Raw genomic sequence first — 115,343 nt, forward strand, 5'->3', positions numbered from 1 at the left:
GAGTAGTACAAATTTCAGAATTAAATATAAGCACAACAAAAGGTAAAATAATAAAAAGTAAACTTCCTTTAGGTGGTTTTGGTATTAGTCGATATACGCTAGATAATTACTTATGGAATTTAGCAAAAAGTTTAGGTGTACAAACACTAAATGATCAAGTTTTAGATGTAGGGTACGAAGAAAACAGATTTTCTGTAAAAACGGCTAATAATGCATTGATTACTAGTGATTATGTTATAGGAGCTTATGGCAAGCGATCTATATTAGATAAAAAGTTGGAACGTGATTTTAGTAAAAATAAATCCCCTTGGCTAGCGGTTAAAGCTCATTATAAGTCTAGTTTTAACCCTAATACTGTGGCGTTACATAATTTTGATGGAGGGTACTGTGGATTATCTATGGTAGAGAATAGTACTGTAAACGCTTGTTATCTTGTAAATTATGATAGTTTTAAAAGATGTAAGGATATAGCTCATTTTGAAGAGGATGTGCTTAAGAAAAACCCTTATTTAAGAGATTTCTTTGAAAACTCTCAGCGAATATTCGAAAAGCCGATAACTATAAGTCAAATTAATTTTGATAAAAAACAACCCGTAGAAAATCACGTTTTTATGTTAGGTGATGCGGCAGGATTAATCCACCCTCTATGCGGTAATGGTATGGCAATGGCTATACAGAGTGCTAAAATCTTATGTGAACTGCTAATTAATAATTATAAATCTAATATTTATTCATTAGAAAAGATAGAAGAACTTTATTCAAAAGAATGGAAAACAATATTTTCTAAAAGATTATATGCTGGTCGCGTACTTCAAAAGGTGCTGTTAAATGAGACTATCCAGCAAATAGGGCAAAAGGTAGCAACTTTAGTTCCGATTATTGTTCCACAAATTATAAAGCAAACACACGGAAAACCTTTAATATGTTAGAAAACTTTACGAATAGGAGTAATGAAGCAGAATTAATGGATGACCCCCAAGTTGATGAAAAAGATTTGGCAGTGGCTTTACAGGATATATCTAGAGTAAATAAATTATTAGGAGGCAATAGCATCACTATCAACTCGGTATTAAATAAAATAAGAAGTAATGGTAATAAATCTGAATGGATTATTGCGGATTTAGGATGTGGAGATGGTCAAATGCTGCGACAATTAGCAGGTGTATTTAGGAAAAGAGGAATTAAAGCAAAATTAATCGGAATTGATAATAATAGTAAATGTCTGTTACACGCAGAGAAATTAAGTGAATTCTATACAGAGATTAGTTATAAGAATGCCGATATCCTAACATTGACAAAAGAAAGCTTTTCTTGTGATATTATTATTTGCACATTAACACTGCATCATTTTACAGATGAAGAAATAAAGAAAGTACTTAAAAAAAGTTTAGAGTTAGTGTCAGAATCTTTGATTATTAATGATATCCATAGAAACACTTGGTCGTATTATTTATTTAAAATATTTAGTTATTTCTTTATCAAAGGATATATTGCTAAGAATGATGGACTCGTGTCTATTAAAAGAGGATTTAAACGAAAAGAATTAGTAAGTTTTGCAAAAGATTTAGGACTTACAAAGTATCAATTAGATTGGAAATGGGCTTTTAGGTATCGCTGGATAATCAATAATTAAAAGGGAGTAAAATTGAGTGTAAAAATAACAACAGTTGCTAAACAGTTGCCAAAATATGTGAGGGATACAAAAGAAATACTTCCTTTTGTGTCTCAATGGCTTACAGGACAAGAGGATCGTTTTAAGCGAAAGGTTCTTAAAATTTTCGAGAATGCTGCCGTAGATAAGCGTTATGGGATTATGAGTATTGAGGAAGTTTTTACTGCAACTTCTTTCGAAGAGAAAAACGATATATATATTAGAGAAGTAAAAAAACTTGGAGAATTTGCACTAAAAAAAGCATTACATAAAGCTGATTGGGATCCAAAATCACTCGACTACATAATTACAGTAAGTTGTACAGGAATAATGATTCCGTCGTTAGATGCATATTTAATAAATTCATTAGATCTTAGACAAGATATTGTAAGACTTCCAGTCACTGAAATGGGTTGTGCAGCTGGAGTCTCCGGGATTATATATGCCAGGAATTTCTTAGAAGCAAATCCAGGAAAAAGAGCTGCGGTAATAGCAGTAGAATCCCCAACAGCAACTTTTCAACATGATGATTATAGTATGGTGAATATAGTGAGTTCTGCTATTTTTGGTGATGGAGCAGCCTGTGCGTTACTCTCTTCAGAGAAACAATCTGAAGGACCAAATATTCTTGCTGATGAAATGTATCATTTTTATGACGCAACAACTATGATGGGCTTTAAATTGACTAATGGAGGTCTACAGATGGTGTTGGATAAGGAGGTGCCTGAAAAAATAGCTAAATATTTCCCAGATATAATACATCCTTTTCTTTCAAAAAATGGAAAATCTATAGAAGAAATAGATCATTTGATTTTTCATCCTGGAGGTAAGAAAATTGTGCAAACTGTAGAAAATCTTTTTGGTGATCTAGGAAAGAATATTGATGAGACTAAAACTGTTTTACGTGAGTATGGAAATATGAGCAGTGCTACGGTGTTATATGTTTTGGAACGTTTTATGGACAACAAACCCAAAAAAGGAGAAACTGGATTAATGTTAAGTTTTGGTCCGGGATTTTCTGCTCAAAGAATATTATTAGAATGGTGATCAAAATTAACTAGATATAATAATCTTACTATAAAATATCATGAAAAACCTATTAACTTATATACTCTTTATTATAGTTACAGTGTCTGCTTGTAAAGCCAATGATAATAGTGATAACTCTAATATTGATGTAGATATTAGTAATGCAGAAGTAACTAATGTATCTGTTACTGGTAATGAAAGTAACTATTCCTTTAGCGTAGAGATAAAAAGCCCTGATTTAGGATGTAATCAATATGCGGATTGGTGGGAAATCATATCCGAAGATGGCATACTGCTATATAGAAGGATTTTAGCGCATAGCCACGTAAATGAACAACCATTTGCAAGATCTGGAGGCCCCGTAGCGATTAGTGATGATCAAGTTATCTATATCCGTGCGCACATGAATACTACTGGATATGGAGAATTAGTGTATAAAGGAAGTGTTTCTGGTGGTTTTATCCAACAAACATTGGAAACTACCTTTGCAAATCAAGTAGAAACAGAAGAACCACTACCTAGCGGATGTGCTTTTTAAAAACCAAGTAATTTTGACAGGAGAACATATTATTGAAAAGTTACCATATCAGGATCCTTTTTTATTTGTTGATGAAATTTTAGAGGTAGATGAGCATCAAATAGTAGGTAGTTATACCTTAAAGCAAGATGAATATTTTTATAAAGGTCATTTTAAAGAAAATCCAATAACACCAGGAGTTATTCTTACAGAAATTATGGCTCAAATTGGTTTAGTATGTTTAGGAATGTTTATCCTTAGTGAACAAATAAATGACAATCCGGTTAAAGTAGCTATGAGTAGCACGAGTGTTGATTTTTACAAATCCGTTCTACCAGGAGAGAAGGTAGTTGTTATTTCAAAAAAGGAATATTTTAGATTTAATAAATTAAAATGTCAAGTCGAAATGTATAATGAAGAAGAGAAGCTAGTTGCTAAAGGACAAATTGCAGGTATGGTTGTTTAGTGTTCGTGAGTATTAATTCTTTAGAATTTTATGAAAAACAGAAGGGTAGTAGTTACTGGTTTAGGTGTTGTCTCATCAAATGGAATTAACGTTTCAATATTTAATGAGTCAATTAAAAGTGGTATCTCAGGAATTAATTATATTGAAGAATTGAAATCACTAAAATTTTCATGTCAAATAGCTGGAAAACCGAAATATAAAAAAGATTACTTAAACAAATACTTTAATAGCGTCCAGCTAAAAGGATTAAATGCCTCAGGATTAGAATATGGTGTGATTTCGGGTTTAGATGCTTGGAAAAATGCAGGTTTAGAAATCACGGATAAAAAAGAAAAGCCCTTATGGAATGCTGGAGTAATTTTTGGAACAGGTATACTTGGAGTTGATAAATTTAGAGAAGCTATATATAAAGTCGACGAAGGAAATGTAAGAAGATTAGGAAGTACTTCTGTTATACAAACAATGGCTAGTGGTATTAGTGCTTTTTTAGGAGGAATTATTGGTTGTGGTAATATTACAACAACGAATTCTTCAGCTTGTAGTACGGGAACAGAAGCTATTCTTATGGCTTATGATAGAATCACAGAAGGAAAGGCAGAAATTATTTTAGCAGGTAGTACCAGTGATAGTGGGCCTTATATTTGGGGTGGCTTTGATGCTATGAGAATTCTTCCTCATAAATTTAATGATAATCCTACAGAGGCTTCAAGACCGATGAGTGCTACGGCAAGTGGTTTTGTGCCAGGAAGTGGAGCGGGAGCTATGGTGTTAGAAAGCTTAGAAAGTGCCAAAAAGAGAGGGGCAACAATTTATGCAGAAATATTAGGTGGACACGTTAATAGTGGTGGTCAAAGAAATGGCGGAAGTATGACCGCTCCTAATAGCATTGCAGTTAAACAATGTATTCGTCAAGCGGTTATAAACTCGGGGATTCAAAATAACGATATAGATGCTATTAATGGACATTTAACAGCAACCACAAAGGATGTTGCAGAAATTGAGAATTGGTGTGAAGCATTGGATAGAAAAGGAAAAGATTTCCCATATATAAACTCATTAAAAGGTTTGGTCGGTCATTGTCTAGCTGCATCCGGGAGTATAGAAAGTGTAGCTACAGTGCTGCAGTTAAAAGAAGGTTTTGTTTTTGGGAACAAAAACTGTGAAGATTTACATCCAGAAATTGAAGCTTTGATTGATAGAGAAAAAGTTCCTACTAAAACAGTATTAAAACCTATTAATATTGCGGTAAAAGCTAGTTTCGGATTTGGAGATGTAAATGCTTGTATTATCTTTAAAAAATATTCGTAATCAAAAAAAGTTCATGACAAAAGAAGAATTATTATCTAAACTAAAAACTATTATAAAACCATATGTTCAAAATCAGGAAGGATTACAACAACTTTCTGAAGCTACTAATTTTATTGATGATCTCGAGATTAATTCTGCAAATTTAGTAGATATAATACTTGATGTAGAAGATGAGTTTGGTATCGAAATAGATAATGACGGTATGGATAAAATGTTAACTGTAAAGGCATCTATAGAAGTAATTGAGGATAAATTAGCTGCAAAATGATAGGTGACGATATTGTAGATCTTAAACTTGCACGAATCCAAAGTAATTGGAGAAGAAAAGGGTGGCTACAAAAGATCTTCACAGAATCAGAACAAGTCATGATTTGGAATTCTGAAGACCCTGATGGATTAGTCTGGAAATTATGGAGTATGAAAGAAGCTACTTATAAAGCGCATCAACGCCGTTTTTCTATACCTAGAAAATATAATCCTTGGGATTTTGTTTGTTCTGATGAGCAGGTTACAATCGATAATCATAGTTACAAAACAGTTTCTAAACAGAATAAAAAGTACGCTTATACTATTTCTTTCACAGATCAAAGTAACTTTATTTCTAAAGTATTTAATGATAACACACTGTTTTATAAAAAAGTATTACAGAATTATGTAGGGGATATAATGGGAGTAAAAAAGTCTTCTGTTTCTATTTTTAAGGATATTCATGGAATACCATGTATCAAAATAGATGATAGACTTACAGATATACCGCTTTCTTTCTCTAGTCACGGTTCTTTTTCTTCATTTACCATTGATTTACCTTAGAAGGTTAATAAGGGGCAAAATACCCTATTAAAAACAGTATTTATACCCTTATGCAGTAGTATTATCATTTGTATTTTCGCAACAGGGAAAAAAACTAAATCAGTCAAAAATGATAAATACGTTATTAAGTAAAAGGAACACAAAAAAAGATGAGAAAATAAAAATCACTCGTCTAAAAGAAATGAATATTGTCAATAATGAATTCTTGAAATCTTCAGAAAAACTTGCTAAAGCTTATAATATTCATATATAAATAAATACCAAATAGTTTATTTCAAAATAGGGAAATCAAATACAATATCTAATTTGTTTTTTTCTCTTTCATCATGAATGTTTACTCCATAATCACTGGTATAAATTGTAGTTTTACCAAGTAAGTTTTTGGTAATATCTAAGGTGAAATTGATGATAACTTCTTTTGTGATACCTTTAATAGTAAGGTTTCCTATCACTTTATAGTTATTGTCACCAAAATGAACTACTTCAGAGCTTTCAAAGTTTATTTTAGGGTATTTCTTTTTGTAGAAGAATTTTTCCCACATTAAATGGCCATCTCTTAGGAAGTTACCTGTTTCTAAGGTATTTACTAGAGCTGTCCCTTTAAAATAAGCATTATCAGGGTCTTCGGGATTAAACGAAATTTTAAAATCTAAACCTCCAATAGTTCCATTGGTATCCTCAGAAATAAAATCAAAAGATATTTTAGCATTCTTTTTATCAAAATCAAGTTTAATAAAATCATTGATTAATGCTTCTTCATGACCAATATAGCCATTGGAACCACTAATCATCTTATCAGCTGGTGGTGTAAATTGACCATATCCAAAAGGAATTAAAACAATCAAAAAAAGAATCGAGTTTAGGTAGGTTTTCATATCAGAAGTTAATTTTTAAATATATAAATAATCAATAATCATTCCAATAGCTTTAACATATCAAACAATGTAAAGTATATGATAATCAGTAAAATAATTATAATTTGATGTTAACATTTCTGCTAAATTCTGAAAATTAATATAACTTAGAAAGGATTTAGATCATCAGGTTACAAATTATAAAAGTTTTGAATATGGAAAATCATAATAAAAAGAAATCCTGGTCAAAGAGAAAGTTTGCTGATTTCCAAAATAAGTATCGTCGATCTTCTAATTTCGGGTATGGATCCAAAAGAGATAAATTCGCTATCACTGGTGATGGAGAACTAGCTGTACCTAGAAAAAAGAATATGGATGATATGAACGCTATTGATTAAAAAATTATTTGTTATTTTTATTGGTAGTTTTCAGATATGTTAAAATCCCTATAGAAATCGCAGCGCAAACCGAAAAACCTAAGAAAAGAGGCAGAGCAGTGTCCGCTACAAATTTTCCTATATAAGTACTAATAGGAACCGCCATTATTGTGCTTAAAAAACCGGTAATAGCAGCAGCTATTCCTGCAATATGACCAACTGGTTCCATTGCTAGTGCTCTTAAATTACCAAACAAAAACCCAATCGAAAAAAATTGCAAACCAAAGAAAATTAATAGCACTAGTACGCTGGGATTTGAATTCCCATAAAACAAACCAAGATATAGTAAAGAAATACCAAAGAAGGAGTAGAGGGAAACAGTAACTAACTTTTCCATTCCATACTTTAGTACTAAAGTTCCGTTTAAAAAAGTGGCCGTACCAATTGAGATTGCTAGTAATGCAAAAATATATGGAAATTCATCTTTGAGCTGATATTGTTGCTCAAAAATTTGTTGCGAGCTACTTAGATATACTAAAAAAGAGCCGACAATAAATCCTGAAATTAAAGTGTATCCAATCGTAGTTTTATATTTTATCAATTCTCTTAAACCATCTTTAAATATTGAAGGTGTAAATTTTATGCGATTCGAAACTTCCAAAGTTTCTTTTTGTCTTTTCCAAAACCAAATAGAGACAAAACCACTAAATATAAGTTGTATATAAAAAATAGCTTGCCAATTATAATGATCTAGTACAAATTTACCTAATGCAGGTGCGACTATTGGTACTAAGAGAAAAACTACCGTTATAAAAGACATAATGCGCGCCATATAATCTCCACTGTATGTGTCTCTAATCATAGCAATAGCGATTGTTCTTGGTGCAGAGAGTCCAATACCTTGTAAGATTCTACCTGCTATCATAATAGCAAGATTAGTTGCATTAATACACATAAAACTAGCTACCACAAATAGTAATAAGCCGATATAAACTATTGGTTTTCTTCCTAAGCTGTCTGATATCGGTCCAAAAATGAGAGGCCCGATACCAAGACCTAAAAATATCATAGTAATCAATAGTTGATTATCTGATAGTTCTGTAGTACCAATATTAATCCCAATAATATCTAATGCTGGTAATAGCGCATCTATTGCTAAAGCAACAATGGACATAAGCGATGCCATTAAGACTATAAATTCTAGTTGCGCATATTTTTTAAGAAGCATCAGGCAAAAGTAATTTATTTAGCGATGTGGTCTAACATTTAATACTGCTATTTAACCTTTATTTAGGAGCATTTTTTTGCGCTTTATGATAAGATAGAATTTGTTGTATATTGGTTTGTATGAAATTGTTTAACTCACAACGTAAAAATCTAATGACAGGAAAAGGCATACAGAAATATTTAGTATACGCTGTAGGGGAGATTATTTTGGTAGTAATTGGTATACTAATCGCAGTGAGCATCAATAATGCAAATGAAATTAGAAAAACCAAAAATAATCTAAATAATATTTTAATAACCTATCAAGAAGATTTAAAAATAGATACATTAGCAGTAGGTCGTGTTCTGGATTTATTAGAAGCTAGGAAGCAAACTTTTGATCAATTTCTAAGCGATACAGTAACTATCGAAATGTATAAAAAGAATCCGTCTGCTATGGGTTTAGTTTTGAATTATAGTCCATTCCAACTACAACAAAAAGGTATCAGATTACTAGAAAAGTTCGAAAGCACATCCGAAACTGATAGTCTCGTAACTATGATAGTTGCTAATCACAATGGTTTTGATACGTTATTAAGGGAAACACATACACGAATAGGTAGTGATGTAACTGATAATATGGATTATTTAAAATATAATCATCCTTGGATTGGTGATCTGTTACGAGGTAGATTAGAAAATCCCGAAATGTATAATTATTTTATAAGTGATACTTACAAAGCCAGATTGGCTATTCATAATGTACTAGTGTATGGAAATTTAAAACCTATTCTAGATCAGTACATGAAAAGTTCAAAAACAATTCTCAAAAAAATAAAAGAAAGAGTAGAAGATTAGTCAGTGTTCGATGATTGAGTTGTAGTTTAAAATTCGTAAATTACGGTATGGATTTTGCTGTTAATTAACTGTGAAACAAATAAATGTATTATGAGGGCTGTAGTTTTGTTATTAGTATTTGGAGGTTTTTTGATAGGATGTAGTGGTACAAAGAAAACAGTAGAAGCTACCGCTCAAAGCAAAGCTCTAGAAGTTTTGATTGCTAAGAAATCGTTTAATATTCAATCCGATTGGATGTATCCTTTAGCTACATCTAGTATGAATGTTATAGCTAATAGTGGATTGTTACCACCAGGAAGTACAGTTAATGGAATTAGTTTAATTGGCAATCCCAATTATATAAAATTTCATGGAGATAGTATTTCTATGGATTTACCTTTTTATGGAGAGCGTCAATTACCTGGTCAGTATACACGTAATGAAGGTGGTATTGTTTTTAATGGCGTCCCTGACAGATATGAGGTTACAAAAGATGAAAAACGGCAAAGACATATAATCAAATTTACTGTTAAGAATAATAGAGAATCATATAGAGTTATGGTAACATTATATCCAAACTGGACTTCCAATATAAATATTAATAGTAGTCACCGCACATCTATTCGTTATAGAGGAAACGTATCTGAGTTGGAGTTAGATGATGGATTGGTTACCAATTAAATTATACAGTTTTTATATAACACATTTTGTAATAGTAAGAACGTATTATACTGCTATTATTTATTAGACGTCATACTAGTAAGTAACTCCTCTATATCTTCTTTATACGTTTGATAAAACTCTTCTACATATGGCCTTCTGCTATTATAGCCCTGCGCTAAAAGTTCTTTTGATACATCCACCGTTTTTTTTATTTCTATTGGGTTTTTTCCTAGAGCTTTAAGGGTCTTTGCTTTCCAATACATTAGATCTGCATTTTTATTATATTTAATACCTAGCTCAAATTTCTCTAAAGCTTTTTCTAGCTCTCCTGTTTCAAAATATGTGATTCCATAATACATAAATGCCCTGCTCTCTATATAATTTATATCTCCAGATTTTGATTCATGATCAAAGAATTTTTTGAAATACTCTTGAGCTTTAGGATACTCTTTTTTCATCATATAAGCGACACCTCTCATAAAATCAATATTCTCAGACTGCGGATAATCTACAAAATTGGGAGTTAATGCGTCTAGCTCATCAAAATCCTTAATTGCATTATCATAATCTCTATAAAAGTATAAGTATAAATATCCTCTATATCCTTGCCAAGATTCAGGATCCAGCTCTACGGCTTTTTTATACTTCTTCATAGTCTCAGTATTAATACCACGTTTTACTCTAGGAGCACCCATTTCTCTATGAGGATCAGAGAAGGTAGTGTCTAAAATAATAGCTTCTTGGATATGAAAATGTTCCTCTGGTGTACCTTGATAATATGGACCTTTTAAGCCTTCTATAAATTGTTTTGCGTATTTCTGAGAAACCGTCTCAGAAAACTCTTTTTTATATAATTTAGGTGGTTGACTACAAGAACTAATAAATAGTGCTAGACAAAATCCACTAAGGTAAAATATCTTGAATCTTTCCATTGTTTAAAATAAAGGTTATATAAAAGTAAGAATCTCTTTTTTTGTTTCTAATAATACATGGTTTCCATTCTTTTACTTCAGAAAGGATATTATATAGGTGCATACTAGTTTCTTTGGGAAACTGTTTCTTATTGTATTCGAAATCAGCGGATTGATCGGTAGTGAATTTACCAGCTTCTCCTTTACAATTAATCACAAACCTAAAAGTCAAGTAACCAGATTGATTCCTTAACTTGGTAGTATCTAGTTTACTAAAGATCAATCTTTTTAAATTCCCTTTTCCACCAATAAACCCAGCTCTATCATTTCCTCCATTATAATAATCTACTATGAATTCTTGATCAGTACATAGTTCTAACGCTTTATCTTTATCTATGGTTTTGTTAAAATCAATATAACCAACACGCTTTATGTTATGTTTAGAAAGAACGTTAAATTCTGAAGGTAATAATTGCTTTACCAAAACTCTTTCCATCTTAAAAGCATCTGTTGTTAAGGTGGAGGAATATAGGCCTAAATCCTGAACGTAAATATTACGAGAGTGAAAATTTGTGACACTTTTTTGATTTTTTCCATATACCGTAGTATCTATAATATTCAATGCAATAATTTTAGCTGGTTTCGAAGCTATCATAGTATCTTTAACCATAGTAATGGTTTTGCTCATATCAACATATCGGGACTTTTCATTCACCAGTTTTGACCTATAGTAGACAGTGTCTTTATCAAAAGTGAGGTAGAAATTCTTGTTTTGTTCCGGATACACAGCTGTAAGTGTATCTTTACCATAAATACGTTTTGCACTAACTTCTATCATTTGATTTCCTTGGATATTAAATTGGTTAGAAGATTGCATTTTAAAAGAAGGACCGTATATTTCTCGGTTATAGGTACTATCGTTAATTTTTTTGGTCAAAGAGTAGTCAATATATGTTCTTACGTTTTGTTGATCTTTTAAATATAAATTTCTATAATATTTATTTACGACACCCGTATTTTCAACTCCTTTCGGAATAAAAAAACGTTCATTAGTAAGTGAAGTTTTATTACAAGAGTAACATATAACACATAATAACAGCAATAAAAGCTTTCGGTACATTGAATTGGTATTGGTTGATGATTAAAGGTAGGTCTAATTTTATGAATACAAAATTAAAAATACACCAATCATAATACCGAATAAAGGAACTAGTTTTTTTCTCTTATTTTTTTCTTTAAAGACAATACCACCTATAACAACAGCGATTAATATCTGGCTTCTTTTTATAGCGGATAATAGCATAATTAATGCCTCTGGATCTTGTAATGCTTTAAAATAAAAATAATCTGCAGCTTGTAGCAATATACCAACAGCTACAATAGTCCAGCGAAAAGTGAATTTCTTTCGTTTTTCTGCATTATTAAACCAAGTAAAGGATAAAATCACTAATAAAATTAAAACAGTATAAAAACAAAACCAAAACTGTAAAGTTTGAGGTGTTAGTGTCAAATTCTGAATTAAAAATTTATCATACAAACCACTAGAAGCTCCTAGAAATGTAGCACCGATAATGGCAAAAATCCATTTATTTCGTTTAAAATTAATCCCTTCCTTTTTACCTATTTTAGAGTATAATATCACAGAAAATATAATTAAAAAAAAACCAATCCATTGTAAGAAATTAGGTCGTTCTTGATAAATTAGAATCGCTCCTATAAAAGTAAAAAAAGGTCCGGCAGAACGTATCGGGGTAACAATAGTGATAGGTAAATGTTTTAAAGCTTGATATGCCAGAATCCAGGAAGAAGCCATAATCATGGATTTTATAAAAATAAAACCATGGGTTTGCCAAGGAATGCTGTTAATATAAAAGCCAATCTGTTTTGTGAAATCTGGGTAAAACTGCGAACCAATAAAAAAAGGTAATAATACTAAAAAACCAGATCCAATGGTGCCAAGAAGCACCGGGAAAACCTCATTTCCTTGTACCGCGTGCTTTTTACATAAATTATGTAAACCTAAAAATAGTGCAGCTAATAAACCTAAATACATCCACATGCCGCGAATATAAGTTATTAGTAAATTTTATGAATAATTAGGTTTATATATTTCAAATTCCTTTGATTAATATTTACGATTATTTCCTTTCATTTTTATACTTTTTTCTTATAAAATCGAAAAATACCGTTAAACGAAAATCGTTAAAATAACTGTAGGAATTATACTTCTGTTATTTTTTATATAACATAATTACGAATATTGTGTTTTTTTAAGAATTAAATTGATATTTACTTAATTAATTGAATATATTTGCGCCATCAAACCAATTTATTATTCATGCATAATACTTTTTAACTATTTAACACAAATCAATTAATTAAAACCTTACAATGAAAACTCAACTAAGCTTTACAAAAAGAACGTTATGGCTATTAGTCATAACAATTATGACCACTGTTGCTCTACAAGCACAGCAAGTCATTAATGCTACATTACAAAATGACGGTAGAACCAGACAATATCGTTTGTATATTCCTGCTAGCTATGATTCAAGTCAGCCCGCTCCTTTAATTTTAAATTTCCATGGTTTCACTAATAACATTGATACTCAGTACAATCAAAGTGATTTTAGGCAATTAGCCGAGGATAATCAATTTATTTTTGTTACTCCACAAGGGTTAGGAGGCTTTTTCTCTGGATGGGCCATTAACAATAACTTTGGTGGCAATGAAGATGATTTAGGATTTTCAGATGCCTTGATTGATGTAATTCAGCAAGATTATAATATCAATGAAAAGCGAATTTATGCTACAGGATTCTCTAATGGAGGATTTTTTAGTTATAGACTGGCTTGCGAATTAAGTCCTAGAATTGCTGCTGTAGCGTCGGTGGCAGGTAGTATGACTAGAAGCTGGATTACCAATAATCAATGTCAACCACAACATCCAACCGCAGTATTACAAATTACAGGAACCAATGATAATGTAATATCTATAAACGGTAATGGAACGAATGAACCAATACAGGATGTTATGGAATATTGGTCTGCAGTTAATAATGGAGATAGTACACCAGATGTGATTCAATTAGGAGGAGGGTCTACTCGTTCTATCTGGGATAACGGTGATAATGGAGTAACAGCAGAATTTATAAGAGTCCAAGGAAAAGGACATAGCTGGAATGGTGGAAACGTAAATACATCTCAAGAAATTTGGGATTTCTTTTCTAGATTCGATATTGATGGAGCAATAGATGGTACACCGCCACCTCCGCCTAATGATACCTGTTCTGGTGATGTAACTTCTTTTCCTTTCAATGAAAGTTTTGAAAATAGTTTTGGTGAATGGAGTAATGCTACATCTGGTGATGACATCAATTTCACAAGAAATTCAGGAGGAACTCCTTCGAATCAAACGGGACCAAGCAGTGCTACAGATGGAAGTACATATGTTTATGTAGAAGCTTCAGGTAATGGTACTGGTTTCCCTAACAAAAGAGCAATACTTAATTCTCCTTGCTTGGACTTTACGAATGTAGATTCTCCAAGGCTTAATTTTGAGTATCATATGTTTGGTAGCCAGATCAATAGTTTAACGGTTGAAGCAAGAACAAACAATTCCGGAAATTGGATACCAGTATTTAACAGATCTGGAGATCAAGGGAATATCTGGAATGTAGCGAGTATAGATTTAGCAAGTTATGCAGGTAATCCAAGTGTACAATTACGTTTTAATGTATTGACAGGAACTGGTACAAGTGGATGGCAAAGTGATATTGCTATTGATGCCGTAAGCATCCAAAATGGTACAGGAAATCCTAATCCAACTTGTGATAGTATCGACTTTAATGACTTTACAATCACCTCTTTTTCTAACCAAGATAGTGCAGGAAATTTCTCTATACAGAATGGAGGAAGAGCTTTATCGCTAACTAATAATACTTGGAAATATATTAGCCTTAATTATACAGTTACTGCAAATACGGTGATTGAATTTGATTTTAGCAGCACTTCTCAAGGAGAGATTCATGCCGTAGGTTTTGAAGACAACAATTCACTAACATCTTCGCGTTATTTTAAGGTACACGGTACTCAAAATTATGGAGTAACGAATTTTGATAATTATTCCTCTGGTACAACTACTTATGTTATTCCTGTTGGGAATTTTTATACAGGAGCTATGGATAGATTGGTTTTTATCAATGATAATGATGCTGGATCAGGAAATAATTCAATTTTCTCTAATGTAAAAATATATGAAGGATCATGTAACGGTTTATCAGCAACAGAAATAATTGCTAATCTAGATGATAAAAGACCAATTATGGGAACTGATAAAGAAGGTATCGAAGCGATAAAAATGTCTCCCAACCCAACATCTGATCAGTTTTCACTCCAGTTAAGTTCTCAAAGTACAGAAGATGCTATAGTACATATATATAACACATTAGGACAGAAAAAGTATGAAGCTATATTAAACCCTGGAATCAATAATTTTTCTGCACGTAATTTGTCGCTTAGTTCTGGAGTTTATATTGTAAAAATTAAATCAAAGGGTAGCGAAGAGATTACTCAAAAATTAATTGTTAGATAATTCATAACAATATATCAAACCAGTAATTTGCATAAGATGCTTCGGTAAGTAATACTGGAGCATCTTTTTTTTACACTTTGTGAAATTTGTGGATAATTAAGATTGTTAAGAATGCGAAATAACATTTCTTATATTTGTTACACTAACAATCATCATTTGGAATTCGGTAAAAATTTATTGTTTTTTTTTTAGTGCTTTAGGAGCTTTTAATGGGCTCTTTCTTAGCCTCTATTTTGGGTTTTTAATTAAGAATAAAAGCAGAGCCACTCTTTTTTTAGCAGCTCTTTTATTTGTAATAAGTGTTCGTGTTACTAAATCTGTTTTCTTAACATTTTATCCAGGTACATCTTCTATATTCGTTAGTGTAGGGTTGACAGCTTGTTTTTTAATTGGCCCATTTTTATATCTATATACCAAAATTGCTATAAACCCTCTCAAAGTCCATAAATGGAATTGGTTATTTCATATTGTTCCAGTGTTGATATTTATGACGATCATTAGTATTGAATATCCATATAGAGAATACAAACACTTATGGTGGCGTAGTCCACCAAGAATATTTGGATCACTTTTATTTATCCAATGGACAATATATACAATAGCAGCTATTTATCAATCAAGAAATAGGTTTAGGAAACTTTGGAGTAAAACTGAGAAGATTACTACGTTGGATTTTTGGATCATTAATATCGTTACGGGTGGTTTTATTATTTGGTTAGCATATAATACCACAACCTATACCTCTTATATAGTTGGAGCATTGTCATTTTCATTTACCTTTTACATCACTTTGGTCATTTGGATTATAAAGCGGAGAAATAGTACACTTACCTTTGTTACGCCTATAGTAAAATATGCCAATAAAAAGATAGATCAGGAAAAGGCATCTTCTATTGCTGATAGATTGAATGTTTTATTTAAAAAAGAAGAAATACATCGTGATCCTAATCTAAAGTTATTAGATGTTGCTAGTAAACTTGATGTAAAACCGCACGAACTTTCTCAGTACCTTAATGATAACCTAGGACTAAGTTTTTCTAGTTACATTAACACGTATCGCGTAAAAACTGCGACAGAATTAATTAAGACAAATACATTACTTACTTTAGAAGCCATTGGTAATGAATGTGGTTTTAAATCGAATTCTACTTTTTATACTGCTTTTAAAAAACAAGAGGGGATGACACCATCTCAGTTCAAAAAATCCTTTAAATAACACGTGTTTTTTCTACGGAATTATAAATCCGAAGAACGTGAACTTCTTTTGTATATTGATTTTTAAGGTTTTCAAATAGATTAGCATTCTAAATCAATCTTTTAAAAATCGAACAATGAAAAATTTATTGCTATTATCTATATGTTTAATTATTTTTCAAATAACTTCTGGGCAATCAGATAAAGATCAAATAACTGAAACTCTTCTACATTATATAGAAGGAACCGCAAATGGAGCGCCAGATAGAATAAAAAAAGCCTTTCATAAAGATTTAAATTTATATTCAATTTCTAACGATACTTTAAGTATTAGATCTGGTAAAAAGTATATTGGCTATTTTAAAGAAGGCCAAAAACGCGAAAGAGTAGGTAAGATCGTTTCTATTGATGTTGTTAATGATGCAGCAATAGCCAAAGTAGAGATCGATGTGCCAACTAGAAAAAGATTATATACTGATTACATGATGTTATTAAAGGTAAAGGGAGCCTGGAAAATCATACATAAATCATATACTCATATTAATTACTAAATCGACTAAATTTTATGACTGGTACTTCGATATTTAAATGTTTCATTTTATTTTATATCTGTGCTGGGATAGTTTGTTATTCGCAAGCTCAAGACTCTGATGCTACGGTAAAAAAATTAGAAACTAAGTTAGATTCTTTGATAAACCATGCTTTAGAAAATGAGCATATTCCTGGGGCAGCATTTATTATTGTAAAAGATGGAAAGACGCTATTAAAAAAAGGATACGGATATACCAGTTTAGGTGAAGGAATTAGAAGAGTAGATCCGGATTCAACCATTTTTAGGATAGGATCTGTAATCAAAACTTTTACTTCAACTGCTTTGCTTCAACTAATTGACAAAGAGTTAATTGAAATAAATACAGATGTAAATAATTATCTAACATCTGTAAAAGTACCTACTACTTTTATGGAACCTGTTACATCAGCACATTTACTAAATCATAGTGCTGGTTTTGATGAATTAACAGGTCGTGTTGTATATAATGAACAGGCATCTATTCCATTAAAGGAATTTCTAAAAGACCGATTAGTTCGTGTACGCAGACCAGGAATGATCTCTAGTTATTCGTCATACGGAATTGCGTTAGCAGGATTATTAGTAGAAGATATCAGCGGTTTAAAACTTGATCAATATATGAAAAAACACATTTGGGAACCACTAGGAATGAATATGACATCTATGTTTTTAAATGAACAAGTTGAAAATTATGCTTTCTTGGGGATATGAATATCGTAACGGAATTAATATGCCACAACCTTGGGAGTATTATCATACGTACCCAGCTTCTGATATCAATAGTACTGTTGCAGATATGGGAAAGTATCTTAATATGCATTTAAACAATGGAGTATTTAATAATGAAAAGATACTAAGCGCCGAATTAGCGAAACTGATGAAACAACCACAATTAAGAGTGCATAAAAAAGTAGAAGCTTTTGCATATGGGTTCTACGAAGAAGATGCGCATGGTTTTAGAACAATAAGCCATGGAGGCGATATGCAAGGATATTCATCGTATATGGCAATGGTGGCAGAAAAGAAACTGGGAGTTTTTATCGTGCATCATCATGAAGGAACTCGATTGAGATATGCCATTATGGATGAAATTTTAAAAACGTTCAAGGAAGATCGGCAAGAAACACCTTTGAAACCTTTAATAGAAAAAACTGAACTCGATAAACTAGCAGGACATTATATGTGGACTACACATTGTCATAGCTGTGTGGATGGTTGGAAACCAAATCGACAAGAATTAGTTGTAAACGATGATCAAACATTTACAATTATGAATCGAACTTATAAAGAAATAGAACCTTTGCTATTTAAAAGTACAGACGGTATGCGTATTATCAGTTTTGTAGAAAATGAAACCGGTGTGATAGAATATATGTCTTTGGGTGGAGTTAATATGTTTGAAAAAGTGGATTAATAATCATTTGTAAGAGGTATTTTGGTAATAGCTAATTGCATTTTTAATTAAAATTATAGTAGAATAACAGATAAGCACACAATAATCGAATATTTATTCGATTATTGTGTTTATATTTGCCCCGTGAGAGTAAAAGATGAACATAAACGACAGGCAATAGTAGCACATACTTTGGACATAGTTTCTAAAAAAGGATTCGCAGGCATAAAAATGTCTACATTGGCCCAAAGAATAGGTATTTCGGTTTCCACATTGTATGTCTATTATGAGAATAAAGATGATCTCATAGTATCCATTGCAAGTGAATTGATCACTCGCATTACTAAAAATAGTGTTCAAGATATTACTGAAGATTTACCTTTTAAATTAAGGATGAAAACTGTTTGGTTATACTGGATTAATTTTAGTATAAATCACAGTAAGGAGATGAGTTTTATAACACAGGTAAAAAAGTCCCCATACTATGAAAAGATTCCAACAACAATAATAGAAACCAAAAATAGAATCGGAACAGAGTTGTTTGAACTAGGTAAAAACGAAGGGCTTATTAGAGATATCGATAATGAAATTTTGGAAGCTACCATTGGGGCACTTTTGTATGAAACTGTTAACCTCATTATCAATAAGAAAATACAGTTAAACAAAAAAGATATGGATATGATGTTTTCCTTTGTTTGGAATGCTATTAAAAGTTAATTTTTTTATTCTAAAAAAGAATATTTATTCGATTATAAAAGATAAGAATCTTAAAACAACTAATGAAAAATAAATTTTTTAAATATTTAAAACGAATGATTGCAGGTATAGGAATTCTTGTTGGTATAGTGTTACTAATAGCTATTTTGTTTATTAATTTAAGTCCTGAGTTTGGAGGTAAGGCAACAGATGAACAACGAGATTCATATGCTTCTTCTAAAAATTATAAGGATGGTAAGTTTATAAACACTAATGAGGTAAAGCTAGATATGAGTCTAAGTGATATGGGTAAGAGTCTTATTGGATATTTAAAATCTCAACCGAACACAGTACCTAAGGATAATTTACCTATTAAAGAAGTGGATTCTTTGGATATTGTAGAGTTTAAAAAAGAGTCTAGTCTTATCTGGTTTGGCCATTCCTCATTTTTGTTACAGGTAAATCATAAAAATATATTGATAGATCCAATGTTAGGCAATGTACCAGCACCACATCCCTTGTTAGGAGGTAAGCGTTTTAGTAAAAGTCTTCCAATAGAAATAGAAAAAATGCCTAAAATAGATGCCGTTCTTATTTCTCATGATCATTATGATCACTTAGATTATGGTTCAATTCAGAAACTAAAAGGTAAAGTAACTATGTTTTATACGCCATTAGGAGTTGGAATTCATTTACAAAAATGGGGAATAGAAAAAGAACGAATTATTGAATTAGACTGGTGGGAAGAAATTATGTTTGAAGAAATAAAGTTTATTTGTACGCCTGCACAACATTTTTCTGGAAGAGGACTAGCTGATAGAGCAAAAACATTGTGGAGTTCTTGGATAATTCAATCGGATAAAGAAAACATCTTTTTTAGTGGAGATAGTGGATATGCGGATCATTTCAAACAGATAGGTGAGAAGTACGGTCCATTTGATTTTGCTATGATAGAATGTGGGCAGTACAATGAAATGTGGCCTGATATACATATGTTCCCAGAAGAGACTGCACAAGCGGGATTAGATGTTAGGGCAAAAGTAATAATGCCAATTCATTGGAGCGGTTTTAAGTTGGCAATGCATACTTGGAAAGATCCTATAGAACGAGTTAGCAAGAAAGCTAAAGAATTAAATATTAGTATGATTACTCCAATAATTGGTGAATCTATTTTCCTAAAAGAAAACAACAATCTGAAAAAATCTTGGTGGGAAAATATTGAGTAAATACTACAATTGAGTGTTATACAGATATTTTTTTAGAATACTCCATAAAACTATTTTCAAAACGCTTTAGTTTAGGATCAAGCTTTTCTGAATATAAGACGAATTGACATTTTTTAATACCACGAGTAATAGAAAGGAGTGCAGTATACGCTGCATTTTCAGTCAAAAAACCTGCATCATCAACACTAAATATTTTTAATTGTGAAACACTTAATCCATTAGCTAGTAGTAACTTATTTAATGTTACAGGTGTCGAAATAAGGATATCAAGTCCTTCGAATATTTCTGATTTTTGAAGATCAATATGTAATTCCTCGTGACTTAAATATACTCGTAAGGAGTTATGTTTAGTATATTTTAAGAACAAATCATACAATTCTGTGGCTTTTTCTTTGTTTTTTACAAGCACGATTGCTCTAGGCGCATTACCAACAGCAGTACATTTTAGTTTATGTAAAATAGTAAGAATAAGCGTAGTTGTTTTACCTATATCCGTTGGACCACTGCAAAATACATTAGCGCCACTTTTTATTACAGGAATAGCTTTAGTTTGAAAAGGTGTCGCCAAAGTTATATCTAAGTCCGAGAGTTTTTCCTGTATATCAGCGTGTAGTTTTTTAAAAGGCATAGAATTATAAGAGATATCTTTTTAATATAATTTCTCGACAAATATACTACCAACAAACCGAATAAATTAATATTATTAACTGAACTGTCGGGTTGATTATGAATAGCCATAATTAGGAATTCGCAATAAAGAGAATATAGATGTCCAAATCCTTGTTTTTTACTAAAATCACAAGTGTTTTTACTAATTGGAGTTTTTTCATCTAACTATATTTGTTTGATAAAAAGAAATGAATTGCTAATTGCGAAATATTTAATTTCTAAATTAGTTGTAATGCAAAAATCATAGTTAGTAACATAATGCCTAGAACTATATTCCAAAATATTGTAATTCAAAAATTTGAGGAGGCAACATCTTTAGCTTTTTGTAAGTACACTCCCATACGTTTTTTTGAAATTTTACATATAGAAAAGGGTACAGGAACAATTATTATCAATAACCACAAGGTTAGCTATAGTGATAATCAACTGTTTATTTTAATACCTAGTGACCAATATAATCTGGAAATTGAAACCCCAACTACAGTTTCTGCTATAAAATTTCTAAATAGTTTTTTTAGTAGTTCTAGCTTAGAAGAAAACGAATTACAGCGAAAAGAGTGGTTTAGAAGAATAGAAACGATTTTACATAGTGCGAATAGAACATCTAATTTAGGGTTACAGTTTAATACAGATCAGAGTAGTTTAAACTCTTTATTTACAGTGTTGTGCAATGAATATAATGATGAGAATCTAAAAAATGAAGTTGTACTAAAATCCACAATGCATACTATTTTGCACATTATCTCTAGGAATGTGAATTTTATTTCTTCAAAAATGTCTAGTTCTAAAATTCAGGAGATTATTAATTACATCCATAGCAACATTCATGATTCCGAAAAACTAACAAAAAAGGAATTAGCAGATCAATTTCATATTTCAGAAAACTACATTAGTCAGTATTTTAAAAATAAAATGAATATCGGCTTAAAGAAATACATTCTTAATTACAAATTAAAATTAGCAGAAACTCGCTTAAAATATACAGATTTAACAGTTACTGAAATTTCTCAAGAATTGGGTTTTATAGATAGTAGTCATTTAGATAAAACCTTTCTATCCTATAAAGGAATAACGGCAAAAAAGTATAAAGATAGTTTGAAAACTAGTTTATAATTATAGATTCCTCATTTTTTACTAAATCCTCTTTTTTTCTTACCAAATCTAGGCTCCAGACTCAGCGTAAATTTGAATTATAATTCATAAACAATAGTTATAATGAAAAATTCACAAGAAGTATTTGAGAGTCATATGAAGGCTGTAGACACACTAGAACCTTCTAAAGTAATGGATGATTATACGGATGATGCGATCTTCATAACACCAGAAAAAACGTATAAGGGGAAGCAAGTAATTTTCAATTTTTATAAAAAGTTCCTTCCAAATTTTGACGGTTTTCAATTCAAAACCATCAAACAAGAAGCTCATGATAATGTAGTGTATTTCGTTTGGAGTGGAAAAAACACACATCTAGATATACAACTTGCTACAGACACTTATATCATAGATAATGGAAAAATAAAGCAACACACATTTGCTGCAATTAATAATTAACACTTTTAAATATATACACAATGGACTACAAAAATTTTCAAACATTCACAGCAGAACAAAAAGGCGGAATTTTAACCGTAGATATCAACTTTGGACCTGTAAACGTACAAGGACAAGAAATGTTAGCGGACTTAAGCAGTTTATGTCTTCGTTTAGAACGAGATAGAAGTGTAAAAGTAGTTGTTTTTCAATCTTCTAATCCAGGATATTGGGTATGTCACTATGATACAAATCTCCTAAGGGATATGTCTGAAGAAGCTATACCAAGAAACAAAGTAAAACTACTTGATTTACAATCAGTATTAGAACGATTAAGTAATGTGCCGCAAGCTACTATCGCAAAAATAGAAGGTTTTGCACGTGGCGGGGGTCACGAGATGGCATTAGCTTTAGATATGCGTTTTGCAGCACGTGGTAAAGCAAAATTTATGCAAATGGAAGTAGGTATGGGGATTTTACCATGTGGTGGTGGAGCATCTCGTATGGCAAGACAAGCAGGATTGGGTAAAGCACTAGAAATTATTTTAGGAGCAAGAGATTGGGATGCAGACGAGGCAGAAAAATTTGGTACAATCAATAAGGCTTTAGATGCAGATGAAATAGGAGCTTATGTAGATGCATTAGCAGAACGTATTTCTAAATTTCCAGCAGAATCTATTGAAGCTTGTAAAAGAGCTGTTTATGCTTCTATCGATTTACCTATTGCTGAAGCATTACAAGAAGAAGCCTATCAATTGTTTCAAGCAACTAGCAAAACACCAGCAATAAAGCGATTTACAATTGCAGATGAAAATGGAGCACAATTTGACCACGATAATCAAAAGAACTGGGAAAATATGTTAATTGATTTACAGGAAATCCAAAGAGATTAAGAATTGATTTTATTCAATAATTACAATGGGTGCTCACAAATACGGGGCATCCATTATAAAAAAATAGTATTAAAATGAAAAAAAATAATGCACTAGCACAGGCTCGCGCGCTCATTCTACCATCTCGTGAAGCTTCGCTAAAACGTGAAGTATCTGTTTCCCAATTTTGGAACAGCAACCGAAAACTGCTCGAAAATGCATGGACAGAATGGGAAATCGAAAATAAAGATAGTTTATTGATTCCTGATGAAACACTACTTGATCCAAGTTTACGACAAGCTATTAATGACGCATGGGAAAACCCAGAAAAAGAAAATGCTGTTGCAGACTTATGGAAAGAAATTATTCCAGGTGTTTATTCTACACAATTTTTCAATCTTGAACGTTTAACAGATTTCAGAGATTATCTAGAAGAAGTGATAAAATCACAAATTCCTAAGCGTCCACCATATGGTATCCAATTAAATCGTTACGGAATTATGCTTGACCCACGCTCCGAAGGACATCTAGCAGCACCTAATTTTCAAACATTTTATAATGATATGATGAACCGTTATATGCGTCCAATTGCTCGTTTGTTATTAGGTACTTACGGTTATGATAATCAAACATTTGGTTTTTCGATTCAATATAATCCTGATAAAGATAAAGATTTGCATGCGCACACTGACGCTTCAGCTGCTACTTTGAATATCAATATTAACTTACCCGATGAAGAATTTACAGGTTCACAAGTTGATTTTCATGATAAAACTACGGGAAAAATTGTACAGACTATTTTTGAACCGGGTAAAGCAATAATCCATCGTGGTGATGTCCCACACGCTACACATCCTATCACTAGTGGACAACGCAGCAATTTGGTTGTTTGGTTATACGGAGATCACATGCAAATCCCTAGAGCTAATACAAGCAGTTATGGTAGTTCTGATAATTCGATATCTAAATTTGATGAACCAAAAAACATAACAGCTCAACAACGTTGGAATATACCAGACACACCCAAAGACACTTTTGCACCATTCTAAAAAGTCTAATTCTATAAGGTGATTATTCATCAATTACGCAAAGGATGTTTTAACATATTTTTAATAAATGATTTATTAAGTAGAAAGAATGATTTGCTAAATATAAGTTGTTGATATTTAAAGACTTAATTCTCTATAAAACATAGGGGTTATTTAATTTAACAAAACCATCAAAATATGTACACTAAAAAGAATTACTCAATAGGAAGAATGTTAAGCTGGACAAGAAGAGACATTTTTTTATTTTTCTTATTTTCAACAGTCCCAGTAATATTATACGAAATATTAGATTGGAAATGGTTACATCTGCCTTGGTTACCAATCGGTTTAGTAGGTACTGCTCTTGCCTTCATAATTGGTTTTAAGAATAACGCGTCTTATGGCAGGTTATGGGAAGCTAGAAAAATATACGGTGGTATCGTAAATGCATCTAGGCTTTTAGCAACAATGGTAAATGATTTTATAACAAATGAATATGCAATTCAAGATAAAACTGAAGAAGAGTTTTTTGAAATTAAAAAGACAATTATTTTTCGTCATGTTGCTTGGATGACGGCATTGAGACATGCACTACGTATAAAGAAACCTTGGGAAACTACAATAAGTAATAAATCCGATCAAGAGGTGATGAAAAAAATGCATATATAGGAGTATGTATTTACATTAAAAAAGGAACTTGAGGGCTATTTGTCGAAGGAAGAAAAAAGTTATGTTTTAGGTAAAGCCAATAAACAAACTGCTGCTCTTAATCTTCAATCAAAACATTTTAAAGATCTAAAAATGGATGGATTAATTGATGATTTCAGGCATATAGAGTTCAAAAATATTATTGGAGAACTGTTCACTCTACAAGGTAAAGCAGAAAGAATAAAGAATTTCCCTTATCCAAGACAATTTGCTACACTTAATTTGTTCTTCGCTTGGATTTTTGTCAGCTTATTACCGTTTGGTCTAATAAGTGAGTTTGATAAAATTGGGCGTGCATTAATCAACTCAGCAAATACAGATAGCTTGTATAATGCTATAGTTGAAAATTTTGTTTGGTTATCGATTCCATTTAGTATAGTAATATCCTGGATTTTCTTTACAATGGAACGTATTGGAGACGTTTCAGAAAACCCTTTTGAGGGGATAGCTAATGATGTTCCGATAACCACAATTTCTAGAGGAATAGAAATAGATATAAGAGAAATGATCGGAGATGACAAAAATATGATCCCAGATCCGCATCCAGAATATGAACATACACAGATGTAAATTATAATCCTTTTATACTATTTTGGGCCTAGTAATCTGGATCTGCTTAACAAAAGTATATGATTTAATCTACTTATAATTGATGATGTAATATAACTCCATCATACCCTGCTGCATATAATTTATCTTTTATTATAATTATGTCTTGTAGAAAATTATTAGCTACAAGTATTTCTTTGGTTTTTTTAGAACTCCTATCAATAGATATTACCTTATTGTCATCGCCACAAGTAATTATCTTTTTTTGATTATGATAAATAATTGAACGAATGATATCGCTATGTACTTTAGTTCTGGTTATCTTTTTTGTTATTGTAGAGAACTCTATCAAAGTTCCATCTTTGGATCCGGCCAAGATGAGATCATTTTTTTCAGTGTTTAAACAAAATAAAGGTTGATCGTATTTATAAACAATACGTGATGCCTTTGTTTTAGAAAACATATCCGTAATACATATGTTACCATCTTCACAACAGCTTATTATTTTATTCCCCATAATAGACAATCCCCAGATCCAGTGATGATGTACTTGTATAGTTTTAATTAAAGTAAGAGTAGTATCCAATAAATATATGTTTCCGCTAGTTCCAGCTGCAATTATTAAGTTGTTTTGGAAGCATACTAGATTTAAAATCATTTCTTTAAGTCGAATAGAGGATAATACTTCGCCTGATGTATTCCATTTTTTTATAGTAAAATCTCTAGAACAGGATATAAATTCATTGTTTTGGAAATGTATCATTTTAAATATAGATTTCGAATGAAATTCCATCGTGCTTAGTAGCGTAAGATTTGTATTCCAACGTTTTATTTTTTTGTCTCTCCCACAACTTAAAAATTCTTTTTTATTCAATTTAAGTAAATCCCAAATGTATCCTTGATGATGATCGCTTTTTTGATTACTACTTTTAATAAAAATATCTGATCTAAGAATGTATTTATTACCCTTAGTAACTTTTGCTCCAGTGTGCCATATTTTATGATCAAAGATTAATAATTTTCCTTTTCGAGGATGAATTGTTTTAACAGGTTGATTATCGGTTTTTGATTTATAAAACATTGTTTCTCCATTATCGAAACATGTATTGTCATTTAAATATAATAGAAATGTAAATTTGGATTCATATGTTGAGTTGGGATAATATACCCCATCTTGATGCTTAGAAAATAATTGATCTTCCTGATATCTACAAAATCTAATTTTATCATTGATACCAGTAATTTTTGTGACAATACAAGGGATTTTTAAATGTTTTAGTTTTCTGAATAAATAGGAAGATAATGCTATGTTATTTTCTACTATACGATCATTATTCCTATAATAATTGGGATAATGAGTTATAGCCTTTTCAAAACTTTGTTTTCTAGTATTCAATATCTTATCAATTTCTGTATCCGACAAGAAATCGTCGATTTCTATAAGAAGCAGATTGTTGACTTTGGTAATCGTATTCATCTAAAGTGTTTACAAGGTTCAAAAAACAAAGTTCTAAGAACTATAAAACCCTTGCATTGATGTATGGTAAGATTTATTCTCTAACAGCAGTTTTTCTAATACGACTTAACGATTCTGGTGTTATTCCTAAGTACGAAGCAATATAATGATGCGGTATACGGTTAAGGAGATCGGGATACAATTTTATAAAACTTTCATATCGATCTGATGCATTTTGGTATTGTAATGATTCTATTCGTTCAATGGCTAATAAATAATTAAATTCAGCCATTAATCTTCCAAAAGTATTTAGTGATTGACTGATTTCATAAAGAGACTTCCATTGTGTATAGTCTATAGATATTACTGTTCCTGGTAGTATACATTCTATAATTTCGTTACTTGGTTGTTCTTTTAATAAGCTAACAAATGAAGCAACAATTGGATTTCGTGATGTATAGTTAAAATAGCTAGTAATTTCTTTACCATCTTTTAGTTGATAAACTCTATAAATACCTGAGATAACAAATTTTACAGACTTACAAATCTGTTCTTGTTTTATTATAATATCTCCTTTATCATAATTTTCTAAAGAAAGTTTAGATTGGAGTGCTTTGATATCTGTTTCAGATAGATTGACCCACTTAGAAATAAAATTGATTAATTCTTGATATATTATAGATTCATTCATAATTCTAATAAAATTACAAAGTTTGGAGCAATTTTATATCCTGTAAAATATGAATTGTAATTTTATCTCGAAACCTACTTATATCAAGCGCTATATTGAATTATCAAGTTATTGTAGAATGATATAGAAGTGAAGTGGCAGTATATAAAGAAAGGTGATTTTTTCTTGTAGTTTGTATTTTTCTAGAACCATCTAGTTTTTCATTAGTTCACCTCCTTATTTTCTTTATTATTACTTTGAAAATTAATAACTAACTTGCTAGTAACTAATAGACTAATTAACTCATTAACTATTTAAACGATGAAAAGTTTTTTAATAGCCTCTCTCGGTCTTTTTTTGCTATATGGATGCGAGCAAAATCAAAAAGACCAAGACCGAACACCAACACCAACAACGGATACTTTCGTTAAAATGACTAAAGCTGATACTATTGTTGATAGAACATTCCCAGATCCTGATAGTCCCGATCCAAAAGTCATGAGGGTGTATGAAAAATTAAATTTTGGTAATGGATATAATAGCTCTACAGGACAAGAATATTTTGGTGTTTTTGATTTTGATGGTATTGTGAAAGGAGCTGAAATTTCGGCAGGAGCGCGAGGAAACTCAGGACAAATTACAGTGGATCGCGTTAGCACACAAGAAGACTTAAAAGAATCACTAGATATATCAGCAAAAGCCGAATTGGATTTTACTTTAGGTAATTGGAGCTCTCAGAACGAGCTCAAAGTTAATGTTCTTAATGAAACCGAGTTTAGTAGCTTTTCCGATCATTTATTAATTAAGGCAGAATATGTAAATGAGCCATTGGTCTTGATCAAACCGAAAATAAAACCAGCTCTTATGGAATTGGCAAAAAATGATCCTGAAACTTTTATACGTACTTGTGGAGATATGTTTGTTAGCAGAATTTATACAGGTGGTGAGTTATTTACCTTGTATACCATGCATACACGTAATACCCGTGAAAAAGAAAAAGTTAATGTGTTTTTTAAGACTACAAATCAATACCTAGGCGTAAAAGTCAATGGAGAAATTGATGTGGACAAGGTTAAAAAAAATCATGAAAGTACAGAAAGTATAAATACGACAATTATTTCTAGAGGTGGCGGCCCAACACCTCGTAATCTAAATATAGAATCATTTTTAGAATATGCAGCACAATTTAAAGAAGATGTAAGTGCAGACAAACGCGCAGTTATTTTATATGTAGAAATGAGTCCGTATGAAAGTATTGCAGGTTTTCCTGATATTGATTTTAGCAAAATTAGAGTTGTGCAACGAAAGGTTTTAGAAGATGCTGGACATCTACTTGCTATGGTTAAAGAAGCTAAGGGAAATATAGAATTTGTAAGAAATAACCAGGATTTATTTTCTGAAGAGGATATCATTCAGTGTGATATAGAAGAACAACTAGCCTTAAAATATGATTTATTATTACGAAAAATAATAAGTGATTGCCGAGAAGATCCAAATTCTTGTCATATAAAAGATCTAAACCTTTTTGAGGATTATGATGGTTTTGCCCCTGATATCGAACTTCCTGAATGGGAAGGAGAAGCGACACCTCTGCCGTTAGCAACTGACCAAGGTTGGACATCAGTTTTTACAAATACTCAGAAAGATGAACTTATATTATCTATTCAGGGTGATATGGAAATAAGGAGAAATGATAAAACTACAGAAGTAGATTGCAGACAGCCAACTTATAAAATAGATAAGCGTTTGATCACTTATTATAACCAAAATGACACTTTCTGGAAACTATTATTTGGAGGAGGGCCTCATTACTTACCAATTTATGAAGAATATACCTATCCCTATTACCAAGTCCAATATGTAAGTAAAGAAACGAACAAAATAGTACAGACATTAAATTATACGGGACCACTAAAACCTATTAATGATGTGGAGATTAGAGTACAATTGGTGAACCCAAGCACCCGTCTTTTATTTAAAAAAGGCAACAAATATATTCCTGTAAATTCTGATATTATAAAAAAAATCGGCTATAATGCATCCCCTTTTTATAAAAATATACGCTCTTGTAAGATGGAACTTCCTGTTTCGGCAATTGTTGTGGATGCTAATATAGAACCGAGAAAAGAAAAAAGGACTCCCAAAATGATGAGTTCAAATATGCAAACAGTAGATAGAAATATTAAACGTCCTAGAGTAAAATTAATAGATGGCGTCTATCAATATGATTATTCCGAATATTGGGAAAATAACTAATATTAAAAGTTCTAATAAAGTTAAAAAGTGTAATTTTTATAATAGTATAGTAACACCTGTAAGAATAAATAAAGGCAGCAATTTAATATTGCTGCCTTTATAAGTATATAAAATTCTGTAATGAACGTTTAGAACCTTACAGTAGGATTCTAATTTGATTCTTATTCATTTACAATAACTTTGGTCATTGATTTCTCTCCTGTTTCTGATTCTAAAGTGATTATATACAGGCCGGTAGCTAGATCACTTACATCAATAGAATAAGTAGATTCATTGAAAACACGATGCGATTTCAATACTGCACCAGTAGGACTTAATAGTTTTATGATAGCTCCATTAAGTTTAGAAGTTCCTGAAATATTGATCACTGAATTCGACGGATTAGGAAATGCTGTAAGTCCTAAATCATCAAAAGAAGTTACTGATAATGTAGTTGCACATGATGGTTCGTTTGGTGTTAAACTGAAATATATTGTAAATCCTTCAGTTTTAGAAACCATCACAAAATTACCATCATCCACCGTTACAAAATAAGAACCATCTAATCCTGCTATTCCACTATTAGTAAAGGTAACTTCTGGATTAGCACCAGCAAAAGTCTGTGGCATTTGTACAAAAGAAGTATAAGTACTTGTAGTTTGATAATCAAAATTATATAGTCCTTGGTTGTTTAAATCCCAGTTGATGAAAAACTTATAAATATCACTAAAATCAGGTCCATTATCACCAATCACATATACATAATTATAGGTTTCATTTAAAGAAGGTAATGCTGCCGCTCTTGGTGTATCAAAAGGACAAACAGTTTCTTCACATTCAGGATCTACTGCTAAACTAATTGTATCTGTAGCACCACTGCTAAATGTTCCATCACTAACAGTTAAAGTAACTGTAGCACTGTTTAAATTCGTATATGTATGAGAAACTTCAACACCTTCTGCAGTGGTTCCATCTCCAAAATCCCAAGAATAGGTCAATTGATCTCCATTAGGGTCATAAGAATCTGCTGAACTGAACGTAACATCAGATCCACCACATCTTCCATTATCACTTGTAAAAAGTGCTACAGGTGGCAAAGGTTCTGTTGTTGCTCCAAAATCAATATCACTTGTAGAGTAAAATGCCTCTGCAGTAAGTGAGCGTTGCCAGATACTGTAAAGGACGTGTTTACCTGTTCTTTGCGGTAATATAACATCGATATCATCAACAGATGCTGATGGTCTTGGATCCGTTTCTACAAGGAGTTCTAGACTATCCCAAGTTAGTGGCTGATCTGGTGTCCAATCTGCCTTTGTTATATAAACTCGGTAATATAAGGTTTCATGAGGAGCAGTATTGGTCCAGGTCACTGTAAAAGGACCAGGAGTAACCGGTGTTGCCACCCAATCATTCCTTACTTGATCTAATCCGCCATATTTATCCGGGCGTCCGGCACTAGCAAGATTACCATCCATAATGATATCCATGTGCATTCCGCCAGCATCCATTCTGGCAACTTCATTCCAATCGTATAATGCTTGTGTACCCCAACCAATTACAGCATCTTGACAAGCAGGAGAATCCGGGCTTTCGGGACCTTCCTGAAAACAGGCCCAAACACGGCTTGGTGGATTGGTTACTGTCCCATGTGGAGAGACAGGTTGTACAGAAGTTAATACTAAGCAGAGACAAAGCCAAGTTTGCCAATACGTTCTTTTTACATGTAGGTTTTTTAGAGTATTTCTATTCATGACGAGTTAATTTGTGTTACACGATGATATTGCAGTATTACAATAATCATAATGTCTTCGTAACTTTAATTTTAAGAATTTATTGTGAATAGGTTTTTAGATGAATCATAATGTAAGACCAAGATTTCATACCCAAAGCAAATTATATAAAGTAAAAACCACTTTAATTTACGATACTATCATTAACATTGATTTTTTTTTAAAAGCTTTCTAATAAAGTAGCTGTTTTATTTAATGATGTATAAAAATGAATAATATGCAGATTTTATAATTTTTTTTATTAAAAACAATCGAATACAATAAAGTGTACTATTTATTTTCAGAAACAAGGTGTGTTTTTATGTTTTAGTTCATGGAATATGAGAGTGGGGGAACTCACCTTAGCCGAATGATGATTTCAATTAAATAACAGAAAATAACGAATGCTTTATATGAAATCGATCTTATTAAAATACCATTTAAAATTGATTTTATCCTATTTGATCTTTTTTCATTTTTCTGATTTTCATTTTCAGATAATATTGCAAGAATATATAAATAACTCACAAGGCTCTCACTAATGGTTTTAGATAGAAGTATAAACAATAAGGTCTTTTCATGGTTAAAATTATTGGAAGAGTTAGAAAAGAAAACAATAGGTTAAAGATCGAAAGTATATTAATTTTTTATCTTACTAGTCATATTAAAACCTTTGATGAATTCTATTAAATTTAATAAAACAGATTATCAGCTTTTGGCAGTCTACTTTTTAGTCTACTGGGTTTGGAATGGTTTTCATCATTTTTATGATACAAATACATTTTCTTTTATAGAATATTTTATTAGTATCCCTATAAGAATCATTCAGATGATTGTATTGTTATGGTTTATTAAGTGGGTCATAGAAACTTTCTTAATTAAGTATAAAAGTTACGTAGGTTTATTTGGAATTGGTATATCGGGTTTGTCTGCTATTGGCTTTTTTTTCTTCTTGTTAAACAAATACTACATTCCTTTTGGTTACATAAAGTGGGAAGAATTGCCTTCTATTGGTAAAACTATTCTTTTTAATGTTGAAGATTCTATTATTAATGTTTCTATTCCTTTAGTGCTAGTATTCGGAAAAAAATATTATAACTATCGAGAAGATCAACTCAATCGAATTAATTTACAAAAAGAGCTTGAGCTAAAAGTGTTACGTGCGCAATACGATCCACATTTTTTATATAACAACCTCAATACTATTGATGCTTTAGTAGACTATTCTTCTAAAGAAACCATTAAAAAATATATTTCGAATTTAGCGGCGTTATATCGTTATCTTATTCATAAAAAAGATGAAGAAGTTGTTTTGCTAGAAGAAGAGTTATCTCTTATAAACAAGTATTTTTTTTTAATTGAAACTCGCTTTGAAGGTGATTATAGTTTTGAAATTTTGAGAAATACTTCTAATAAAAATAATTATATACTAAATGGTGCTTTATTAACGTCTATTGAAAATATAATAAAACATAATACAGCGGATAATGAAATCATAATTAGAACACAAATCCATATCGAAAAGGATAAAGTTAAAATTGAGAATAATAAATCTAATGCGAATAATTCAAAAGAATCTTTAGGTACAGGCTTAAAAAATTTAAGAAAACGTCACGAGTTATTAGGAGATAAAACCATAAAGATTATAGAGGATGAACAAAAGTTTATTTTAGAAATACCTTTACTTAATGTAATAGATTAATACAATAAATTATAATGAATATTTTAATTATAGAAGATGAAAAACCTGCTTATAAAAAGCTATTAAGTTATTTAGTAAATTATTTAGGTGATAACTTTACGCATACTTATGTTCGTTCTGTAAATGAGGGCGTTGAGGCGTTAACAAACTCAAATATTTTTGATCTCATTTTTGCTGATATTAAAATATTAAAAGGAACTTCATTTGATATTTTTAGTCAAGTAACTTTTTCTACACCTATTATTTTTTGTACCGCTTATAATGAACATCTATTCAAAGCTTTTCAAACAAATGGGATTGCTTATGTTTTAAAACCGTATTCTCAAGAAGAATTAAATGAAGCAATTAAAAAGTTTGAAACACTTTTTAATACAAAACCTTATAATAAAGACATTTTTAATGACTTTAAGTTATTATTAGAAAGTAAGGAGAATGTATATAAAAAACGATTTGCTGTTAAGAAGAAAGACGATATAAAACTTATTGATGTTGAGACGATATGTTTTATAGAGGTGTTTGGAGATTTGTGCAAACTATACGACACTAAGGGCATGTTTCATACCATTTCGAAGAATCTTGGAATAGTATACAATGAATTAAACCCCAATCAATTCTTTAAAATTAACCGAAGTCAAATTGTGAATATTAATTTTATCGAAAGTATTTCTCCACACAGTAAAAATAGATTGTATCTCAAAATCAGTAATATAAAAGATTTAGTGGTTACTAGTACATCTACAACTAAAGCATTTAGGATATGGTTAGAACACTAATAATTAATCGTCATTTTATCCCTTTTCATTCTATCATTATATAGCTTCAACTTTTTTCTGTTTTTTTACGCTTAGTAATGCTGCAATTTAGTATCACAACTAAAATGTACATTAATGAAAACGTATTTTACAATCACTCTAATTTTATTTCCTTTAATAATTTTTGGACAAGACAAACCTATTGGTCAAATTCCATTTGCTATAAATGAAGATGGCAATATGACAATAACTTTGAAAATCAACAATTCGGATGTTTCAAATTTTATTTTAGATACGGGTTCTTCAGTTACTGCTATAGACAAGACAATAGCTGAACAATTAAATTTAGCATTACAAGAAGAAGGTGCAAAAATCATAGGAACTTCAGGAGTTAATAATGATGTTAAAAAAACTCAAAAACAACACATTTCTTTAAACAATAAAATAGAACTAAAAGATATAGAATTGTATGTCACGGACTTATCTAGTTTAGGCAAAATCAATGGTCTTATAGGTTTTGATTTATTTAAAGAGTATGTAACCAAAACTAATTTTGATACAAAAATAATTAGCTTTTATAAGCGTAAAGGTAAACCAGATACCAAAGGCTACACAGCTATAAATTTTTCAGAATCTTTTTGTACCCCAGAAATAAAAATTTCTTTATCGCTCCCTAATAATGAATCATTTTCAGGAAAAGTACTTTTTGACACTGGTAATGCTTCCGAACCATTTAGTTTCAACTCACCATTTGTAAATAACCATAAGCTTACTAAGAAATTCAAAAAACTAACAACTACTGATGCTAGAGGAATTGATGCCCTTTATAGAAAGGTCGAGAATGGTGTTATTCCATTTATAAAGATTAAAAAATTCAAGTTATCAGAAATTCCTATTGCGCTTTCAAACGCTCAACAAGGAATGTCATCTAAAGAGGCTTATATGGGTAATCTTGGACTAAAATATATAAGTAAATTCAATTTTATACTGGACTACAACAAGAAGAAAATCTATTTAAAACCAAATAAATCATTTGATGATGCTTTTAATTTCCCACTAAGTGGAATTCATCTAGAAGAGAAGGAAGAAGGGGTTTTTATCAGGTTAATTTCTAAACCTAGTATGGCCTATGATAAAGGTTTGAGAGCTGGTCAGCAACTAATTTCTATAGACGGTATTAAGGAAAAAGACAAACAATTTTACCAAAAAGCATTACGAAGTGAAGACAAAATAGTATCCATAACTGTGCAATTAGAAGATGGCACATTAAAGACAGTACAAATTTTATTGAAACGATTGATTTGATTTTAGATGCTGGATGATGTATGTTTAATAATTTTCTGTATTTTCTTTTAAAGTTTACTAATTAAATACCAAAGAACACCTGTTATTAGACGAGAATGTGTTTAAACGTGTAGAAATGCAGGAGGGAAGCATTTTATGATGTGAAATGGGAATTAGCTATTTTATAATTTCGCTAAAACTTCTAATTTTTCAAATACAATAACCTTATACATAGCGCTTACAGGTACTTTTTTATCATCAATTAACAAATGGGTTCTAGTTGCTTTTGAAACTCTGTTTAAATTGGCAATGTATGATTTATGTGTACGCTGAAAATCTGTAGATAATAAAGTAGTGATATTAATGAGTGTTTCAGAAATAAGATACATTCTAGAATCAGTAAAGATTTTCAAATAATTTCCAAAACTCTGAATGTATAGAATTGATGAAAATGAAATATTAACCGGTACGCCATCGTGTTTTATTTGAAGTTCTTCGCTTGCACTATTTTTTTTAGGCGCAGTTATTTTTGAAGCAGTAACTTTATTTATCGCTTTCAAAAAGCGTTCTAGTTTTATAGGTTTTAATAAATAATCTACAACGCCATAATTATAACTTTCTAACGCATACTCCGAATAAGCTGTGGTTAGAATCACTTTAGGTGGTTTTAATAGAGAACGTAAAATTTCCATCCCAGTAAGTTCAGGCATTTTTATATCAAGAAAAATAAGATCAACATCATTTTGTTGAATGAAATTGATAAATTCAAGGGGATTTCCAGTATTAACTACAATATCAAAATTCTCAATTTTAGAGCAGTATTCTTCTAGTACATTACGAGCTAATAATTCATCATCGACAATACCTATTTTTATCATATTACACAGTTAGATTAATAGTTAAATTTACGTAATAATCATTTGCGTTATCGACAATATCCAATGTATGAGCATTAGGGTACAATAAACCCAAACGTCTTCTTACATTTTCAAGCCCTAGTCCGTTTCTATTTGTTGCAGTAATCATCGTAGGCTTTGAATTAACTACACTAAAATGTAGCGTAGTGTTTTTTATAGTGACAGAAATATCAATTTTACTCTGTTCATTAGTACTTTGTGCACCGTGTTTAATAGCATTTTCTACAAAAGGGATTAATAACATTGGTGAGATTTTTAATCCAGAAAGATCGCCTTCAATCAAAAACTCAATAGTACATCGTTTACTTAATCTTTTTTCTTCAAGCAACAAGTAATTTTCTATAAATTCAAGTTCTTCTTTTAATGGAACTGCTTCTTTTTTCGAACTTTCCAATTGATAACGCATTAATTCTGAAAGCTGCATGACAAGATCTGGAGTTTCTGGAGATTGTTGTCTAGAAAGTGAATAAATACTATTCAATGAGTTAAATAAGAAATGAGGATTCACTTGCTCCTTTAAATAAGTGAGTTCCATCTCTTTTTGTAATTTTTCTTTCTCCGCATTTTCCTTTTGGATAATCATATTTCTTCTTAAAAAAAAAGCCGCCATACCAGTACCTGTAGTATAAAAATGAAATAGAAAAGTTTTAGTAACACCAGGCCAACTGTTGTTAGCAAAAGCTTCTATATAGGCAATAAGAAATATGCTCCCAATAACTAAGAGTACATATATAAAATATCTTTTCTTATCAAAAAAGTATGGAATAAGAACAAAATGATTTATCCAAATAACTGCCATAATATTAATGGCATATTTAAGTGCCCATAAAAAAAAGGAAAAAGACGAATCATATCGATCTATGAGCATCCATCCACTTAATAGTTCAAGGATGAGCACCAATACAAAAGCTCCGATGTTAAGGAGTATGGTGTCCTTAAAAGTTTTTTTAATCATAAACTCATTTAATAGCTAATAAAGATACTATCTATAAATACTAATCGTCATAATTTCTTTATAAAACGGGTATATCAATGACGAAATGGTTTTGTCATTTAATTGTTATGCTGATCCCTTTTAAGCTATTAAAGCAGAGATAATATTATAGATTTATTGGACATTTATAAATAATCTATGAAAAACTGTATTCTAATTCTCTTCACTATAGTTCTTTTTATTGCGTGTAAAAATGAGCAAAAAAAACATTCTAATACCATAAAAACGACAAGTCCAAAGTATGAAACATATAATTATACTGGATTTACAAAAGAAGAAGCTTATGCATACCATAAGCATATTTATGAAGGTGGAAATTGGACGATGTATGGTGATTTGGAGCGGTATTTTTACCTACACTTCTCCGAAATAAAACAACATTCGCGTATACTTAGGGCTGATAGGCCGAAAATTCTAGAAGAAACGCCAAGAGATGATGTAAAAAACTTTATCACACCGACAGATTTAAAAAAAGGCGGCGGACTATCATTAAATGATTATGTACAGCAAGTAGAAGTTAATGGGTTAATTATAATTCATAAAGGTAAAATCGTATTCGAAGGCTATCCTAGAATGTTTCCTACTGATTTACATATTAATATGCTAATAACCCAAGTTTTTGTTAGTACTTCAGTAGCTATTTTAGAGGATAAAGGTTTGATTGATACTAGCAAACCTATTGATTACTACTTTGAATCTCTTAAAGGATCAGGCTGGGAGGATGTTCCTGTAATAGATATACTTTCTATGAGCTCCGGAATTGGTTGGGCTCTAGTTGATGAATATGAAGTAAGCTTTGACCCAATTAAAGATTTAGCGACATTAAAATCCGTTAAGCCATCAGGAACAGAATATCAATTTTCCAATGCAGATGCTTCCATATTAACATTACTAGTAGAAAAAATTAACGGTGTTAGTTTTCGAGATTTTGTAGAAAAAGAAATATGGAAAAAAATAGGATCAGAATATAGTGCCCTTTTGGGAATCAATACGAATGGAACCTCTCTTTCATATTTAGATGGTATGTCAACAACCCTGCGAGATCTTGCTAGATTCGGTCTTGCATTTACACCAAGCGGTAGAAAAGACGCAGATCCAATTATTTCTGATGCGCACTTATCTAAAATCCAGAACATAAATAAAAAACTCCAACGGAAGTCACGATATTCAGAAGAACTAATACAGAGCAATTATCAGTGGGGCGCGGTATATGATGATGGTGACTTTTATAAAGGAGCCCATGGAGGACAAGGTCTTTACATATCTCCTTCTAAAGATTTGGTTATTGCATTTTATGGAACATCTAATATTGATCGCCAAAGGAATCAATTGGATGTGATTTCTAGACAGCTTTCAAAATCAGGATTGTTTGATCTTGAATAAAATGAACTACCGCAGATAGTACCGTAAATATCAAAACCTTAGTTAACACATAGATATAACAATAATTATGAAAAACAAAAAAGGACTACTAATTTTAATTCTTCTTATACTAACAAACAATGCTTTTACGCAGAAAAGTAGTGTAAAAGAATACGCATCAACTGTAGAAAGCTCTTCCTTAGTATTACCACAAATTCAGGTAGTACCCATAAAAGATACTAAGACAGAAAGAAATTATGAACTTTATATAGAATTACCTGAGGATTATTCTGAAAACAATAATAAAAACTATCCAGTCCTTTATTACACAGATGCGATGTGGCATCTCGAAATGCTATCTGGTTCTACAGAATACATCTTAGAAGATATTATTCTTGTTGGGATTTCCTGGCAATTAGATATTAATAAAGACCTAAAAAAAGAAGTAGGCAAGCATGTGAGTCGATATCGGGATTATAGCTTTCGTAAATCGAACAAACCAGAAATTCAGTTTAAATATCAATTCGGACAAGCTAATAAACATTTAGATTTCATTCGCAATGATATTATTACCTATGTGGACAAAACCTATAGAACTGATCCAAACAGTCGTACGTATTTTGGTTATTCAATGAGTGGAGAATTTGGAGCATACATATTATTATCCAAACCTGATACCTTTAATAATTACATTCTTGGCAGTCCATCGATCAAAAATGAAGTTGCCTATTTGTCTGAACTTAATACGAAATTTGGACCTTTTGATGCGTCAAATAGAAATTCAAGCCTCAATGCGAATGTTTTTATTTCATATGGCTCGTTAGAAAAAGATATGGAACCTATCGAAGAGTTTATTAAATTACTAAAAGATAGGAGAGATAGTGGTTTATCAGTTTTAAATGAAGTGATTGAGGGTACTCATGGAACCGCATTTCCTATGACGACAGTACGCAGTGTTACTTGGTTATCATCTATGATGAATCATGTTTCAAGTGAGAATAATGATATCTCGTTCTGGTCGACTCCACACCTCAATAATCCATATATCAGTACAACACCAGAGAACAGAAACGACGGTATATCAGTTGATACATTAGCTGTGAATACTAAGGATAGAAATGCAATTCTTAACCTTTCTCAGGAGATTTTTGAAGGCAAACATGGGAGCTATGATGCAGTTCTCGTTTCTCATAAAAACAAATTAGTTTTTGAATCTTATTATAAAAAAGGACGTATTAACGTGCCTCATGGACAAGCATCAGCAGTAAAAGCGTATACTAGTTTGGTTCTAGGAAGAGCGATGCAAATGGGGTACCTATCTATGGAAGATCTAAATAAACCTTTGATTAGTTTTCTAAAAGATATTAATCCTGAAAAAATTACCAAAGGAGCCGAAAAAATTACACTTCATAAAGCATTGACTATGCATGGAGGATTAACTATAAATAACGATACATGGAAAGATATTGAGAATGATTCCGTTCGGTTAAAAGGTCAGGGACTGGTTCAGACGCTTCTGGAGCAAACTAAACCAATAACGTCAGAATCTCAGACATATTTGTATGGTAATTTTAATCCAATGCTAGTCATGACTGTTATTGATGCAGTCGTACCAGGAACCGCTGAGGATTTTATTAAAACTGAATTACTTGATAAACTTGGTATTACAAATTATACATGGTCTAACCATATAAGTGGATTGCCAGAAGCAGGTTGGCGCGTAAGTATGATGTCGCGGGATATGATTAAATTGGGTAACTTGGTTCTTAATAAAGGGAAATTACATGGCGAACAGCTTATTTCTGCAGAATATCTTGCAACAGCCACTAGTGGTATTGTGAAACCCACAGAGGATTGGATGCCTAAAGACTATCGTTATGGATATTTTTGGTATCAAACGAGCGTACAGGTAGGTAATAAAAGCTATGATGCCTCATTTGCGTGGGGAGGTGGAGGACAACGTGTAATAGTGATAGCAGCGCTCGATCTAACCATAGTTATATCCGGCCATGATAGAGAAGACAAAATAATGACTCCGATTTCTGAAATCATTATCCCTGCATTTGTTACTCAATAAATATAACACCTTAATATCAATGATTTAGATTGATGAATATTAATATAAACTAAAAAATTAGTTCAAACTAAGTTTTTAGTTTATATTTGCATAAAACTCATCAATCATGAAAAAACGCCTATTTCTTTTCTTCTTAGTCTTAGTAGCTCAAGTAGCAGCTCAATCTGATACAATTAAGTATTTTAACCATTTGATTTTTCGAGAAACACCATATTCAAAAACTGAAGGTAGGATACCAATAACCCAAGACGAAAGCAAAAACACCAATCATTTTAAGTTAACTTATGATGCATCAAACCGACTTATTCTTATCGAATATCTATATAAGAATAAGCTTATCAAATTAAATAGGAGTGGTATACTTGACGGCAAAAGAGCTTTAGCTCCCAAAACCAAAATTGAATACATCGGTAATGAAGAAATAAGAACATTTTTTAATTCAGTTGGTGAACCCACAACCAACGGGATGGGAGTGTTTAAAGAAGTTTATGCCTATAACAAAGAGGGGAAGCGAGTAAGCTTAAGATTTTATGATAAAAATGATACTCCTATTAATAATACTTGGAAAATATTTGAATACAAATGGAAACACATTAAAACGAATACCGTATTAGAGACCAGAAAAGATATCAGTGGATCTAATGTACCAATGCGTCCTTATTATAAGTTTTATAATGTAGTATATAAGTTCGATGCTAATGGAATATTGTTAGCCATGAATAATGTAGATAAAAACCTAAATTTAATAAATGATGAAACTGGAATAGCTATAGATAAAGCGACATATGACGAGAATAATAATTTGATTAGTTTCCAATTTTTTAATGCTGAAAATAAACCCGTTATTGGTTCGTTTTTAGGAACTGCAGGAGGATTTGCCACTTATGATAAAAAAGGAAACTGCTTAAAATATGCTTCTATTGATCTAGATGGGAATTATATGTTGGATAAAAGAAGTAATGATGCCTATTCAAGATATAAATTTGGTACTACTGGTAATTTAATTGAGCGTAGTAGTTTTGATACAGATAGTAAAATACAAAAAAAACGAGGTGTAACGCGTGTAAAATATATTTATAACCAAGATGATTCAGCAGGATTATTAAAAACAGAATATCATCATACTATACCTACTGCAAAGATTAAAGATTCTGTTTTTATAAATCTCGCTAGTACTATTGAAAGAAAAAAATTAGTAGCAGATTATAATCAGCTATTAACAACCTTAAAACAGCATCCCACTCAATTTGAGTTTATAGATAAAGTGTCTTATACTAATTTAGTAGATGCACAACGGGAAAAACTAAAAGATTCAATGTCAATAAATGAATTTTATCAAGTAGTAGCTCCTATAGTTGCAAGTTTAGGATGTTTACATACGCGCATAGTTGATAATCGATTTTTTAGCGTACCATATAAATATTGGTTACCGTTGATCGTATGGTTTGAAGATGGTAAAATGTACGCTATAAATAATTGTATCGAAAATATAGCAATGAATGTTGGTTCCGAAATAATAGAAATTAACGGAATTACTGCAAAAGATATATATAAGAGTTTAAAAACAACGATTTCTGCAGATGCTTTTAATGAGCGCTTTTATAGAGGAGATTTAAACATCAATTTTTTATATTATTATCACAGTTACTTCGGTTTTAGTAGGACTTATAAGATAAAATTTAAACCTTATAATACCGAAAAAGAAATTACTACTACATTTTTTATTGATGAACCTGCGCCAGGTTATAAATCTAAAATAATAAATACACCTAGGTTAAGTTTAGATGTAAAAAAAGAACATAAGACTGCTATTATAAGAATTAAGAATTTTAGTTATTTTCCAAGAGGAAAACAGAATATTGATTTTTTCAAAGAGAAGATTGACGTTTATATGAAAAAAATCATAGAGGAAAATATAGAGAAGGTAGTTTTAGATTTAAGAGGAAATAGAGGAGGAAACCCTGCATGCACGAATCACTTATTGTCATATATCACTAGTAAGGAAATAAACTTTTATGAAGATAATGAGCTAAATAAAAGAAGAAATAGACCAGCAATTGTAAAACCAAAAACAGATAATACCATAAGTAATAAAAATATTTTTGTCATAACCAATGGTCGTTCCGCATCTGCTACAGCTCAAATGTTAGCAGTTGTAAAACACAATAAGTTAGCTATTATACTAGGAGAAGAGACCGGAGGAACCTACAGTACACATCCCGGAAGAAGAGTAAAACCTTTAGAAAACACAAAACTAGTTTTACAAATCGGGACAGAGAGAGAATCAGTGAATGTACCAAAACTACCACTTAATAAAGGAATAATTCCAGATAAAAAAATAGAAATAAAAATGGAAAATATTTTAAAGGATAATGACTTAGTATTAGATTATATTTTTAATCTTAAGTAATACAATAGATATATAAAACACTTATAGTTTATGGGTGTTTTATATAAATTAACTAAAAAAGATTAAAGAGATCTACTATTTTTGTGATCCGTATACATTTCATAAATTCTGAAGATTTGTTAGAAAAAAGAGAGCAATTACCCCAAGAGCCATTAATCGATGCAGATTATTTTATTTACTGTTTGGAAGCGGTTGACGATATAGAAACGAACGAGATTACTGAGGCACAGAAAAAATTAGAACAATTGACCTCTCAATATGGCGTAGCCAGTATTTATAAAACCTGTGATACTATTGAAGGTTTAGAAGCTAGTTTAAATACATTAGTGCTGGATGATCATAATTTTAAAGACTATGAAATCATCTATTTGGTAATAACGGGCGAAGCAAATAGTATTTGTTTAAATGATTACTATTATAGTTTACAAGAAATTGCAGAAATTTTTGAAGGGAAATTAAAAGGAAAGATTTTACATTTTTCTAATGCAAAAGCGCTGGATTTAGACGAAGAAGAAGCACAATATTTTTTGGATATCACAGGTGCAAAAGGTGTTTCTGGATACGGTAATTCTTATAATGGAGTCACTAGCTCCAATCTTGATATCGCATTCTTTAACTTGTTTAAAGAAGATGATAATATGTTAGATGTTGTAGAAGAGTTGCATCAAAGACATTACAAAATCTGTAAATTCCTTGATTTTAGACTGTATTATTAAACTGAGATCTTAAGTGTACATGAAATTTATTTTTTCTACAGAATAAGCCAAATGGGGAATTAGGATTATTCGATTAGAAATATCAGTAAAATCACCTTCAATTACAGATAGATTTATTTCCTTATGATATGTTAATTGGGAATGATGATCCCTTTGAATTGCCCTGAATTTGAAAGGAAGTGAATTTATGGCAACTACCTTGCGATTGATTGGGAGGAGCATTCCCACAATCTATTGCAACGAAAGTATATATGTGATTATCGGTCAAATTGATTTCCTTTGGCGAACCTTCTGGGCATCCGGATCCTTGCCATTGACTATTTAAAGTACCCTGATCTTTCCATACGCCATCATTAACTGTATGATCATAAGTCCACAAACGAACTGATTTTCTATCATTATGACAATTACTAACAACTAATTTACTAGCGCTAATTGTTGTTGGCGGCGTTGTTGTCGGAGGAGCTTGTTCTTTAAATTCAGGTTTTTCACACAAGTCATCGCTAAATATCGTATTTTGAGCGATCCATTTACTACGTCCTCTAATCGTAAAACAATGTTCTTTAGTCTTTGCGGATTTAGTGCTTTTTATTTCAAACTCATAGCTAGTTTTGTTTCCATCTAATACAATTGGATCGTAATCTGAGCTACTACCACCATCAATAAGAATGTATTGTTTTGTTAAGTCTGAAGTAGTTGAATTGGTCCATGATAATTTTCCTTTAATCTTTTGAACATAGTGCCATTTCCAAGGCTTATACCATGGTGATTGAATATAGTTTTCTTCCCACTCAAAATTAGAAAGTATAAGATCTGTTGCTTTCTTAGGTTTAGTTTTTAAAATTCTCCATTTCTGAATATCATTACCAGTAAATGAGCTCATTACTAGCGTCCCTCCAGAACTAAAATCTAAGGGTTCTATGACCATTTTTTTGTCAAAATGAGCACTTTGGATATAATACGTATCCACCTCACCAGCAACTGGTGTTATTTTCCATATTTGTTTATGTGCTTGTACTGATGATGTCTTAAGACCCTCCATTACAGATATAGTAGCGTCATCAACTTCACGTTTAGCTTCAATAGAGAAAACAAAATTTCTTGCTATTTGTTTACTGCTAATTGGTCGATCAGGAGCCACAACTTCAGCTGTTGGTGACTGCACCAAATCTGGGCTATTTATTCCAGAACCCGAAGGTTCTTTAGTATTATTATCCTTGATTACCAGAGGAGGTGTTTTAGCAGATAAATAAAAATCAGAACTTATACTGCTATTGTTGTACGCCATAATGTAACGTGCATCTTCACCATATCTTTCTGGAATATTATTTTTACTAAATCGAAACATCTGCGCTCTACCATAATTTATAGAATATGGCCAAACATTTGTTCCATTTGCTTTAACATCATGTTGAACATCTATAACAAGGCCAGTCTTAACGTTTTGGATATAAACCCAGCCCGAACCCCAATTTTGTGAAAATGTATTTATGGTAGCAAAAAATAAAAACAATAGTAGGTAGTGGGCTTTTATAGTTAATTGAATAGTTTTCATTTTTTCCTTTTTTGAGATTAATAAGTACGCAAAGAACTAACAATGAAAAAGAAGTACCAATAGGCAAAACACTAATACAGTAGGGGGATATCACCCAATCATAGAATTAAAGATCCGCAAAGTTCTTTTGTATGGCATATTTGCTTAAAATTTCTTGACAAAATTGAAGATTCAAGAGCTCCTCTAAAATAACAGGAATTTAAGACGATACTGTATCATAATTCTTCAGATACTCCAAAAATATGTTTTATCAGTACATTTTGTATGCCAACATCGTGATGTAAGTAGGAAACAGCGTTTAAACATTAGACATTTGCAGCTTATTAATATTAAAAACAGTCAATATGAAAAATTACATCCTAGTAGTAGTGATGCTGCTTACAATTCAATGTATAAATGCCCAATCTAACATTGATAAAGATGTGAATACATCTGCAATTAATTTAGTTATTGTTAATTATAATGGAGATATTTTATTAAAAAAAGCAACAATAGGTTGGATAACAATAGGTGCATTTTATGAAAAAAGACACACTATAAATGAAGTTATCGATAGTATCTCTAATAAATATGGAGTATCCATTACAAAACCAAATCTTAAAGGTGTTTTTACTTATAAATTTGACTTTAATAATACTGTAAGTATACGACAAGTTTATGTCGCTAAATCTACGACTAATGATTTGCCAACAAATAAAAATGTAGAATTCCGTTGGGCTCCAAAAGATGAAGCTATAGAAAAATTTAAAAGTACTATTCCATCTTTAGGCGAAATGATAGCGCAAGTTATAGACTATCCTCAGGTAGTTTGGGGAGGATCTTTTTTAATTAAAAAAGAAAACAATAAAAAGATTTCTATGATAACAGAGGATTTTTATCCAATAAGCGACGCTTCTACATATAGAGAATCATCTAATGATCCTGCAGTTGTAAAAGCATTACAGAAGTATATGGAAGGTAGCTCTTATAACAAGAGAGAAATGTTACTAAGTGCTTTTTCAGACAACGCTACATTATATCTAACCAACAGGGATGGAGATTTTAAAAGATATTCTCCAAGTGAATACGCTGATTTTTTCAAAAACGCAGAAAAGGGAAAGTTCAACGGGAGAGACGCTAAAATTTTAGAGATTACCGTTACAAAAGATATAGCAACAGCAAAAGTTGAAATTGCTGGTCCTGATAGAGCTTGGGTATATATTGATTTATTCTTGCTTAAAAAAATTAAAAATGATTGGAGAATTATTAGTAAAACTGCAACCAGGGTTGATAAATAAGATAGAGAAGAATGCTTTACAAAAGATAATGGAACATATTTCTCAAAACGATGTGGCTCCTGAGCTGTTACATTGAGGGTGTCGAAGTGTTGTCGAAGGGTGGGAAAATAAGGGAAGCCGATCTTAGGAGATTCGCGATTTCCATAATCTGAAATAGGAGGTAACGGGGAATGTGTAAGGAATTGGATTAATAAATAAAAAATATTTTTATTAAAGAAAATCCACAAGAAACAATCAAATAATTTTGAATTTGTTGGGAATAAAATTTCAATAATTTATAGTAGTTTTTCTTTTTCTAAAGTTTCTTTAAGTTTTTTATGTTGTTCCCAAAACTTGATTTCTATTTTACCAATAACCTCCTCATATTCCGGATGATTTTGTAATCGTTTTAATAACGGATCTTCTCTGATAAACAAAATTACCCAATATTGAAAATCATCTTGTAGACTAAACTTGTCATAAGCTTCTATGGCTTTGCCTGGTATGTTTTCATAAAGATAAAGCACAGCTAAACTTGCCTCTTTATAAATGGACTCATCTTTTTCTAAGTAGTCTTTATATTTATTTAAGTATTGCTCAGCTTTATTAGCAAACCCCATTTTATTATAGGTATATGCAATTTTGATGTTCTCTGCAGGATACAGGTCAATTTTATTGGTAGTAAGTATGTCAATATATTTCTCGTAATAGAATAATGCGTTATTATAATCTTCTTGAAAATAATACATCTTAGCCAATTCTTGAGTAATATCAGTACGTGTAGTATCTTTTTGCCATTCTATAAGCATTTTGCTTGTTAAGATTTTTAAATCCTTGTTATTGGCATAATCTATAAAGTTTTTTAAATAAGTAGAGTAAGGGTTTCTAGGATTATATTTCAAAGATTCTTCAATGTATTCAGAAGCTTTTTTTGTAAACCCATTTTGAACTAAGGCATTACTCAAGTTCAAATAAATATAGCTCTTGGATACAGAATCATTAGCCTCTATATTCAGTTTGATTCCTTGTAATGCATAAGTTAGGTATTTACTAGTATTAGGAACCACTCTAGAATATAAAACAGATAAAAATAATACTACAGAAGAGGCATTAGGATTATAATCGAGTGCTTTTTCCAAATAAGGTATCGCTAACTTAAACTCGGTTACATTTATATAATATAGCGCTTTTGCAATCAGAGGTAATTCTGAAGTAGCATCATACAACAAAGCATTGTCTGCATACTCATTTAATTTGTCTACATATTTTTTTTCAATTTTATTTTCATCTAGATAAAAGTAACAAATGGCAATTTGGGCATAAGCATCAGCATATTTTGAATCTTCTTCTATCGCTTTTTCAAAATTCAAAATACCTTTACGTAATCCTTCTTCACTTTGTTCATTTTGATGTTCTAATCCTTTTAGATAAAAGTCATAAGCTACTAGATTTTCAGTAGGTTTTTTAGCAATAAGTGCAAATTCTTTTGGTGTTACATTTGCTTCTATAGCAAGGGCTATCTTCTTCGCGATGTTATTTTGAAGTTCAAAGATATCATCAAGTTCATATTTATATTGTTCAGACCAAATAGGGCTATCTTCATTTGCATCTATCAATTGAATGCTTAGAAGTACTTCATTTCCTATCTTTTGTCCGCTGCCTTCAATCAAATAGTTGACTTGTAATTCTTCGGCGATTTCGGAAACATTTTTAGGATTGTTTCTATATTTTTCAGTAGATGTCCTACTGATTACTCTTAAATCTTTAATTTTTTGAAGATTATTTAGTGAAGATTCCATGACTCCATTGATGAAGTATAGATTAGAATTATCTTCACTTAAATTTTTGAAAGGTAAAAAGGCAACCGACTTTTCTTTATTTTCTTTGGAAGCTACAGAAGTGAATTGGTCCTTAAAAAAGTAAATAATAGCAATTATAGCTATTGTCGTAATTGCAATAATATATCTATTAATGTTCCTGTTTTTTGTGACAGTTTCTTCCGTTTTTTTATCATCGCTTGGCTTTATAGTCTTTTCTTCTTGTTTTTTGGTTTTTGTTTCACCAGGTGGATATCCATAATATTCACGATAACATTTTGTAAAATAGGACGGATTGCTGAAGCCAACTTCAAATGAAATTTCTGAAGCAGTCAATTCAGTCTCTCCCAACATTTCTGCAGCTTTTTGCAAACGTATCTCTCGGATAAACTGACTGGCAGACAAATTGTTTTGCTTTTTTATTTTCCTCAGTAAACTCGAACGACTCATATTCATTTTGGAAGCCAATTCAGAAACACCAAATTGCTCGTTAGAAATATTTTCTAAAACTGCGGATTTGGCCTGCGATAAAAAAGAATTTGAAGTAGAGTCTTGAGTCATTTTTTGATTAATTAAAACGAAGATAAGTAAAATTTAAACACAGATTTTTAAATCGGCTTTTTCTGATTTTATTATGATTTGCATCATAATTTATAGTCTTGCTACATAATTTATAAGACTGCATTAAACTTCATAACTCTTGATTCATAACTATTTACTGTTGCTTCAACGTTGATTGCATCTTTGTATCATCAAATCGAGATAATAATATTTAAAATTTAAAATCATGAAAAATCCAATTAAAATTCAATCAAGATGTTTAGCTATAATTATATGTATTATAGCAATTGCATTTACATCGTGTTCACAAAAAAGTGAAACCAAAAGCACAACAGCCACTTCAAATGAGAAGATTGCTAAACCTAGTCAAGATATTCATGAAGCGATAATCTCAAATAATTTCGAGGTTGTAAAACAGCATATTGAAAATGGTTCCGATATCAATAAAATAGAAAACATGAGTGGTTCTACACCTTTATTAACTGCAGTGACTTTTAACAGACCTAAAATCGTAGTTGAGTTATTAAAAGCAAATGTTGATTTATCCATAAAGAACAATGATGGCAGCACAGCATTACACACTGCAGCATTTTTTGGAAGAATAGAAATGGTTAAACTATTGTTGGATGCTGGAGCAGATAAAACTATAAAAAACAATTTTGGGGCAACACCAAGAGAAACTGTATTAGGCGAATTTTCGCAAATGAAACCTATTTATGAAATGTTAACTCTTCAATTGCAACCTATGGGTTTCACATTAGACCTTAACGAATTGGAAAAAGCAAGACCTGTAGTGGCTATGATGTTGCAATAAAACATATCTATGATTGCTTATTGCATTCTCAATCTAATAATAAACATTAAATACATCAACCAAATTTCCATAGTATGAAAATTGAAAGACGTTATGATATCGATTGGCTAAGAGTTATAGCTATAGCATTTTTATTAATATACCATATTGCTATTGTGTTTCAACCTTGGGCTATGCTTATAGGCTTCATAAGAAGCGACGAAATCTCTACTACCATCTGGCAACCAATGACCATGTTAAATGTATGGCGGATACCTATTCTTTTCTATGTTTCTGGTATGGGTGTTTATTTTGCTTTGAGAAAACGCAATAACATAGAATTACTAAAAGAGCGTGCAAAAAGAATATTACTGCCATTTTTATTTGGCATTGTGGCTATAACTCCATTACACATGTTTGTGTTTCAAGATTACTATAGTATGGGTTTAAGTTACTATCCGCATATGGGACATCTTTGGTTTTTAGGAAATATTTTTATTTATGTACTTATTGGATTTCCTGTTTTTTACGGCATACAAAAAGGTGTGTTTTCAAAATTCATAGCTTTTTCAAAACAACTATTTAGCAATCCACTAGGCTTATTATCTGTTAATGCATTTTTTGTTGCAGAGGTATTACTATTACAACCAAAACCCTTTGCAATGTATGCGCAAACCTGGCATGGTTTTGCAATTGGTTTATTAGCATTCTTTTTCGGCTTCCTTTTTATGAAAACAGGAAAAGTATTTTGGAATACCGTAAAACGATGGAAATGGCTATTTCTGGGATTGGCAGCTATACTATATACGGTAAGATATGTTCTATTCGGCGCTGAAGGACCTTTATACTTAACTTCTATTGAAAGCAATAGTTGGATCTTCTCAATATTCGGTTTTTGCCATCAATACCTTAATAAACCGAGTAAGATTTTATCCTATTTAAGTAAAGCCGCATATCCTGTTTATATCATACACATGATTGTATTGTATTTAGCAGCAAAATTTATATTGCCTTTAAACTTACCGGCACTAATAGCGTTCGTGCTGATTACACTTATTACGTTTATTGGCTGCTATTTACTTTATGAGTTTCTGATAAGAAGAATCCCTATTCTTAGACCATTGTTTGGTTTAAACTGGAAAGTAGATATAAAGAAAAAAAGGAGCGAAACTGTTGTTGTAAATAAAGCCTAATGCATCGGCTCAAATCTACTTCGTATTTAGAAGAATCATCCTTGAAATTATAAATAAAAGAATCGAAAAATGAAGACTAAAAAAATAAGTTCAAACGTAAAATCATCAAAAAAGAAAACACATCCATTTTGGAGCTTTTTCTGGCTTACTTTTCTTGTCGTTTCGCTCTGGTATGCTTGGTACTCTTTTTATGCACCTTCAAATAATATTGTTTGGGAAAACAATATTGAATCTGCTCAAAAACTTGCAAGCAATTCTGATAAAAATATTATGATATTCTTTACAGCGGAGTGGTGCTCACCATGTAGAATTATGAAACGTCAAGTGTTTGCAGATAAAGAGGTAACGAAAGCTATTAGTGAAAAAGTTGTTACAGTTGAAATTGATATGGATGACCCAAATGCAAAAGCACTTGTAAAGCAATATAATATTGGTGCAACACCAACAACAATTTTCATTAATCCTCAAGGAAAAGTAATGGACTACGCAGTAGGGAAAGTTGAAAAAGCAAAATTCCTTGAAATGCTTCTAAGTATTTAATCAGAGAGAGAATTTCAAATAAAAAATAATAAAAAAATGAGAAATAGCATATCACTTTCAAAAGCTGCTTTAACAGCAGGTATAGGACTGTTAATTATGACATTAACTGTCCCATTTGCTGAATTTAAAATATTACCTGATTTAGTTAATCCTAACAGTGCACTAGAAACTGCAAACAATATCAAGGAAAATTTATTTTTATTTAATGTTGCGATATTCCTCATTTTTATCACAATAGTGGCTGATATTGTTGTTGCTTGGGCTCTTTACGTGTTTTTAAAACCAGTAAACAGAAGTTTATCATTACTTACTGCTTGGTTCCGATTACTATACACTTCAGTTTATCTATTGGCTATTACGAATTTGATTAAGGTATTTACTTTAACAAAAGGGAGTTCGTACTTTCTTTCAAATTCTCAAGAGCAAATTTCAGAATTCATGCTTTTCTATATTAAATCCTACAAGTATGAATGGTTTTTTGGCTTAGTCCTTTTCGGCATTTATCTAATAATGCTTGGTTTTCTTGTCCTAAAAGCAAGTTATATCCATAAAGCAATGGGCTGGTTATTAATCATTGCTGGTATCGGATATGTTATTGGTCATTTAAAAGTATTTCTGTATCCCAATCTCAATACAAGCTTTAGCATGTTCACTGCTTTGGGCGAATTAGTATTTATGCTTTGGCTACTCATTAAAGGTTCAAGAATCAAGGAATTTCAAATAGGTTAATAAAAAGTAATTAAACAGTCAATCAAATCAATAAAAAAACGAACAATTATGAAATCAATTAAAGTTAAATCAATTAAAAAACGAACAATCATGAAAACAGTCAAAAAACAATTATTAAGAATGGCTTGTGTTGCATTTGCACTAGTATCTAGTATAACATCTGCACAAAACACAAAACAAGAATCAACAACAATAAGAGATGGTTTCATCTTCGAGTTTGTTGCAGGTGGAGGTATTATTAGTTTAGAAGATAGTGCAGGTATTCAAACTTTTGACAAATCTCAAGGAGCATTTGTTTTTCCAGATTTAAAATTTGGCTACATGTTAAACGACAAACTCGCCATTACAGCCTCTTTACCTGGAAATATATACGAATTTCAGGATATTGACAGGCATTTTGGAGGGTTCATTCCTTCTGTACAATATTGGGTAAAAGATAGATGGTGGATTCATGGAGGAATTGGCTTAGCAATAGATTCGCCAGCGCTATATGATATTAAAGACGATGTAAATGACGATTGGAACTTTGGTTGTGCTGTTATGGCAAGTACAGGGTATGAAATTTACAAAAAGAAAAACTTCGCGCTTAATTTGCAGTCTAAACTAGTTCTTGGTCGTGCTTCTTTAGATGGAGATGCACATAGAGATGCAGTAATCTTTAATGTAGGATTAGGTTTTAGTTTGCTATAAGCTTTCACTCGAATTATGTATTAGAAAGTCACATATAAACTTTAGCATTTACAGTATTTCTATACTGAATTGGATTTTGTATTACATAATTCGGGTTTGATATTACTTATTAATAAAATGAAAACACTAAGAATTTATCTATTTACCTATACTCTAATGTTAGCACTTATTTGAGAAAAAATGAAACGATTAACAAAATTTATAGATAAGAACATTTCAGGAAAAAAAGTTTTAGGCCTTTTTATCTTGACAAATGTTGTTTACACCTTTATGCTTACTGTTACAATTCCTAAAACAATGGAATTCTCTAACGGAATGAAATTACTGGATATGATGCCTACAGGATATGATCTGGATTATGTAAGAGAATTATTCAGTTTGCTTGGAGAAAATGGACGTTTAACCTATCTAAACAACCAAATACCTGTGGATATGATTTATCCACTACTATTCGGACTTTCTTACTATTTGCTTTTGGGGTATTTATTGAAAAAATTGAACAAGTTAAATTCTGTATATAATTTTCTCTGCCTATTACCAATAATTGCAGGAATTGCAGATTATTTGGAAAATATTGGAATTATAGTAATGTTAAAAAACTATCCTGAATTAACAGAGGTTGCTGTAAAATCAACAAGTTCTTTTTCTCTAATAAAAAGTATTTCGACAAGTATATTCTTTATTGTATTGATAGCAGTATTAATAGCACTTGGAATTAAAGTATTAAACAGAAAAACAATCTAAAAATGAAATACATCTTATTATCCTGTTTCTTTCTAGTACTTAATTGCTCAAACAAAACCAATCAACAAGAGCAATTGCAAACTAAAGAAGACAAAGAAAATTTAATTTCACTAATAGACCAAATATGGACTACCGAACAAACGCCAATTAGATTAAGAGATTCATTGATAGTTATATACGGTGTAGATTCAGAGCTAGCTAAAGAGCAACAGGTAATTATAGATAAAAATCATATAATTAATGAAAGTAGAGTGAAAAGTGTCCTTGAAAAACATGGCTGGCCAACAAAAGAAATGATAGGAGAACGTGGTAATTGGACCATTTGTAATGTTATTCAACATTCAGATAATGAAGTTCGAATACAATACCTTCCAATGATGAGACAAGCCGTCAAGGATAAAAAGTTAGAACCTCGATTCTTGGTAAGGGCAGAGGACAGAATAGCAACTGAGAGAGGTGATTTACAAATCTATGGTGGACAAATGAAATACTACCCAGAAACCAAGAGTTTTAATTTATGGCCAGTTTTTGACCCAGAAAATATAGATAAACGAAGGACAGCAATTGGGCTGGATTCAATCGCCATATTTCTTAAAAATAGATTTGATTTTGAATGGAATATCGAAGAACAAATAAGAAGAACAAGAGAATTTGAAAAGAGAAAACAATAGCACTTATGAAAACAGCAATTTATACATCTTATGGTTCTCCAGAAGTTATCCAGATAGTTGATCAAGAGAAGCCATTACCAAAACCTAATGAAGTTTTAGTGCGAATTAAAGCATCGTCCGCTACGCGTGCCGATACAATGATGAGAGCAGGAATACCGAAATTTGGTAGGTTGTTTCTCGGTTTTTTTAAACCAAAGAATACGTCTCTAGGAACAGGTTTTTCTGGAGTTATTGAATCAGTTGGTACAGAGGTAACTCAATTCAAATTAGGAGATGAAATTTTTGGAGAAAAACTATTTAGTAATGGCACTAACGCAGAATTTCTATGCATTGCTGAGGATTCAATAATTGCTTTTAAACCCAACAATTTATCACATCAAGAAGCTGCACCCGTTTGTGATGGTTTTCTAACCTCTTATAACTTTTTAAAAGACATCGTAAACATTCAACAAGGACAACATATTTTAATAAATGGCGCTTCGGGAAGCTTAGGAACTGCTGCTGTTCAAATAGCAAAACTTATGGGTGCTACCGTCACAAGTGTTTGTAGTACTAAGAATATTGAGTTGGTTAAAACCTTAGGAGCTGATTTTGTGATCGACTATAAAAACGATGACTTTACAAAAAACACCAATACATATGATATTATCTATGATTCGGTAGGAAAAACCAATTATAGTAAGTCCAAAAATGCTTTAAAACCTAGTGGAGTATTTATAACGCCAGTTTTAAGTTTAAATATCTTGTGGTATTCAATGAGTAATCCCAAAAGAGTGAAGTTTGCAGCTACAGGTCTAAAAAAAACTGAGGAATTAAAACGATTATTTTTAGAATTAGTAGACTTTTTTAAACAAAAAAAACTTAATACGGTTATTGATAAAACCTACAACCTATCAGAAATTATAGAAGCGCATCATTATCTCGAAACTGGGCGAAAAGTAGGTAACATTGTTATCGTAAATCAATAATAATAATTTATCAATCAAAAAACGAACATTGTATGTTTTTTAAATCAAAAGAAGGAAAGGAAAAGATACTAAACCTATATCATCAAAAGCTAAACGGCTTATCAATAGATTATTTTGAAAAATTAATAGATACCAAATTTGGTATAACGAATGTAATACGTGTCGGAAACACTAATTTACCACCTCTTGTATTAATTCATGGTACAGGTGGCTGTGCACCTTTAATTTTAGAATCATTTCCTAATTTATCTTCTAAATACTGTGTTTATGCCATTGATGTGCTTGCTCAACCTAACAAGAGTGCAGAACAAAAGTTAGATATGAAATCTCTTGATTATGGACAATGGTTGTTGGAAGTCATCATAAAACTAAGAATTAAAGATGTAACGTTGGTAGGCTTTTCTTTTGGAGGGTTAATTAGTCTAAAGGCGCTAGAGTTTAGTGAAATATCTATAAAAGAAGTCTTTCTAATAGCACCGGTTTATATTGTAAATGGAAATCCCTTTCTAGGCTTAATTAAGATGTTTATACCACTAAAAAAATTCATAAAAACCAATGATCAACATTACATTAAAAAAATAATGGATGTCCTTTTTTCTGAATATGACGATTTTGCAGTAGCGTATATGTCGATTACTTTTCAAAATTGTAATATGGACTTTTCATCATTACCTATCATAGCTAAAAAATTTGCTCAACAAATAAAAACACCTATTACCATTTTCGCCTGTGAAAACGACATTATGTTCCCTGGTAAAAAAATGATAAGAAGAGCCAAAAAGATTTTCCCTTCTTTAAAAGAGACCATATTATTAAGTAGGTCCAAACATGTACCAAATGCAACAAATTTTAATAAAATAGAAAAGATAATTCTAAATAAAAATAAGTAATTAGATGGAGATATTTAAAGTAAGTTTCTTTACTTGAGGGAGCAAAAGTATTTATTTAGGCTCTATCAGAACTAATTAATGATTTGTATTTTTATTTGGAAACCAACCTGTGCTCATCGCAGTCGAAGTAGCAGGAGGGGAGTGTAATGTGTGCGGAATTGGATTGCTTACTAAAAGTAGATTTTAAAACAGTCTTTTAATTTTTTTAATACTATTTAGTATACCTAAAGTAACTATACTACAACCAATAATTAGTTCTAGCCACCAAAAGAAATCAGTATTTCTAAAAAGAATTATAGATATTCTGATCACTAGATAAGCCATCAATAAATAATTAATTATAGTTTTATTCTTTTCTTTTATAGAAAAATAAATAAGGTTCCCAAGTATTAACAATGCGCTAATTATAATTATTCCTGTATTGTAAGGCCAATGCATTACACGCATTAGTATGGCCATAGTTAATATAGCGCTAAGTATCCAACCAAAAATACCAGGATATTGCTTTTCGATTAAAGTACTTTCCATAATACATATAATCGCTAACAAAATTAATTTTATGTTAGTTTTAGTAATCATACTGAAATTTATAATTTCAGTATGTAATACACTAAACAATATAGTATTTATCAAACTTGGTATATAAACTAAGCTAAAGAGAATTGTAACAATTAGTATATATGTGTTTCTAGACAATCTTTATTTTTTAGTATTTAAAAATAACATAAGTTAAAATCTAATTTAAGTAATTAATAACAATAAAAACGATTAGGTTTTAGTTTATAAAGCAATTTTATATAATGTCGAATTATGATTACTATTTCTGTATCATAATTTATATTATGTAAAATAGAATGTTTTAAACCATACCCTATATCAAATTCCTCATCATTATGTATTGTTTATAGATAAATTTATCAATAAGTATCAATATTCGTAATTCTCATAAATCGATTATTCCGTACAATCGTACAGAAATTTTCAAATACGCGATTCTCAGCGATTAGGATTTTATACATCTTTATACCTATATAATTCTTCTTGTAGGCATTTCTATATACATAAAATGAAAACTGTTAAACACAATCCTCAACTAATTCTGATTTATGTTAAATATGAATTTAAAAAATGTTAATTAGTTGACAACAACAATCCTAAATAGTAATTTCATAATTGTTATTGAACCACCCTGTTTTTTTGATACGTAAATTCAATACTAACAATTCAATAACAACATGAAAAAAACAAACTCTAAAACCAAAACTTTAGGTTGGATGATTTCCTACCTAAGAAAATGGTCAACGCCTTTATTGCTGTGCGTTGCCTTTATTTTTCCAAACTTTCAGACTATTTTTTCGCACGGTACTGTAACAAGTCCTCCTAGTAGAGTCTGGATTTGTTTTCAAGAAAATCCCGAGAGTCCCGATTCGCCCGCCTGTATTGATGCTGTAGCTATGTATGGTACGCAAGCATTATATGACTGGAACGAAGTTGCACGTATGGATGCTAATGGTATGCATCAAGCCATTATTGCGGATGGTAATCTTGCTAGTGCAGGACGTCCTGATAAGTATGGTGGCCTTGATCAAGTACGTGATGATTGGGTTGCCACACCGGTTACTCCTGGCCCATTTACGGTAACATGGACAAATTCTGCTCCCCATCAAACATTGTATTATAGAGTGTATATTACGAAAGCGAGCTGGACTCCGGATCAACCTTTAACCTGGGATAACCTTGAACTTCTGGTAGAAACAGAACCGAGAGAAGCATCTGCCACTGACAATATAGATGTTGTACTTCCTGCAAGAACTGGTAAACACATTATTTATAGTATTTGGCAACGATCACTTACAGAAGAAGCTTTTTATTCTACTAGTGATGTTGATTTTGGTCTAACAACAGAACCACAGCCTCCGGTAGCATTATTTACTAGTGATAATGGTCGATGTGGCGGCCCAGATGTGGAGTTTGATGCCAGTGATTCCTTTGATCCTAACGGAGATGCGTTGACTTATTCTTGGGACTTTGGAGATGGTACAACTGCAGAAGGTGTTACCGTTTCTCATAGCTATACCAATCTAGATAGCGCTGCAGTAACCTTAACAGTTAGCGATGGTGTTTTTAGTAGCGGTGTGGTACAAACAATTGACTTAGTGGTAGATACCGATTGTGAAGAAATAATTTGTCCTTTTGATACACCAAGAGCCTCTCCTCTACCTTCTGTAAATAGTTCGTATTCAAATATTTATGTATTGGGGGATAACGGCCCTAATTTAGATAATATAGCCAATTGTTCTATCAATTGGGATTTAGGAAACAATGGTTTATACCAATTTTCATTTAGTACCAATAATGGTATTCCAAACTGGTATAATGATTTAATTGAAATATCTACACAAAACTTTAATGCTCCTGGATCACAACTTACCATTGCTGGTTCTAGTTTTGTAGGATTAGATGGAAGTTATTACGTAACCTTAGACGGAGATAATCTGGTGTTAGTTTCTACTACAGGAGATTTTACCATTTATTGTAGTAATTCTGATATAGCTCCGCAATGTGGTGATATTATTGATCCAGTAAATACTGCTCCTGTAGCTATGCTAACTGCTACTCCAACTACCGGAGTTACTCCTTTGGATGTAGTATTAGATGCTTCTGGATCAACTGATGCAGATAATGATACACTAACTTATAGTATTGATTACGGTGATGGAACTTTTGGATCAGATGCTACTTCTACACATACATACACAACAGGTGATTATACTGCCGCTGTTACGGTTAGTGACGGAAATGGTGGTAGTGATACTGCTTCGGTTATGATTACAGTTACAGATGATATTATAGATCCACCTACTGGTGATTGTTCTTTTGGTGCGCCAATCGAAACTTCTTTGGTAAGTATAAATACATCTTACGATAATGTATACGTTTTGGGTACTGGTGGTCCAGATTTAAGCAATATTAATTTGTTTACACTAAACTGGAACCTTGCTGATAATGGTTTATATCAATTTTCATTTAATTTAGATATAGCTCCTTGGTATATTGATTTCTCAGACGCTACACAAAACTTCAATCAACCGAATCCTCAAATTTCTTTGGTAGGTACTGGTATTCCTGGTTTGGATGGAGATTATTTTGTTACCACAGATCAAAGAAACTTTGTGTTAGTAGCTAAAGATTACACTATCTATTTTAGTGATTCTACCACAGCACCAGTGTGCGAAACTGCTGTAAATAGAGAGAATGAAATAGAAAACATGCTCTTTGAGATGTTTCCGAATCCTGCAACTGGTAGTGTTTCAATAAAAAACACGACGGATTTAAAAAATAGCATCATTATGATTTCTGACCTGAGCGGAAAGAAATTAAAATCAGTAAGAGTACCAACAAGTACTACCGAAATGATAATTGATATTTCTGGAATTAAATCTGGATTATATTTGGTTAATATTTTGGATGATTCTGGTAGTAAACGTAGTTTAAAACTAGTTATCAACTAAGGGCTTGTTCTCTTAGAATAGCATAAATTTCATGAACAACCTTCTAAATTTTAGAAGGTTGTTTTTATTATTACACTAAAAAAATTGAACGTTCGTCCATAGGTTTTAAACCTTTATAAAAAAAATCAGGTAAACACATATTATTATCCTACCTTACTAAGCAAGGCGGTCATTCATCATTTATTAAACCTTATAAATCCTTTTTTATCAATGAGATATCTCTTAATCTTTATATGTATTATTTTTTATAGTTGTTCTAACAAAACTCAGAAAACAGATACATCAATACCTATACAAGGTGAATTCAATGAAAAAGATGTAGCATGGTTTTACAAAAATGGAAATTCTAGTATTAAAGGAATAGCAAAGTTTAGATCAAAAGATGGGGATGTTCGTTTTGGAAAACAATTTAGACTAGAACTAAACCCGTATTCACCATATACAAAGGAACGGTTGAATTATATATACAAAAACGATGATGCTGGTTTTGTGTATGTAGAAGATGGCATTCCTAAATTTACTCCAGATCCAGAAGGATATCATAAAACCAGGAAAATAATGTGTAATGAACAAGGAGAATTTGAATTCAAAAATTTACCTCCAGGAGATTATTACATCATTGCTTTTATGTTATGGAATGAAACAGGTGGAGGCATTATGAAACATATAAAACTAGGTGATAACGAAACAAAAGTTGTGGAAATGGTTAATTTCTAAAAGAATACAATAATTAGACTAAAAAAAAGAGCATTCAAAAATGAAAAGCAATATACTCACACTTAGCATTCTATATCCATTCTGTATGATCATTGGTATGTTTGCTTATAGAAATTATTCTGTAATAAACGATTTTGTTTGCTATATAAATTAAAGGGGACAATTGTGCCCCCTTTATTATGATTTAATGATATGTTATTCAATTATTATTTGATGGGTTTCGTCTTTGCCATTTCCTGTTATCTTTAAAAAGTAGTTACCTCCTTTTAAATTGCTGACATCTAATTGAATTTTATTAGTTTTATAGTCCATTTTTATTTGTTTAACAGTTGCTCCTGTAAAATCATGTAATGTAATAATTGTAGATTCTACGACTATATTATTGTCAAAACTGAAATTTTTAGTGGTACTCATCCGCTCAATTGTTAATTGATCAGATGTTGGATTTGGATATGCTCTCATTGAATAAATTCCGATTCCAGAACAACCTGGAATAGATTGAGAACCATAAGCAGAATCTCCACAGGAATTTGTAGCCTGTACTTGAAGATAACCTCCGCCACAGCCTACATAATAATTCAGATAAGAACTAGAGGTGGTTACTTGAGTCGAACCATTAATACCGTAAATTATCCAGTTATAAGGCGCAGAGCCACCAAAAGCTTGTGCATTAACCCAACCATTATTATTTCCATATATAGAAAGCGACATGTTCGTACTTGCACCATTAGCAGTTGCTGTTCTTTGCATAGTGTAGGTATTACCACAACTATTAGGAGGTGTCACAACAGCTCTTACCCAAGCGCTTCCTGTTCCATTGGCTTTAAAGGTACTCGGATTTGTTCCTTGTGTAGATGTTCTAGTTAAATTACTACTGCTACTCCAATTAATTGTTGAACCTGCCGGTAAATTGTAAACGGTAACTTTTCTTTCTGTACATCCGATAGTTCCTGGATTACTTGTATAAGCTCCATTAAGTGTATTGGTAGTTTGCGCTCCTGTTCCACAAGGATCTAGCCAGTTGCTTAATCGAGTACTATTTGTACCTCCGCCATTCCATGATAAATTAAATCTTCCGTATTCTCCTCTATTCTGATTACAATACGTATTGAAGGGGTTATAGTTTTGATTCCCATGTAGTTGTCCTACGACTCTTTGATTCTGATTAAAAATTGGACTACCTGAAGAACCATGTTGAACTACGCCATCATCAAAATTGACAAGCCAACGATTATTGGTTCCATTCCAACTTGATACTTGGAAATTATTGTTTTCAATAGAAATTTTCCTTAAATCACCTGCGGGATGATGTATAGATGCACCACTGGTTGGAGTATTTGTTCTTCTATCCCAGCCTGCATAGGTATGGGTACCATTATATTTCAAGCTCTCAATTTCTAAGAGAAGAAAATCGGTATTAAACCATCCAGCTCTAAATGTGGCTCCGTTAGAATTAACAAAATTAAAATGACTACTTGTTGTGCTACATGAGACTCTTCTAAAACCAAACTTGAACAACCAATCTTCAGCATTATTTCTTTCACTTGTACTTAACGTTCCATTATTATTGGAATCGGCACAATGAAAAGCAGAAAGAAAATAAGGTCTTAAACTGTTATCAGTGCTATTTAAAAGACAACCGCTACAATGTTCTGCTCCACTAGATAATAAAACTAAAGCTACAGAATTACCAGTTTGCACCCAAGCATTAAAGCAAGCTAGATCATTATTACAGGCTTCGGATGCACCAGGTGTTCCCCAAGTTCTCTCGCTGTTAAGTCCACGATACGCGTGTACTACACGTTTTATAGTAAAACTACTTCTATTCTCTGAATTTTTTGGTTCTTTCACATACATAATAACACGATCACCAAATATTAGATCTGTCAAGAAAACACCCTTTTTTTTATTGCTTTCACTTGTTACAGGCCCATAAATCATAGTTCCACTATCGTTATATAAGTAAAGCTCTGCACCATCTGCAAGTTTTAGGTTTTTAAGAACAAAATTAATAGAAAGAGCACCTTTGGAATAAAATTCTGATGACCAGACTCTACCATCCTCAGTATCTGTACCGTCCTTTCCAACGTCTACCCTAATATTGGTATCAAAACTTTTTCCAAATCGATAAGGTCTTGCTTTTTCTGACTTTTCTGTTCTTTTATCTTCTTCAATCAATGTGTTTACATTGAAATCAGGCATTGTGATTAATCTTTGTGTTTTTTGATTAATGTTTAATTCTGTAATCTTTTCTAAAGCATTACCTTCTGGATAATAGTTCGATTCAACCTGTGAAAAAGTGACCTGAATAGTAAGAAAAAACAGCGCATAAATAAAGTGTTTCGTTTGCATAATTGATTATTTATTGGTTAATATTTAATTTTATCTCATATAACTAACATTAATAATCTCACTACTGTTTTTAATGATAAAAACTTCTATTAAAAGCATCTATTCTTTTGATAGCAAAGTTTACTACAATAACGATAAATTATGAATGAACACGACCTGATGTCATGTGATTTAGGGGTAGTTTTTAAATTTACAAAAAAAACAATATAAAATATTGACTGTTAAGCACTAAGTGTTAAATTTTTAGGGAATTTAACATATGTTTTTTTATTAAATCAATTGAAGATTTTAGAATAAGTTCAGATAGCGTTTAAAACCTATTTAATCAAAAAAATAGTATTTGTTATCTGGTGTTATACTAGCGAAAACTTCCTGGGTATAGCTCTCCTGATATTAAAAAATATCATTACCAATGTCCTGTTCCAGGTTCTCCTTTAAAAGGTCCAACCAAATCAGAAGTGATCCATCCTGCATAAAATTGGCTAGCTTGTGCTCTTACTTGTTCTCCATCAACATAACAATCAAGATGTTGCGGATAAAAAGCGATATGATCTTTTAATGCTTCAAATTCTAAAAATGGATTAGGATATGACCACGCCACAGGAATATTAATCACTTCCTTTAATGTCCAATACACTGCATTTCCTTTCCATTCGCACATAGAACTTTTATTAGGCATCGCAACAAGCGTATTCATATCAATATCATTTTTAGGGATATAATATGTTGGTGGGCTTGCAGTCTCTAGTACTGCAAGTGCATTACTAGAATCTACAATCCTAGTATTTTTATGATTCACAATTACTGGCTTACTAACTTTTTCAATGATCGGGGGACGAGGAAAATCCCAAACTGATCGCTGATTCTCTTTAGGTTCAATTGCAAATGAAGGCCTTTCTGCACCCTTATAATTCCAGTGTTCTCGAGCTTTTTTTAACCAGTCTATCTTTGTTTTACCTTTTTTATTAGATCCCATAATTGTAGTTTATACAGTATATTTAATTATCACACCTGAAATAGCAGCAGACCTAATTTATTACGTAAACGCATCTTGATGTATAAAATTAATCCTACGACTACCCCACTTTCCTCAAAATATTTAAAGGCGGACTTTGTAACACACTTTTAATATTACTTAATCCAATGAGCAATACTAAAATTACAATACTAGGCAGAAACAGTAAGAATGGAATGCCAGAAGGCACAAAAGGCTCTTCGAATAATAAGGTTGCTAATAATTGGCTACTGATTAAAGATAATAGGATTCCAGCCAAGCTGCCAAGTATTCCTAAAAATAAATACTCTAGCGCCGTAATACTAAGAATTTGTTTGCTTTTTGCACCCAATGTGCGTAATAACACACTCTCTTTAATACGTTGATATTTACTATTTCGAACCGAACCTATTAATACAATAATACCTGTAAGAATACTAAAGAATGCCATAAAATTAATCACCCAGGAGATTTTTCCTAGAATGTCTTCAATAACAGTATAGATCTGCCTAAGATCGAAGACAGTAACATTTGGAAATTTACTTACTAGTTCTTGTTGCAAAGCAGCAGATTGCTTGTTATCTGGTACATATGTAGTGAGCACATGAAATTGAGGTGCTTGTTCTAATACACCTTTTGGAAACACTACCATAAAATTTAACTGTAAGCGTGTCCAATCTACTTTTCTGATGCTTCCAACAATGGTTTCCATTAATACACCTTGTATATTAAAAATAACTGGATCCCCTACTCCTAACTTTGCATTTTCGGCAAGACTTTCTGATATTGAGATGGAAACTTTTTCTCCAGATTTAACTTCTTTTACCCAGCTACCATCAATTATAGATTCAGAAGCAATAAGCGAATCTCTAAAAGTTGTCCTAAATTCATGGTTGAGTACCCAATCATTAACTGTGGAAGTTGTATCCTTTCGAATCTCATTACTTAACTCTCCATTAATACTATGCATTCGCATAGTAACAATCGATAAATTATCGATAACTTCTAATCCAGCTGGAGTCATGCTGGCAATTACAGCATCACGCTGCTCTGGTTGCACATCTACTAAAATAATATTCGCATTGTCTGAACCGTTATCCAATGCTGTTTTTGTTAATAGGATGTCTTTAGTGAAATATAAAGTACTAATTAAAAAAGTACCAAGACCTATCGCAAATATAAGTACAGTAGTCTGATTATTAGGTCTAAAGAGATTCAATAAACTCGTTCTAGCCGTAAATCCCCAAGCGGTTGGAAAATATTTTTTGATTACCTTAATAAATAAGGTAGAGATACCTGCTAAAATAGCAAAGGTGGTAAAAATACCTGCTACAAAGGCAAAAGCAAATAGTATATCTCTAAAAATCCATAGGGAGAATAAAAGAATAAAAAGCAAAATTGCTCCAAAAGTAATTATTCGAATCTTTTTGGATCCTTTAGCTTGTTTTTCTGACACCCGTAACACTTCTAACGGAGATACATACCAGGTAGCCAGTAAAGGTTGTAATGCAAATAGTACCGACATCAAAACACCTAATAGTAATCCCATAAAAATTGGCTGTAGACTTATAGAAACTTCTATATCAAATGGTAAAAATCCTTCCAAAAGAAATGGAAGTAATTGTTGAAGTCCTATACCCGCTACTGTTCCTAAAATTCCACCAATAAGTCCCATCACAGCAATTTGTATTAGGTAAATCAAAAAAGCCTGTTTTCTACTCGCTCCTAAACATTTTAAAACCGCAACATCTGTTAATTTCTCTTTGATATAGATATGTACTGAACTAGCTATGCCAATGCAACCTAGTAGTAAGGCTATAAAAGCCGCCAAGTTCAGAAATTTACCCAGATTTCCATAACCACGTCCTATTCGCTGACTAGTACTGGTATGCGTATCAAGGTCAGCGTTTTCTGTATCTAAGATAGGATCTAACGTTTTATCTAATTTAATCAGATCAACTTCTGGTGATTCAAAAAAATATTGATATCTCTTTCTACTACCCAATTGCAACAATTCGGTCTGTTCTATAAATCGATATGGGATTAGTACTGTGGGAGCTACCGTTGATGAGATTCCAGAACTACCTGGCATTGAATTAATAGCTCCTATAATAGGAAAAGTAACCAATCCTAACTTGATAGAATCACCTGGTTTTATATCATATTGCAACATAAGTGTAGCATCTACTAAGGCTCCTCCCCTTTTTTGATACTCAGCAGCTGCAGTACTAGGTTCCGTTTCCAAAGTTCCATAAAAAGGAAAATTGCCCTCCATACCTCTCACTTGTACCAATTTTGCTGCTCCATTACTTGAAAATGCTGCCATGGACGGAAAATTAACTTCATAGGCATCTGCTCCCAACGAGTCGATAATAGCTTGTACTTTCTTATTAGGGAGTTGTCTACTATCAATAATAAAATCAGCACCCATCAATACTTTGGATTGATCTTGTATATTTTGTTTTACATTTTCACTAAATAATTGTATCGAAACTACGGCGGCAATACCAAGAATGATAGATGCCATAAATAATAGTAACCTAGAAATACTAGATCTTCCATCACGCCACGCCATCTTTAGTAACCAAGCAATATCTGTTTTTGAATATGAATCCATTTTCATTATTGTACTAACGTTTTCTCATTGCTTATAATTTTCCCTCCTTTTAATCTAAGTATCTGTTGAGTTCGATTTGCCAAATCAAGATCGTGAGAGATAATAACCAAAGTAGTTCCAGCTTCTTTATTTAATTCAAAAAGGAGCTGTATGACCTTTTCTCCGGTTTCTTCATCTAAATTTCCTGTTGGTTCATCAGCAAATAAAATCGTAGGTGCATTTGAAAAGGCACGGGCTAATGCAACACGTTGTTGTTCTCCTCCTGATAATTGTGAGGGATAGTGATGAAAACGATGTGATAATCCTACCTTTTCTAGTAGCTCTTTACCTTTTGTAACGGCATTTTTAACTCCTTGTAATTCCAAAGGCACAATCACATTCTCTAGTGCTGTTAAAGTGGGAAGCAATTGAAAATTCTGAAATATAAATCCTACTTCTTTATTTCTTAATTGTGCACGTTCATCTTCATTCAATTCCTGAATATTTTGTCCACATAACTCTACAATACCTGAGTCCTGGTTGTCTAATCCAGCACATAGTCCAAGCAAAGTAGTTTTACCACTTCCGGAAGGTCCTACAATAGAAAAGGTAGCTCCTTTTTCGACTTCAAACGAGATATTGTCTAAGACTTTAAGTTTTTTTGAACCACTGCTATAAGTCTTCTCAAGTTCATGAATCTTTAATATCTTTGGCATATTGATTTTCAATTAATTCAATTAGATAATGCAAAAGAGGAAAAATAAGCAAATGGTTTCGTATTTATATACTCGTTATAAGTGGATTTCCTTAAAGTTTTGTTATTTTTTATTCTTCAGTTTGCTATTATCTTGTGGAGAAAACACTACTAAAAAAGAAGAAACTACCACGAACAGTTCTGCTGAAAATAGTGACGATACTACTAAAAATACTTCTACCAAAACGATTCTTTGTTTTGGAGATAGCTTAACTGCTGGCTATGGATTAGATGATATTAATGATGCATATCCCGCTATACTCCAGAATAGACTGGACTCTTTAGGTTTAGCGTATACGGTTATCAATTCGGGATTAAGTGGAGAGACTACAGCTGGCGGAAAAAGCCGTATCTCATGGGTACTTAACCAGAAAGTTGATGTCTTTATTCTAGAACTAGGTGCTAATGATGGATTGCGTGGCGTTCCTTTAACAGAAACCCAAAATAATCTTCAATCCATTATCGATGCAGTACGAAAAAAGAACTCAGAAACTACAATCATATTAGCCGGCATGCAGTTACCACCAAATATGGGTCCTGAATATATTACAGCGTTTAGAAATATTTTTCCTGATCTTGCCCAAAAAAATGAGTTAGCACTGATTCCATTTCTTTTAAAAGATGTTGGAGGTATTCCAGAACTAAATCAAGCGGATGGTATACACCCTACTATAGAAGGACAAAAAATCCTAGCTAATAATGTTTGGGAAGTGCTAAAAACAGTGGTGAAATAGCACATAGGGATTTTATGATCCTTATTTAGCAAAACTTAGCAGTTGACTAATAAATTTATACGAGTTAAAGTTTGGCGTCGCTTGACTAATACTATATGAAAGAGTTGATTTTGTTTTAGGACAATATCCTATGAAAGTTCCATAAAATCCAAAATGGCCATAATACACATCTTCATTTATAATAAATTCATATATACCTAAACCATATCTACTTTCATTTTTTTTAGTGAACGCTACATCAATCATTGCATCCAATGATTTTTTATTGATAAGATTATAACTGAATAATGCTTTTATGAATAGTGCTAAATCAGTATTCGTAGATACAAGTCCTCCTCCAGCCCAATCGAATGATGTGTTTATGTCAGAAAAATTTATGTCGCCTATATACTGACTTATTTGACTAGTTTTTTTATTGAACTCTTCATAATATTCAAAATATGTATCCTTCATTCCTAATGGTCCTAATATTCGGTTTCTAATGGATTGAGATAGCTCAGTTTGATCTAGCTGTTCTATCAGTAACCCAAGTAATACGTAATTGATATCCGAATAATACCATCCTTCATTAGGGATGAAATGCGGTTCCTTGTTAAGGTTTTGTTGATAATATAATTCTATAATTGATTTTGGATTATATTGTTTGCTAGGGTTTTGAGCAACCATTCCAAAAAATATATCTTCTCTATCCGTAAAAATATCCGCTAATCCTGATCGATGTGATAATAGTTGCTTGATAGTGATACGTTTCGAATATTTTATAGAATCCAAAATATGTAAATTCTCAAAATCAAGATATTTTATATCTTTCAAATACCGAAATACTTTATCATTTATATCTAGTTTACCTTCTTCTTGAAGCTGAAGTATAACAGTTGATACAAAGAGTTTAGTGCTGCTGGCGATTTTAAATAAACTATTTTTTGTGACTGGATTTCCATTTTCTGCGGTTAATCCAAACCCCTCATTATAGTAAAATTTTTCACTTTGATTTTCTAAATACACCAAGATACTATGTACAGGGTTTTCTGAACTATGATTAATTTGATTATTAATTCTAGTGCTAATTGAGTCTATTTGTGCAAGTACAAAGTTTGACAAAAAGAATAAAACATATAATTGTGGTTTCATGTTTTTTAATCTTTAGTTTCCTCTATTTCTTTATAAAATTTATATAATCTATTAGTTCCGGACCTTGGATCAATATTATCTTCTGGTACAAAAAATACTCATTTTCAATACTATTACTCATATTGACAAAAGATAATACAGCTATAGATTTTTAGTCAGTAAAGCTTTTACTTTTTAATCTTAAACAAAGGTATAAAGTACAAAAAAATAAAAATAATTAAAGTGTATTACTCCAATTACATATTCGAATTAGTATTACAAAATATAATTAATATTCTTTAATTTTCTATATACTACTTCCTATCATTAATAATGGCAACTAATTTTTCTAACTGCGTATCCTTTCCTGCAAATATTTGCTCTTTATCAACTGATATATTGATATCAGGCACTGTTCCATAGCCATCTAAAGTTTTTCCATTTCGTTGAAATGATAACATGGTTGATATTTTCACTCTAATATTAGAATTGTTTAAATAGATTTTTTTTGAATTACCACTAGATCCGTCTGTAGTTACACCTACAATTTTAATATTTGGTAATCCTTTAAAAGCTGCAGTAAAAACTGTAGCAGCACTAAAACTATATTCATTCACTAATATATAAATTGGTTGGTTGTAAGATATTTTTCCAGCACGTAAAACCATATAAAAAGGACTGCTAAATTTTGAGTGATCAAAATTCTTTTCAGTCTTACATGTTTTATTGAATATATCTATTGCTTTTCTATCATTATCTGAGAAATTTTGAGAGTTATAGATATATAAATAGCGGTTACTCATAGAACGTATGTCTGTGTCTATAGAATTGTTTGTACGTAAATAACCTACATTGGCTATCCAAGGTGATTGATTTGGAAGTATCATATATGGCGCAAGGGTTTGTAGTAGTTCTCGGCTCCCACCAGGGTTATTTCTAAGGTCTAAAATTAAGGCTTTGGTATTAGATAATTCTTGAATCGTTTTTTCTATAAATTGTTCCAAATCATTATTGTTTTTATAATGAAACATCATTGGAAGTTTTATATAACCTATATTCTTATTTAATATTTTTTTTAAACCATTAAGCTCTCCTTTAGTAACTCTTTTAATAGTATTATAATTTGCAATACTTAGGCTAGAGATATACCCTTTTCTAGCCATAGTTAGTTCTAATATTTCCTTCTTCTCAAGCCTTCCATTAGAAAATACTACTTCTACCCTTTCTGGACATTCTTTATCAGTATGAAATAGGAGTGCTCCATATTTCTGAATAGCATTAGCTCCTCGCGATAGTTTTGCTTGCTTTGGAGCTTTTTTATCTTTAAAGTTATAAGTATCTATTAATGTTTTTATAGTAATGCCATTTATACTTTTTATATAAGGGAATTCATCATCATAGTATATATAACAATTGTTATCCGATTTTTGTTTGACAGCAATGAATTCTTTATCAAGTATTGTAATACCAAAAGGTAATCTTAAGTTATATGTTTTATAACTGTTTTTATCTAAGGTTTCATTTTTTATAGAAGAATGTCGATCTCCTATTTCTGCAATAATGGTACTCATTTTATATACCAATTTATCAATTGATATATCTCCTTTATCTTTTTGTGAAATTGAAGTAGCAACCTTGTTTATTGCTGATTCATAATCAAAAGAAGATAGTTGTGCATAGGATGATTTAGTATCCAAGATTTCTTTAAATTGTTTTAAATCATGAATGGCTTCGTTTCTGCTAATGTATTTTCTATCTATATTGGTTGATGTACCTGATTTAGATGAGTTATTGTTATAGAGTACACAGCGTTGTCTGTTTTCTAAAGTAAATGTCCCGATGTATTTATGGGTAACACCATCTTTAGATAATTCTAAATTCACCTGTTTATTGGGACTGTAATTCATATTTCTAAGAACTTCTACTAGATCTTCAGAAAATCGTTTTTTCCATTTAGTTCCGAATTCTTTTTTACAAAAATCTAATAATTGAGCTTTATTAAAAGCATCTAGTTTTTCAAAAAAATACCATACTCCTTTAAATTTAACAATTGGTTCATCATTTTCCCATTTGACTGCAGTAAAGGGTGATGCTTTTTTTAATTGTAATTCTTGTCCTAATAAGGAGAATGATGATAAAACAATAATAAATACAATAATTAAGTTTTTCATTTCTAGGTGTTTTAAAATATATTCTTCTCAAACTTATTTTGATTTAACCACTCATAAAAATGAAATCGATCAATACAGTTTGTCAATAGATAAACTTAGTCTGATCATCGATGTACCTCAATTTCGTTTTAATATATTTACAACTGTATATCATAATTAATCTATGTTTCAATTATCAGATAAACAAGTACAATCACTAAAGATCTTTTTTCATACAATTTTTATAACAATTGTGTTTTTTCAAGTAATGAAAAAAGCTATAATTACACTTCCGGATAAATGGCTTTTTTTTCTTACTAGTGACGCCATGGAGTATTCTGTATTTACGATTATTGCATATTTATTATACTATTATATACTAAAATTCAAGGGGTTTTGGTATAAAACTAGTTTTATAATGTTGTTTATAGTTGTTATCGCATTATTAGCTCTCTTAAAGTCATATCGAATTCATAACGTGATAATTTTAGATAGATCATTTGATTTCTTTACAGAGTTTATTGGAAAAACTTTTTTGTTTTACTTTCTTATCAATTTTGTAAATAGATTAGACTTTTTTAATCGATATAAAAATTTAGAACATCAATTAAACTTGGCAAAAGGGCAATTATTAAGAAATCAATTACATCCACATTTTTTATTCAATGCGTTTAATTCCCTTTATAGCATGTCTTTAAAAAATAGTGTAGAAACACCTGATACTATATTAAAGCTTTCTGGCATGATGCGTTATTTAACAGACGATTCGGCTAATAAAAAGGTGAAATTAATACACGAACTAAAATTTATTGAAGAATATATTGCTATTGAAAAAATTCGTTTTGGAACACAAGCGAATATCAAATTTTTAATACAAGGAAATTCTGAAGGTAAAAATATTGAACCTTTATTGTTAATTATACTCGTCGAGAATGCTTTTAAACATGGCTTTTATATTAATGATAAAAATGCATTTGTTACTATCAATGTTAGCATTACGGACCAAAGAATTTTATTTTTAGTAGAAAACAGTATTTTAGATAAGCAATATTTTAATACTACTAATCGCGAAGGAAAAGGGTTAGATAACCTTAAAAAAAGGTTACAACTTTCGTATCCTAAGAAACACAAATTAGTGCTACAGCATAGAAACGACATATATAGAGCACAATTAGAAATTAATCTAGTGTAAATGAAAAAGTATTCCACTATAATTATTGATGATGAACCGCTTGCAATTGATGTTCTTATTAATTATCTAAATAGATTTCCTGAATTTACAATTGCTAAAACTTTTACGGATGCTGTCGAAGCCGTTAAATATATTAATGAAAATGAAATTGATTTGGTTTTTACAGATATAGCGATGCCTCAAATTTCTGGAACTGAATTGGTAAAGTTTGCTAAGAATAGTACGCAATTTGTTATGGTTACCTCATATACCGAGTATGCTATAGAAAGTTTTGAACTACACGTGATTGATTACCTTCTAAAACCAGTATCCTTTGATCGTTTTACAAAAACCATTGCCCGTTTTAAAGAAAGTAATCGATCTATTAATAATAAAGAATCCTCTATAAATCCCTCTTTTTTTATTAAAGAAGGTGATGAATTTGTAAAAGTGTTAGTAGACGATATTGATTATATTGAGGGTATGAAAGATTATGCTAAAATTGTTTGTGGTAAAAACTATTATTTAGCTTTAAAGACACTAAAATCTATTGAAGAGAAATTAAGTCCTTTTGATTTTATTAGAATTCATAAATCTTTTATCATTCCTCTAAAAAAAGTTTCTCAGTATAATAGTAGTTGTATATTAATAAACTCTTTTGAAATTCCTGTAGGTAGTAGTTATAGAAACAATTTAAAAAAATATCTGGAAGACAATAAACTATAGATAATTTTTATTACTTGATACTAAAAATTACTATAGTTAGTTTTAAAGCTTAATTTTCCAGTTTCAATACCTATTATGGTTTTAGCGAGAATTGTAAAAAAACAGAATATGTACTTCTTTTAAACTGTAAAATATATTATTAAGTAAACAGCGTAACTCTCTTTAAACCAATTAATGTTGTAGTAATCGATGAGAACTCTATAGAAAAATAAAACCAAAATACTATAATGAGTATTTTGGTTTTATTTTTCTGTAGAGTTTTTACTAATTCGAAATTTGTAATAGTACTTCTTTAGCAGCATTTCCTTGCTCACCATTTGTATCTAATGAGATTGCTTTATTTAATAATTCGGTTGCTTTTTTAGTATCTCCTAATTTCAGGTATGCTTTCCCCAAATTTTTATAGGTCATTGCAGAATTAGGGTATAACTGCATAATCATAGAAAATACCTGAATAGAACCTTGAATTTCTGGCCCACGACCACTTTCTAATAAAATGTTTCCTTTTTTATTTAATTCCGTTTCAAAATCACAGAAAGCATAACGCGGATCTTGCACCATTCTAGGAATTTCTTGTGCTAATTTTGCTCCTTGTCCAGTTACATATAACTGCGTGATGTACTCCATAGGTTTTGGCCGGAAACCTTCTGCATTAAAATTCAACGCAGTTTCTAAAACTATATCTTTATTCTGTATATAATCGTCATAACTCATAGTAACAGGAACACTTGGTACTGTCGCATCTTTATTTTCTAAAGCAGGATAATCTTGCCACCACAAATAAGATATATATGCATTGATCTTACTATTTGGTAATTGTACAGCTCTAGCATCACCATAAAAGTTAATATTTTCTGCAGTCGGTTCTCCTACTAAAATGGCTTCTGTATACCTGGTGATTTCGTTGGTTAAATTTTGACAAGCAGAAAATGTATCTCGACCAATAATGAAATAGAAGTTTCCTTTTTTATTAAGATTTGGTCTTGCCATTAATCCTTTAATTAATGGTAGATTGTTGTAATTGTTTCCGCCACCATTTAAACGCACATCATACACTAATTTTTCAACATTATTTGAATCAATAAACTCAAACATGCGCTTGTAGAATTGAGCTAAGGTTTCTTTAGGATCATTAAATACAGAACTTTGTCTTACATACAATGTCTTTTTATCTTCTAAATATTCAAAATAATACAGTTTATCGTCGAAATGCTTTAGATATAGTGGTGTTATATCTGTATTACGTGCTGTAAGCCACTCTTCTGTTGGTAATGTAAAATTGAATGTTTTTGGTTTATCTTTTTTATCAATGGTAGTAAATTCATGAGTAAAGACTTTTCCATCTTTTTCAAGAGTTAAGGTAACTTTATTGGATAATATAGGGATTACTCCTTGCGCATGTAATACTTCTGGCGAGATTAAAAATCGTAGACCATAAGCTTTAAAATATTGCTCGTTTTCTACAGGAACAACCGGATATACCAATTCTAGAGCTTTTTCTATAGGGGTCTCTCCTATCTTCAATATTTTTGCTCCTAATGCTTTTTTATGATCTTTTTGGACACCTTCAATATAAATTCCGTCGTTGAAATCATATAAATTAATAGGTAGAATTCCGCTCTCGGTTACTGTGCCGTAAGGAATTTGAGTATGACCATACTTAAATGAGGATATAATACGTGTGAATCCTACTCGAATCTCATGTTCTTGTAAATCTGGAATATCTTTATAAAGTGTTTCAACTTGAGCATCAAAATCTTCTTTTGTCGTTTTTACAAAAAGAAAAGAATAATCTTTATGAATAGTATTTTGAAGAAACCGTAAGTCTTCTTGCCATTGCTTGGCATCTGTTTCCTGTGATGATAATTGAAAACAAAATAGTAATTGGATAATAATGAGTACTTTTTTCATGATGTTATTTCTTTAACTGAATTCGTTCAGAGATTGATTATTAATTACATCACAAATATGATTTTAATTTGCCCTCAATAGTAGCACTTTATGTTGAAACGTAGTTATTGTTAGTTGAAACGTTACAGATCTTCTATTGATTCATCTAATTTTTAAAATCACTTGTTTTTTTGTCTATTTACAATAAATTCTTGATCCCGAATATCTGATACTGATAGCTTTACACAATGGTTAGAATAGGGTTCTATTTTTTGAATAACTATTTTGTAAATAATTTAACCTCTATTAATCCTGTTAAACTTAGTGTGATCTAAAGAATCAAATAATTGATCCATCGTTCCATCAATGATATAACGTTTGTTATGTGTAATAAGTTTTCTAATTGGTGTGCTACACGTAGTTAATATCCAACAATTAATATTTTAATGACCTTTCTTTTGATTTGATGGATTTAATAAGGGTAATTTAACGGTAAAGTTTTCTCCGTCATTTATAATAACAGGTGTTTTATTAGATATTAATTGATATCGCTTTTCAATATTCTTTAATCCAATTTTGGTAGATGGAATTTTTGTAGACTTTGCTTGAATTTCATTACTTACTACCAAACTATCTTCTATTATTGCTATGTTTATGATCAATGGTTTGGATCTGGAAACCACATTGTGTTTGATTGCATTTTCTAGCAATAGTTGTAAACTCATAGGTACGATCATAATGGAGAGTTTGTCTTCTGGAATGTCCCAATTTACACGTAAGTTTTCTCCAAACCTTTCTGATTGTATATGAATATAAGCTTGTGCAAATTTCAATTCTTTTTCTAAAGATATTATGTTGGAATTACCCGACTCAATAATAAAACGATATACATCTGATAAGTTATCTACAAATACCTTAGCCTCTTCTTTAGAATCTTGATCAATAATATCACGTAATGTATTTAAACTATTGAATAAAAAATGAGGACGAGCCTGATTCCTTAATGTATCCAATTGCGCCTGAATCATTACTTGTTTGGCCTGTTCTTCTTCGCGTATGGATTTTTTTAATCGGTTATAAAGGTAAATAGCTTCATAAATAGCCATTACCATAACTGTAATAATAACTATGGGAATCAGTACTTTTAATTCTACACGATGATTAGAAGAGTATCCAAATATTCGGATAAAACGTGCTGTTAATTCACCTCCAACATAATCCACAACAACTACAACACATACTACTAATAGTATAAGGATTATAATACGTTTTTTATCATCTTTAAAATCAGGATATTTTTTTCTCAAAAAAATTAAGATGTTACGTGTCAATAACCAATAGCAAATGGTAAAGAACACATTCACAGCATAGCCAATAAATATAAGATCGAATGTGTTACGTTCTGGTGTAGTATTGAAAAGGTAATTGGTGATAAAACTTATAATGAAAATACCAATAAGGCAAGATCGAACATCATCAAACCCTAAGTATTGTATACGTTTCTGTTTATTAAATAATGGCATAAATGTTAGTTAATAAAAGGTATATGTTTTGTTTTAGAGAACTCAAGCGAATATCAAGTTTCTAATATAAGGAAATCCTGAAGGCAAAAGTCAAATTCACTTATTTCCAATATCACTAGTAACAATATTAATAGTATAACGTCTTAATTAAAAAGGATAAAATGATATCAAAAAACTTACAAAAGATAGGCGGATTCTGTTCAATTTTTGAAGGGCTAATTTATATAATTGCTTTCATTATATATGGAGGTATTTTAGAATATCCTGACAAGAATGCTACTGCTAAGGAAGAACTAGTTTTTTTATCTGAAAATTATATAACCTTGTCCTTTCTAAATTTTACAAGTTATATTCTTTTTGGCATATTATTGTCCGTAGTAGTTTTAGCTATTCATAAACGTCTTATAAAAGACGCTCCTAATTTATCCAAATTAGCGTTTATCTTTGGTGTTATTTGGGTTGGATTAGTAATCGCCTGTGGAATGATAACCAATATCGGACTTAATTCGATACTTGAAATAGGAATTACATCCCCAGAAAATGCCATGCAAATATGGTCTAGTATAAGTATAGTTTCTGAAGGACTTGGTGGTGGAAATGAAATAGTAGGTGGAATTTGGGTATTGTTAATCAGTATTATATCCCTAAAGAATACATCATTTTCAAAACCTTTAACTTTACTGGGGGTTCTTGTTGGTATTGTAGGTATATTAACTATATATCCATTAGATCTTTTTACAGAAATCTTTGGTCTAAGTCAAATAATTTGGTTTATATGGATAGGAATAGCTATGATCCGTAAGCCGGTCATGTAAGAAAAGATTAATTATCAAAAGTAGTTTAGTTAATGGAATCACTTTTTCGCACAATTAATGGAAAGAAAGAAATTTTAAGTTTATACGATCAAAAACTAGCTGAACTTACTATCGAGTATGAATATGTCAAAAATTGATACTTCTTTTGGCGAAACTAATGTTATTACAGTTGAAAAAAAATATGAAAAAGAAATAATTAATACAATCGGAAAAATTATAAAATCATAAAAAGCATTGCTATTTATATAAAAAACAATTTATGAATCAAAGTCTCACATATTATCTAACACTACTCGTTATTAAGTTGAAAGGGATAAAAAAGAATTTTAGTACCGACCCAATTGATTTTAAAAGACTTAGGAAAGAGGATGTTTATGAACCAAAAAGCGGGTTTTTTAAAGAAAATATTACTAGAAATTTTGAAATTTCTAAATCTTTGATAACAGAAATAGGTAAAAAAAATGATTCAGATAAATTACTAATATTCATACATGGAGGCGCTTTTATTTCTGGACCAGCAAAACATCATTGGGATACAATTAAAACTATTGTTAAACAAACTAGATATACTGTTTGGTTATGTAATTACCCTAAAGCACCAGAACATAAGATTTTAGAAATATCAGAAAATATTGATTCAATTTATAAAGAAGCACTAAAGAACTATACATCAAGTAAAATCTCCTTAATAGGTGATTCTGTTGGAGGTACATTGATTACTGCATTGATTCAGAGGTTGCATATTAAAAACGAACAACTACCAAATAAAATAATTCTTATTTCTCCAGTGATGGATTCGTCTATGACTAATCCTGATATTGATAAAGTTGATTTGATGGATCCAATGCTATCTAAGGTTGGTTTGTTAAGTGCAAAAAAAATGTGTGTAGGAAACTTAGATTTAAAAAATCCAATGATTTCACCTTTGTATGGTGATTTTAAAAATTTTCCTGAAACAATTTTATATATAACAGAGAGTGATATTACATATCCAGATCAAAAACTTTTAGTTGAGAAATTGAAAATCGCTAATGTTACAATGAAATTAAAAGAAGATAAAAACATGCCCCATATTTGGCCACTCTTACCCATAATGAAAGAGGCAAAATTATCGTTAAAAGAGATTATAAAAGATTTAAATACAATTAGTTAATTAAATTTCAATTCTCATTATCTGTAAAATGTAACCTGCAAGATTATGTTGGCATAAACATTACTGATTTAATAAAATGAATGGGGTAAAATCTAATGATTTTACCCCATTCATTTTTGATATTGTAGGTTATTCTTTTACAATTTTAATAGTTGATATACTTTTCGATCCATTGATTTTAGCATAATACATACCAGATGAGAGTATGCCTAAATCTATAGTTTCGTTATTACTTGAAATATTTTTTGTTACCAATACCTTCCCATTCATATTATACACTCGGATGATAGAATTTTCCGCACCTTGAATAGTTACATTATTTATTATTGGATTAGGATATAAAACTACAGAGCCGTCATTAGAAACTTCGGGTGCTTTGGTATCGTCGATAGGTGTAATAATCCATTGCAAATTCTCACTAGTATTCGAAGAATCATACAGATTCACATTTTGGCCATTACCACCATTGTTACCACCATTAATTGCAAAACCTGGCGCATTACGTTTAATTAATTTAAAAGCTCCATCTCCAACAGCTACTTTTTGCCAATGTTGATTCTGGTTATTTTCCATACAAGTCCATAAATATACATTTTGACCATTAACACCATCTTTATCTCCATCAATACAAAAATTAGTTCCTTGTTTCTGATAAGAGTAATATCCATTACCACGATCAATCTCAATCCATTGTTGATTTATGTTAGCTTCATTTTCTGACCATAAGTAAACATTTTGAGCATTAGCACCACCATGATCACCATCGATTGCAAAACCTGGAGCATTTCGTTTAGTAATATGTACTAAATTATTTTGAGATACATCACCAATTATCTCAAAATCAAAAGTTTCCCAAGTACCATCTGCATCTCCTAGCGGAAAAAGCGTGCTATTATCTACATCCCAATTTGCCTGTATCCATCCATTATTAAATAAACTTTTAAGAGCAACTTGATTAGATCCTTTCTGTTTCCATCCAAAATTTTCCCAGGTTCCTGGGGCATTCCCGGTTGCACGAATTGCCGCATTCCTATTTGTACCAACTACCTGAATATATTTATCAGTACTTACAGACTTAAGGGCAATACAGCCATTAGTATGCTCTTCTACATAAAATAATGCTCTATCAGCTTCTTCTCCGTTAGCAATCAAATTAGAATTACCATCTGTAATAGTAATCCATTTTTGATCTCCTCCTGATTTTCTTAAGGCAATCATTTCTCCTATAGGTGCATCAGCAGTACAAATTGGCGTAGTAGGGTCATCACCCCATCCAAGTGTTGCAACATCCTCTGATGGGAATTCAGTTTCTGCTTTTATTCGTATGTTACGATAATATAATTCTGCTCCCTCAGATTGTATTTGTATTTGACCAGTAATTACTGAATTTCCATTCCAAGTAGCATCTTGTAAAGCATTTACCATTACACCATTTACATAATGAATTGCTCTATCTCCAATTACAATAATCTCTAATAGATTCCATTCTCCATTAGGTAATTCTGGATTTGATCCTGCTCGAATTAATGTTCCAGTATTTAATGGTGCCATAGGTGTAAAAGTTAACCCTCCACTATTTTCTGAAGGAACCAAACCTTGTGTGCCAGCTAAACCAATATAATCACCTAAGTCCCCTTCTTGAACTTGAAATTCAAGAGAAGACTTCCAAACATCCCAGAAAGTTCCATGATCACCATTAGCATGATAAAGAATACCACTATCCCTTAATCTATTTAATCTTGGTTCCCATTTTAGCTCACCCCATTTAAATTCCATGCTAAGATGGTAATTACTATACTCATTTAAAGTGGTAAGACCCCCATATACTTCTCCAGTAATGTATAATTGCTTTTCACCATTTTCTTCAATAATAGAAAAAACATTAGTAGGATCATTATTTAAACCCAAAGGAGTTCCAGAACCATTAGTAACATTATTACTACTACCAGGTAAACCTGTCGTGCTATGTGGTACTCCCATCCAAACTTCCCAACAATCTAAATCATTTTCTAAAAGATCTGTCCATTTACTTGTTAGGTTACTTCCGCAATCATTTATAGGCTCGTCTATATCCAGTCTATCCGATACCCACAGTACTGCTTTTTCTACCATTTCCCTAAATGGTAGATTATCGTTATAGGTAGCTCCATTATGTCCTAAAGCGGTATAAAATGATCTTCCTCCATCAAATTCTTTTAGCCAAGTAATAGGTCGTGTAGCATCGTAACTTTGATTACCTGTAGATTGTACTTCTAAGAGGTTTTCATTAGTATCACTTAGTTGCCCACCATTAAGTTCCCAATAATACCATTCTTCTTCATGTTCCCACGTATCACCAACGTTTCCTATATGATCAATAATAGGATGATTTACAAGGACATTCATGACTCCTGGTAAGTTGTTTGATGTATGATTTGGACTCGTTTGCACAATAGCACCTACTAATTCATTATACCAAGGCCAGGAAGATGCGGCATTCGTATTTCTGTAAGTGTCTGTTGCAGAATGAAAACCTATGAATCCACCTCCGTTTTGTATAAAAGCTTCCATTGCTGCTTTCTGGCTATCATCTAAAAGGCTTCCTCCTGTAGTATTTGAAAATATTATGACTTCATAATTGGCCAAATTTTCAGTAGTAAAAACAGAAGCATCCCTAGTATTATCAACAGACCAAGTATCGTGATCTGTATTGGTTCCTAGTTCTTCTAGCATAGAGATACTGGCATTTATAGCACCTGTATGTCTGAATCCATTGGTTTCGTGAAAGACTAAAATATTAAAGTCTTGACCATATGTAAATTGAACTAATAAAGAAAAAAAACAAGTCATCCATATGAGGACTTTGTTTACAGTTGACGATTGGGTTTTCATGAGTATTTATTTTAAATGTTATTTCTTACTGATCTTAATAGTAGATACATTATTATCTCCATTAACTTTTATATAATACAATCCTTGTATTAAAGAACTTACATCCATGGTTTCTATTTCATTAGAAATATGTTTTACAGATATTACTTTTCCATTCATATCATATATACGGATTATAGAATTTGATGCACCTCTAATAGTTACAGTATTTACTACTGGGTTTGGATATAAGATTATAGTACTTTCATCAGTAATTTCTGTGGATTTAGCATCATCGATTGGTGCAATAATCCATTGTAAATTTTGGGACGAACTTGATGAATTGTATAATTGTACATTTTGTCCATTTGTGCCATTAGAACCTCCATCAAAAGCATATCCAGATGCATTTCGCTTGATAAGCTTATATGCCCCTCCTCCAACTGCTATCTTTTGCCATTGTTGATTTTGGTTGTTTTCTTCACAACTCCATAGGTATATGTTCTGTCTATTAGCACCTTGATTATTGCCATCGATACAATAATTGGTTCCTACTTTTTGATAGGAATAATAGCCATTACCACGATCAATCTCAATCCATTGTTGGTTCTTATTATTTTCATTAGCTGACCATAAGTATACATTTTGACCATTAGCACCTCCACCCATTCCATCGATTGCAAAATTAGGTGCATTGCGTTTTTTTTATATGGACTATCGTGGTATTTAGAGAATCATCTTTTGGTCGTAAACATTCTCGATTAGTCCAACAATAAATCTTCGTCCCAGCATCAGTAACAAAATAACCATAACACCAACGGAAAGTTCCAACAACGGTAGTTGAATTATATGCATAAATATTTTGTATATAATTATCAACATCCATATCCCTCCAAAAAGAGGATCCTGGTTTTACTCTAGAACATTGTACACCGTGTCGTTTGTTGCCAGTTTCAGGTAAATTTATAAAGCCATTTAAAAGTCCATCACGTATATAATAATAATCTACTTTTCCTGCATTACTGGTTCTGTCTGGTACGATGTACCCATTAACCATATTTGCCGGAAACGATTGCGCTACTACCTCCATACGTTCATATCTAGAACTTCCTTTTGGATTTTTTGTATAACGAACGCTTTCACGACGTTCATTAATTTGTTGCGAATACTGCCAAATTGTAGATGAGGGGCTCATTTGATCTACGGGAACCCAACCACTATATGTTCCAGAGTTTTGTATATCTACGGCATTCAAATAAACACAATCTTTTTCTGTGCCATCAATATTAATTTTTGCTATAGCTCCAGCGTGAATTTTTCCATTATGAAACCCATCATAATATCCTACTCGCTCTTCTTCAGTTACCACAGGTATACCATCTACAACTAACTGATTACCATAATTGTCATACATAGGTGTTTCATTTACTTGCGCTCCTCCTGTAAATTGTAAAGCATTCGGATTATCTTTTCCTCTAGAATCAAAACCGATTTGGCTTGTATTAAACTCGCCTGGTGGAGGATTAAATTGATCGAAATACTCAGGATTAACATAGTCTTCTAGTCCGATACTTCCGCAAAGTAAACAGCCGATTATAAATAGTTTTCCAAATAGATAAAACTGATTTGATACTATTAGTTTTGTTTTCATTTTTATCTCTTTATAATTTTAACAACCGAAACGCCATCCAATTCGTTAACTTTCACATAATACATTCCTTTAGTAAGTTTACTTACATCAATAATTTGATTATTATTAGAGATATTCTGAGTTAGTACTATTTTTCCATTAATATCATATACTCGAACTGTAGACTGCGCAGCACCTGATATAGTAACCATATTAACTGCAGGATTTGGGTAAATTAAAATTTCCGGGTTTATTGATTCATCAGAAAGTTTAGTAGATTCTCCTATAGGAGTAATAATCCACTGCAGGTTTTGACTGGTATTTGATGCATCATACAGTTGTATGTTTTGACCATCAGCACCATTAGAGCCTCCATCTAGAGCATATCCAGGTGCATTTCGCTTGATGAGTTTATATGCACCTCCATTAACTGCTACTTTTTGCCATTGTTGATTTTGGTTGTTTTCTTCACAACTCCATAGGTATACGTTCTGTCTATTAGCACCTTGATTATTACCATCGATACAATAATTGGTTCCTACTTTTTGATAGGAATAATATCCATTACCACGATCAATCTCTAACCATTGTTGATTATCATTATTTTCATTTGCAGACCATAAGTATACATTTTGACCATTAGCACCACCGCCCATTCCATCGATCGCAAAGTTCGGAGCATTACGTTTGGTAATATGAACTATATTGGTGCTGTTTATCTCGGTAATAGTAAATGATTCCCAAGTACCATTTAAACTAGAACTCATAAAACGAACTAAACCGGAATTGTTGATTTGTAAACGTTGACGTCCTGAAGGACCATCAGGAAGCGTTATAAAATGTGTGTTAGCACTAGCGCCTTGAGTAAAATTATAATAAGTATACGTACCTGAATTAGTGGTTGCTTGCATATCCGCCAGTACTGAATTATCTGTCCGTAAGCGTGGTTTAGTTCCTCCGGCGGCCCTTTGTATATGCCAAAATCCATTACCTTTATCTACAAATTTCCAGGCTACATCATCTCCTGTAGTCTGCGTAGATGTAGTATATGCATCTTCACTAGATCCGTTAGAAGCTAGTCGAAGATTATGTATTGGAGAATCTATGTAATATGTTTTATTAGGATCAGGTATAAAGGAAGTGTCTACGCAAGCTTCCGTTGTTGTAAAGTTACATTCACAAGGTTCTTGATTAAGACTAGACACTTTGATAATTATATTAGATCCATTACTAGAATCGTTTACATCACCGATAGAGTAAATAGTTGAATTTGTAACATTGTTCGATATCGTTACTGGTTGTTTAGTCAAATTACAAAGTAAAAGACCTGTAGTAGATTGACTTCCAACTTTTATTACAAGATTTTTTTCGAGTGCTTGCTCATCCCTTTTCCATAATCGTAGCTTATGATTGCTACCACTAATAAGTGCTAGTGCGGTTGAACCTTCTGGACGAAGATAACCATTTTCAGGGTCAAGTACTTCAATATCAGCGATAACCTCTTGTCTCGCTCCAGCAAGTTCCAATATCGTTGAATAGGCAGCATCTGCTTGCGCATCTTTTATGATGGCATATGATGGAACATCAAAAGCTGTGGCATCACCTTCTCCTCCATTACTGCTATTCCAAGCACCATTACAGGCAGGAACTCCATGGCCTGCTACACCTCTTACTATAATATCTTCAACTACTAATCCACGACTTGCGGAACCTAATGCAATACCACTTCGAGCTCCTACCACTTGAGCATTACGAATCACAAGATTTTCAATAAGATTTTGAGTATATCCACGGAAAGCATCTTCAACGAGACTAAATTGATAGTCAGAACGAATAGGTGACGCTTGGAAACCACTATCGAGACTTTGACATTGGTCAAGATTATTAGTATCAAAATAACTAAAGAATGTATCATTATCTGAAGTACCAGTTAAAACATTACCATTATAGTTAACTCCATAAGGTACTCCATTACGATCTTTGCCATCTATACCATTTGCTCGTAGATCATTCGTTGATCTTGATTCTGCAATAATTATAGCATTTTCTATAACCACATTGTTAATTGGTCCATTAAAAAATAAAGTATGTCCAAAAGCACTATGATCTACTAATATATTATTAAAGGTACTATCCGTTAATTCGGTAAGTATTAAACCACTCTTTTTACCTAAGCGAGAACCGGGTAACATACCTGTACTGCTGCCCGTTTTTCCGTAAAGTGACCCAAAACCATAAGGATGTGAGTAACGAGCCTTTAACGTAAGATCTTCAAAATGATGTCCACTTCCTGTTATTTGTAAAACAACACCACCAGAAACATGAATATAATACCCATAAGTGCCATCATTACTAGGTAACTCCTGTAAATTAAATCCAATCCAAGTATTACCAGTTCCTCCCAATCTTACTAAGCTTCCATGAGCCAAATTGGGCATATCATTAATTATAGTAGAATCAAAAGTGAACGTTACTCCTGTTAAATCAAAGATATTATTACTACCTGTAAAGTTAAAAAGTCCTGGCCACGATCCTGTTGTACGCACAATCCAATCATTACCATCAAATAAGGTTTTTGTTGACAATGAGATATGATAAGTACCTGGTGTCATTTTGATATTTTGATTACTTGCATCTTGAAGTTCTATAAATTCTTCAAGATTAGAAATTGTTCTTTGAGCAAAACTTAGTTGCGAAGCAAATAGACCTAATAAAAGCAAAGAAATTGATACTATTTTTTTCATTATTATTTTATATTAAATTATATTCTCAATTATTATATTATTGTTTTGCTATTTTAATCGTAGAAAAGCTCTGAGAGCCATTTACTTTAGCATAATAAATACCAGAAGAAAGAAAACTTAAATCCATAGTTTCGTTATTATTAGAAACGTATTTTGACCATACCTCTTTTCCATTCATATTATAAATAGTAATAATGGAATTCGCAGCATTTCGGATGGTCATTATTTCACTTACAGGATTTGGATACATTTCTATATCAGATAGTTTTGCAGGAGAGTTCTGCTCTTTGTTGACTTCTGAATCTGTATTAAATTCAATCCAATTCACATTAAATAAATAACCACTACCACCAGTAAATACTAAATAAACATCTTGTGTACCACCGGTGTTACTTATAACGGAATTTAGTGTTTGCCAATTTTGATGTCCTCCAGTAGTATTTACATCAATAGATCCTATTAATGTCCCTGTAATACTTCCCGTACGAACTTCAATAGTTCCTCCTGTAAACTTAGTGGCTACTCGTGCATCCATATTGGTTATGCCGGATAGATTCACATCATCAAAACGTAGCCAATCGCCGTTATTTATATAACCTACATTATCACCACTCTCTGTACTAGCTTCTGTTTGAATCCCTGACATGTTATCAAAATCCTCGGCTTCTATACGTACATTTTCTGCTATAGGAGTTATAAACCATTGTAAGTTTTGGTTTGTACTTGCAGAACTCCACATATTAACATCTCTACCTTCTACACCTCCTGATCCTCCATTGATCGCAAAGCCTGTAGCATTTCTTTTTATTAGTTTAAAACCACCATCACCCACGGCTTGTTTTTGCCATTGTTGATTTTGATTGGTAGCACTTGTTTGCCATATGTATATACTTTGTCTCGTAGCTCCTCCATTATTTCCGTCTAAACTAAAATTAGTTCCATACTTTTCGTAAGAATAAAAACCATTTCCTCGATCGATCTCTACCCATAATTGCCCTTGATCCGATGTGTTTGCTGCAGAAAGCGTTACATTTTGTCCATTGGCCCCTCCATCACCGCCATCTATCGCAAAACCTGTAGCATTACGTTTGGTGATATGAACTAAAGTACCGTCTTGTACTGGTGGATTTGGGTCTATTGGACCAGAACTCTTACATTCTTTACTTGAATCACTTATATTATTTGATTGAGAAACAGAACTTACTAATTTATAATTAGAACCATTACCATAGGAATTACAATTTTTAATGGTACCAGTAGCTCCATTTTTTGTTTCTATTCCAGTACCATTATTGGCAACACAGTTATTTGCCCAATCAATATTTTTAGTTACAACAACTTCAGTATTTGCCAATAACCCAACATTGCCGTTATCTGTTATGATGCAGTCATGTACCAAATATCCATCTGAATCTGCTGCCCTAACTCCTCTAAAATAGTTCCCAATCATTTCACAATTTCGAACTTCAACATCCTCGCTATATGAAATATTGATTCCGTTAGCAGAAATTGAATTATTAAATATTGAGTTTTTAATAACAGCACCATATACACGTCTTAAATATAAATTGTGAGCAAAACCCTCTTTTCCTTTAGCTCCATTCTCACTAAAATCACAATTTTCTATTAAAACATTTTTTGCGCCTTTAATGTGAACTCCCCAACCTACATTATAACAACGTACGTTTGAAAAAGTTATATTTTCGTTATCTGTGCCAAATTTTGTAATAGCAACTCCACCTTCGTCTCCATTTATTCCAATAAATGTTATATTTTGAATAAGTACATTATTGACTGCATTCGTTTTGTTATTAGAATATCCATCTTCGGCCATAATTTGTTTGTTTTCATTTATTTTAACTATCGAAGCATACGTTCCTGAACCTTGAAAAGTCACATTACTTTTCATTTCTAGAGTTTCAGTAATAATATGTGTCCCCGATGCTAAAGTCACTGTTCCACCTCCACTTTTATTTACATCATCAATAGCTTTTTGTATGTTTCCTCCAACAGGTACTGTAACATCTGCAGCCAGTATGGAAAGACTGGTGAAAAAGATAAAAAGTCTTATAGTTTTTAAGAGAATTTTTATTTTGAACATAACTAATTTAATTAGGTAATTATTAATTTTTATAATGAATTGGCAATAGTCTTCTGTATATTGATTAAGTAACTTGATGTCATCATAAAACAACTTCTTTGTTCTATCTCGCTTTAAGATTTAATCTTTTTACAGGTTTTAGTTTTTTACAATTTTTAGTGTTATACTAGTTGTATTATTTCTTACTTTTCCGTGATATAATCCTTGATCTAAATGACCTAAATCTATAGTCTCATTATCACTAGAAATTGATTTCGTAAGTACCTCACTACCTTTTATATCGTAAATAGTAATGATAGTATCTGTTGCACCTTTAATAGTTACTGTATTTACTACTGGATTTGGATATAAGGTTATAATATTTTCATCAGTAATCTCTGGGGATTTCGTATCATTAATTGGAGTAATAATCCATTGTAAATTTTGGGATAAACTTGATGCATCATACAGTTGTATGTTTTGACCATCAGTACCATTAGAGCCTCCATCTAGAGCATATCCAGGTGCATTTCGCTTGATGAGTTTATATGCACCTCCACCAACTGCTACTTTTTGCCATTGTTGATTTTGGTTGTTTTCTTCACAACTCCATAGGTATACATTCTGTCGATTAGTACCTTGATTATTACCATCGATACAATAATTGGTCCCTACTTTTTGATAGGAATAATATCCATTACCACGATCAATCTCTAACCATTGTTGGTTATCATTATTTTCATTTGCAGACCATAAGTATACATTTTGACCATTAGCACCACCGCCCATTCCATCGATCGCAAAGTTCGGAGCATTACGTTTGGTAATATGAACTATATTGGTGCTGTTTATCTCGGTAATATTAAATGATTCCCAAGTACCATTTAAACTAGAACTCATAAAACGAACTAAACCGGAATTGTTGATTTGTAAACGTTGACGTCCTGAAGGACCATCAGGAAGCGTTATAAAATGTGTGTTAGCACTAGCGCCTTGAGTAAAATCATAATAAGTATATGTGCCTGAATTAGTGATTGCTTGCATATCCGCCAGTTCTGAATTATCTGTCCGTAAGCGTGGTTTAGTTCCTCCGGCGGCCCTTTGTATATGCCAAAATCCATTACCTTTATCTACAAATTTCCAGGTTACATCATCTCCTGTAGTCTGTGTAGATGTAGTATACGCATCCTCACTAGATCCGTTAGAAGCTAGTCGAAGATTGTGATATGGGTTATCTATATAATAAGTCTTATTGGGATCTGGAGTAAAGCTAGAACTTGGTGGTGGAACAGTATCACAATCATTTAATTGCGAGATACTATTATTAGAACCATTATTTGTCACAGTAGAACAGGTTTCAATTTGATTTCCTGAACTCTCAGATGATATTAACACTGGTGCAGTTGTATAATTAATAAGAGAAATATCTTTTGAAGGGTGATCTACATTAGTATCATCACTTAAAAAACGATGTGCTAAAAAATCTCCTCCAAACATGATCGCTAAATTAGAGGGTAAATTTGGCTCAGCATTTCTAAGAATTACCTCGTGATTATTTCCTCCTAAATAAGCCAAGCAATTTGCTCCATTGTAGTATCCATTTTCTGGTGGAATAACAGTGATATCACCTTCAAAATTATTTGTAGTATTGTAAGCGTTTCTGTAAACAGGGCCTATTGCGGCATCCGCAAAACAATTTACTACTTGACCACCATTACCTGCTCCAAAACCAGTTTCACAACTAATAGCAGTAGTGTTTTCAATATATTTTGTTCCAGCTGTTAACGTTATAGAACATCCAGAGCGCATCTTTTTTATAGTACAATCTTTAATGGTAATATTTGTTGTTCTTCTATCAGAGATTGTTTCTCCATTAATTATAGTTGTCCCTCTGGTATAAGTTCTAATTCCATCTTCTTGTAGACTCATTGTATGACCAGCGGGAAGCGGAAATCCCCAAACGGTAATCCAATTTACATCTTCTCCAGTTGTTCCTGCTCCTTCATAAGCTCCAGCCAACATATCATCGGTAGATCTCACTTCGCCTTCTAGATAAACACCTTCAATCAGTGCATCAACTGCTCCTTGCATAAAGACTCCATGCCCATAGGCTCTATGCTTTATATTACAGTCTTTTACGTGATTTCTATCTCCTCCAACTAATATTGCAGAATGTTTAAAATGTTTGATAACATATCCAGATCCTTTACCAAATGCATCACCATATCCATATGGTTGAGATCCTACAATAGTCATATCAAAACCTTCGATCAAATTATCTTGACCTTGTAAACTTATACCAAGTGCTGTTCTTGTAGGTCTATCGTATACACTACCTACATCTACCATTTTCAAATTTTTCAGCACATTGTTATTACCAATTACTTTTAGTTCTTCAACACCTACATTTCCAAATGCCATAAAAATATCTGTATCAAAGTTGATAGTAACACCAGTGAAATCATAAATGCTGTTATTTCCTTCAAAAAGAAAAAGTGGATTACTAAAATTTCCAGCAGCAACATCGGCAGCTGTTATAGAATATGTTCCTGGGGATAATTTTACGTTTGCATTACTGTCATCTAAATATGGTAGTAATGCTTCTAAAGAATTAACGGTAGTTTGAGAAACTAAATTTCCAAAACTAAAAGTTAAAAATATTATAAGTATTTTTTTCATGTTTTTTTGATATGAAGCACGTTACAAGTGTTGTTATAATTTATTGTTTATTAATTTTTAAAGTAGTCCTATTTTTTTGTGATAACACATAGGCGTAATACAAACCAGAAGGCAACGTAGTTAGGTCTATTATCTGGGAATCATCAGTAATTCTTAAGGCATATACCTTTTTTCCACTTATATCATATATTCTAATTGTACTATCCTTTGCTCCCTGAATGGTCATTACATTTTCTACTGGATTAGGATATGAAAATATAGCTTCGTCATTAGAAAGTTCTGGAGCTCTTGCAACGTCGATTGGTGTGATAATCCATTGTAAATTTTGACTAGTATTGGATGAATCAAATAGATTTACATTTTGACCATCTGCACCATTAGAACCTCCATTAATTGCAAAACCAGATTCATTTCGTTTGATCAATTTATAAGCTCCACCACCTACTGCTACTTTTTGCCACTGTTGGTTCCAATTGTTATCAGAACAATTCCATAAATACACATCTTGTCGATTGGTACCTCCATCCATACCATCAATACAATAATCAGTTCCTATTTTTTGATAGGAGTAATAGCCATTTCCACGATCAATCTCAATCCATTGTTGGTTTGGATTATTAGGGTTAGTGGACCATAAATACACTTGATCTCCATTAGATGGATTTTTTCCTGGTGCATCAATGGCATAACCTGGTGCATTTCTTTTAGTAATATGTACTACATTAGAAGAAGTATTGGTATTGACTTCTGTAATTGTAAACGATTCCCAAGTTCCATTCAAGCTAGAGCTCATAAAACGAACTAAACCTTCACTATTAATTTGTAAACGTTTTCTCCCTGAAGGTCCATCTGGTAATGTTAAAAAGTGAGTGCCAGAACTAACCCCTTGGGTAAAGTTGTAATAAGTATATGTACCAGAATAACTAGTTGCTTGCATATCTGCAAATTCTGAATTGTCTGTTCGTAAACGTGGTTTAGCTCCACCAGCAGCTCTTTGTATGTGCCAAAATCCGTTACCTTTATCTACAAATTTCCATATTACATCATCTCCTGTAGTCTGTGTAGATGTAGTATATGGATCCTCGCTAGATCCATTTGACGCTAGTCGAAGATTATGTACTGGAGAATCTATATAATATGTTTTGTTTGGGTTTGGAGTAAATGATGTTTGGGTTTCACAATCATTTGTATTAGTTATACTATTATTGGAACCATTATCTGTTACCGAACCGCAAGTTTCTATAGAAGAACCTGTACTACCAGATGCAATTACTATTGGATGCTTAGTATTATTAATAACCCTATTATTCTTACCATTATGGGTACTTTGATAATCTAAATTTCCATTTTTGAAGCGAACTCCATCAAGTGTTCCACCAATTTGAATTCTATAATCTGAAGGAAGATTTGGGTCGCCACCCGTTAAAGTTAAATTTGAATTATCCATTCCGATAAAGGCAATACATTTTTGGCCATTATAATAAGGATCTACGGCTGGTATAATTTCAATATCAAGATCCCAGCTATCATTATCATATGTACTTTTAAAAGCGTGACCATGAGAAATATCTGCTTTACAATTAATTGCAGTACCACTCCCTAATCCAAAACCTTGCTCACAACCTATAGCTGTGCAATTTTCAGCAATCACAGTTCCAGAAGCGTGAGCTAATACTACTCCGGTTCTCATATGTTTTATAGTACAATTACGAACGGTGGGATTAGAGGTTCCTCTTTCGATAGTTTCTCCATTTATAAAAGTTGTACCTGCATTATATGCCCGAATACCTCCTTCTCCGGTGCTCATCATATATCCTGATGGAAGTCTATATCCCCAAACAGTCATAAAGTCAACATTATCAGCTGGAGAGCCAGTACCTTCTTCTTTAAGCATATCATCAGTGGAGCGCATCTCCCCTTCTATGTAACAACCTTCAATAATTGGATTGCTGGCGGCTTGCATAAAAATTGCGTGCCCATAAGATCTATGGATTAACGTACAATTTTTTACATGATTAGATTCTCCACGTACTAACAATGCCGAATGTTTACGATGACCAATAACTGGACCGCCACCTTTACCAAAAGCATCCCCATAACCATATGGATACGAACCTCGAACAGTAATATGAAACCCTTCTAATAAATTATCAGATCCATCCATAACTATTGTTTGCGCTCTCTTTCTTGGAGCATTATTCCCTACATTAACTAACTTCAGGTTTTTTAGCGTGTTATTATTTCCCAAAATCTGGAGTAAATTCACATCTACATTTCCAAAACTGCTTAATACTTCAGTGTCAATATTTATAGTAACATTGGTAAAATCGTAGGCGCTGTTATTCCCTTCAAAAAGTAAAAGTGGATTACTAAAATCTCCAGCAGCAACATCCGCTGCTGTAATAGAATATGTTCCTGGGGCTAATTTTACGTTTGCATTACTATCATTTAAATAAGGTAATAACGCTTGTAACGAATTGACAGTAGTTTGGGAAACTAAATTCCCAATATTAAAAATTAAAAGAATGAATAGTATTTTTTTCATCATGATGGTTTATTAATAGGTTGTTTATAGGTCTAAGGTTTTATGTATTAAGTATGTAATGAGATATTGATAGTAGTATCCTTTATTCTTGAGTTATCAATCCTAGGAATGTTTATAGCATCATATGTTTTGATAGAATTTAATCTTATTCCGGTAGACCTTTTAATAAGATTATGTACATAATTATACCCACTAACATTTAAATATGTAGTGGTTATGTTTTTGATTGTTAATTTATCTCTATCAACTAATACATATGGTTCGTTATAATGCAGAAGTATTTTTTCGAAATAATCCGGTCGGGTGCCGTTATAAGTATGATTATCGGTGTTCTTTGAACAGGTAAAATTCCTAAAAACAGAATATTCCGTTGCAAATAATGATTCCTTAAAAATCACATATACAGAAGTTATCTGAAATAGTAATACAGTTAACACCAAAAGAATTGGTCGTAGCTGGAGTTGCATAATAGTTACGTTAGTTTTTCAATCATATTATGCAACTTCTTCACCAATCTCCTATAATGCCCTATTACTAGTTGTATCTAGAAAACAAGATTAGAATGATCACATATCTATTACTTATATCATTGTTTTTCAACAAAATATAAACTGGTCAACCAATTTCTAGGGTACTCAAATTTACGCTATCATTAGTAGTTACATTCTCTAAATAATTTTTCGCCCTAATTAAACGAGAATTCGTAAGTGGATCTCTATAATTCGCTTCAGATAATACTATAGGTTTGGTTCTTTACAAACTATATTCATAACGAAGTGTATTGCTGAATTGATCTAAAAATTCATTAGTACCTAACTCCTAAAAAAAGGATATACTTATTTTTTTGAAATGTAGGGTTGGGTAAGTCTATTTCTAATACGTATTAAAAACAAAGTACTAATACTAATAGCTTTAGTTCTTATTAATTAACCTGTTTGATAATAAAAGTTTTATATGAAAAAATATATTCCATCCCTTTGTTTAGTATTAATAATTTCAATTTCATGTAGTACGGACGATTATACAGATATTCCAAGTACTTCTACAGAGTTTATAACACTAAATTTACCAACATCACCTTTTAATTATGCTGATATTCCATTGCCTGATTTTTTCTTAAATAATGAATTACAAGGTGAGGATAATACTCCTAATAATAATGTTATTACTGATCATGGTGCAACCCTAGGTAGGGTTCTTTTTTATGACAATAAACTATCTTTAAATAATACTATTTCCTGTGCATCGTGTCATATTCAAGAGAATGGATTTTCTGATCCAAGACAGTTTAGTGTAGGTTTTGACGGTGGATTGACTGCTAGAAATTCTATGGGATTATCTAACGCAAAATTTTATGATAATGGAAGGTTTTTTTGGGACGAAAGAGCTCCAACACTTGAAATACAGACATTAATGCCAATTCAGGATCTAGTAGAAATGGGTATGACCTTACCAGAATTAGAAACAAAATTAGCTAATGAAGAATATTATACTATTTTATTTAAAAATGCTTTTGGTGATGAAACCATTACCAGCGAGAGAATAGCATTAGCGTTATCTCAATTTATACGTTCTATAGTTTCATACCAATCAAAATTTGACAATGGATTAGCGCAAAGTCAAAATATAAATAGTGATTTCCCTAATTTTACAGACTCCGAAAATAGTGGAAAAACTCTTTTTATGAGTAATCAAACAAGATGTTTTGATTGCCATGCTACTAATGTTTTTGTAGGAGATAATGCGAGAAATAATGGATTGGATGCTACAATTACGGATCTTGGTGTTGGTGGGATAACAGGAAATAATAACGATCTAGGAGAATTTAAAGTTCCATCTCTAAGAAACATTGCATTAACAGCACCTTACATGCACGATGGTCGGTTTGGAACACTTGAACAGGTTATTGAACATTACAATAGCGGTGTACAGAACAATCCGAATTTAGATAATAGATTAACCCAAGGAAACAATGTTCGTCGTTTAAATTTATCTGAAGACGATAAACAAGCTTTAATAGATTTTTTAAATACACTAACTGATGAAGAATTTATAAGGGATGAAAAATATGCTAATCCTTTTATATACTAAAAATGAAATATGAAAGTATAGTATTTGATTGTTTTTATAAAATTAAATTCCTTTAACAATTTATTATATATTTACCTATAATTAATTGAAACCGATGGATAAATCTTTCTCAGTTTGCGAGGAACAGGTGTATAATACATTGTATAAAACTCACGCTGAAAGCCTTAGAAATCATCTCTATTTTAAGTTTGGAGATTTAGATCAGGCTGAGGATATTGTACAAGAATCATTTATTAAACTATGGGCTAAGTGTAAAACAATTATTTTTGAAAAGGCAGTTGGTTTTCTATATACAGTATCAAAAAATTTATACATCGATTCTTTAAGATCTAAAAAAGTCGTTTTAAAATTTGAAAAAAATAGTTCTTCAATAATGGACAATGAGGACCCTTATTTTCATTTAAGAACTAAAGAATTTAGACAAAAAATAGAAGCTACTATTTCTGCTCTACCAGAAAAGCAAAGAGAAGCTTTTTTATTAAATAGAATCGAAAAACTTACTTTTAAAGAAATTGCGCTAAAATTAGAAATTAGTCAAACAGCAGTAGAAAAAAGAATTGCTAAAGCGTTGGTTAAACTTAAAGAGATAACAGAATTACAAAAACATAATATATAATCGGGTTGGGTAATTTAAAAATCAAAACGTATATAAAGCGATTGTAATCAAAAACATTTAAGCGTGGAAAATAAATTTACTAAAGACAATTTAATCGCCAGATGGTTAGATAATCGTTTAAATAAAGACGAAAAAGAAGAATTGGATGCCTCTGGAGAATTAGATGAATTAAAAGTAGTTCTAGATGACATTGATACTTGGCAAGTAAAAAAATTTGATACCGAAGCTGGTCTAGAGGATCTTAAAAAACGCAAAAAATTCGTTATCTCTTCTCCTCCTCCGAAACAGAATAAAACAAGTAAATGGCTTAGTATTGCTGCTAGTATTGCGATATTGATTATGGGAGGATATTTTTCTTGGAACTATTTATCTAATCAAACCATAACGATTGATACATTAATAGCAGAATCAAAAACAATAAAACTTCCTGGTGGTTCGCAAATTACTATGGATGCAATGTCAACAATATCCTACAATGAAAAAGATTGGACTAATAATAGAACTGTATACTTAAAAGGACAAGCTTTTTTTGATGTTGTAAAAGGAAGCTCTTTTACGGTGATTACTAAAGTTGGAAGTATTAAAGTACTAGGAACCCAATTTAATGTAAATGCAACTAACAAAATATTTGAAGTTAAATGCTATGAAGGAAAAGTAAATGTTACCTATAATAAGGAACAAAAAATACTAATAAAAGGAGAATCTATATCTGCAAAAGAAAATAAATTATCTAGTAACTCTCATACTACAAAAAAACCTGAATGGATCGATGGTTATAGTAAATATAATCAAGTCGTTTTATCGGAAATTGTCGTTGATCTAGAAAAGTACTACCAAACAAAAATAGAATTACCTAAAAAATATGAGAATTTACAATTTACAGGTACTATAACTCACAAAGATTTAAAAACTGCTTTAGAAACTTTATTTAGTTCTATGGAGATTGAATATAGTATAGATGATAATAATGTTGTGCTAATAAAATAATACATGAATTTGAGGCGGTTCTCATATTATCTTTTTTTATTCACTTTATGGTTTTGTTTAGTTACTAATTCTACTGCACAAACAAATAATCTCATTAAGTTTTCGGATAAACTAGAACAGTTGGAACAAAAATTTGGAATAAGTTTTTCCTACAACCATACTTTTTTTGATGGTGTTTTTTTAGAACAAAATATTGATTGTCAAGATATTAAAGATTGTATCTTAGTAATAGAAAAAATGGTCCCTGTAAAATTTACAAACCAAAATACTTCTAACTATATAGTATTACCAATAAGAAAGAACATTACATTCGAAGTATTTGATAATGAAAATAATGAACACATATCTTCCCTAGAATATCAGATCAATGAAGAACCAATAGAATATCTTCTTGCCGAGGATAATATGTTTATCTTAAATGATATATTCCCTTTAGATTCTATCCATATTCTTAATTATTCGTATGAGAGTATACGCATAAAAGCCAGTGATTTAATAAGAATAAAAAAAGTAAATTTATTAAAAAAGCAATTTCATCTTAATGAAATTATTTTAAGTGGTTACCTAACAAAAGGTATTGATGCTAACGTTAGTGACCATAGTTTACAAATTAACACAGAATCCTTAGGTTTATTAGCAGGAGAAACTGATGGCGATATTTTTAATGTTATAAATAATATTTCTGGAATACATTCTCCAAGTGGGAAATCTGGAAATCTTAATTTTAGAGGGAACACGTATGATCAAAATCTTGTTCAGATAGATGACATCCCTATATATCATTCAGGGCATTTTTTAGGAGCAATTTCTCCTTATAATACAGCTGTTATTACTAATGTTGAAGTTCAAAGAAATATGTTACCTGTAAAATTTGGTGGTCGTGTTGGAGGACTTATTGATATGACAACAAGTAATAAAATTCCAAATACCACTAAATATGAAGTTGCTATAAATACGCTATTTGCAGGAGCAACGGTTAAAGCTAAGCTTATAGAAGATAAGCTATCTTTTTCTGCTGCTTTTAGGACAAGTTACCCAAGTTTTCAATCTCCAAAATTAGAGGCTATTTCGAACTTAATTTTTCAAGGTAGTAGATTAGAGTCTATTGCAGATGAAGTTAATACTTCTTCAGACTTTAAAATTGATTTTTTAGACATGAATGCTAAGTTAAATTATAAGATTAATGATAAACATACAACTTCTTTAAGTTTTATAAATATTCAAAATAACTTATCTGCGGAAATAAAAAACACAGGGAATAATGATCAAGTTGATTTTAGAGATTTAGAACTAGATAATTGGGGTGTTACAGGAAAATGGAAAGCTTATTTCTCTGAAAAGCTTACAACTGAATTAAGAGTTAGTAAATCTAATATGAATCTTATTAGCCTTAGTGAAGGTTTTGTATTAGAAGAAAGATCCAGTAGAGAAAAATTTGATAATGTAATTTCTGATACTCGGTTAATTACTGAAATTATTTACAATTACAATCAGAATACATCTTTAGAAGCAGGATATACCTTAACCGAGCATAAATTGATTAGTAACGAAATTGAAGAAGAAAATGGTATCGATTCTGAAAGAAGACAAGATGCCATAGTTCACTCCACCTATGTGTCTCTCCAAAAAAATTGGAATGAAAAATTGAATGTTAACTTTGGATTTCATAATAATTACTATGCACCTTTAAATAAGTTATACATAAATCCAAGGTTATTGGCGAGTTACTCTATAAATAAAAACTTGTATCTAAAATCTTCCTTAGGAACATCAAATCAATTCATTCAAAAAAAATTAAATAATGATTTTGATGATTTTAATATTACCAATCAATTATGGTTTTTGCCTAATGATGATATAATGACGCAAAAAGGAATACAAACAATGTTAGGTGGTGTTCTTGATAAATCTAAATGGTTAATAGATTTAGAGCTGTATTATAAAAAAACTGAGGGTATCACTAATAAGTCTAATGATAATCTTGGAAATATTTCTAGTATTGGAGCAAATATATTTGTAAAAAAAAGATGGCGTAAATTAGAAACCTGGATAAGTTATGCATTGAGTAAAACTGAAACCGATTTTAATAATAGGAAAATAGATGCTTTCTTTGATCAAAGGCATATCATAAATCTAACTGGTTTACTAAATCTTAAAAAATGGAAATTTGCAATTTCTTGGGGGTATTTTTCTGGAATGCCAGTCATTTTTTCTGAAGAATCAGATTCTGGAAATAATCAAAACCCTATCTCCTCTGATCGATTTGATGCATTACATCAATTAGATTTTTCTTCTTCATATACATTTTATAATCCATCAAGAAACTTTAAAACTGTTATTGGTTTATCTATCCTTAATGTATATGATCAGGATAATACAGTAAACGTTTTTCAAAACACGACAGAAAATACATTTAGAAAGGCAAGTAACTTCTCTCCTAACCTTCAGGTTAATTTATTTTTTTAATTACTTAAAACAACATAAGTTACTGATAAACAGTGTTTTGAGTTTAAAAATTTCTAAAAAAAACAATCATATAATATTTTTTTCAAAAAAAAGGTTGGGTAAAAATATGACTCATACGTATTACACATAAACAAGCACATTGTACTTTTTGATAGTGCTTTTATTGTGAAATTTATTAATACCAAAAATTATGAAAATAAAGAATTTAAAATTTTCAACACTTTTAATAGCAGGGATATTCATTTTTCAATCATGTAGTAAAGATGATGATTTTATAGATGATATAGATTCTCCTGGCATCGATGTTGAGTTAACGGATGAAACAACAGAACTTATAACAGAATGGAGTAATTTATGGGTTTCAATAGATCAATTTACAGAAAGTATGAGACCAAATACAGTAACTCGATCTTTAGCGTATATTCATTTAACTGGTTACGAAACAGCTGTTCCTTTTATGGATAATTACTCATCCAATACAGACAGATTTAATAACTTCAATATTAACACAAATGCTCTTGAAGATGATGTAGATCTAAAACTTGCTTTAAACACTGCTTATGCATTAGCCATAGATCATTTTATGATTAATTTAGAAACTGGTGTAAGACAAAGAATTTCTGATTTTCAAGAAGAAAAAGAAGCAGAATTAACCGAAGGACTTTCTGATACTGAAATAGAAAATTCAGAAACTTGGGGAAGACACGTTGCACAGAGAGTTATCGCTTATAGCGAAACTGATCAAGATGGTGAAGAACAAATACAAAATCCAACTCCTCAAGATTATATAGCTCCAGTTGGCGTAGGTTTATGGGCTGCTAATGAAAATGAAGATGCATGGTTTCCATATTGGAGAGAAGTTAGAACGTTTGCGATAACACCAGAAGAATCAAGTAGTGTAGCGTTTTCTTCTGTATTACAGCACAGTACTAATCCATCAAGTGATTATTACCAACAAATGAATGAGGTATATGAAACTACCACTACTGCTGCCACTGATAATAATGAAAATTTATGGATCGCAGAATTTTGGGCGGATGATGTTGAAGGTCTTATGATAAGTCCTCCAGGAAGACAGTTTTCTATTGCCAATCAATTAATAGAGCAAAATGATTTAGCTTATGATAGAGCGTTAGAACTTTTATTAAGACTTGGTTTTGCAATAAATGATGCTGCTGTTTCCGCCTGGGATGACAAATACACATATAACATAGAGCGTCCGAGTAATTATATTTGGGAGTATATTGATGAAGATTTTACTTCTAACTTGTCTAAGTTTATAGAAGAAACGAATCCAGCTTTCCCAAGTTACCCTTCTGGTCACGCTACTTTTGCAGGTGCAGGTGCTGGAGTATTTATAGCATTCTTTGGATCGGATAGTGTTAATTTTACAGATAGAACTTATAGTGACTTTACAGATATAGATTTTAACGGAACGCCAAGAAGTTTTACTTCATTCACTGAAATGGCTACCGAAAATGCTTATTCACGTGTCCCACTAGGTGTTCATATAGAACAAGATGCAATTGAAGGTTTACGATTAGGTTATGAAATTTCTGATGCAGTAAATAGCATAAACCTGCAATAAGCAGTTAATTTTAATTGATTACCCCAAAGCAGATTGATGTTTTTTTTAGAGTTGATTTGGTCCTGTAGATGTATTTCTACAGGATTTTTTTTGTGAAATTACTTTTATAGGCCCTACCTAAAGGAATTATCTTTTGACCAATTAGATATATCTGATTACCAGAGAATTTTTCAATTTTTGAAGTATTAATAATATAAGATTTGTGTACTCTCATAAACTTTTTAGGAGGTAAAAGTTCTTCCCAATAACGTAAAGTCTCCGAAGACACGAGTTTTTTATCTTTTAAATGAATTTCTGTATAATCCGTGTCGGATATAATATATGTAATGTCGGCAATAAGGATTCGTACATGATCGAAACCAATTTTCGCATAGACTTCCGTAATTTCTTCAGTATTCGTATCTAAAGAAAACTCTTGCTTTTTACTTTCTACTTTGGAAACAGCTTTTATAAACCTTTGAAAAGAAAACGGTTTTAACAAATAATCCACGACATCAAACTCATAACTCTCCAAAGCATAATCCGAAAACGCTGTAGTAAGAATAACTTGAGGTGGATTAGAGAGTGTTTTTAAAAAGTCAATTCCCGAAATCTTAGGTAAATGTATGTCTAAAAAAATAACATCTACCTTAGTAGACTTCATTAGTTGCATAGCTTCAATAGCATCTGTAAAGGTTCCCATGAGTTTTAGGGTACCCATATCTTCTATATACTTTTTTAGAATACGTTGCGCCGGTAATTGATCTTCTATAATGATGCAATTCATGGTTCTTTGGACTTTTTTAGATCGATCATTAACTGAACTTCATACATATCTTTATCGCTATTAATATGTAATTCATGTGCCTTTGGGTATAATATATCTAATCGTTTTTTTACATTTTCTAAACCAATTCCACTATCTAAATTATTAGTATTAGTCTGGTTTTTATATGTATTAGAACAATTAAAATAAAGTATTCCATCACGTGTTACCCTAATATCCATATTTATTATGATCCCATCGGTCTGACTAGAACTACCGTGTTTTAGAGCATTCTCAACAAAAACGATCAATATCAATGGAGCTATCCAAAAATTTGCTCGTTCAATATCTTTAGATAGCGTAACTGTGCCTCGCCCTTCTATTTGTAATCGTCCTAAATTGATAAAGTTTTCTAATTGTTCTACTTCTTTAGAAAGAGAAACATATTTTGCTTTACATTCATAAAGCATATATCGTAGTACGCCTGATAATTCCAAGATCAATTCTGGTGTACGAGGAGATTTTTCAATTGCATATGAGTATAAATTATTCATATTATTAAAAAGGAAGTGAGGATTAATCTGTGATTTCAAAAATTGAAGTTCACTCTCTTTTACAGAATCCTTTAATTCTTTAACTTCTCGCTGCTTGATAAGTGCATCCCATCCAAATTTAAACCCTGCCAATACAGACAACGTAGGCAATGTACTCATTAGGTTATATATTACGCCTAAAAACTTAGCTCCACGAGTATCCGGAAAATATATCTTTTCTAATATAGATTCTTCAACAAAAATTACTCCCGTCACAACTAAACTAAAAAACAAAATAAACTTTAAATATGCTCCAGGATATAAAAATCTTGGAAGAAGTACATAATTGATGATAAGACCAGCAGTTACAAAATTCAAAAAAAACACAAATTGATAGAATTGTATTTCTGGATTACGGCGGTCAAAAGAATAGAAAATAAATACTACAATGTGTAATATCACTTGGAACCAAACCTCTTTATGTAATAGTGTGTTTTTCACAATATCTAAAAACTGTACAACAAATATAGTTTATTGATTTTCTAACTATATAATATTGCACCTAATCCACTAAATCAATACCGCAAACGACAAATCTATTGCTGTTAATAACAATCATGTCGTTTATAGGATTATAATAGTTGTTTACCCAAGTAAATTTTTAAAAAACAACTCATCTTCTTTCCTTTGAAAAATCAAAATATAATAAAGCATACAATGAACAATCGGGTTTTTATAATCTTACTTTTTTTTACGGCTACAATCTGGGCCCAAAATAAGGAAATACTAATTTCTGGCACATTAGTGGAAGCAGAAACAGGCCAGCCTATACCCTATGCTACGATTGTTCTAAATGACACAAATTCTAAAGCCACTATTTCTGGGGCAATTACTAATGACAATGGAACTTTCGAGATAAACACTACAGCAGATAATTTCTATATCGAAATCAGCTTTATAGGATTCAAAACGCTTCAACTGCGAACCTTTGAAACAATAGAAAATAGAGTTAGTCTTGGCAAAGTTAAACTATATCAAGATAGCGAAACATTGGACGAAGTTGTTGTTCGAGGCGAAGTATCTAAAACAGAATTTAAACTTGATAAACGTGTATTTAATGTCGGAAAAGATTTAAGTACAGCAGGTGCAAGTGCATTAGAAGTATTAAATAATGTACCTTCTGTGAATGTTAACATCGAGGGAGAGATAAGCCTTCGAGGAACTGGAGGTGTTCAGATCTTAATAAATGGAAAACCATCAGTCCTAGCAGATGAATCTAGCAATGCCTTAGGAACCATTACTGCTGATATGATTCAAAGTATTGAAGTAATTACAAATCCTTCTGCTAAGTATGAAGCCTCTGGTACTTCAGGAATATTAAATATCATACTGAAAAAAGAAGAAAAAAAGGGATGGAATGGCTCCATTTCACTTAATACAGGAATTCCCGATAATCATAATGTAGGGGTTAGTCTTAATCGTAGAACAGAAAAGTTTAATCTATTTACCCAGATCGGTGCAGGCTATCGATCATTACCAAGAGATAATGAAGCAATCAACCGTAATTTAGAAAATAATGAAGTTATTTTTAGTGAAGGTGAAAATTTTAGAAATGAGACTTTCTTCAATATAACTTTAGGAACAGACTATCATCTTAATGAATATAATGTGTTAACACTTTCCGGAAATTTTGCTTATGAAATAGAAGATCAACCTTCTGAAACCAATTTCCGCTTTTTTGATGGTGATAATACATTAGTATCACAATGGGTCCGTAATGAAACTACTGATGCAACAAATCCCAAATGGCAGTATGAGTTTAATTGGAAAAAACAGTTTAAAAACAATAAAGATCACACTTTTCAATTAAGCGCTTTGGGAAGTTTCTTTGGAAAAGACCAATCTTCTTTATTTGCGGATACCACAATAGAAGGAGAAAATGTTGACAGTAACCAACGTACTGCTACTGATTATCAACAAGCAGACTTTACGTTTAAGGCGGATTACACAAATCCATTAACTGAGGAATACAGTATCGAAACAGGAGCTCAGTATGTTATAAATGATGTAGGTAATGATTTTGAAGTTGAAGATTTAATTGATGGAGAATATGTTATTAATGAAAGTCTTACCAATGATTTTGAATGGATACAAAAGGTATTAGGTGTTTATGCCACTTTATCATATGAAAATGATATTTGGGGGGTTAAAGGAGGTTTGCGAATAGAGAATACTGATTTAGAAACATTATTAGCAAATACGAATGAGGGCAGCTCACGAAATTTTACTAATTTTTTTCCAAGTTTTCATACATCTTATAAGATAAGCGATAAAATTTCACTTCAGGCTGGTTACTCAAAAAGAATTTTTAGACCTCGATTAAGAGATTTAAATCCTTTCTTTAATATCCGAAATAATTTTAATATTAGAACAGGGAACCCAGAACTACAACCAGAATTCACTAATTCTTATGAACTAACTAGCATATATAAAATAGGAAAAGCTAGTTTGAGTTCTAGCCTTTATCATCGTTATACAACAGACGTTGTAGAAAGAGTATCAACGTTTATTGATAATGTAAATTTTAGTACTCCAGAAAATATAGGAACGAATTCATCCATAGGTTTTGAAACAAATGGGAAATATAGCCCTACGAAATGGTTAACTTTTACAGGAGATTTTAATTTCAACTATTTTGATCGTAAAGGAACTTTTGAAGATCAGGTATTTGATTTTAACGGAAATCAATGGTCCACCAGATTAGGTACAAAACTAGGGTTACCTGCTGATATCGATTTAGAAATCAATGGAAATTATCGTTCAGATTTCGAAACTGTACAAGGAAAACAAAGTGGGTTTGCCTTTCTAGATCTTGGAATGCGTAAAAAAATATTAAAAGGAAAAATAGTTGCTAATCTTGGTATTCGAGATGTTTTTGCTTCTAGAATTCAGGAAAATTTTGTAAATCAACCTACTTTCGAAACCTATAATTTTGGACAACGTGGACGCTTTTTTACATTTGGATTAAGCTACGCTTTTGGTAAAGGAGAAGCAGTAACTTATTCTGGACGCAGAAGATAGATATTCCTTTTATTACCTTTAGGAACAGTAATAATTCCAAAAAGAATATAGCTAAAACTTCAGAAAAATAGGTTCCAAAAAGTTAGGCAAAACGATTTCTATAATTACTAGGGTTAATTCCCTTAATCCTTTTAAACATACGATTAAAATACGAACGATTGGTAAAGCCACATGCCAAAAACACTTCTTTTAGGTTATACACTGGATCAGCGAGTAATTGTGTTGCCTTCTGGACACGTTCTTCATTTATAAAATCAGTAGGAGAAATACCCATTTCCTGTTTAAAAACTTTATAAAAATGACTTTCACTCATACAAGCTTCTTTGCTTAATTCTTTTATTGTTAACGGATTGCATATATTATCACGAATGTATTGAACGACATAAGCCAATCGATAATCATTTGATAATTCTTTAGTTTTAGTTCTATAGGTTTTACGAGTATTTACCTGTAGAATTCTAATGACTAATTCTTGAATCATATTAGATACAAAAGAATCTTTTGCCGGATGATTTTCTGTGTATAGATACACTAAACGTTGTAAAATTCTATAAATACTATGATCATTAGTAAAGTGGAAATTATAATCCATAAGCTTCCACTCCTTTCCATCTGGTTTGGTCATAGATTCATTCATCAAATCTATAATATTCTTCAATCGCTCCTCTCCTATTTCCATCGCCAAACAACGTGTCGGGTTATCAACTCTAGCTTCAGGAAAGTCAATACTCATGAGCTCATTAGCAGGAAGTATTAAAGATTCACCAGGTAAAAACTCGAAGCAAGGGTTATCTCGTAAATGCATCACTTTTTTACCTTTAAACATACTCGCCAGAACCGGAGTTGTAAATTGAAGTTGTACCATTTCTGCTCTTGAATGTGTTTCAAAAATATGCATAGCAGAATCTTCCAAAACATAAGAAGTTTGATTTTCTACTAAATCAACCAATTTTCTTGACTCATAAAAAGAATTTGATAGCAGCATAATAAATATTGAGTATTTAACAATATTTTAATAATAATAATGATTATATGGAATTAAATATACTAATTTTTCATTGATACTTAGTGTTTTAATAGGATTGTTCATAAGGTTCATAGAATCGTTCAAACATTTAGGCTTCCATCCAAGTACCTTGTGAAAAAATTCGCAAATAATCTTAATTTTTTTAATATGGACAACGTAAGTACAAACGAGAAAAAGGCTTTTTCAAAACCACAATTCAAAAATCAATATGATAATTATATTGGTGGTAAGTGGACACCACCAGTAAAAGGTGAATATTTTGACAATGTATCACCTGTTGATGGTAATAATTTCACAAAGATAGCTAGATCGACATCAGAGGATATAGAATTAGCAATAGATGCGGCTTGGCAAGCAGCACCTTCTTGGAACAATAGTTCCGTAACCGAGCGCAGCAACATGCTTTTAAAAATTGCAGATGTTATGGAACAAAATCTGGAGGTTTTAGCTCGAGCAGAAACTTGGGATAATGGTAAAGCACTTCGAGAAACAATGGTTGCAGATTTACCATTAGCAATAGACCATTTTAGATATTTTGCGGGTGTAATTCGTGCAGAAGAAGGTACTGTAAGTGAGTTGGACTCAACTACTATTTCTATGAATATAAAGGAACCACTAGGCGTAGTTGGGCAAATAATACCTTGGAATTTTCCGATTCTTATGGCTACTTGGAAAGTCGCTCCTGCATTAGCTGCGGGTAATTGTGTCGTACTAAAACCAGCAGAACAAACACCGGTAGGTGTAATGATTCTTATGGAATTAATCGAAGGTATACTCCCTGATGGTGTATTAAATGTAGTAAATGGGTTCGGTATTGAGGCAGGAAAACCTTTGGCATCCAATTCTAGAATTAATAAAATAGCATTTACCGGAGAAACGACTACAGGACAGCTAATTATGCAATATGCAAGTAAAAACATTATACCTGTAACTTTAGAGTTAGGCGGAAAAAGTCCAAATATCTTTTTCGAAAGTATTATGGATGCTGATGATGAGTTTTTTGATAAATGTATAGAAGGAGCAGTCATGTTTGCTTTAAATCAGGGAGAAGTATGTACCTGTCCTTCAAGAATATTAATTCAAGAAAGTATCTATGATCAATTTATAGAACGTGTGGTAGAACGAGTAGAAGCAATAAAATTAGGACATCCTCTAGATCCGACAACTATGATGGGTGCACAAGCTTCTAACGATCAATTTGAAAAAATATTAAATTATATAAATATAGGAAAAGATGAAGGTTGTGAGGTATTAACTGGTGGAGAAGCTGCTTATAACGAAGGGCTTGAAAGCGGATACTATGTACAACCTACATTATTAAAAGGGAATAACAAAATGCGCGTATTTCAGGAAGAAATCTTTGGACCTGTAGCTTGTGTTACCACTTTTAAAGATGAAGCCGAAGCATTGGAAATAGCGAATGATACTCTCTATGGTCTTGGTGCTGGTGTTTGGACAAGAGATACTCATCAAGCTTATCAAATTTCTAGAAAAGTGCAAGCAGGACGTGTTTGGGTAAACTGTTATCATCTATATCCTGCACACGCTCCTTTCGGAGGTTATAAAAAGTCTGGTATTGGTCGAGAAACCCATAAAATGATGCTTAATCATTATCGACAGACAAAAAACATGCTCATTTCACACGATAAAAATGCTTTAGGTTTTTTCTAATATGATAGAACGTGTATTAATAACAAAACAAGCTATACAGGTTATAGATACCTTAAGGGAAAAACATGGTCCACTTATGTTTCATCAAAGTGGTGGTTGCTGTGATGGCTCCTCTCCCATGTGTTTTCCTAAAGGAGAATTAATGATCAATGATTCCGATATATATATGGGAACTATTCATGATTGTGAATTCTATATGTCAAAAGATCAATTTGAATATTGGAAACATACGCAACTAAAGGTAGATATCGTAAAAGGTAGAGGTTCTAGTTTTTCTTTAGAAATTCCCCTAGGTATTCGATTTATTATCAAATCTCGAATTTTCACAGAAGAAGAAATAGATGCTTTAAATACTACTGCCTCCTAATTTCTTTAGCAATCTAAGTAATAAGGTTGTGAAACATTACTTTTTCACAACCTTATCACTATTAATTTATAAAAATTCTTATTAATTATCCTTTAACTATTGTTGTTCTATCAAATAAATACTAGCGCATTTTAGATCAGGTTCAATAGATTTTAGTTAAACAACAACTTCATTAACCAATACTTATTTTATTAAAAATGAGCTAAATAGAATATTTAGGATGATTTTAAAATAAACTTCAATAATATTTAAGTATAATTACCTACGGACAATTCAGTGATCAATTTATTAATCATTTCCATTCCTTTTTCCAATTGTTCTAATTCTATATATTCATTGGCTCTATGTGCTTGTTCAATAGATCCAGGTCCACAAATTACTGACTGAAAACCTTCATTAGCGAATTGCCCAGCTTCAGATGCATATGCAACAGTATTTAATTCTGAGTTTCCGGATATTCTCTTAACCAATTCTACTACATCAGCTTTAGCATCTGTATCCAAAAACGGTACTGGTGGATGATTTTCAATAGTTTTTATTGAAAAATCGGGAAAAACTTCTTGTAGTTCTTTTTCCCGTTCTCTACAATATGATTCAAAATCACTAATAATAGTGTCTACCTCATCCATAGGAATAACTCGTAAATCCCAATAAAAATAGGATTTATCAGCAATTACATTTGGAGCTATACCTCCACGCATCAAACCAACATGAATTGTGGAATGTGGCGGATGAAAACGATCATCAAATCTTTTATTAGCTATTAATTGATTCATTCTGTTCTCAAGCCAAAGAACAAGGCGCATAGATTCATGAATAGCACTCACTTCTTGTTTGATACGACTACTATGTCCAGCAGAGCCATTAACATAAGTTTCCAAAATATAAATTCCTTTTTGACCTACAATAGGTTCCATGGACGAAGGTTCTCCAATAATAGCATATGTTGGTTTTTCTTTATAAAAATCATTAATAGCACGTGCTAACGCTGGACCTGCTAAACAACCTATTTCCTCATCATATGAAAAAGCAAAGTAGATAGGTTTTTTTAGATCAGCTTTTATCATATGTGGTAATGCAGCTAAACAACAAGCTACAAATCCTTTCATGTCACAAGAACCTCTACCATAGAGTTTTCCATCATTTTTATCAGTAAGTAAAAAAGGATCTGTACTCCATTCTTGCCCTTCTACTGGTACTACATCCGTATGACCAGAAAGAATTACACCACCATCAATTTCTGGACCTATTCTACAGTGTAATGAAGCTTTAGTACCATCTTCATTGGGTAATAGATTTACTTTAACATCAAAAGACTCAATATAATCCTTTATCCAATGAATGATAGTTAAATTACTCTCACCTCCAAGTACTGGAAATGAAACGAGTTTTGCAAGAATATTTTCAACGGTCATATTAGTTATAATTTATGGCTACTGCAATTGTTAATGTTAAAAAAGATATCCCGATTAGAATAATCAATACTGGTAAAATAAATCGAATCCATCTATCAATGGGAACACGACACATGCTTAACATGGCGATAAGTCCTCCTAATGTTGGATTAACAAGATTCGATAACCCATCACCTATCTGAAAAGCCAAAATGGTAATCTGACTATTAAGGCCCAAAGATTCTCCTAAGGGCAGCATAACGGGCAAAGTAGCTAATGCCTGACCACTTCCAGATGGTATGAAAAAATTAATTACAGATTGAGAAATTGACATACAAATCGCTGACAAGTGTAAGGGCAAGCCCTCCAATAAAGAGGAAAGTTGATATGAAATAGTATCACCTATATTTCCCATTTCCATTAGAACTTTAATGGATGTGGCAAAACCAACCATAAAAGCTCCTGGCGCTGCAAGACTAACAGATTTTAAAACAGTTTCACTCATCGTGTTGGTACTCATTCTAGATAATAATCCACAAAGAAGTGCAATAATCAAAAATATGGCTGATAGCTCATTGATATACCAATCTAAATTAAAAACCCCATATAAAATTGTTAAAAGTCCAATAATGAATACAGAAATGACCATCCAATTTTTTCCATTCATTGAATATTCAGAAATAGGTTTTGATAATGACAACTCTCCAATATTCAAACCATTACCTAGACTTTTATTAGGATGTTTTATAATTTTTTTAAAATAACGCACATTATAATATGCCATAATAGATAATGCAATTAAGCAAAACATACTGCGAAGTAAAGCCCCTGAAAAAATAGGTAGTTGCGCAATTTTATGCCCTGTACCTACTGTGTATGGATTTATAGGAGATAAACCAAAGCCAATTGTCATAGCTCCAACAGAAATACCTGCTGCTAAAATTAAATCTCCGCCTAAAGCAATACTTAAAATGGCAGCTATAGGAACCATTGCAATATTATGCTCATAACCTACGGTAACACCTAGTAAACCATATATAAAAGTCATAATAACAATAATCAAATATTTATTTTTCAGACCTAACTTTTTAACCAAGGTCCCGATTGCATTTTCAACAGCCTTCGATGCATCCATAAAACCAAACATTATTGCTCCTGCCAATACAATAAAAATGATTTCTGCCGCTGCTTTAAAACCGAGTGGAATTGCTTTAAACATGTCTAATAATCCCACAGGTGTTGATGCTATAGTTTTATACGAATTAGGAACAACAGTATTCCTTCCATCAACAACAATTCGTTCGTAGGTGCCAGCTGGGATTAAATAGCTTAAAATAGTCACAAGAATAATAATGCCAAACAACATGCTGATAGCATGAGGAATTCGTTTAAAAATAGAAGAACGAGAATTTAATGTATTCATTTGTGGATGCTTGATATCAATATTTTTACTAGATGTTTAATTTATAAATTAATATCCTGCTGCTTGTCCATCTTTACGACTTTCAGAAGCTCCGTGATAGACCTTATTGTTATCATCCCATAAAATTGCTTGATACCCGCCATAAATTCCTCTAGCAGTCCCTATTTTATGTCCCTTATTCATTAACCCTCGTAAAGTAGTATAGGGTATTCCAGATTCTACCCGTATACTACCTGTGTTTTTAGTAGTCTGCCCCATCGGACTGGCGCCACCAGTATGATCCCATCGTGGAGCGTCACCAGCTTCTTGGATATTCATACCAAAATCAACAAGATTCATCACTATTTGTGTATGACCCATAGGCTGAAAATCACCTCCCATTACACCAAAACTTACATAAGGAGTATCATTTTTAGTAATAAAAGCAGGAATAATAGTATGAAAAGGTCTTTTTCCTGGTGCATACGTATTTGCTTGGCCTTTTTTTAAACTAAATAACTCACCTCTATCTTGCAACATAAAACCTAATTTTGGTGGTGCCATACCCGAACCCATTCCTCGATAATTGCTTTGTATCAATGATACCATAGTACCTTGATTATCGGCTACTGTCATATAAATAGTTTCTCCAGCAGAAATTTCACCTGCATTATATGTTCCTGCCCGTTTGCCAATTTTTTTTCTTCTTTTATTAGCATAATCATCAGAAAGCAATTCTTTTAAAGGAACATCAAAAAAATCCATATCCGCATAGTATTTTGCTCGGTCTTCAAAAGCTAGTTTTTTTGCCTCTGTAAATAAATGAAGATGTTCTACACTGCCGAACTCAATATCAGAAAAATCATAACCTTTTAAAATTTGTAGCATTTGCAGGGCTGCAATTCCTTGACCATTAGGTGGTAGTTCCCAAATATCATATCCTCTATAATTAATAGATACTGGTTCTACCCACTCCGAGTTATGATCAGAAAGATCTTGTACGGAAAGAAAACCTCCTTGTTTCTGTATAAAATCACTGATGATTTGAGCAATATCTCCTTTATAAAAGGCATCACGTCCGTTTTTAGCTATTTTTCTATAAGTACTTGCTAAATATGGGTTTTTATAAATTTCACCTTCATTAGGTAATTTACCTCCATTTTGGGACTTATAAGTATCTACAATATTAGGAAACCCTTTAGATTCAAAAAATGGGATACTACGCTGTAAATACCAAGCTATAAGTTCTGTAAGTGGAAAACCTTTTTCTGCGTAGTCAATAGCTGGAGCTAGAATCTCTTCCATTGATTTTGATCCAAACTTTTGATGAAGTTCAAACCAACCATCAACGGCACCAGGAACACTTACGGGCAATGCACCATGCGATGGAATTTTGGACATATTATGTTTTTTGAAATAATCTAATGTCAGATTTTTGGGAGAACGACCACTGGCATTAAGACCATATAACTTTTTAGTCTTTCCATCCCAAACAATAGCAAAAAGATCTCCCCCAATACCACAACCTGTTGGTTCCATAAGTCCTAAAGCAGCATTTGCAGCTATTGCTGCATCAATCGCATTACCGCCTTTTTTCAGAATATCAAGCCCTATTTGAGTAGCTAACGGATGACTAGTAGCTACCATTCCATTTTGTCCTAATACTACCGAACGTGTTGCGAATGATTCACCAGTAATACGGTCTTGAGCAACAATACATTTAGAAATAAAAAAGAGGTAGAAGATAAAGAGAACTGAGTTTTTCACGAGTGTAATTTTTAATAATGATTTGACGGAACTAGGAAATTGGACTAACACAAAGATTAATAAATAGTTGTTTTCAATATATATGAGAATCCCATATTTTCTCTAAAAGCACAAAATTTATAACAACCTTCATTTCCCTATTATTTTATAATTATGAAATATAATCAAAGAATTTTTAATCTTATGATTTAATTAGTTAAAGTGCCATATCAATACGAGTTATCAAAAATTCACATATCTACCAAAGTCATTCTTTTTACTTTACTACATATTTGAAGTATATTGGTTATACATTTATAATACTTATCGTAAAAATTATAATAGTTTCTTAAATATGAAATATGTCATCACTGAAAAAGATTTAAAAAAAAGAAGCCACGGAGTATCTTTTGATTCTGTTAATGCCGATTTCTTACTTTTCATTAAGAAAGAAAAAGAACTTAATAATCCTTTTTTGAGTGACACTAATATAAAACAACTGGAAAGTAATACACTAAAGAATATAAAATCAAGTATTTATAGTTTTGGCATTCTTGGAATAGTATCGCTTAGTTATGGATTATATGTATTTTTTACATTCGCTCCTCGTGTAGCTATCAATTTATATACACAATTTCCTTTAATAGAAAATGGTTCTATTTCTATAGTACTTGGATTGTCTTTAATACTTGGTTGTGCGTATAGTTATTCTAAAAGGAAAGATATTTTAACCACAAAAGTGAAATCAAAGATCATAGAACATTTAAAAAAGATACAAAGAGAAAAATCACCTGTAACTGAAAAAAAGAGAAAAAATACCAATCTACAACCTAAGAAAAAGCGAAAAAAGAGGAGGTAAAAATTATTATAAAAACACTTATTCAATTCTTCCACCAAATTTTTCACTAAACATACCCGTCATTGTCACGTCATTTGTATAATGTCGTGTTTTGGAGTATTAGATAACTATAGTTTTGTCCTTATTGATTTAAACAATAGTTATGAATACAACCAAAAGACGATATGACTTAGATTGGTGGCGTGTAATCTCCATCTTCTTAGTTTTTTTACATCATATAGGAATGCCATTTAACGGTGATGACTTTCACATTATGAATACCGAATCTAGTAAACTGTTAGATGATATTATGGTGTTTTTCGAACAATTTAGACTACCATTATTATTCATTATTTCGGGAACAGGAACGATCTTTGCATTTTCTAAACGTAACTGGATTCAATTTACTAAGGAGCGTACAATCCGACTTATAGTACCATTAATTTTTGGAGTATTAGTAATTGTCCCTCCACAAACTTATATAGAAAATATTGGATCTTATTCTTCATTTATAGATTTCTATAAAAATATTTTAGAACATTTAGAGGTCAATCATCTCTGGTTCATAGAAAATCTATTTTACTTATCTATTGGCTGCATTCCAATTATTATTTGGATAAAATCTTCTTATGCTAAATCATTCAAAACGTTGTTAGATGTCTTTTGTGCTAAACCTTTAGGAATATTTCTTTTAGTGTTACCATTAATCATTATTAAAATAGTAACTAAACATTATTTTCCTGAAGATGACAAATCCATAACAAACCTCTCCTCTACACTATTTTACGGATATTTTTTCCTAGCCGGTATTATCATAGCAAGTAGACCTACATTATGGGATTCATTAAAAAAATACCGCAAATACAACGCATTTATAGCACTTATTGCTACATTATTATTTTATATATATTATTTTCTTCCAAATCATATAGCTGCAACTTATTGGGATATATCAACACGTTGGGATATTTGGTATGGTTTAACTGCGCTTGTAGGTTGGACGATAATTATTACAATGTTAGGATATGGACAAATTTGGCTACATAAACCTAGTACTTTATTGAATACTCTTAACAAGGGTATTTACCCTTTTTACATACTACATCAAACAGTTATTATCGTTATTGGATATTATATATTACAGGAATCTTGGAGTATATCTATCAAACTATTAATTCTAGCAATCACATCCTTTATCATCATTATATCTGTATATAAGTTTCTTGTATATCCTTTTAGGATTCCTAGATTTCTTTTCGGAATGAAAAAAAACAAATAATATCTAAAATAGGTTATGAACTATAAGTAAGATATCCTTAGTTTGTCTTATAGTGATATTAGACAAACTAAGGATTATTGATAAAATTATATTGTTAATATCCGAAATATTAATTATCCCAATGTACCATTTCTTTTAAATCAATTGAATTAAACCAATGGCCTCTTAGCATCACTCCTTCCGGTTCTTTCAAGATATCGAGATCATCAAGAGGATTTGATGGAAGTAATATCATATGAGCAGTATAACCGTCTTTTATTTTGCCTACATAATAATTGTTATCGATAAAATTATTGATATATAATCCAGCATTAGCCGTTCCGGCTTTTAAAGCTTCGTAATTTGTTAATCCAGCTTTAACCAAATTTTTCATCTCAT

At 31.6% G+C, this 115,343-nt stretch carries 97 protein-coding genes (2 of these 97 only partly in view); 60 read left to right on the plus strand and 37 right to left on the minus strand.

All coding sequences use genetic code 11. The features are described 5' to 3' along the window. From NMK29_RS08530 to NMK29_RS08570, 9 genes are all read left to right on the plus strand, one after another. Positions 1-929: the 3' portion of an NAD(P)/FAD-dependent oxidoreductase gene (locus NMK29_RS08530; protein WP_108804291.1), read on the plus strand. It extends 199 nt beyond the left edge of the window; 929 of the gene's 1,128 nt are visible here — the last part of the coding sequence; its start codon lies off the left edge, out of view; it ends in the stop codon at positions 927-929. Continuing rightward, positions 923-1,633, plus strand: coding sequence for a methyltransferase domain-containing protein (locus tag NMK29_RS08535; protein ID WP_108804290.1), 711 nt, complete (start codon positions 923-925; stop codon positions 1,631-1,633). Before NMK29_RS08530 ends, NMK29_RS08535 begins: the two co-directional genes overlap by 7 nt. Before the next feature lie 12 nt (positions 1,634-1,645). Further along, entirely contained in the window at positions 1,646-2,698 is a 1,053-nt protein-coding gene (locus tag NMK29_RS08540; protein WP_108804289.1) for a type III polyketide synthase, read from the plus strand. A 40-nt stretch (positions 2,699-2,738) separates the two neighbouring features. Continuing rightward, positions 2,739-3,218, plus strand: a complete 480-nt coding sequence (locus NMK29_RS08545; RefSeq protein WP_108804288.1) for a hypothetical protein — start codon at positions 2,739-2,741, stop codon at positions 3,216-3,218. Between the two features lie 13 nt (positions 3,219-3,231). Beyond that, positions 3,232-3,663, plus strand: a complete 432-nt coding sequence (locus NMK29_RS08550) for a 3-hydroxyacyl-ACP dehydratase FabZ family protein (RefSeq protein WP_108804287.1) — start codon at positions 3,232-3,234, stop codon at positions 3,661-3,663. A 30-nt stretch (positions 3,664-3,693) separates the two neighbouring features. Continuing rightward, a complete protein-coding gene (locus tag NMK29_RS08555; protein ID WP_108804286.1) occupies positions 3,694-4,971 on the plus strand; it encodes a beta-ketoacyl synthase in 1,278 nt (425 codons plus the stop codon). 13 nt (positions 4,972-4,984) lie between these two features. After that, positions 4,985-5,239, plus strand: a complete 255-nt coding sequence (locus tag NMK29_RS08560; protein ID WP_027391413.1) for an acyl carrier protein — start codon at positions 4,985-4,987, stop codon at positions 5,237-5,239. Further along, positions 5,236-5,781 carry a 4'-phosphopantetheinyl transferase superfamily protein gene (locus NMK29_RS08565; RefSeq protein ID WP_108804285.1) on the plus strand — a complete coding sequence of 182 codons (546 nt, stop codon included), beginning with the start codon at positions 5,236-5,238 and terminating at the stop codon, positions 5,779-5,781. Before NMK29_RS08560 ends, NMK29_RS08565 begins: the two co-directional genes overlap by 4 nt. A gap of 109 nt (positions 5,782-5,890) precedes the next feature. Beyond that, positions 5,891-6,034 (plus strand): hypothetical protein, encoded by a 144-nt coding sequence (locus tag NMK29_RS08570; RefSeq protein WP_155839596.1) that lies wholly within the window; start codon positions 5,891-5,893, stop codon positions 6,032-6,034. Positions 6,035-6,050: 16 nt separating this feature from the next. On the opposite strand, the gene NMK29_RS08575 is transcribed toward NMK29_RS08570, so the two are convergent. Continuing rightward, entirely contained in the window at positions 6,051-6,656 is a 606-nt protein-coding gene (locus NMK29_RS08575; protein ID WP_108804284.1) for a YceI family protein, read from the minus strand. Between the two features lie 194 nt (positions 6,657-6,850). Here NMK29_RS08575 and NMK29_RS08580 point away from each other — a divergent pair, with 194 nt between their 5' ends. Beyond that, a complete protein-coding gene (locus NMK29_RS08580) occupies positions 6,851-7,033 on the plus strand; it encodes a hypothetical protein (RefSeq protein ID WP_027391415.1) in 183 nt (60 codons plus the stop codon). A 4-nt stretch (positions 7,034-7,037) separates the two neighbouring features. On the opposite strand, the gene NMK29_RS08585 is transcribed toward NMK29_RS08580, so the two are convergent. Then, positions 7,038-8,240: a multidrug effflux MFS transporter gene (locus tag NMK29_RS08585; protein WP_108804283.1), complete on the minus strand. Its 1,203-nt coding sequence runs from the start codon at positions 8,238-8,240 to the stop codon at positions 7,038-7,040. Between the two features lie 119 nt (positions 8,241-8,359). Here NMK29_RS08585 and NMK29_RS08590 point away from each other — a divergent pair, with 119 nt between their 5' ends. Continuing rightward, entirely contained in the window at positions 8,360-9,076 is a 717-nt protein-coding gene (locus NMK29_RS08590) for a DUF6090 family protein (RefSeq protein ID WP_108804282.1), read from the plus strand. Between the two features lie 90 nt (positions 9,077-9,166). Continuing rightward, complete coding sequence (locus NMK29_RS08595; protein WP_108804281.1) at positions 9,167-9,736, plus strand: DUF4251 domain-containing protein; 570 nt, start codon at positions 9,167-9,169, stop codon at positions 9,734-9,736. Between the two features lie 56 nt (positions 9,737-9,792). On the opposite strand, the gene NMK29_RS08600 is transcribed toward NMK29_RS08595, so the two are convergent. Genes NMK29_RS08600 through NMK29_RS08610 form a run of 3 tightly spaced genes read right to left on the minus strand, consistent with a single transcriptional unit; the run spans position 9,793 to position 12,688 of the window. Then, positions 9,793-10,650, minus strand: coding sequence for a tetratricopeptide repeat protein (locus NMK29_RS08600; protein WP_108804280.1), 858 nt, complete (start codon positions 10,648-10,650; stop codon positions 9,793-9,795). Further along, positions 10,622-11,749 carry a hypothetical protein gene (locus NMK29_RS08605; protein ID WP_108804279.1) on the minus strand — a complete coding sequence of 376 codons (1,128 nt, stop codon included), beginning with the start codon at positions 11,747-11,749 and terminating at the stop codon, positions 10,622-10,624. The genes NMK29_RS08600 and NMK29_RS08605 overlap by 29 nt, the downstream gene beginning before the upstream one ends. 39 nt (positions 11,750-11,788) lie before the next feature. Continuing rightward, complete coding sequence (locus NMK29_RS08610; RefSeq protein ID WP_108804278.1) at positions 11,789-12,688, minus strand: EamA family transporter; 900 nt, start codon at positions 12,686-12,688, stop codon at positions 11,789-11,791. 332 nt (positions 12,689-13,020) lie between these two features. On the opposite strand from NMK29_RS08610, the gene NMK29_RS08615 reads away from it, so the two are divergent. The 7 genes from NMK29_RS08615 (at position 13,021) to NMK29_RS08645 (ending at position 20,302) form a co-directional block, all read left to right on the plus strand. Further along, positions 13,021-15,222 carry a T9SS type A sorting domain-containing protein gene (locus NMK29_RS08615; RefSeq protein WP_108804277.1) on the plus strand — a complete coding sequence of 734 codons (2,202 nt, stop codon included), beginning with the start codon at positions 13,021-13,023 and terminating at the stop codon, positions 15,220-15,222. A 487-nt stretch (positions 15,223-15,709) separates the two neighbouring features. Further along, entirely contained in the window at positions 15,710-16,438 is a 729-nt protein-coding gene (locus tag NMK29_RS08620) for an AraC family transcriptional regulator (protein WP_254097192.1), read from the plus strand. 115 nt (positions 16,439-16,553) lie between these two features. Beyond that, positions 16,554-16,967 (plus strand): nuclear transport factor 2 family protein, encoded by a 414-nt coding sequence (locus NMK29_RS08625; protein WP_108804275.1) that lies wholly within the window; start codon positions 16,554-16,556, stop codon positions 16,965-16,967. Between the two features lie 14 nt (positions 16,968-16,981). Further along, complete coding sequence (locus tag NMK29_RS08630; RefSeq protein WP_108804274.1) at positions 16,982-17,698, plus strand: serine hydrolase; 717 nt, start codon at positions 16,982-16,984, stop codon at positions 17,696-17,698. After that, positions 17,661-18,401, plus strand: coding sequence for a serine hydrolase (locus NMK29_RS08635; RefSeq protein WP_108804273.1), 741 nt, complete (start codon positions 17,661-17,663; stop codon positions 18,399-18,401). Before NMK29_RS08630 ends, NMK29_RS08635 begins: the two co-directional genes overlap by 38 nt. Positions 18,402-18,524: 123 nt before the next feature. Continuing rightward, entirely contained in the window at positions 18,525-19,097 is a 573-nt protein-coding gene (locus tag NMK29_RS08640) for a TetR/AcrR family transcriptional regulator (protein ID WP_108804272.1), read from the plus strand. A 62-nt stretch (positions 19,098-19,159) separates the two neighbouring features. Next, positions 19,160-20,302, plus strand: coding sequence for an MBL fold metallo-hydrolase (locus tag NMK29_RS08645; RefSeq protein ID WP_234424302.1), 1,143 nt, complete (start codon positions 19,160-19,162; stop codon positions 20,300-20,302). Between the two features lie 16 nt (positions 20,303-20,318). Here NMK29_RS08645 and NMK29_RS08650 read toward each other — a convergent pair whose 3' ends face one another. Next, positions 20,319-20,930 (minus strand): DEAD/DEAH box helicase, encoded by a 612-nt coding sequence (locus tag NMK29_RS08650; protein ID WP_108804271.1) that lies wholly within the window; start codon positions 20,928-20,930, stop codon positions 20,319-20,321. Between the two features lie 299 nt (positions 20,931-21,229). Between NMK29_RS08650 and NMK29_RS08655 the strand changes: the two genes are divergently transcribed. The 6 genes from NMK29_RS08655 (at position 21,230) to NMK29_RS08680 (ending at position 25,679) form a co-directional block, all read left to right on the plus strand. Continuing rightward, positions 21,230-22,084, plus strand: a complete 855-nt coding sequence (locus tag NMK29_RS08655; protein WP_108804270.1) for a helix-turn-helix transcriptional regulator — start codon at positions 21,230-21,232, stop codon at positions 22,082-22,084. Positions 22,085-22,186: 102 nt separating this feature from the next. Further along, positions 22,187-22,522 carry a nuclear transport factor 2 family protein gene (locus NMK29_RS08660; RefSeq protein ID WP_108804269.1) on the plus strand — a complete coding sequence of 112 codons (336 nt, stop codon included), beginning with the start codon at positions 22,187-22,189 and terminating at the stop codon, positions 22,520-22,522. 20 nt (positions 22,523-22,542) lie between these two features. Continuing rightward, positions 22,543-23,394, plus strand: a complete 852-nt coding sequence (locus NMK29_RS08665) for an enoyl-CoA hydratase/isomerase family protein (protein ID WP_108804268.1) — start codon at positions 22,543-22,545, stop codon at positions 23,392-23,394. Positions 23,395-23,630: 236 nt separating this feature from the next. Beyond that, positions 23,631-24,422 (plus strand): 2OG-Fe(II) oxygenase, encoded by a 792-nt coding sequence (locus NMK29_RS08670; RefSeq protein ID WP_234424301.1) that lies wholly within the window; start codon positions 23,631-23,633, stop codon positions 24,420-24,422. A gap of 177 nt (positions 24,423-24,599) precedes the next feature. Beyond that, positions 24,600-25,070: a bestrophin family ion channel gene (locus NMK29_RS08675; RefSeq protein WP_234424300.1), complete on the plus strand. Its 471-nt coding sequence runs from the start codon at positions 24,600-24,602 to the stop codon at positions 25,068-25,070. Between the two features lie 39 nt (positions 25,071-25,109). After that, the gene (locus NMK29_RS08680; protein ID WP_234424299.1) at positions 25,110-25,679 is read left to right on the plus strand and encodes a bestrophin family ion channel; all 570 of its coding nucleotides are present in this window, start codon (positions 25,110-25,112) and stop codon (positions 25,677-25,679) included. 73 nt (positions 25,680-25,752) lie between these two features. Here the strand turns inward: NMK29_RS08680 and NMK29_RS08685 are convergent, their stop codons facing one another. Both NMK29_RS08685 and NMK29_RS08690 read right to left on the minus strand, forming a co-directional pair. Further along, the gene (locus tag NMK29_RS08685) at positions 25,753-27,135 is read right to left on the minus strand and encodes a 2OG-Fe(II) oxygenase (RefSeq protein ID WP_108804266.1); all 1,383 of its coding nucleotides are present in this window, start codon (positions 27,133-27,135) and stop codon (positions 25,753-25,755) included. Positions 27,136-27,208: 73 nt separating this feature from the next. After that, a complete protein-coding gene (locus NMK29_RS08690) occupies positions 27,209-27,805 on the minus strand; it encodes a Crp/Fnr family transcriptional regulator (RefSeq protein WP_108804265.1) in 597 nt (198 codons plus the stop codon). 300 nt (positions 27,806-28,105) lie between these two features. On the opposite strand from NMK29_RS08690, the gene NMK29_RS08695 reads away from it, so the two are divergent. Beyond that, a complete protein-coding gene (locus tag NMK29_RS08695) occupies positions 28,106-30,040 on the plus strand; it encodes a hypothetical protein (RefSeq protein WP_108804264.1) in 1,935 nt (644 codons plus the stop codon). Between the two features lie 161 nt (positions 30,041-30,201). Here NMK29_RS08695 and NMK29_RS08700 read toward each other — a convergent pair whose 3' ends face one another. Continuing rightward, complete coding sequence (locus tag NMK29_RS08700) at positions 30,202-31,770, minus strand: lytic polysaccharide monooxygenase (protein WP_159092282.1); 1,569 nt, start codon at positions 31,768-31,770, stop codon at positions 30,202-30,204. Positions 31,771-32,464: 694 nt separating this feature from the next. On the opposite strand from NMK29_RS08700, the gene NMK29_RS08705 reads away from it, so the two are divergent. From NMK29_RS08705 to NMK29_RS08715, 3 genes are all read left to right on the plus strand, one after another. Further along, entirely contained in the window at positions 32,465-33,490 is a 1,026-nt protein-coding gene (locus tag NMK29_RS08705; protein WP_108804263.1) for a histidine kinase, read from the plus strand. A 14-nt stretch (positions 33,491-33,504) separates the two neighbouring features. Further along, positions 33,505-34,263, plus strand: coding sequence for a LytTR family DNA-binding domain-containing protein (locus NMK29_RS08710; protein WP_108804262.1), 759 nt, complete (start codon positions 33,505-33,507; stop codon positions 34,261-34,263). A 114-nt stretch (positions 34,264-34,377) separates the two neighbouring features. Beyond that, on the plus strand, positions 34,378-35,547 hold the full coding sequence (locus NMK29_RS08715) for an aspartyl protease family protein (RefSeq protein WP_108804261.1): 1,170 nt from the start codon (positions 34,378-34,380) through the stop codon (positions 35,545-35,547). Between the two features lie 161 nt (positions 35,548-35,708). Here the strand turns inward: NMK29_RS08715 and NMK29_RS08720 are convergent, their stop codons facing one another. Both NMK29_RS08720 and NMK29_RS08725 read right to left on the minus strand, forming a co-directional pair. Next, positions 35,709-36,404 (minus strand): LytTR family DNA-binding domain-containing protein, encoded by a 696-nt coding sequence (locus NMK29_RS08720; RefSeq protein WP_108804260.1) that lies wholly within the window; start codon positions 36,402-36,404, stop codon positions 35,709-35,711. Position 36,405: 1 nt separating this feature from the next. Next, entirely contained in the window at positions 36,406-37,398 is a 993-nt protein-coding gene (locus NMK29_RS08725; protein ID WP_108804259.1) for a sensor histidine kinase, read from the minus strand. A gap of 177 nt (positions 37,399-37,575) precedes the next feature. Between NMK29_RS08725 and NMK29_RS08730 the strand changes: the two genes are divergently transcribed. From NMK29_RS08730 to NMK29_RS08745, 4 genes are all read left to right on the plus strand, one after another. Beyond that, positions 37,576-38,820 carry a serine hydrolase gene (locus NMK29_RS08730; protein ID WP_108804258.1) on the plus strand — a complete coding sequence of 415 codons (1,245 nt, stop codon included), beginning with the start codon at positions 37,576-37,578 and terminating at the stop codon, positions 38,818-38,820. A gap of 67 nt (positions 38,821-38,887) precedes the next feature. Next, entirely contained in the window at positions 38,888-40,876 is a 1,989-nt protein-coding gene (locus tag NMK29_RS08735; protein WP_108804257.1) for a serine hydrolase, read from the plus strand. A gap of 106 nt (positions 40,877-40,982) precedes the next feature. Next, a complete protein-coding gene (locus tag NMK29_RS08740; RefSeq protein ID WP_108804256.1) occupies positions 40,983-43,286 on the plus strand; it encodes a S41 family peptidase in 2,304 nt (767 codons plus the stop codon). A 116-nt stretch (positions 43,287-43,402) separates the two neighbouring features. Continuing rightward, entirely contained in the window at positions 43,403-44,002 is a 600-nt protein-coding gene (locus NMK29_RS08745; RefSeq protein ID WP_108804255.1) for a DUF6642 family protein, read from the plus strand. A 121-nt stretch (positions 44,003-44,123) separates the two neighbouring features. Here NMK29_RS08745 and NMK29_RS08750 read toward each other — a convergent pair whose 3' ends face one another. Beyond that, positions 44,124-45,557, minus strand: coding sequence for an RICIN domain-containing protein (locus NMK29_RS08750; protein WP_108804254.1), 1,434 nt, complete (start codon positions 45,555-45,557; stop codon positions 44,124-44,126). 344 nt (positions 45,558-45,901) lie between these two features. Between NMK29_RS08750 and NMK29_RS08755 the strand changes: the two genes are divergently transcribed. Then, positions 45,902-46,834 carry a nuclear transport factor 2 family protein gene (locus tag NMK29_RS08755; RefSeq protein WP_234424298.1) on the plus strand — a complete coding sequence of 311 codons (933 nt, stop codon included), beginning with the start codon at positions 45,902-45,904 and terminating at the stop codon, positions 46,832-46,834. Positions 46,835-47,109: 275 nt separating this feature from the next. Here the strand turns inward: NMK29_RS08755 and NMK29_RS08760 are convergent, their stop codons facing one another. Beyond that, the gene (locus NMK29_RS08760; RefSeq protein WP_108804253.1) at positions 47,110-49,191 is read right to left on the minus strand and encodes a helix-turn-helix domain-containing protein; all 2,082 of its coding nucleotides are present in this window, start codon (positions 49,189-49,191) and stop codon (positions 47,110-47,112) included. A gap of 226 nt (positions 49,192-49,417) precedes the next feature. Between NMK29_RS08760 and NMK29_RS08765 the strand changes: the two genes are divergently transcribed. The 9 genes from NMK29_RS08765 (at position 49,418) to NMK29_RS08805 (ending at position 56,409) form a co-directional block, all read left to right on the plus strand. Then, positions 49,418-50,005, plus strand: a complete 588-nt coding sequence (locus NMK29_RS08765; protein WP_091405301.1) for an ankyrin repeat domain-containing protein — start codon at positions 49,418-49,420, stop codon at positions 50,003-50,005. Positions 50,006-50,079: 74 nt separating this feature from the next. Beyond that, positions 50,080-51,177, plus strand: coding sequence for an acyltransferase family protein (locus NMK29_RS08770; protein ID WP_108804252.1), 1,098 nt, complete (start codon positions 50,080-50,082; stop codon positions 51,175-51,177). A gap of 69 nt (positions 51,178-51,246) precedes the next feature. Further along, a complete protein-coding gene (locus NMK29_RS08775; RefSeq protein WP_108804251.1) occupies positions 51,247-51,717 on the plus strand; it encodes a thioredoxin family protein in 471 nt (156 codons plus the stop codon). Between the two features lie 36 nt (positions 51,718-51,753). Then, positions 51,754-52,446, plus strand: a complete 693-nt coding sequence (locus tag NMK29_RS08780) for a DUF4386 domain-containing protein (protein WP_108804250.1) — start codon at positions 51,754-51,756, stop codon at positions 52,444-52,446. A 90-nt stretch (positions 52,447-52,536) separates the two neighbouring features. After that, entirely contained in the window at positions 52,537-53,136 is a 600-nt protein-coding gene (locus NMK29_RS08785; RefSeq protein ID WP_108804590.1) for a hypothetical protein, read from the plus strand. Positions 53,137-53,316: 180 nt separating this feature from the next. After that, a complete protein-coding gene (locus NMK29_RS08790) occupies positions 53,317-53,880 on the plus strand; it encodes a hypothetical protein (protein WP_108804249.1) in 564 nt (187 codons plus the stop codon). A 2-nt stretch (positions 53,881-53,882) separates the two neighbouring features. After that, on the plus strand, positions 53,883-54,551 hold the full coding sequence (locus NMK29_RS08795) for a DUF6624 domain-containing protein (protein ID WP_108804248.1): 669 nt from the start codon (positions 53,883-53,885) through the stop codon (positions 54,549-54,551). 5 nt (positions 54,552-54,556) lie between these two features. Further along, a complete protein-coding gene (locus NMK29_RS08800) occupies positions 54,557-55,519 on the plus strand; it encodes an NAD(P)-dependent alcohol dehydrogenase (RefSeq protein WP_108804247.1) in 963 nt (320 codons plus the stop codon). A gap of 32 nt (positions 55,520-55,551) precedes the next feature. Beyond that, a complete protein-coding gene (locus NMK29_RS08805) occupies positions 55,552-56,409 on the plus strand; it encodes an alpha/beta fold hydrolase (RefSeq protein ID WP_108804246.1) in 858 nt (285 codons plus the stop codon). A 183-nt stretch (positions 56,410-56,592) separates the two neighbouring features. On the opposite strand, the gene NMK29_RS08810 is transcribed toward NMK29_RS08805, so the two are convergent. Further along, entirely contained in the window at positions 56,593-56,988 is a 396-nt protein-coding gene (locus NMK29_RS08810) for a hypothetical protein (RefSeq protein WP_159092281.1), read from the minus strand. Between the two features lie 656 nt (positions 56,989-57,644). Here NMK29_RS08810 and NMK29_RS08815 point away from each other — a divergent pair. Together NMK29_RS08815 and NMK29_RS08820 are read left to right on the plus strand one after the other, a co-directional pair. Then, positions 57,645-59,921 (plus strand): lytic polysaccharide monooxygenase, encoded by a 2,277-nt coding sequence (locus NMK29_RS08815; RefSeq protein ID WP_234424297.1) that lies wholly within the window; start codon positions 57,645-57,647, stop codon positions 59,919-59,921. Between the two features lie 210 nt (positions 59,922-60,131). Continuing rightward, on the plus strand, positions 60,132-60,638 hold the full coding sequence (locus tag NMK29_RS08820; protein ID WP_108804244.1) for a hypothetical protein: 507 nt from the start codon (positions 60,132-60,134) through the stop codon (positions 60,636-60,638). A 195-nt stretch (positions 60,639-60,833) separates the two neighbouring features. Here the strand turns inward: NMK29_RS08820 and NMK29_RS08825 are convergent, their stop codons facing one another. From NMK29_RS08825 to NMK29_RS08840, 4 genes are all read right to left on the minus strand, one after another. Further along, positions 60,834-62,990 (minus strand): T9SS type A sorting domain-containing protein, encoded by a 2,157-nt coding sequence (locus tag NMK29_RS08825; RefSeq protein WP_108804243.1) that lies wholly within the window; start codon positions 62,988-62,990, stop codon positions 60,834-60,836. A gap of 406 nt (positions 62,991-63,396) precedes the next feature. Further along, complete coding sequence (locus tag NMK29_RS08830) at positions 63,397-63,966, minus strand: DUF427 domain-containing protein (RefSeq protein ID WP_108804242.1); 570 nt, start codon at positions 63,964-63,966, stop codon at positions 63,397-63,399. A gap of 100 nt (positions 63,967-64,066) precedes the next feature. Further along, complete coding sequence (locus NMK29_RS08835; RefSeq protein WP_108804588.1) at positions 64,067-66,559, minus strand: ABC transporter permease; 2,493 nt, start codon at positions 66,557-66,559, stop codon at positions 64,067-64,069. A gap of 47 nt (positions 66,560-66,606) precedes the next feature. After that, complete coding sequence (locus NMK29_RS08840) at positions 66,607-67,296, minus strand: ABC transporter ATP-binding protein (protein ID WP_108804241.1); 690 nt, start codon at positions 67,294-67,296, stop codon at positions 66,607-66,609. 28 nt (positions 67,297-67,324) lie between these two features. Between NMK29_RS08840 and NMK29_RS08845 the strand changes: the two genes are divergently transcribed. Then, on the plus strand, positions 67,325-68,068 hold the full coding sequence (locus tag NMK29_RS08845; RefSeq protein ID WP_108804240.1) for an arylesterase: 744 nt from the start codon (positions 67,325-67,327) through the stop codon (positions 68,066-68,068). A gap of 21 nt (positions 68,069-68,089) precedes the next feature. On the opposite strand, the gene NMK29_RS08850 is transcribed toward NMK29_RS08845, so the two are convergent. Continuing rightward, complete coding sequence (locus tag NMK29_RS08850) at positions 68,090-69,199, minus strand: serine hydrolase (protein WP_108804239.1); 1,110 nt, start codon at positions 69,197-69,199, stop codon at positions 68,090-68,092. Positions 69,200-69,492: 293 nt separating this feature from the next. Further along, positions 69,493-71,349, minus strand: a complete 1,857-nt coding sequence (locus NMK29_RS08855; protein WP_108804238.1) for a S41 family peptidase — start codon at positions 71,347-71,349, stop codon at positions 69,493-69,495. A gap of 247 nt (positions 71,350-71,596) precedes the next feature. Between NMK29_RS08855 and NMK29_RS08860 the strand changes: the two genes are divergently transcribed. Both NMK29_RS08860 and NMK29_RS08865 read left to right on the plus strand, forming a co-directional pair. Beyond that, on the plus strand, positions 71,597-72,520 hold the full coding sequence (locus tag NMK29_RS08860; protein WP_159092280.1) for a sensor histidine kinase: 924 nt from the start codon (positions 71,597-71,599) through the stop codon (positions 72,518-72,520). Beyond that, a complete protein-coding gene (locus tag NMK29_RS08865) occupies positions 72,521-73,225 on the plus strand; it encodes a LytTR family DNA-binding domain-containing protein (protein WP_108804236.1) in 705 nt (234 codons plus the stop codon). Between the two features lie 264 nt (positions 73,226-73,489). On the opposite strand, the gene NMK29_RS08870 is transcribed toward NMK29_RS08865, so the two are convergent. Together NMK29_RS08870 and NMK29_RS08875 are read right to left on the minus strand one after the other, a co-directional pair. Continuing rightward, on the minus strand, positions 73,490-75,136 hold the full coding sequence (locus tag NMK29_RS08870) for a tetratricopeptide repeat protein (RefSeq protein ID WP_234424296.1): 1,647 nt from the start codon (positions 75,134-75,136) through the stop codon (positions 73,490-73,492). A gap of 422 nt (positions 75,137-75,558) precedes the next feature. Continuing rightward, positions 75,559-76,638 (minus strand): sensor histidine kinase, encoded by a 1,080-nt coding sequence (locus NMK29_RS08875; protein WP_108804235.1) that lies wholly within the window; start codon positions 76,636-76,638, stop codon positions 75,559-75,561. A gap of 161 nt (positions 76,639-76,799) precedes the next feature. Between NMK29_RS08875 and NMK29_RS08880 the strand changes: the two genes are divergently transcribed. Beyond that, positions 76,800-77,453, plus strand: a complete 654-nt coding sequence (locus NMK29_RS08880) for a DUF4386 family protein (protein ID WP_108804234.1) — start codon at positions 76,800-76,802, stop codon at positions 77,451-77,453. Positions 77,454-77,712: 259 nt separating this feature from the next. Then, on the plus strand, positions 77,713-78,606 hold the full coding sequence (locus tag NMK29_RS08885; RefSeq protein ID WP_108804233.1) for an alpha/beta hydrolase fold domain-containing protein: 894 nt from the start codon (positions 77,713-77,715) through the stop codon (positions 78,604-78,606). A gap of 129 nt (positions 78,607-78,735) precedes the next feature. Here NMK29_RS08885 and NMK29_RS08890 read toward each other — a convergent pair whose 3' ends face one another. The 8 genes from NMK29_RS08890 to NMK29_RS08925 form a co-directional block, all read right to left on the minus strand. Continuing rightward, on the minus strand, positions 78,736-81,477 hold the full coding sequence (locus NMK29_RS08890) for a ThuA domain-containing protein (RefSeq protein ID WP_108804232.1): 2,742 nt from the start codon (positions 81,475-81,477) through the stop codon (positions 78,736-78,738). Between the two features lie 18 nt (positions 81,478-81,495). Further along, complete coding sequence (locus tag NMK29_RS08895) at positions 81,496-82,125, minus strand: RICIN domain-containing protein (protein WP_254097194.1); 630 nt, start codon at positions 82,123-82,125, stop codon at positions 81,496-81,498. Positions 82,126-82,141: 16 nt separating this feature from the next. Further along, positions 82,142-83,107, minus strand: a complete 966-nt coding sequence (locus NMK29_RS08900) for a hypothetical protein (RefSeq protein WP_254097196.1) — start codon at positions 83,105-83,107, stop codon at positions 82,142-82,144. Between the two features lie 2 nt (positions 83,108-83,109). Then, complete coding sequence (locus NMK29_RS08905; protein ID WP_254097198.1) at positions 83,110-85,830, minus strand: RICIN domain-containing protein; 2,721 nt, start codon at positions 85,828-85,830, stop codon at positions 83,110-83,112. A gap of 37 nt (positions 85,831-85,867) precedes the next feature. Continuing rightward, on the minus strand, positions 85,868-87,931 hold the full coding sequence (locus tag NMK29_RS08910; protein WP_254097200.1) for a carbohydrate-binding protein: 2,064 nt from the start codon (positions 87,929-87,931) through the stop codon (positions 85,868-85,870). A gap of 138 nt (positions 87,932-88,069) precedes the next feature. After that, positions 88,070-90,589, minus strand: a complete 2,520-nt coding sequence (locus tag NMK29_RS08915; protein ID WP_254097202.1) for an RICIN domain-containing protein — start codon at positions 90,587-90,589, stop codon at positions 88,070-88,072. Between the two features lie 40 nt (positions 90,590-90,629). After that, on the minus strand, positions 90,630-93,134 hold the full coding sequence (locus NMK29_RS08920; RefSeq protein WP_159092279.1) for an RICIN domain-containing protein: 2,505 nt from the start codon (positions 93,132-93,134) through the stop codon (positions 90,630-90,632). A gap of 47 nt (positions 93,135-93,181) precedes the next feature. Then, a complete protein-coding gene (locus tag NMK29_RS08925) occupies positions 93,182-93,601 on the minus strand; it encodes a hypothetical protein (RefSeq protein WP_108804228.1) in 420 nt (139 codons plus the stop codon). A 487-nt stretch (positions 93,602-94,088) separates the two neighbouring features. Between NMK29_RS08925 and NMK29_RS08930 the strand changes: the two genes are divergently transcribed. The 5 genes from NMK29_RS08930 (at position 94,089) to NMK29_RS08950 (ending at position 100,882) form a co-directional block, all read left to right on the plus strand. Continuing rightward, positions 94,089-95,225: a cytochrome-c peroxidase gene (locus NMK29_RS08930; RefSeq protein WP_108804227.1), complete on the plus strand. Its 1,137-nt coding sequence runs from the start codon at positions 94,089-94,091 to the stop codon at positions 95,223-95,225. Between the two features lie 94 nt (positions 95,226-95,319). After that, positions 95,320-95,841 (plus strand): RNA polymerase sigma factor, encoded by a 522-nt coding sequence (locus NMK29_RS08935; RefSeq protein WP_108804226.1) that lies wholly within the window; start codon positions 95,320-95,322, stop codon positions 95,839-95,841. 63 nt (positions 95,842-95,904) lie between these two features. Next, positions 95,905-96,828, plus strand: a complete 924-nt coding sequence (locus NMK29_RS08940; protein ID WP_108804225.1) for a FecR family protein — start codon at positions 95,905-95,907, stop codon at positions 96,826-96,828. 120 nt (positions 96,829-96,948) lie between these two features. Then, complete coding sequence (locus NMK29_RS08945) at positions 96,949-99,294, plus strand: TonB-dependent siderophore receptor (protein WP_159092278.1); 2,346 nt, start codon at positions 96,949-96,951, stop codon at positions 99,292-99,294. Between the two features lie 190 nt (positions 99,295-99,484). Continuing rightward, a complete protein-coding gene (locus NMK29_RS08950; protein WP_108804223.1) occupies positions 99,485-100,882 on the plus strand; it encodes a vanadium-dependent haloperoxidase in 1,398 nt (465 codons plus the stop codon). A 76-nt stretch (positions 100,883-100,958) separates the two neighbouring features. Here NMK29_RS08950 and NMK29_RS08955 read toward each other — a convergent pair whose 3' ends face one another. Together NMK29_RS08955 and NMK29_RS08960 are read right to left on the minus strand one after the other, a co-directional pair. Further along, positions 100,959-101,648, minus strand: a complete 690-nt coding sequence (locus NMK29_RS08955) for a LytTR family DNA-binding domain-containing protein (RefSeq protein WP_108804222.1) — start codon at positions 101,646-101,648, stop codon at positions 100,959-100,961. Further along, positions 101,645-102,661: a sensor histidine kinase gene (locus tag NMK29_RS08960; RefSeq protein ID WP_234424295.1), complete on the minus strand. Its 1,017-nt coding sequence runs from the start codon at positions 102,659-102,661 to the stop codon at positions 101,645-101,647. The genes NMK29_RS08955 and NMK29_RS08960 overlap by 4 nt, the downstream gene beginning before the upstream one ends. A gap of 216 nt (positions 102,662-102,877) precedes the next feature. Here NMK29_RS08960 and NMK29_RS08965 point away from each other — a divergent pair, with 216 nt between their 5' ends. Beyond that, on the plus strand, positions 102,878-105,241 hold the full coding sequence (locus NMK29_RS08965) for a TonB-dependent receptor domain-containing protein (RefSeq protein WP_108804220.1): 2,364 nt from the start codon (positions 102,878-102,880) through the stop codon (positions 105,239-105,241). Between the two features lie 82 nt (positions 105,242-105,323). Here NMK29_RS08965 and NMK29_RS08970 read toward each other — a convergent pair whose 3' ends face one another. Beyond that, a complete protein-coding gene (locus NMK29_RS08970) occupies positions 105,324-106,226 on the minus strand; it encodes an AraC family transcriptional regulator (RefSeq protein ID WP_108804219.1) in 903 nt (300 codons plus the stop codon). Positions 106,227-106,415: 189 nt separating this feature from the next. On the opposite strand from NMK29_RS08970, the gene NMK29_RS08975 reads away from it, so the two are divergent. Both NMK29_RS08975 and NMK29_RS08980 read left to right on the plus strand, forming a co-directional pair. Then, a complete protein-coding gene (locus NMK29_RS08975; RefSeq protein ID WP_108804218.1) occupies positions 106,416-107,939 on the plus strand; it encodes an aldehyde dehydrogenase family protein in 1,524 nt (507 codons plus the stop codon). A gap of 1 nt (position 107,940) precedes the next feature. Further along, positions 107,941-108,306: a DUF779 domain-containing protein gene (locus tag NMK29_RS08980; protein ID WP_108804217.1), complete on the plus strand. Its 366-nt coding sequence runs from the start codon at positions 107,941-107,943 to the stop codon at positions 108,304-108,306. A gap of 248 nt (positions 108,307-108,554) precedes the next feature. On the opposite strand, the gene argE is transcribed toward NMK29_RS08980, so the two are convergent. Genes argE through ggt form a run of 3 tightly spaced genes read right to left on the minus strand, consistent with a single transcriptional unit; the run spans position 108,555 to position 112,869 of the window. After that, positions 108,555-109,721: an acetylornithine deacetylase gene (argE, locus tag NMK29_RS08985; protein ID WP_108804216.1), complete on the minus strand. Its 1,167-nt coding sequence runs from the start codon at positions 109,719-109,721 to the stop codon at positions 108,555-108,557. A 1-nt stretch (position 109,722) separates the two neighbouring features. Next, positions 109,723-111,123, minus strand: coding sequence for a YfcC family protein (locus tag NMK29_RS08990; RefSeq protein WP_108804215.1), 1,401 nt, complete (start codon positions 111,121-111,123; stop codon positions 109,723-109,725). Positions 111,124-111,171: 48 nt separating this feature from the next. Further along, complete coding sequence (gene ggt / locus NMK29_RS08995; protein WP_234424293.1) at positions 111,172-112,869, minus strand: gamma-glutamyltransferase; 1,698 nt, start codon at positions 112,867-112,869, stop codon at positions 111,172-111,174. A 334-nt stretch (positions 112,870-113,203) separates the two neighbouring features. On the opposite strand from ggt, the gene NMK29_RS09000 reads away from it, so the two are divergent. Then, entirely contained in the window at positions 113,204-113,707 is a 504-nt protein-coding gene (locus NMK29_RS09000) for a hypothetical protein (RefSeq protein WP_108804214.1), read from the plus strand. A 142-nt stretch (positions 113,708-113,849) separates the two neighbouring features. Continuing rightward, on the plus strand, positions 113,850-114,965 hold the full coding sequence (locus tag NMK29_RS09005; RefSeq protein ID WP_108804213.1) for an acyltransferase: 1,116 nt from the start codon (positions 113,850-113,852) through the stop codon (positions 114,963-114,965). Positions 114,966-115,074: 109 nt separating this feature from the next. On the opposite strand, the gene NMK29_RS09010 is transcribed toward NMK29_RS09005, so the two are convergent. Beyond that, positions 115,075-115,343, minus strand: partial view of an amidohydrolase family protein gene (locus NMK29_RS09010; protein ID WP_108804212.1) — the final stretch only. 1,075 nt of this gene lie beyond the right edge of the window; only the last 269 of its 1,344 coding nucleotides appear in the window; the start codon falls outside the window, past its right edge; its stop codon occupies positions 115,075-115,077.

This window comes from Aquimarina sp. Aq107, assembly GCF_943733665.1.
Taxonomy (GTDB): Bacteria; Bacteroidota; Bacteroidia; order Flavobacteriales; family Flavobacteriaceae; genus Aquimarina.

Bases quoted from the DNA above. Each gene is read 5' to 3' on its own strand.
- NMK29_RS08535 (WP_108804290.1), top strand. From the start codon at position 923: ATGTTAGAAAACTTTACGAATAGGAGTAATGAAGCAGAATTAATGGAT.
- NMK29_RS08545 (WP_108804288.1), top strand. From the start codon at position 2,739: ATGAAAAACCTATTAACTTATATACTCTTTATTATAGTTACAGTGTCT.
- NMK29_RS08555 (WP_108804286.1), top strand. From the start codon at position 3,694: ATGAAAAACAGAAGGGTAGTAGTTACTGGTTTAGGTGTTGTCTCATCA.
- NMK29_RS08560 (WP_027391413.1), top strand. From the start codon at position 4,985: ATGACAAAAGAAGAATTATTATCTAAACTAAAAACTATTATAAAACCA.
- NMK29_RS08565 (WP_108804285.1), top strand. From the start codon at position 5,236: ATGATAGGTGACGATATTGTAGATCTTAAACTTGCACGAATCCAAAGT.
- NMK29_RS08570 (WP_155839596.1), top strand. From the start codon at position 5,891: ATGATAAATACGTTATTAAGTAAAAGGAACACAAAAAAAGATGAGAAA.
- NMK29_RS08575 (WP_108804284.1), bottom strand. From the start codon at position 6,656: ATGAAAACCTACCTAAACTCGATTCTTTTTTTGATTGTTTTAATTCCT.
- NMK29_RS08580 (WP_027391415.1), top strand. From the start codon at position 6,851: ATGGAAAATCATAATAAAAAGAAATCCTGGTCAAAGAGAAAGTTTGCT.
- NMK29_RS08585 (WP_108804283.1), bottom strand. From the start codon at position 8,240: ATGCTTCTTAAAAAATATGCGCAACTAGAATTTATAGTCTTAATGGCA.
- NMK29_RS08590 (WP_108804282.1), top strand. From the start codon at position 8,360: ATGAAATTGTTTAACTCACAACGTAAAAATCTAATGACAGGAAAAGGC.
- NMK29_RS08595 (WP_108804281.1), top strand. From the start codon at position 9,167: ATGAGGGCTGTAGTTTTGTTATTAGTATTTGGAGGTTTTTTGATAGGA.
- NMK29_RS08600 (WP_108804280.1), bottom strand. From the start codon at position 10,650: ATGGAAAGATTCAAGATATTTTACCTTAGTGGATTTTGTCTAGCACTA.
- NMK29_RS08605 (WP_108804279.1), bottom strand. From the start codon at position 11,749: ATGTACCGAAAGCTTTTATTGCTGTTATTATGTGTTATATGTTACTCT.
- NMK29_RS08610 (WP_108804278.1), bottom strand. From the start codon at position 12,688: ATGTGGATGTATTTAGGTTTATTAGCTGCACTATTTTTAGGTTTACAT.
- NMK29_RS08615 (WP_108804277.1), top strand. From the start codon at position 13,021: ATGAAAACTCAACTAAGCTTTACAAAAAGAACGTTATGGCTATTAGTC.
- NMK29_RS08620 (WP_254097192.1), top strand. From the start codon at position 15,710: ATGACGATCATTAGTATTGAATATCCATATAGAGAATACAAACACTTA.
- NMK29_RS08625 (WP_108804275.1), top strand. From the start codon at position 16,554: ATGAAAAATTTATTGCTATTATCTATATGTTTAATTATTTTTCAAATA.
- NMK29_RS08630 (WP_108804274.1), top strand. From the start codon at position 16,982: ATGACTGGTACTTCGATATTTAAATGTTTCATTTTATTTTATATCTGT.
- NMK29_RS08635 (WP_108804273.1), top strand. From the start codon at position 17,661: ATGAACAAGTTGAAAATTATGCTTTCTTGGGGATATGAATATCGTAAC.
- NMK29_RS08645 (WP_234424302.1), top strand. From the start codon at position 19,160: ATGAAAAATAAATTTTTTAAATATTTAAAACGAATGATTGCAGGTATA.
- NMK29_RS08650 (WP_108804271.1), bottom strand. From the start codon at position 20,930: ATGCCTTTTAAAAAACTACACGCTGATATACAGGAAAAACTCTCGGAC.
- NMK29_RS08655 (WP_108804270.1), top strand. From the start codon at position 21,230: ATGCCTAGAACTATATTCCAAAATATTGTAATTCAAAAATTTGAGGAG.
- NMK29_RS08660 (WP_108804269.1), top strand. From the start codon at position 22,187: ATGAAAAATTCACAAGAAGTATTTGAGAGTCATATGAAGGCTGTAGAC.
- NMK29_RS08665 (WP_108804268.1), top strand. From the start codon at position 22,543: ATGGACTACAAAAATTTTCAAACATTCACAGCAGAACAAAAAGGCGGA.
- NMK29_RS08675 (WP_234424300.1), top strand. From the start codon at position 24,600: ATGTACACTAAAAAGAATTACTCAATAGGAAGAATGTTAAGCTGGACA.
- NMK29_RS08685 (WP_108804266.1), bottom strand. From the start codon at position 27,135: ATGAATACGATTACCAAAGTCAACAATCTGCTTCTTATAGAAATCGAC.
- NMK29_RS08690 (WP_108804265.1), bottom strand. From the start codon at position 27,805: ATGAATGAATCTATAATATATCAAGAATTAATCAATTTTATTTCTAAG.
- NMK29_RS08695 (WP_108804264.1), top strand. From the start codon at position 28,106: ATGAAAAGTTTTTTAATAGCCTCTCTCGGTCTTTTTTTGCTATATGGA.
- NMK29_RS08700 (WP_159092282.1), bottom strand. From the start codon at position 31,770: ATGAATAGAAATACTCTAAAAAACCTACATGTAAAAAGAACGTATTGG.
- NMK29_RS08705 (WP_108804263.1), top strand. From the start codon at position 32,465: ATGAATTCTATTAAATTTAATAAAACAGATTATCAGCTTTTGGCAGTC.
- NMK29_RS08710 (WP_108804262.1), top strand. From the start codon at position 33,505: ATGAATATTTTAATTATAGAAGATGAAAAACCTGCTTATAAAAAGCTA.
- NMK29_RS08715 (WP_108804261.1), top strand. From the start codon at position 34,378: ATGAAAACGTATTTTACAATCACTCTAATTTTATTTCCTTTAATAATT.
- NMK29_RS08720 (WP_108804260.1), bottom strand. From the start codon at position 36,404: ATGATAAAAATAGGTATTGTCGATGATGAATTATTAGCTCGTAATGTA.
- NMK29_RS08725 (WP_108804259.1), bottom strand. From the start codon at position 37,398: ATGATTAAAAAAACTTTTAAGGACACCATACTCCTTAACATCGGAGCT.
- NMK29_RS08730 (WP_108804258.1), top strand. From the start codon at position 37,576: ATGAAAAACTGTATTCTAATTCTCTTCACTATAGTTCTTTTTATTGCG.
- NMK29_RS08735 (WP_108804257.1), top strand. From the start codon at position 38,888: ATGAAAAACAAAAAAGGACTACTAATTTTAATTCTTCTTATACTAACA.
- NMK29_RS08740 (WP_108804256.1), top strand. From the start codon at position 40,983: ATGAAAAAACGCCTATTTCTTTTCTTCTTAGTCTTAGTAGCTCAAGTA.
- NMK29_RS08750 (WP_108804254.1), bottom strand. From the start codon at position 45,557: ATGAAAACTATTCAATTAACTATAAAAGCCCACTACCTACTATTGTTT.
- NMK29_RS08755 (WP_234424298.1), top strand. From the start codon at position 45,902: ATGAAAAATTACATCCTAGTAGTAGTGATGCTGCTTACAATTCAATGT.
- NMK29_RS08760 (WP_108804253.1), bottom strand. From the start codon at position 49,191: ATGACTCAAGACTCTACTTCAAATTCTTTTTTATCGCAGGCCAAATCC.
- NMK29_RS08765 (WP_091405301.1), top strand. From the start codon at position 49,418: ATGAAAAATCCAATTAAAATTCAATCAAGATGTTTAGCTATAATTATA.
- NMK29_RS08770 (WP_108804252.1), top strand. From the start codon at position 50,080: ATGAAAATTGAAAGACGTTATGATATCGATTGGCTAAGAGTTATAGCT.
- NMK29_RS08775 (WP_108804251.1), top strand. From the start codon at position 51,247: ATGAAGACTAAAAAAATAAGTTCAAACGTAAAATCATCAAAAAAGAAA.
- NMK29_RS08780 (WP_108804250.1), top strand. From the start codon at position 51,754: ATGAGAAATAGCATATCACTTTCAAAAGCTGCTTTAACAGCAGGTATA.
- NMK29_RS08785 (WP_108804590.1), top strand. From the start codon at position 52,537: ATGAAAACAGTCAAAAAACAATTATTAAGAATGGCTTGTGTTGCATTT.
- NMK29_RS08790 (WP_108804249.1), top strand. From the start codon at position 53,317: ATGAAACGATTAACAAAATTTATAGATAAGAACATTTCAGGAAAAAAA.
- NMK29_RS08795 (WP_108804248.1), top strand. From the start codon at position 53,883: ATGAAATACATCTTATTATCCTGTTTCTTTCTAGTACTTAATTGCTCA.
- NMK29_RS08800 (WP_108804247.1), top strand. From the start codon at position 54,557: ATGAAAACAGCAATTTATACATCTTATGGTTCTCCAGAAGTTATCCAG.
- NMK29_RS08805 (WP_108804246.1), top strand. From the start codon at position 55,552: ATGTTTTTTAAATCAAAAGAAGGAAAGGAAAAGATACTAAACCTATAT.
- NMK29_RS08810 (WP_159092281.1), bottom strand. From the start codon at position 56,988: ATGATTACTAAAACTAACATAAAATTAATTTTGTTAGCGATTATATGT.
- NMK29_RS08815 (WP_234424297.1), top strand. From the start codon at position 57,645: ATGAAAAAAACAAACTCTAAAACCAAAACTTTAGGTTGGATGATTTCC.
- NMK29_RS08820 (WP_108804244.1), top strand. From the start codon at position 60,132: ATGAGATATCTCTTAATCTTTATATGTATTATTTTTTATAGTTGTTCT.
- NMK29_RS08825 (WP_108804243.1), bottom strand. From the start codon at position 62,990: ATGCAAACGAAACACTTTATTTATGCGCTGTTTTTTCTTACTATTCAG.
- NMK29_RS08830 (WP_108804242.1), bottom strand. From the start codon at position 63,966: ATGGGATCTAATAAAAAAGGTAAAACAAAGATAGACTGGTTAAAAAAA.
- NMK29_RS08835 (WP_108804588.1), bottom strand. From the start codon at position 66,559: ATGGCGTGGCGTGATGGAAGATCTAGTATTTCTAGGTTACTATTATTT.
- NMK29_RS08840 (WP_108804241.1), bottom strand. From the start codon at position 67,296: ATGCCAAAGATATTAAAGATTCATGAACTTGAGAAGACTTATAGCAGT.
- NMK29_RS08845 (WP_108804240.1), top strand. From the start codon at position 67,325: ATGCAAAAGAGGAAAAATAAGCAAATGGTTTCGTATTTATATACTCGT.
- NMK29_RS08850 (WP_108804239.1), bottom strand. From the start codon at position 69,199: ATGAAACCACAATTATATGTTTTATTCTTTTTGTCAAACTTTGTACTT.
- NMK29_RS08855 (WP_108804238.1), bottom strand. From the start codon at position 71,349: ATGAAAAACTTAATTATTGTATTTATTATTGTTTTATCATCATTCTCC.
- NMK29_RS08860 (WP_159092280.1), top strand. From the start codon at position 71,597: ATGAAAAAAGCTATAATTACACTTCCGGATAAATGGCTTTTTTTTCTT.
- NMK29_RS08865 (WP_108804236.1), top strand. From the start codon at position 72,521: ATGAAAAAGTATTCCACTATAATTATTGATGATGAACCGCTTGCAATT.
- NMK29_RS08870 (WP_234424296.1), bottom strand. From the start codon at position 75,136: ATGAAAAAAGTACTCATTATTATCCAATTACTATTTTGTTTTCAATTA.
- NMK29_RS08875 (WP_108804235.1), bottom strand. From the start codon at position 76,638: ATGCCATTATTTAATAAACAGAAACGTATACAATACTTAGGGTTTGAT.
- NMK29_RS08880 (WP_108804234.1), top strand. From the start codon at position 76,800: ATGATATCAAAAAACTTACAAAAGATAGGCGGATTCTGTTCAATTTTT.
- NMK29_RS08885 (WP_108804233.1), top strand. From the start codon at position 77,713: ATGAATCAAAGTCTCACATATTATCTAACACTACTCGTTATTAAGTTG.
- NMK29_RS08890 (WP_108804232.1), bottom strand. From the start codon at position 81,477: ATGAAAACCCAATCGTCAACTGTAAACAAAGTCCTCATATGGATGACT.
- NMK29_RS08895 (WP_254097194.1), bottom strand. From the start codon at position 82,125: ATGGGTGGAGGTGCTAATGGTCAAAATGTATACTTATGGTCAGCTAAT.
- NMK29_RS08900 (WP_254097196.1), bottom strand. From the start codon at position 83,107: ATGAAAACAAAACTAATAGTATCAAATCAGTTTTATCTATTTGGAAAA.
- NMK29_RS08905 (WP_254097198.1), bottom strand. From the start codon at position 85,830: ATGAAAAAAATAGTATCAATTTCTTTGCTTTTATTAGGTCTATTTGCT.
- NMK29_RS08910 (WP_254097200.1), bottom strand. From the start codon at position 87,931: ATGTTCAAAATAAAAATTCTCTTAAAAACTATAAGACTTTTTATCTTT.
- NMK29_RS08915 (WP_254097202.1), bottom strand. From the start codon at position 90,589: ATGAAAAAAATACTTATAATATTTTTAACTTTTAGTTTTGGAAATTTA.
- NMK29_RS08920 (WP_159092279.1), bottom strand. From the start codon at position 93,134: ATGAAAAAAATACTATTCATTCTTTTAATTTTTAATATTGGGAATTTA.
- NMK29_RS08925 (WP_108804228.1), bottom strand. From the start codon at position 93,601: ATGCAACTCCAGCTACGACCAATTCTTTTGGTGTTAACTGTATTACTA.
- NMK29_RS08930 (WP_108804227.1), top strand. From the start codon at position 94,089: ATGAAAAAATATATTCCATCCCTTTGTTTAGTATTAATAATTTCAATT.
- NMK29_RS08935 (WP_108804226.1), top strand. From the start codon at position 95,320: ATGGATAAATCTTTCTCAGTTTGCGAGGAACAGGTGTATAATACATTG.
- NMK29_RS08950 (WP_108804223.1), top strand. From the start codon at position 99,485: ATGAAAATAAAGAATTTAAAATTTTCAACACTTTTAATAGCAGGGATA.
- NMK29_RS08955 (WP_108804222.1), bottom strand. From the start codon at position 101,648: ATGAATTGCATCATTATAGAAGATCAATTACCGGCGCAACGTATTCTA.
- NMK29_RS08965 (WP_108804220.1), top strand. From the start codon at position 102,878: ATGAACAATCGGGTTTTTATAATCTTACTTTTTTTTACGGCTACAATC.
- NMK29_RS08970 (WP_108804219.1), bottom strand. From the start codon at position 106,226: ATGCTGCTATCAAATTCTTTTTATGAGTCAAGAAAATTGGTTGATTTA.
- NMK29_RS08975 (WP_108804218.1), top strand. From the start codon at position 106,416: ATGGACAACGTAAGTACAAACGAGAAAAAGGCTTTTTCAAAACCACAA.
- NMK29_RS08980 (WP_108804217.1), top strand. From the start codon at position 107,941: ATGATAGAACGTGTATTAATAACAAAACAAGCTATACAGGTTATAGAT.
- argE (WP_108804216.1), bottom strand. From the start codon at position 109,721: ATGACCGTTGAAAATATTCTTGCAAAACTCGTTTCATTTCCAGTACTT.
- NMK29_RS08990 (WP_108804215.1), bottom strand. From the start codon at position 111,123: ATGAATACATTAAATTCTCGTTCTTCTATTTTTAAACGAATTCCTCAT.
- NMK29_RS09000 (WP_108804214.1), top strand. From the start codon at position 113,204: ATGAAATATGTCATCACTGAAAAAGATTTAAAAAAAAGAAGCCACGGA.
- NMK29_RS09005 (WP_108804213.1), top strand. From the start codon at position 113,850: ATGAATACAACCAAAAGACGATATGACTTAGATTGGTGGCGTGTAATC.